Origin of the sequence: Methanothermobacter defluvii (assembly GCF_003385755.1) — an archaeon.
Taxonomy (GTDB): domain Archaea; phylum Methanobacteriota; class Methanobacteria; order Methanobacteriales; family Methanothermobacteraceae; genus Methanothermobacter; species Methanothermobacter thermautotrophicus.
The window spans coordinates 384,587-498,810 of record NZ_QREL01000001.1; the positions used below are offsets into that span (position 1 = coordinate 384,587).

A 114,224-nucleotide genomic window follows, 5' to 3' on the forward strand; every position below is an offset into this window, starting at 1 on the left:
ATCAGCGTTCTTCTTCGGCTTCACAGGAACACCCATATCAAAGAGGGAACGCGACACCTATGATAGGTTCGCATACCCCCCCGAAGAGAAATACATCCACCAGTACTTCATAACAGACTCCATAAGGGACGGCTTCACCGTGAAGATAACCTATCAGCCGAGACTCGCAGGTGACGTCCACCTTGACAGGAAGCACCTGGAGGCATTCATCGGTGTGGAATTCGAGGAACTGCCAGAATCCATAAGGAAGGACGTTGAGGAATCTGTTAAAAGGAAACTGGACACCATAAAAACCATCCTCGAGAACCCTCGCAGGATAGAGCTAATAGCAGAGGACATCGCGAAACACTTCAAAGAGAACATCGATGGAAGATTCAAGGCCATGGTTGTGGCTCCAAGCAGAAGGGCATGCGTCCTCTACAAGAGGGAACTCGACAGGCACCTCCCACCAGAGTACTCTGAGATCGTAATGACCTACACTCCACGGGACGAGGAGATAATAAGGGCCTATGATGAGGAACTCATGGATAAATACCATGGCAGGAACCACCATGAGATTAAAAACCTGGTACTGGAAAGGTTCAGGGACCCTGATAGGAACCCCCGGATACTCATAGTGACGGATATGCTCCTCACAGGATTCGACGCACCCATACTCCAGACCATGTACCTCGACAAGCCACTGAAGGAACACAGACTGCTGCAGGCAGTTGCAAGAACAAACAGACCCTACAGGGACGTCAAGGAGGCAGGCCTCATAATAGATTACATTGGAGTCATGGGGGCGGAACTGAGGCGCGCATTTGAGCTCTACAGTAAGGAGGAGTATGAGGGCGCAGTATACGATATGGAATCCATGAAGAGGGAATACGAGGAGCTACTCAGGGAGACCCTCAGGATCTTCAGCGACCTTGAATGGGATGGGATGGATATTGAGGTCCTCTCCGACGCGGTTGAACTCATAACCTCTGATGAAGAACTCGAAAAGAAATTCACAGAGAATTACCGTGAACTCAGAAGGCTCTTCGAGCTGCTCTCTGACCAGCCCTTCATAAGGCATGGCCTCAAGGATTACAGGTGGCTCACGGTCATCTACACATACTATCAGAGAGTCGTATCAAGGAAACCATCAGTTGAAGCCGAAACTGAAAGGTATTACCAGAAAACCCTCAAATACATCCACAGGACCACAGAGTTCAGGGAAATAGAAAGTAAACTCCCGGTAATAGAATTTGACTCCGATTACTTTGAAAACCTCAGGAAGGTCAGGGATATAAGGGATAAGGCTGCCTTAACAGTCTACACACTCAACTCATATGTCCTCAGGAATGGCACAAGGAACCCCATCTATGAATCGGTGGCTGAAAAGGTTGAACGCCTCCTGGAACAGTGGAGGGAGAAAACCATGGACTACGAGGAACTCTACAGGGAGGGCGCTGCCATCATAAGAGAGATCTGGAAGGAGGAGCGCAGAATGAAGGAGCTCGGTCTTGACGAGAAGGAGTTCGCGGTCCTGATGACCCTCAGGGGTAGAGGTATACCAGAGGATAAACTGAAGGAATATGCTGTTGCCCTTACAGAGGAGGTTGATGGGAACATATTCCCTGGATGGACGTCCCAGGAGAGCGTTAAGAGGAATGTTATGAGAATCATAAGGGTTTTCCTCCTGAGGAACCTCCCGAAGGATGCGCCCAAAAGAAGGCAGATCGCCGATGAAGCACAGGAAGATCTTATGAAAATATTTGAGAGGTATCAGTGATAAAATGGACAGATTCATGGCCGGGGACCTGGAGGTCAGATGTGAGGTCATATACAGGAGGGTTAAGAACCCGAGGATTGAGCTGAGATTCGACAGCCTGCGCCTGATACTCCCCGCAGATTTCACCGGGGACCCCATGGAGGTTCTATCATCCAGGAGTGACTGGATCCAGAGGAAGATCCATGAGTTCCATGAGATGCTTGAGAGGGCATCTGACATGGAACTGGAGTACCGGCGGGATAAGGAACTGAGATCACTGGTCAGCGGATTCCTGGACCATTACTCTGATGTCCTGGGCGTCGAATATGGGAGGGTCCGTTTCAGGAGGATGAGGTCCCGCTGGGGTAGCTGCAGCTCCAGGGGCAATCTGAGCTTCAACACCCTCCTCTCCCATCTCCCGGACAGGATGGTGGAGTACGTGGTGCTCCATGAACTGGCCCACCTCCGGGAGATGAATCACAGCCCGAGGTTCTGGGGTATCCTCGAATCTGAGATGCCGGACTGCACCGAAAGGAGGAGGATGCTGAGGTACTACTGGGCCCGGCTTTACATGGAGGGCCTTGTCGATTAGCAGGTCACATGTATTATGGCCGCAACCCTCCTACCGGCACTCCTCTCCTCATTGTACCTCTTTATGGCCTCACAGGTGGGAAGAACTGTTGCATCTGATCTGAACCCGGTTTCAAGGGCTCCATGGACCCCTGAGCCTATGATTATGGATTCAGGTTTCTCTTCCAGGAGTTCCTCAAGTTCCTCCTCTGCCATGACATGGGATGTCCCGTATTTCCTCCTTGATATCTCCTTCCTCCTTGGTGTCACACTCCCATCAACGTGCACCACGATGTCTGATCTGTATTCACGTCCCCTGTAGGTCACGGAGCCGAATCTGCAGTCTGAGAACATGGTTTCCCTTCCAGCTTATCTGAGTCCCCTAACCTGGAATATGACTGTGCCGCCATCTGTGTAGGGTTCGCCAGGGTCCACGCACTGCATGTAGGCGTGCTCCTCGTCGCCGTCCACTGTGAGTCCAAGTTCCACAGGACACCAGTTCCTCTCAAGGATTGTGGTGTAGTGCAGGATCGTGGATAGGGCGTGTGTGCAGAGGGCGTCTGTCCTTTCAAGGTCTATCTCAGGGTCGTCAACTGTTATCCGGTCCCCCTCCCGGTGCACCGGGCACTTACCCCTTATCTCATGCACGCGTATCTCAAGCACATCCATCACCTTTCATGAATATAAATGACAAAACTTAAATAGGTTTTGAATATATATTCAATTGGTGTCTTTATGGAACTCACAAGGAGCATGGAAAACTACCTCGAGACATTATACAGGTTAAGTAGTCACGGGATCGTTAAAACCTCTGACCTGTCATCAAGGATGAACGTCAGACCAGCCAGTGTAACCCAGATGCTCAAGAGACTCCATGAAATGGGCCTTGTCATCTACCACCCATACCTGGGGGCTGAACTCACAGATGAGGGAAGGGAGATTGCAGAGATGGTTCTGAGGAGGCACATGATCCTGGAGTGCTTCTTCCACAACGTCCTTGGAATGGACCTCGACTCATCCTATGAGGAGGCCTCCCGCATGAAGCACGAGCTCTTCAGGGAAACAGAGCTGGCACTCATGAGGTACCTGAGGAACCCGGCAAGGTGCCCCCACGGCATACCCATACCCTGAAGGTATTTAAGTGATGATGTCAGCTTAAGGAACATGAAGACAGGAGCAGACAGATTTCTTGGGGAACTACCTGAAGTTGCAGAATCATTCAAAAACTTCAGGGAAGCAGTTAGATCTGAGGGTAAACTCACAGAGAGGGAGAAACTTCTCATATCGGTGGCATGTTCGGTTGCAGTCAGGTGTGATGCATGCACACGGAGACACGCAGAGGAGGCCCTTGAGGCAGGTATAACAGAGGGGGAACTGGCAGAGGCCGCGGCGGTGGCGGCACTGATAAGGGCCGGCTCTGCAATGAACACGGCCTCAGCCATATTCAGGGACTGATTCCCGAATTCTATTCCAGGTCAATCTTCAGGACGAACTTCAGCACAAATTTGAGGCCATGAAGGAATACGGCGACCGCAAGGACGACCATTGCAACAAGGAGGGCGAATCTGACAGAGTAGAACACATAGATGTTCCTGAAGGTGAAGGGGAATACACTGTAAAGGGATGAGACCATAAGGTACCCCAGTGCACTCAGGATGATCTGCATGAACGTCCAGAACCACTGCCTCCCGTAGATGAGGAAACAGGCATTCGCAGCCAGATTGGCTCCTATCACAGCATTTAATAATGGTATAAGGTCCCTGAAGGAATCTGCAATGAAGGAGATATCCCAGTTCATCACACTGTTTATGATGTAGAGGAGGACGAGGTTGGCTACAATGCCAGCCACGAACTCAGAGTTTCTAAATTCCTTATCCCCCAGGAATTCCACCAGAGCTTTATTCTCCATTTTCAGTCCCCATAGATGAATGTACCGGTGTAGCTGTAGTTTTTAAGTTCATCCACCCCGTCGAGGATTCTGAATTCAGACCGGTACCCGTGGTATTCAAGTGAGATCCTGAGGTGTGCAAGGGCTATCCCCATATCTATGGGGTTCCACCTCCCCACAAGGCGCCTCTTGAGGGGGCTCTGCACCTGGCAGTAGGCATGGATCTTTCCATCTCCACCGGTGAAGTACCATGGCTGGTTGTTGACAGCTGAGGGTGCAAGTCTCACGGCCTCGAGGACGTCATCCATCCCCTCCATGTCCGTTATCTTACTGAGGGGCTTCCTCCTGAACTCGGAGTGCTCCCTGTGGACGGGTTCAGCTGCAGCACCAAAGGCCAGGAGTATGACAAAATCAAGTTCAGACTTCACATGAGCCCTCAGCCGTGGGATCCCCTGCCAGCAGCTCCCGAGGCCCATGCCTGAGATTCTGAGGTCCATCTGCTGGAGCATGAATCCCACATTCACCTTCCCCACATAGCCATCTGAGAAGGCTGCTATATAGTGGGGGGCCGGCTGCTGCATCCGGGTCCTCACATCATCCCTCTCCAGGAGCCTGAATTCGGTATCAACATCCTCCAGCAGGGGTTCAAGTTTCTCAAGGCGGTCCTCAATTTCCCTGAGCTCATCCTCTGATGCAGGGCCCCTGTACTTTCTCGTGGACTTTCTTCTGAAAATGAATGGATAGAGTTCTTTCATAACAGTATCTCCTATGTTTCATAATATATTTAAAGTGCCCTGAATTTTCTTCAATCCTGGAGTGATCCGGACAGTTAAAGCGTCCTTATGTTGAACTTTGCGTCTCTGATCCTTCCATGGAAGTACTTCAGGTCACCCTCCGGGAGGTGCCATGTTGCTGTGCACTCCGCGGGATAGATAAAACCCCCGGCATCCCTGTATGATAGCACCTCAACACTCCAGGGGTGCTGCTCCATGTTGAACTCTACACAGTACCTGTCCTCTGTATAGAATTTCAGGAACCTTCCATGCTCATCGAAGGTGAACAGACCACTGGCAGTGATGCCATGGTCCCTGATTCTACCCTCAACCCTTTCATCATCCAGCTGTGACCATTCCGTACACTCTGCAAGGAATAGGGATGGGAGAAATGGGGCCTCTGAGAGTAGAGTTACAAGGGCTGACACGTCCATAGGATCTCCACGCTCCTCTGCGACCTTCAGAAATTTCAGTGCCCTGATGGTCATCTCTCCATGGCCTCCGGAATATATGTCAAGGCCCTCAAGGGGTATTCCTAAAAAACGGCCCTTTATGTAAACGCTCCTGAAGGGTGCTGGAGTGTTGATCTGGGTCATGTCCACATTCATCCAGCGGGGTCCTCTCCTTATTTTTGAGTCAGCCCACCTGATCAGGAGGTTTTGAGGGTCATGGGGGAGACCGGAGGATTCAAGGTATCCTGCAAGTAACCCTGGTAGTTCCCTCTCATTCAGATTATAAACCTTTCTGAGTTCTTCTCTAACTTCCATTTCAAATCTTTTTCTTAGCATATGCTCATCTCTTACGGTATTCCATATATCGCTGCTTTGAGGCTTCCTCAAGCTTTGAAAATACGTTAAACAGGCTTTTGACCTCTTCATCGTCAAGTGAATCGAAGAGGGATTTCAGGGTGGCGGAGTCTCTCTCATCTCTACCAGCCCAGAACTCATGGAACCTCCCTGTTGGCTCGAGGCGCAGGATCCTCCTGTTTTCAGGGTCCTTTTTTATTCTCAGGAGTCCCTTATCCTCAAGGCGAACTGCAAGTTGCTTGACGTTCTGGTGGGTGGTGCTCATGGCATCAGCCATCTCCTGCATTGAGGGGGGCCTTTCAAAGACGTTTCCAAGGATCACCATGAAGAGCCACTGCTTTGCTGTTATGCCATCTTCGCGGAACTCGCGGCTCACTATGTAGCTCCAGCGCTGCTCGATGAGGAAGAGGGCTACCAGTATGTACCTCTCCATGGACTCCCTTGTCTCCCGGTGTTCATCCCGTATTGCCTGCATATCCTTCATCCAGTGTCAACCTCCCTGATGTGATTGCCATTCCCCGGTAGAAAATCCCGGTGACGGCCAGGCCTGTGAAGGTGAGGACCATAAAGAAGGCAGCCTGCCCCCAGCTGAATGGGACCCCCTCCATGGCCATGAAGGCCACCATTGAGAGTATGGCTGTTCCCAGTAATGATACCTTGACAAGGAATACCGGTGCAAGTATGTAGCCCCACACTTCTCTCTTCAGGAGGAAGTATGATGTGAGGAGGGCCGCTGGAACCACGACGCCGAGGTCGAGTGCCTGTATGACGAGGGTTGTGTAGCCCTCAAGGGCCCCCGGGGCCATGCCGGTTATCAGGGAATCTGTGATCATCTTGATCCACATGGCTGCCAGCATTAATCCGGTGAGGGTGAGGTAGATGGCTGTGAAGCCTGATTTTTTTTCATCAACCTTAACCCTGTAGGTGGTTGTGAACAGCTCTCCCATGAGGCCGTAGAGTGATAAGGCAAGTATGCCCACATACAGGAGGAAGAGACTGTTGTAGGATGCGAGGAAGGCCATGGAGGCATAGGTGTAGGTGAAGTAGAACATTCCACCCATCCACAGCAGCCTGGCTTTGGCCGAGGAACGGCTAAGGTATGCTGAAATGATTAGGAGGGGGATCCCTGTGGTGAGTGTCACGAGGTCCTGGCCCATCATCTGTGCAGTTGCTGATAATGAGTCGTTGATGTATGTATTCTGGTCCAGGAGGCCAGATAGTGTTGCAAAGAGCCCCATAAGTGTTATGAGGGCTGTTAGTGTATGGATCTTATTTATTTTCATCTTCTCAAAAACTCCTATGGTAATATATTACATGTTTAGGTAATATATTACATTCTTCCCATATAAATGTTTCCGGTTGTGTTTAAGTTAATGGGCATCACAATTTTCTATAGGATAACTTAAGGTTCTGACATGGAACCTGAACCTGGGGGTGATTGAATGGAACTTAAGGTTCTGACATGGAACCTGAACCGGGCATCCTACAGGCGGAGGAAACTCTGGAGTTATATGGGGGAACTGGAATTTGATGCAGGATTTTTCCAGGAGGTCTACATGATACCCAATGAGGTAAGGTGGAATTACCATACCTTCCGCGGGGAGATGAACACATTACTTCTTCATAAGGATCTCATGCTGGATTCCATGAAAAGGAACTACCTTGAAATCTCAGACAACCACTGTATAGAAGATTTTTATGTTTCCTGCAGAATAGAAATCGGAGGAAATAGTCTTTCCCTCTTTAGCATATACAATTACATTGGGCCAGCAGATAGTGACTTTTCTGAGTTCCTTGACCTCCTGTATAACTACATTGAGGAGGGAGAGGACCTGATCATAATTGGCGGTGATTTCAACATCAATAAAAACTTCAGCCCATCCCTGAGGAGGTTAGCACTCCTTGCAGAGGAGATGACCGGAAGACTCTCTGAACTTGGATTCAGGGATGTTCTCAGGGAGGAGGAAGATCCATTCACATTCATGACACCTAACGGGGGGAAATACCAGATTGATTACCTCTTTGTCCCGGAAGGAGTGAAGATCCTTGACGTCTGGCACCCTCCGGCAGGTGAAATTATAGAGACCAGGCCAAGGTTATCTGATCATATACCCCTCAGGGTAACCCTGGAGATCTAGCACCCTGTGATTAATTTATTAAATATAATTTTACATAACCGGTGCATTGAATGGCACTAAATGGCCTCTTCAGTTGATTGATCGATTCCGATTTTTTGAACATTTAAAGGGCTTTCCAGATTAACCTTTATTATGCGTGTATTAATGAGTGAGTCATGCAGTACATGAACCCGGACCTTCTCTCAAGGGTCAGGGAGAAGCTTTACGCTGCCACGAAGAGCTCAGCATTCGCACTATCCCCCGATGGAGGATCCACACCGACAGCACCATCAAATCCAGGACAGCCACAGGCACCGGGTACATCAGCAGACAAGGGGGAGCCACATCACGAGGAATCACAGGGTTCAGATGTTTCAACATCAGCACCTGGAGTGGAGGCAGCAACTCATTCCTCAGCGGGCGAAAACCAGGGTAAGGCCTATGAGGTCAGCAGCGCCTCAGGTTCAGCTAACCCGGAGACCGGGCTACCTGTCTATGCCATAGTTGGTATAGTGGCGATAGTGGGCCTTCTAGGTCTGGGGTACTTCTTTGGACCTGGAAGAACAGATTAATTTTAATTTTTTATTTTTCAGGAAATATGTGAGGATATCCATTATAACTGCGGGGGTCTTCAGCTGCCATGTAAAACAGTACTGTTTTCATGAGGTCCATTAAGAAAGATTTATATATGGACTTTTGGAATATACGATATGCAAAAAATTACATTTCGAGGTTGGTCTATGATAGTCATCAATAGGGAGAAATGTAGCGGTGTTGAAAACTGCGCGGGAAAAGGCCTCTGCATTCTCATCTGTGAAAAGGATGCAATAATTGAGGACAACGGATTTCCCCTTGTGATAAATGATAAATGTGATAATTGTAGGCTTTGCATCTCTAACTGCCCAAACGGCGCTATTTCTGAGGTAGATACTGATGTTGGTTAATGAAAGGATGGGTTCTGAAAGGAGGACACTGAATTACAATCCGGATCTATGCACGGGTTGTGGGTTATGTTCAGAGACATGCCCTGTGGACGCTATAGATATAGCTCCTCTTCTCCCAATAGCGAGGGGTTTAATCAAAATGAACAGAGTGTCCTTCAACAAGGAGAAGTGTGTTCTATGTGGGTTATGTGCTTCAGTATGCATCTTCGGAGCCATAGATCTCCAGAAGGATGGTAAAAGCATAAGGGGCGCCGATGAATATCCGTTCTGGGACTTTAAACTTGAAATTGATGACGAAAAATGCTTTTTATGCGGTAATTGCGCCGATGCATGTCCAAGGAATGCACTCTTAACCATCAGGGATCTTCCTGAACGTAAATCCCTTGTAAAAGGGGAGATAAATGTATCAATGGAAAAATGCATCTATTGTGGTGAATGTGCAGCTATGTGTCCTGTATCAGCCATTGAAATAAGCTGGAGAGACCCGGATTCATCAAATATGGCGATAGCCGATGGAATCCGGGTGGATGAGGATAAATGTCTCTACTGCGGCATATGCAAAAGGATATGTCCTGTTGGCGCCATCCGTATGAGCTGTCTGACATGCATGTATAAGGAGGAACTGAAGGCCACTGTTGAGGGTGCTGTCATAACAATTGATGAAAAATGTGCTCACTGTGGTTGGTGTATGGAAATATGCCCGGCAAATGCGATCACCGTTAAAAAACCCATCAGAGGAACCATAGGCCAGGCAGATGAGCGATGCAGGGGTGAGTCATGCCACGCGTGTGTGGATGTTTGTCCCTGTAATGCAATCAGTATAATAAATGGTACTGCCCGGATCGATGAGAAATTCTGCGTATTCTGCGGAGCATGCTCCAGTGTCTGTCCCGATGGACTCCTCTCTATTGAAAGGTCTGAACTAAGGATCAGGAATCTAAAGTCAGTGGCATGGGAACACATCATAAAGACGGCACTCCAGAAATAAATGCCCGAAATTGCCATTATACTGGTGCTATTATGATACTTGATGATATACTGGATGAGATTGAGAACATGCCTGAAATCAGAGTAAGGGATGTGGCCATAGGCAGATCATGGACGGCTGTTTGGAGCAGCTCCTGCGGTATAGCCAGTAATAATGGATTCATCAGAGATTTTGAAATTCCAGAGATGACTCATGAATTACTTGAACTTTCAAGGTCATGGGACCCATTTTATTCCAGCCTGGGAATTGCTACTGTTAACTCAGTGATCGAGGGAGGTGGTAAACGATGCAATGCATTTGATATACTGATGGAGGAATGCCGAAATCGAAAAATCGCTATGGTGGGTGAATTCCCACGCCGCTACACTGACAGGATAAGGACGGTTTCGGACGAGTTCTATATTCTGGAGATCAATCCATTTAAGGTCAATCCTAAAAGGGGTGTTTTTCCTGAAACAGCGGCTGAACAGATTATCCCCCGGGTTGATGTACTTGCAGTGACTGGCAGCACACTGGTCAATCACAGCACAGAACGTTACCTTGCACTGGCAGAACTTGATGCTTTTGTGGCTATCATAGGACCCACAACGCCAATGACAGATGTTTTTTTTGAATACGGGGTTGATATGATTGCAGGGGTTGAAATAACTGATCCTGTTAATATTCTAAAGAAAATAAGGTTCAATGAGGGCATGTTACATGAAAAAGATGGAGGAATAATCTACAGGGTAATGGAGGCCTGATCATGGATAAGAAGATAATGGCGTTTGTAATAGGGTTGCTGATCCTTTCAGCGGTTACAGGAGCGTATCTTATCACAGGAAATTCAAAGACTATGAAGGGATCAGAGATCACAGTCCTTGCAGGGGCAGGGCTCATGAAACCAATGAATGAGATAATAACTAATTTTGAGAAAAAGACAGGAAAAAAGGTTAATGTTCAGTATGGGGGTTCAGGAGAACTTCTTGCAACACTGATGACATCAAAAAAGGGCGATGTACTCATAACAGGCGAATATACGACAATGGACAAGGCAAAAGAAAAGGGTTACATAATCAATGATACCATTGTGAATGTAACCTCACATAAACCCGTCATAGCCGTTAAAAGGGGAAATCCGAAGAACATAACCTCCCTTAAAGATCTGGGTAAAGAAAACGTGAGAGTTGCGATAGGAGATCCCAAGGCATGCGCGATAGGCAAAGTCGCCCAGAAAATGCTTGATAAAGAGGGCGTAAATATAAATGAAAATTTAGTTGCAAAGACTCCAACAGTTAATCAGCTCTTAACATACATCCTCTCAGGACAGGTAGATGCAGTTATAATATGGGAGGACATGTTGACATGGAACAACAGTAAATCAAAGCTGGAAATGATTGAAATCGAGGGAGCAAAGAACCAGACAATACCCGCAGCGGTCACTTCAATTTCAGGAAACGTTGAAACATCAAAAGAATTCGTTGAATACATTAAATCAGATGAGGCCAGGGTTATATGGGAAAAATGGGGGTTCAAAGTCATTTTCTGATTTAAACCAGGATCTGATACCATGATACATGAGTTTATCAGGGATAAAATGAACTATCTGATACATTCGTCAGCCATGGAGTCCACATATGTCGAGATCTCTGTGAAGAACCCTCTCCTTGATACATCAACCATCAAGGATTATCCTCTTGTTGAGGGGAGAGAGGTCATGCTCAGAGCGACTCTTGAAGATGGTACTGTAGGGGAGTGCTTCACAGCTACTCCCACTCATTTCAGAGGAACCCTCGGGGAACTTTTAGTAAAAGGGAAACAATCGTGTTTGATAGCTACTTTCAATGCACTCATGAGGAAGAAGGGTTTCATTGATAGGACAGTTCACTGCACTGGAAACGCTCCTGAAAGGTGTGCTGAATTACTTTCAGATTACCTTGAATTGCTGGGATATGACAGAGTTGCTTTGCTTGGGTTTCAACCGGCGTTTGTAAGGAAACTTCACGAGACATTTGGAGACAGATTGCAGGTTACAGATCTGAATCCTGGAAATAAGGGTAAAAAATATGGTGTAGATGTATTTGATGCAAAAAAAAGCAATAAGAAGATAATTCATAATTCTGATGTTTTAGTGGTAACCGGTTCTACTGTAGCTAACGGTACATTTGAGGATATCATGGCCATGGCATCAGATAAAAGAGTAATATTTTATGGAACAACGATAGCAGGGTTAGCAGCACTGATGGGAGTTGAACGGTTTTGTCCATTGAGCGAGTGAGTATTTTCAGAGGTACTTGCAGATTCTTTGCGGTCATCTTTGTGGCCGCATTTTTTATAATATGTATTTCACTCTGGACAGTATCCTCTCCGCAATCCATCCTGAATTCATTCACAAGTGCTGATATGATCCACTCAGTGAAATTATCTCTTTTAACATCCACTATAACAACAGTGATTGTGATGTTATCTGCGCTGCTCATTGCTTATTCACTATCAGAGGACTCCTTCAGAGGGAAATCCATTGTTAAAACAGTGCTGGATATTCCTATAGCATTCCCTGAAATTCTTATAGGTATAATGCTTCTCATATTTCTTGGAAACACCCCTCTAAATTATATGATGGATGGACTCGGTATTCAGATAGTCTTCACGGATCTTGGAGTCATCTGTGCACAGTTCTTTGTCTCTTTACCGTATACGGTCAGAATATGTTACTCCACATTCTGTAACATAGATAGGAGACTCAAATTTGTTTCCCGTTCCCTTGGATATACAGAATTTGAGACATTCAGGAATATCATGATCCCTTTATCAAGGGATGGAATATTAGCTGCAACAATAATTACCTTTTCAAGATGCATAGGCTGCTTTGGAGCGGTACTGATAGTTGCTGGAGGTACCTATCAGAAAACAGATACGCTGCCTATATCTCTGTATCTTAATTTATCCTATGGAAACGTGGAGATGGCTGTGGCATCCGGTATCTTCCTTATGATAATTTCATTCATAACAATATTTTTCCTTGAAAAAATGGGGGCTTATGGGAATGAGTTTTCTGGATATAGATAATTTAGAAATCGACCTTGGCGAATTCGTAGTCAGGGTAGATGAACTCCACCTTTCGAGGGGAGATTATCTTGTTATAATCGGCCCGACTGGTAGTGGTAAGTCTATCTTTCTTGAGACCATCATGGGGTTCTTTGAACCGATTTCGGGGACGATATCTCTTGATGGGGCGGATCTAACCACCCTCCCACCTGAGGAACGTGATGTTAGCATAGTATATCAGGATCACTGTCTCTTCCCTCACATGACCGTGGAGGAGAATATAGCCTACGGCCTTCGTAAGCAGACAGAGATGAAGGAAAATATTCACAGACAAGTCCATGAAATCGCAGCTATGATGGGTATAGATCACGTACTGAATAGATACCCTGGAACCCTCAGTGGAGGTGAGCTCCAGAGGGCATCGATAGCAAGGGCAATCATAGTGAATCCCCGATTGCTATTGATGGATGAACCATTCAGTGCCCTTGACCAGAGAACAAAGATATCCCTAAGAAAACTTATCGCAGATATCAGGGATAATTTTGAAACCACTGTGATCCATGTTACACATGACCTTGATGATATATGGTGGCTTTCAAATAAGGTGGCGGTGATGAACCATGGAAAAATCATTCAGATGGGTAAAAAGGAGGAAGTCATCAATAAACCATCGCCCTACTTTGTTGCAGATTTTCTGGGTGCTAATATACTTGAAGGGACTGTTGAAGGCCAGGTGAATGGGCTCACCTCTGTAAATGTTAATTCAAATATCTTCAGGACAGTTGACTGCGGGGAGGGGTCTGTGATACTTTCCATCAGACCAGAAAATATAATGATAGCAGCTGATCCGTTTATGGCATCTGCACAGAATATCTTCAAGGGTACAGTTGAAGACATTATAGAAACTTCAAGGATTGTTTATGTAAACTTGAGGATAGGGGATATAGTTCTGACCTCGGCTGTAACTCCAGGCGCAGTCACTGAGCTTGGTATAAGAACGGGCGAAGAGTTTCAAGTTCTGATTAAAGCCACGAATGTCTGTATCATAGGAGAAAAAAATAAAAATGGTTAGCAGATATTTATTCGCCTTTAATTGATTTAACCCTCTCAAGGATCTGTCTAAGAGTATGTTCGTTGCTCTCTGTTTCAGGGAATGGTGATGTTGTGAATGCCTTATGGTGGATGGGAACATTGTCAAAGCGGTAGAAGGTGCCGCTGGACTCCATAGCATCAATAACTCCAGGGATCACAACATCAGATACAAGTGTTGTTGGACATGGGGCAATATCTATGCATATTACAGGAATCTCTTTCATATACTCAACGCATTCTTTGGGGAGGTGAGCTCCAAGATCTGAACATATAACGAGGACCGCATCGGATTCTTTTCTCTGGAGAAGATCGACTATAGTTGTTTCTCCGGGGTTGTAGCGTGGATAACCCCTTGTAAAATCAACACCAAAGGGGAAACCATACTCCCATGAAGCCACCTGATTAAATCCTGCAACATTACAATGACCTCTTATGGCTCCTATTGTAAATTTGGTGTGTTCATTAAGTGCAGCTACCAGTTTGAGAACCATCTCAACGTTTCTATGCTTACCTTCTGATGATGCAAGTCCAAGACCTCCATAGATGGCTCCAAACTGCGCATTCAGCATTATGTCTGCGACTTCCTTTATGGTTTCAACTGATATCCCTGTTATACTCTCAATACTCCTGTGCGGTTCATTGCCCCTTATAACTGTAAGCAGTGCTGAAAAAAGTTCATAATCTGAGTTTGGTTTCAGCTGCAGATGGATATCGGAGGCTTTAGTTGTTGCTGTTTCACGGGGATCCACGGAGATGACAGTTCTATCTTTTTTACCACGTTCTCTGAAAAATCCGCGCATGAATATGCTGTAACGTGACATGTGGCGAGGCATGGAGTCCATAACATTTGTACCCCAATAAATGATGACGTCAGCTCTATTCTTTATCTCACCTGCCGTAGCAGCGCTCTGTCCAGCTTCCTGGATTCCCATTAATGTGGGGCCATGACATATGGTTGCATTTGAATCCACCATGGCATTTAGATACTCACCAAGTTCAAGACCTGCAGCCATGGCTTCAGTTGACATCTCACTACCCATGAATAGGGTTGGTCTTTTTGACTCTGTAAGTATCTCTGCTGCAGCGTCAAGGGCTTCATCCCATTCTGCGGATCTGAAACCACTTTCAGTTTTAATCTGGGGTCTAAGTATTCTGTGGGAGCTGACCATCTCCTGAAACTTTGCATTCCCCATCCTGCAAGCATTCCTTGTTTTTATTGTTTTCCCATCATAGAGAACCTCTATGTCATCACAAGACCCTCCGCAGACGGGACATGTCACATTTTTATAGACGCTCATTTTCCCACCCCGTATTCCTCTACAAGTTCCTCGGCACTCAGGATCCTTTCACCTTGTGAAGCCTTTCTAAGATAAACCGGCACTCCTTTATACATTGGGGAACCGGTTGACTCGGTATACGGTGGCGTTAGCACATTGGCCCATATACCTCTGGGTATGAATATTGTTCCCATCTGGATTCCAGGGTCCTCAACAGCTCTCAGAACAACTTCATTTCCATGTGATGATACGACAACATTTTCGGGTTCACCTAGGAGCTTATAGTCTTCAGGACTAATACAGCAGCGTGCACATTCATCTATATAATCATCTGTGAGTTTATTGCCTCCCTTTATTATCTGCCCTTCACGGATCGTACTTCCACTGTTGTAGATTACTTTAATTCCCTTTTTTGTGATGACTCTCCCTTCATCGGTCTCATTCTCTAGAATGTGAAGGTTCTTATTATAATTGATGTATAGATTACCCTCCGGATTTTTTTCGGATAGATCTCCTTTGAATAGGATCATAAGGGATCCATCTTCTTTGAATGTTGAGATCTCCTTGAATCCCGGGAGGAGAGAGGAGATCCGTCCATGAATTTTGATGATACCTGATACCATCTCTGCTCCGGGGGCCCTTCCAGCATCCCCGCGTACTGTTATTTCACCCCCATTCATTCGGATGCCGCAGAAATTACCTGCATCTCCACCTATATAAATTTCTCCGGCCATCATACCACCCCCAATATTGTTCCCTGCATTACCCTGTATAATGATTTTACCTCCTTTCATGCCACGCCACTCTCCCCTATATGCGCAGCCAACATAATCCCCCGCGTTTCCATTAATTTTTATGGTGCCACCATGCATTTCCATGCCGATCCATGAAGAAACATTTCCATTTACCTCTATTTCACCGCCTTTCATTTCACAGCCAAGCTGGAGTCCGACATCGCCGTTTATGATGATTTTTCCGGATTTCATCCCTGAACCGATATACTTCACCCTGCTGACATCCCCATCGATCCGTATTAACTGATCTTCATGGGATGTCTCTGCTATCTCAAAAAATTCGCCTAGGGGTCTTTTGATGTTCCCTTCGTATACTTGAAGGGAACGAATTTCATCAAGATCCAGCCCTTCAAACAGATCGGGTCTTATGGTATCTGCTTCCAGAGGTATCTGGAAATCTGATTTTGGTACCAACACAAATCCCATCTTTTTTCACCTCATGTTTATCTTTTCAGACAAGCTGGACAGAGATCCAGCTCATTTCTTTTTATGAAAGGTTCGTTGCAAAGATTACAGATTTCAATTATCTTCTTTTCTTTTTCTGGAACGATCACATCAACAAAATACCAGGAATATAGATTTTCACCGGCTCTTATGAGTTCTGGATTCACTTCTTCTGCGGATACCTTGCGGGTGTTCATGTACCATTCATGTATGATCGGGTAATTGACGGTCTTTTCAGGATCCAGTATTATTCTAAGAGCCTGGACTGTTTCTCCAGGCATACCCTTTCTGTTGATGATGACAGCCATTTTTCCAGTGTCCAGGATATTCAGTCTCCCATTTCCTATTGTTGATTTGCATATGGCCTGGAATGCGTCGGGTAAACAGTTTGTCGTTTCACATGTAACATAAATTTCTTCATCGACTTCAAAATCAAGGACCTTCCTGGCTATTAGTAACATATGAGCTCCTATGACACTGCCCGGGCTTGCGAACCCACTGAAATTTTTTATTAAATCAAGGTATTCTCTGACCTGCCCCACCTTTGATCACCACACGATATGCATATATCTGCATCTCGTTGTATATGGGAGGTACTATAAAAATTTTTTTATAAATTCTAGGAATTTAGATCGACGATAATTTCTCCGTCCCTTGTCACTCCTATTTCAAAATCGCTTTTAACAACCCTGTGAACGATCCTGTGGCTGGCCTTTTCCCTTATCAGAAATGCGAGTGTAATTGAGTCATGTATTACATGTATGCCCTCTTTATTTGATTCTTCCAATAATCTCTTTATAATTTCATCAAGGGTATCCCCGCGTCTGCAAAGTATTCTTACAGGTGATTTTAGGAATTTAACAAAATCTAGAGTGTTCCGGGATTTCTCTATGTTCTCCATGGCCTTTCTTTCTATTGCTGACACGTTCTGTCTTGTGGTCTTCAATTCCCTTGCAATCTTCTTCTGGGACCATCCCCTCTCCCTCATTTCAAGAACGGTTTTCTGTCTTTCGGTTAGGAAAGTTTTTTTACTCAGAATTATCCCTCCTAGCTCGATTATTCAAATTATAACCATTTAGGAGTATGACGTTCCCTCCTTATCAGGGCCCCTTTCTTCTCGATTTCCATGTATTCAGCCACAATTTTTGGATTTACAACAGTTTTTGAGTGATCTTCATAGGCACTCAGAAACCTTTTTATAAGGTGTTTTTTGTCATTCATGGACATCTGTGAGTTACTATCCATTATGAAGAAGCATAGTTTTCCAAGATCATCATAGGGATTCCCATAGTGTATATATTCAAAATCAACCCCAAAAATTTCTTTTTCTGTGAATATGAAGTTTTTAAGATTGCAGTCACCTTTTAAAAGGGTCTTTGACTGTTTTTTTATACTGTGGATTTCTGAGAACCACTTTCCAAGGCTTTCTGTCCATGTTGTGTCTGCCCTAGATATCAGGTCTCCAATGGTTTTTCCTTCGATGAACTCCTCAATCAAGATATTCTTGGATACACCAAGTATTCTAGGCACTCTGACTCCTTTATCCCTCAGTAGTTTCACATTTTCTGATTCGAGGTAAGATTTTTCGCTGGTTTTGTGTACTTTGACGATGAAACTTTCTGTACCTGATTGGATTAAGTATACATGGTTTCTCTTACTTTCAAGTCTTTTAAATCCATGAATCATCATATCTGCATTTCACACCCAGTTATTCTTTTAAAACTGATCTTTCTCCTCGGCAGAGTACTGCAGTTCTGTGGATTCACATACCTATTTATACACGAATTACATAAACTATTTATACACGAATTACATAAAAATGTAACTCGATATTTATGATTTAAATGGAGGTGAAAATTGAAATGAAAAACAAACTTCTGACTCTAGTGATCCCAGTGCTAACAGTGTTTCTTTTTACCGGTATCAGCTCAGCGACACCACTGGAAGATATTACACACCACATCTCAAATGACGCGGAGACTTCCCTGAACATATCAAACGCAGATGATATGATCCTTATAACAAATGCCGGTTCAGCAAGGTATTCCAACACCACAACAGAAGACGCGATACAGACCGTGATGGAAACAGTTCCTATAAAATATTCAAAGATTTTTCAGATGAACCAGCCGGACCATGACCCAACCTTCACATTTGCCGTGAAAAACAGCAAGGGATATTATGCAAGGAAATACACAGTTCTTCAGTCAGGGGAAGTGCTAAAAACACCCGTAGTATACATAGGTCTTGACATGACTGAAAACCAGTTCCAGCAGGCAAAGGCGAATCTGGGTTATGATGTGCTGAGCCTGCTGAGTGCATGGAATGCTGGCGCACCCAGTGATCTTTTAAAGGTGGCTGCGTGGACTGGAAACGTTAGCCCTGGTCTTATAGGGGCATACTCCGCTTCAAAACAGTTCATGGCCAACTATCCACTAACTTCAAATGCAACATCATATCATGTGATAGTCTCCACTGGGGGTGGTGATGATGACTTGCCAATGTTTTTCATGGATTCAACGCCTTTGAAGTGGGTTACAGTAGGTTCAGACACATTTTATAACTTCAAATCAGCATACACGGATGATTCCCATGAGAACATTTACATAAGATGGGATTCTCTCTCAAGGACAGGTGTGATGTTTTACTGGACCCTCTCAGATATGACATATAATGGTGGGGAGACACTTCAGGGACTTATAAAGAATGCTCAGTGTATAGGAATGCTCGCAACTAATCCATCAGCACTCTACAAGTTACTTAAAGCAACAAACATCGACTATCAGACCTTTAAAACACTATGGGATACTGGAATTGACAGCAAATACATTTCATCCATCCCGGTAACTCCAATTGAGTGGATAAGCACAGTCAGTGTCATCCCACGTGAGGAGTACAGTGCAATGTATGCCAGTGGTATTAATGCTGTCATGGTAGCCAATAGAGCCCTTCAAGCTGCTGGTTTTGAACCGCTTGACAGTGATGATCTTCTAATAACATCTGCAGGTTACTCAGAGACACAGGGAATCTCTGCTGGCGCCATTGATGGTATAATATCAGCAACAGGCATAAAATTTAAAAACATATACTCCCTCAAAAGAGGTACGCAGACACCTCTCTGGTACGTGTTCGTTAAAAAACCAGACGAAACGACAGGTCCACTCCACGCGGTTTTTGTTGATGGTAATGGAGCCATAAGACCGGTCACATATGGAGGGACACAGTTCAATGTGTTTGATATCAGCGCTGTAAACCTTGCCGGTGCTACGGGAACCGAAGGCTATCAGAAATCCCTCGCAGTCGCGTCAACCTATGGATACAGCATTCCCCAGTACGCACAGCAGGACTACTATATTGTGAGTCTGGCGAACCAATGGGCTTATGCTATGCCCTACGAGTTCGCTCTGGCTGCCACCGGGGGTGGATGTCCAGGGTCCGGTCTGGCACAGGGATACGTGCTTGCCAACATAATCCGATCATGGCTTCCTCTATCAGATGGGCAGTACTATGCATACATCGGTGTGCCTGCTCACTGTAAGGAACAGGTGCTCATGGAGGTCCTGGGACTCTCAGCAGCGAGAGGTAACTATTTCACGACAGGAACCAGAACAGCATCAGATGCCAGTGCAGTTGGTATTGCCATAAGGTGGGATCCTGTTAAGAACACGGGAAAGGCCATACTTGTATCCTACAATAAAGATGCAGTCAACGCCATACAGCCAGCATCTAACAGTTACTACAAAACAATGTACTGGGCTCTCTGGTACATTACACAGGCATTCCCTGGTAAAGAACTCTATGGTACAGTGACGTCTGCTTATTCCATTGCAAAATCAGTAACTCTGACATCAGGAGAGTTCAAGTCATTAATTGCTGCCAGTGATCCAGTGAGCTATATTAAGGACTTTGAAGATGTTACAGCACCATCTTTAAATGTGCGAGTAGATGACTCCACACTGTACATGGATATCAATGAGGAAGGGACGATCTTCTATTCCTTTGATGGCAGAACATGGAATGTTTACAGTGCACCTGTCAAACTGGGTAAGCATGTAAAGACAGTCTATTACTATGCTGTTGATCTTGCAGGAAATGCCCATAAGGTAGGCAGTATAAGTGTTCCAGAAAACCAGGCTCAGAACACACCAGAAGTTTCCTATGGATCAGTGACAGCAGGAAAAGCTTCAGTGATTTCGTGGATCATGAAAAGAATAAGATCTGATGACTCCAGTGCTGTGGTCGAAGAGGTTACCGGTCAGGGAACATCATCACCAGTAAATCCAGCGGAGCATCCCGGCAGTGCATCATCAAGCTGGTTTATACCTGTGTATGCGGCAATTATTCTGGCTGTCGGGGGTCTGGGCATGTACCTCTTTAGGAGAAGGGCCAGCAGATCCAACGAGGCAACATGGCAACCGGGCAAATAATCCATCACCTATTTCTTTTTTTATGAACTGAATGATGCAGATGTCAGTTTTAATTTTCAGGGTCTTATGTCCGTGTGGACCTACAGCTACCTTCGTAATAGGTCACTATTACGAACATATGGTCCGAATAAACACTATTTGTAATAAAATATTTAAGCGAGGGTATTAAATAATATTTTCGGAGGATGTTGTATGAAGTTTGGAGATTCGGACCAGATAGTCTTTGAGACCTGGGTACTTCGCCAGGGCCTGGAGAAGTCCACCTTCAAGACCTACCTCCAGTGCCTCAGGAAGTACTGTGAGGTCACCGGCATGACACCTGCAGAACTCATAACCGAGGCCGAAGAAGAGGAGGAGTCAGGTATCAGGATGAGGAACCGCAGAATAAACCTGCACCTCCTGAAGTTCAGAAGGGCCCTCGAGGAGGAGAACAAGGCCCCCTCCACCATCAACCTCTACTACTATGCCATAAGGTCATTCTATGATGCAATGGACATAACCCTCCCCAAAATCAGACAGCCATCAGGCGACATCTGCCTGGAGCAAAACTACGGGAGGCTCATCACCAGGAAGGAACTCAGGACACTGGTAAGCATGGCACCACCCAGGGAGAAGGCCCTCATCTACCTCATGGCACTCTCAGGCATGGCCCAGGCAGAGGCCAGGAGGATAACCATAAGGAAGTTCCTGGAAGCCGCAGGCAATGCAATCGGCCGCGAACTGAATACCGTGGAGGACCTCTTTGAGGCCGAGGAGGACCTCATGGACGAGATCATCACCATGGACATCGTGAGGAAGAAGGTGAACTACCGCTACATGACCTTCATACCACCTGAGGCCACCAAGGAGATCATAAACTACCTCAAGGAGAGGATGTACGGCCGCAATGAGAAGATCAGGATCAGGGACTATGACCGGGCCCTCTTTGTTAAGACGAATGGAGAGGACATCGACAGGGATGTCATCGTGACAAACTTCAGGCGCATAGGCCTCGAGGCAGGTTTCAAGAAGAAGGACGGCGCCTACAGTTTCTGGAGGGCCCATGCACTCAGGAAGTACTTCATATCCACCATCATCAACAAGATCGGGGACAAGGTCCTCGCCGACTTCCTAGCGGGCCATAAGATATCCGATGTTGACAGGGCATACTGGTACATGGACCCCGAGGACCTCAAGAGGAGGTACATGAAGGCCCTCCCCTACCTCTCAATTGACGGTGTTGAGGTCAGGACGATTGAGGACAGGGATTACAGGCGCCTCAGGGAGGTCGAGAAGATCTATAACCAGATGAAGGATGAGATCCAGAAGACCGAGAAGCTGATCCAGTTATTCAGGGACCATCCTGAGTTCAGGGAGATTCTCAGTAAGAGGACCAGCAGCTGATTTTTTTCTTCCTCCTTTTTTGCCTCCTTTTCACAACCTTTGATAATATTTATATATCATAAATTAATACTAATCATAGTAATAATTTCGGAGGTGCACGTTATGAGTGATGTCTGTGAAGAGGATATAATGGAGGCGATAGACGCATTCGAGAGGCTGGTTAAACTCCTGAACGATGCCGAAACACTTCTGAGGGAGTGAAACTTCAAATGGTGAAGGTTCTGGTTTCTGCAAGGTGCAAACCTCAATCTCGGGTGATCATAAAGAACAGCAACTACACATACGGCGATGCAATCGACTACTTTGCCAGGAAGATCAGCAACGAGAACACAAAGATCCTTATTGAAATTGAAACCCTCCGGCATGAGATCAGGGAACTTGAGGATAACCTCAAAAAAACGAAGCGGAAAATTGAGCACAAAAGGGAATATCTGCAGCTCCTGGAATCAAGGTACTCAGACGAGGTACAGGTTGATGAGATGGTCATGGACTCAATAAGGGCCATCAGGAGCATCGCTGAAACATTTGACTGTGAACCGACTGAGATCGACAAATTCACTGGTGCTGATACCCTTGAATTCCATGCCAAAAAGTGTGGTATCACAAGGTTTGAACTTGAAGAGCTCCTGAAAAGGAAACTCTAAACCCACCTTATTTTTTTATTCCCACCCCCTCAACATCCCTGGCCTTTCCATGGATCAACCTGAGGTCATTCTTTTCATTGGCTTTTTTGCAGCAGAAGTGGAGATCATGGGGGGATTGAGGCCTGGTTCTAAAGTTTTATAAGTCCAGGGAGGCAAAACTTATGCAGAGAGGTATCAGCATGGTTGACAGGAGACCTAAAGGAGGACTTAAAGACATGAAACCTGTTGTTGTCAGGCTCTACTCTGATGAAATCGAGGCCCTTAAAAGTAGAGTCCCGCCAAAGACAAGCATGAGTGCCTACATCCGCAAGATAATCCTCGACCACCTGAAAGAAGATTAAATACTCTTTTTAAACCAGATTTAAACCAGCTTAATATCATAATTCTATCTATTCATTAATTCTATCTCTCATTTCATCTATATACATGCACTGTATATAACTCAGCGAAGGTAGACCCTGGAACGGGGCGATATATATATCCATATATCTATATCATGGTGGCCCTACAGTATCGCCCTAGAGGATATCACCCCAGATTCGGGATATACCTGGAGATGATATCACCCCTATATCGATATACGTATATCGATATCACCCTAAACTGGAGGGTACCCCCGGAGGATTATATCACCGATCTGTATATCACCCTCAGTTTTTCTGTGTAAAGAAATGTAGCCTGTTCAGGGCCGCTGGAGTAAATTGTACATCCCACCCACCCTCCCCCAACCACCCCCAACACAACAATGCCATGAGGTGTGCTGGGAGCAGAGAAAAAGGCCAGAATGAGCCGCTCAAACCTTTTTTGTACCCATAATTTTTTATTACTTTTAAGCATATTTTTAATATGAGGTTCGTGGGCAGGTTCACCTCAACCACGTTACTACCCCCCAGCTGCAGCCGAGTCTCCCTCCATCTATATGCCTCCCCCTGTGGCTGTGGTGTCCCTGTTCACGGCCAAAAAATCTGAGGAGGTCTGGAATTTGGATGGATATGTTAACAGCGAGGCCTTCCTGAAGCGTCAGGATGACCTCAGGAGGTCCCTCATGCAGGAAAACTTTGATGTCCTGAGTATCAGGGAACGTGAGCTCTACCTCATGCTTGCAGGTGATGGTGAGACGGTTTTCATTTTCCTGGTCCTTCTGCCCTACATGGACGTCTTTGAACTCCCCAAGGCCTATATATGGAAGTTGAGGAGGCTTGCAACGAGGTTCAGGGCCAGGCCCTTCGTCACCACCATGATACCTGAAGTGAGGAACTGGTTCTTCGTACCCCTCACAGCCCTCAGGGACGATGGGTCATGCTTTGTCCTGGAAATGAAATCCTGCAGACATAAAGGGTTCTACCTGCACAGGCTGATCTCAGAGGAACTCCAGCAGAGACTGTTATGAGGTGCAATAACGATGACCGGTATTTCAGGACTCATAAGAGAATTATTGGAGGACAGGATAAGGGGCCGCCTGTTCTTTGATGAACTATACGGGGACCACTACTTCTTCATACCCGACGAACCCATTTACATGGAATGCTTTGACGAATACCTCTCAGTCATCTACATCCTACCTGAAGACGCAGAACAAATATTCAGTGAAAATGAACTCACAGAGGTCGCACTGGACGGTTTCTCCATAGTATCACTAAGCGCGAGACTTGTTTATGAATTGGCCGCCTAATCGATTTCCGCCCTCACAGGACGCTCGCTTCGTAAAAGGTATGAGAAAGTTGTGGCAAATTATTTTTGGAATGCCACGGCTCTGTGATTGTGAACAGACATACCGTAACGTTTAATAATCTCTTTCAATTCATACTTTCTTATTTTACATATCCTTTTGGGGGTGTTAAGGGAGGCATGTTAAAATGAAGAGTTGTTTTTTTGGTTGGTCAGATGAATCAAGCCATAATAGGGGGCGATTTAGAGCAATTGGGATGATAAGTCATCCATGTGAAATGAAAAATGAAATTGAGAAGTATATAAATAATGTTATTGACGGCTCTGTTCCTGATGAAAGAGAATTGAAGTGGAAAGACGTTAATAAATTTACATTCAAAGCATATAAAGGGATCATAGATTACTTTTTGAGAGAGGCAAATAAAGAACAAATTCGCTTGGATGTTTTAAGATGGGACATTGAGGACAGCCGTCATAGTATATTAGGACGTGATGACAACAAAAACTTGCAGTTTATGTATTATAAGCTTTTTAGGAATGTCATATGTCGTTGGGGTGGGGGGCATTGGATATTTTTTCCTGATGAGAATGGATTTATTGATTGGGAGGAATTAACACGTTATTTGAAGAAGCTTGAGTGCAAGGTTCCTTTAAAAGAAGAGTTGAATATAGAACCTATCAAAGGAGTGAGTTCTAAGGATAATGTTTTGATTCAGGTGGCAGACCTTTTTACAGGAATGAGCATTTTTTCTAAAAAGAATTTTCAAGATTATCAAGATTATATGGAAAAGAAAAATGCTCGAAAAAAGGAAGAGGATGAAATGTCTAACTTTGAAAGGCGCTGTGAAATTCTTAATTATTTTAATAAAGAATGTAAGGCTAAAAAAAAGGGTGTAAGTCTTGAGTCTAAGGGGGGCCTAGAGACACGGAACCCAAAAACTACTAATATAAACTTCTGGCCTTATAAGCCGCAGGTTGAAGAAGATAAAGCGCCTAGAAGGTAACTTTTGACTTGTTGGGTTGATGGATCCACCCTCCCCACCACATACGCAAAGGCCCAGGCGATCGTTTCGTTCCCAAGGCACAGCTGCAACCTGTGTTACTCACTCTATCCCTGCATGAAAACTCTTTTCACTGCAAAGTCTGCAGTGGACTGAGCTTCTATTTCCTAGCATTAAGGTTGTCTGGACCAGTCAGTAAAATCAGACCAGTAAAATCAGACCAGTAAAATCAGACAATGGATTGAAATAAGAAGATAGTTTACTCTTTGATTTTGAGTGTTTTTCCTATGTATTTTGACTTTGTTTTTCCGTTTTCTTTCCAGTAGGCGTACCAGTAGGGGCCGTGAGGGCATTTATTGCAGCCTTTCTTCCCGCATTTGACCTTCTCAAGCCTGTAGGTTACTGAGGCCACGACCTCACTTTTTCGTGAAGGTTCTGAAGGTTCATCCTCAGGTTGCTGGGATTCCAGGGCCCTGATCCTGGCATCAATGTAGCCCTTCATCTCCTGCAGCCTTTCAATATCCCTCTGACGGTCTATTATTGCTGTGAAGGTCTTTAACATGTCACCACCAATTAATCTTATGTAACTTTTTACATATAAAATTTTGTTCATGGTTACATAAGAAAATAGTGAAGACAAAACTCCTTCACAAGCTTTCAGTTCTTCTTTACTCCCCCGCAGGGAATGGTTCCACTATCAACTATTCTTCAGCAAGATCTAAAGTTATCCTGGTTCTTGAGATATCTTCTGATCTGGAATTACCAATACCTGGGTCCTCGGAGAACTCTGATTGCCCGGGGGTCACCACTCCTACTGAGTTCCCTTTCAGCCCTCCTACGTACATCCGGGTCTTCATCTTTTAGTTCGCGTATAAGTTTTTCGATTCGATCAACAGGGGGGCTGAGGTACTGTTCTTTTGTTCTTTCTCTGAGAGCCTTGGTTACTCTAGGATCGTGAGTCTTGGCAAGAGCCTTCTTTGCAGCTCTACGAACACTTAGATCGTCGTCTTTTAGTGCTGTTATGAGAGGTTCAACTGCTCGACTGTCACCTAACCTGCCAAGAGCCCACGCTGCAGCTCTACGCACCTCTGGATCTTCATCTTTCAGTGCTGTTATGAGAGGTTCAACTGCAGGTGAACCAATCCCGACAAGGGCATTCTTTGCAGCTCTACGCACCTCTGGATCTTTCAGTGCTGTTATGAGAGGTTCAACTGCTCGACTGTCACCTAACCTGCCAAGAGCCCACGCTGCAGCTCTACGCACAAGTGGATCATTATCTTTCAGTGCTGTTATGAGAGGTTCAACTGCAGGTGAACCAATCCCTACAAGGGCATTCTTTGCAGCTCTACGCACCTCTGGATCTTTCAGTGCTGTTATGAGGGGTTCAACTGCTCGGCTGTCACCTGACTCGCTAAGAGCCTCCGCTGCAGCTCTACGCACAAGTGGATCATTATCTTTCAGTGCTGTTATGAGGGGTTCAACTGCTCGGCTGTCACCTGACTCGCTAAGAGCCTCCGCTGCAGCTCTACGCACCTCTGGATCTTCATCTCTTAATGCTACTTTTAATGTGTTGAGCATTTCATCACTACTCACTAAATTCTCATCTAATTTTTACATATTATTTGTTTATTTATATAAGAAACATGCTGAAGGCAGAACCCCTTTGCAGGCTTTCAGTTCTTCTCTGCCCTGTCATTCTCTGATGATATGCTGGTCAACCTGACGTGTTCAACGCCCTTGAGTCCCATCATCTTCTCTGCGAGTCCCTGGATCTTCTTGATGTTTCCCCTCACCACCAGGACCTCAAGGGATTTTGTCCCTGTCAGTGGTACCCTCATCACGGCATCTATGTATTCCCGGTGGTCATGCTGTATGTCCCCTATTTTATCTATTACACCCACACCTCTCTGGCGGTCATAGATCACTGAAACTGTACCTGTACGTTCTCCTTCCATTTCGTTCATCCACTGGTACCTTACAATGTAGTCCTTAAGCGCGTCTCTTATGCCCTTTGATCTTGACTGGTAGCCACGATACCTTAAGACCTCATCAAACTCCTCCAAAAGTTCTTTTGGCAGAGACATGCTTATCCTTGTCACCCTTGTCATGATAACACCCCTGGCCCTCTTATTTCTTCAATATAAATTATTACTACTAAATAAGTAGTATTATCCTAATCATGATTAATAAGATTACTGATGCAGCAGGGCCTCATTTTCAGGTGGGGAATACAAGTTCCTGGCACAAAGTGTGAAACTGCAGGTTGCGGGTACCCACCTGAAGCAGGATGTAAATAAATTAGTAATATTGATGGGGCTCCTGAAATGACACCATTCAGATAATAATCAGGGGCCCTGTTTTAGACTACAAATGTTTTTAATGACCTTTTTCTGTTAAAAAACAAGATAAAAGCCAGTATATCCTGTAAAATATTTTTTAAAGACCTCTTTTAATGGGGGGTGTCAGAGGGTATCAAAGCCGTTATCACCTGGGATCCCCGGCAGTTAATAATAATTTTAAGGGTAACTCCTCATAAAATATTAATATAAGATGTAATAATATTATCAAGTGGAGGTGATATTGATTGAAAATAGGATCACAGACGCATTGAACGAAGGTAAAAGTGTTGCAGTCCATTACAAGGACGTCGGCGAGTACATGGAACTTGATACAGGCCATAAAAAGATATACCTTGAGAATGTCAACCCTGCGAAGGAAGTGGCGGCGGAGATACTCTCAGAATTTTCCACTGCATCGAGAAACACCATCTACAAGAAATACACCACGAATGAAATCGTCCAGGAGATAAGAAAGAAAACAAAGAACCGAAACATCCTCATAGTCTTCAATGACCTGCAGCAGACCTCAAAGAGCAGTGTGAGGGTCTTCCTGGACATCATGGAAAACCTGCAGATCCTCTGCAGCATCAGGGGCGGTACAAAGAAGCACCACAACAGGCTCTTGAAAAAACTGGTGATCATGAAGGACCCTGAGGATGAAGTGATAGACATAACCCTCCCCATTGTGATATTCGCAGGTTCAATCGCATTCATGGCCTACCTGAAGATCGCTCTGAGCCTTTCGGGTTTCATGGCGTATATTGTGCTTGCATCGATATGGTTCGCGACCATAATCGCCAGGACTCTTCTCTGGATCAAAAAATGAGGAGGACCTCCGATGAGTGATTTAGCATACCTCTTTATATTCGGCCCTGCAGTCGTCTTTACCCTTTTCTGCGGGTGGTACTTCCTCTGGCTTTACATGGCAGGGATAACGTGAAGTGGTATACACACGCAGTCTTTGCAGTGTTTTTGGGCGCAATACTGGGCTACATACTTGGATCGGAACTCACAGTGAGATTCTTTATCATAACCATCACAGCGAGCATACTCCCTGATTTTGCAGAGAAATCAGTTTACGATAAACATAAAAGACAGCTTCACAACGTGTTTTCGATTGTCCCCTGCGTCCTGACCTACCTCTTCCTCGACCTGACGGTGGGAGCGGCCCTCACAGCGGGTATAATTTCACACCTCCTGCTTGACTGCCTTACACCTGCAGGCTGCCCCCTCCTGATGCCCCTCAGCAGGAGGAGGTACAGTGTAAAGTGGAGGTACAGTGACACCAGGGCCAGGGAAAAGAGGATAGTTGCAACTGCTGTGGTTCTGGCACTCCTCACAGTCCTGGCGGTTGCAGCAAGCGGCACCTTCACTTCAGCCATCTCTTCCTGGGCAAACAGGGACGCCCAGGGCAGAGTCAACTCAACGAACTCAACAAACCCGGGCCTCCACCTGACCATCACCAACCCCCAGAGGGACACGTGGGTCCATCCATTCCCCAACGGCAGCTACTTCATTGACGTGAGCGACTCCTCAGGACACGAGAAAACCACCTACCACAAGTACCACTATAGGCCGGGGCCAGGAAGGGCCAAAGATGAATCCTCCGGGGCCCGGGAGAATGAGGAGGGTGCAGAAAACATGACGGGGTGATTGTTCTGTCAGGATCTGATATTGATGATGTGGTGAGGTTCATATCGAAGCTGGAGTATGACCATGGGAAGAAGATATTCCTCCAGAGGGTATACCTGGACCTCAACACTGCCTGTAAACTGCATATACTCAGCTTCCTTGAGGAGAGGTCCAGGAGTGATATCTCGAGGATGGCTATTAAGAGGATGATAGAGGATTATGAGGTGGAATACGGGAACCTCATTAACCTTGCGAAGAGGGACATCCTCATGTGGATATAATGGCATGGAGGTTTCATTTCATTTTATTTTTCTTATGTAACTTTTTTCATGATCGGCATCTGCACGGTTACATAAGAATGTACCCAAAGGCATGCTTTAAAGCCCCGCCCGAATTCTCAGTGTGAATTAATCTCGGAGGTGAAATATGAGAAGTGCTAGCTTCGTGCTTGCAGCGCTCCTGACACTCCTTGTTCTTGCAGGTTCATCAGCTGCAGCGGATGTAGGCATTGAACTTGACAAGAACATGACAGACGGGAGCGCCATAAAGCCGACGTACAATTCGACGATCAAAATCAAGGCCATAGTGAAGGCAGGTAACCAGGACGTGCAGAATGTGACTGCAACGGTACGACTGCCTGAGGGCCTCGTCCTGCAGGACTACTACATGAGCCGGGGCTACTATGACCTCGAGACAGGTACCTGGGAGGTTGGCGACATCCCGGCCTATGAGGAGAGGTCCCTGACACTCGTTTGCCTTATGAACAGGACAGGCACCATCACTGTTAACGCCAATGTAACAGCGGACGGGGATGATAACAGTGCAAACAACAATGCAGAGCTGGACTTCAAGGTGTTTGGGATATCAGACCTTCAGGTCAACATCACAACCAATAAAGAGACCCCAAGACTCGGCGAAACTGTGATACTGACGGTTAAACTTAAAAACAATGGCCCCCATGATGCAAACAACATCAAAATAGGCAACTTCATCTCAGGGGGCCTCGTCGTACAGAGTTTCAGCTATGACGCAGGCTACTTCGATGACCTGACAAGGGAGTGGGTCTTTGACACCCTGGCAGCATGTGAAGAGGCGACCCTTACACTTGATTGTCTGGTTAACAGGACTGGTGAACTCTCAGACTATGTTTCAGTGAGGGAGGTCGATGAGGGCGACACTAACACCTACAACAACATGGCCAGGGCCACCCTCTCAGTGAGGGGCACTGACCTCGACATTGATGTTTCAGCTTCAAAGACCAGGGCGTATCAGGGTGACACTGTGAATATTGTCTGTCGTGTGAGGAACAATGGTCCTGAGGATGCTCAGAACGTGAGGGTCAACCTGCAGCTACCTGCGAACCTACAGGTCCAGAATGTACATGTGGACAGGGGTAACTACAGTAACGGCATCTGGTCAATCGGCGACCTTGCAGACAATGAGACAGTGGTTCTCAACATCACCGCGAGGATTGTATCTGCAGGAAACTTTACAGTGAACGCCTCTGCGGTCTCACCATTGATTGACGACAGTAACGCTGTGAACAACGACGATGCAGCGATGATATCTGCAGCAGTCCCCAAGAGGGCCCTCAAACTCAAAATAAAAAACAACTCTGCAGTGACGATAAGGGTACTCCTATACGTGACCATCAATGACCATGGAAAAATCACCAGGAAGACCTACAACTTCTACCTCAAGAAGGGCCTCACCAGAGAACTCAGCCTGGGTTACTTCCAGATCGGTACAAGCGCCCTCTTCAAGCAGTACACATACAACACCAACTACAGGTCAAGGACGGTATCCTACCTGAACACCTACAACTCCACTGGTCTCAGGACACAGAGGGTGAGTGTCAGTGGCGTGAAGGGAAGGCAGAAGGCACCTGTTGTGAGGGTGAGCACTTTATACTTTGATGAAAATGGGTCAACATTAACATGACCCCTTATTTTTTTATTAAAGCATGATAGAAATTATTCGTTGGTGAGTTATTATTTATTCCTCTCATACTCCTCATAAATCAATGAAAATAACGCAGCTTTCAGTTTTTCCCTTAATTTTTCGTTATCCGCCACTTTTTTATAGAAGTCCATGTTATTGTTAAGTAATTCAATCATTTCCTGGTTGAAATACTTATCAAATACTGCCTTAACATTCTCTGGGGAGTTACGCTCCATTTTATGGACTAATTCATCATTCTTGAGTAAATTAACCTTCACTCTCTCCAGGAATACTCGATCGTCATCAGTGAAGTCCGTACCAAATGTATCATTGAGATCTTTGATGATTTTTGAAAGCTTAGCTTTTTCAGCCTCGCTATACCCCGTAGCACAGCTTGAGAGAGGTCTTAAGTCCCTTGTAGTGCCTAAATCAATTTCAGTTTTGCCTTTAAATTCTATTTTATAGGAATCTATATCCACATCTTCCAGGACATTAAATGGCAAGGGATCGTTTATGGTGGGTAATTTCTTGATGAGGAATTTGTTGAATATGAAGAGTTTCTCTAGGTTGACATCACTAAATGGCATCAGCTGTGAGAGAAATGAATATATATTCTGATAACGTCTCAGAGCCTTCTTGAATCCCACTTTATCCTCCTTATCAAGTTTGACGAATTCTTCTTTAACAGGATTCAGAATGTTATGAAGTTCTGCTTGAGATTCACCCTTCCAATATGCATTAACGAATCTGTTAACATCGGACTCATCAAAGATATGGTAGTCAATGATCTGGTCATGTAATTCGTATAACTTATGGGGATCTGTACCCTCCTCAAGAATGGTGGCTTCATAATAAGGTTCAAAGGCCTTCTTGATAGTATCAACTGTATTTACAAAATCCAGAATTAAAGTGTCATTCTTATTCTTGGCAATCCTGTTAACCCTGCTGAGGGTTTGAACAGCTGCGACCCCATTCAGGGCCTTATCAATATACATAGTATGGAGTAGGGGTTGATCAAATCCAGTCTGATACTTATTAGCCACAATGAGAATTCTGTAAGGATCCTCCTCAAAGGCCTTCTCAATAGATTTTTGTTGTGGTAGCTTATTCATTGAGTTCTCAGTATAAACCTTCCCGTCATGTTTAACCTCACCAGTAAATGCAACTAGAGTCTTAATAGGATAACCACTTTCTTCGATGTACCTATCGAAGGCCTTTTTATATAAAACCGCATGCAACCGGGATCTGGTGACAACCATTGCCCTTGCAGTGCCCCTTATTTTATGATAAGTGGAGTTCATAAAATGATCTACCATGATCTCGGTTTTCATTTTGATTGTATGGGGATGTTCCTCCACAAACTTTCTAAGAACTTGCTTTGCCTTCTTCTCATCAAATTCAGGGTCATCCTCAATAGTCTTAACCAGTTTGAAATAGGTTTCATAGGTCAAATAATTCTTCAAAACGTCCAGGATAAAACCCTCTTCAATGGCTTGCTTCATGGTATAAACATGAAAAGGTCGATACTCGCCCCTTTCATTCTTTGTTCCAAACATTTCTAGAGTCTTTCCCTTTGGTGTTGCAGTGAAGGCAAAGAAACTGATATTCTCCAGGTTCCTGAAAGATTCGATCTCTCTTAAGAGTTCTTCTTCAACCTCATCCTGTACGTCATCCAATAATTCAGCTTCTTTAAGGCTGTTGGTGGAGAGGACCTGTTTCATCTTTCGGGCCATGGTACCTGTCTGGCTGGAATGCGCCTCGTCAATTATTACGGCGTAGTTACGACTAGGCATATCTCTGACTTCTTCCAGGATAAATGGGAACTTATGTAGGGTGGTAACCACAATGTTACTACCGGTTTTCAGGGCCTCGGCCAATTGTTGAGAGTCTCTATCAATCACATCCACTATACCCCTAACTTTCTCAATGGCTTTCACCTGTTCCTGGAGTTGTCTATCAATCACCCTGCGGTCTGAAACCACGATAACCATGTTATATACACGTTCATCCATTGAATTAAACTTGTTTATCAGGCCATGGGCCAGCCAGGCGATTGTTTTTGTTTTACCGCTACCGGCACTGTGTTGAATCAGATAATTCTTTCCGGGTTCACAATCAGCTAGTAAGAGGTTCACACAGTCCAGCTGATGGTAACGGGGAAAGATCGGGATCTCTTTTCTTGTTTTATCATCTTTTTCCATATAGATAAAATTGGAAATCAGTCGAGAAAGCTTGTTAATCTGTAAAATATCATTGTAGAGGTAGCTGGTTTTGTAATCATGTTCTACGCATGGGTTTTCTAATCCTTTATTGAAGGGTAGGAATCTTGTCTGGGGACCTTCCAGTTTTGTAGTCATGTAAATCTTTTCATCGCTCATAGCAAAATGCACGAGACATCGCTGGAAGATCTTCTCATTGGGATCACGATCCTCACGGTATTGCTTCATGGCCTTCTCTACACCCTGACTGAAGGTATCTTTCAATTCAATGGTCAGGATTGGTATGCCGTTAATGAAAATCACAAGGTCTAATCTGTCACCATGCGCCCGGTGCTGGTATTCCAGTTCATCAATGACTGAGAAGATATTCCCCTCATATTTCTTGAAAAGATCAGGATTCTTGTTATTATTGGGTTGTGGATAAAAGAGGCTGAAATAAGCACCTACATCTCTAAAACCGTTCCTCAGAACATGTATGGTGCCTTTTCTATCGATTTCATTTACTAAACGATAGAAGAACTTCTGTTCAGCTTTATCGCCATATACTCGTTTAAATTTTTTCCACTCACGAGGTTGGGTTTTCAGGATAAATTTGAGAGTCAGTTCTGGGTCTAGGCAGGTTGCCTTCTCATAATTTAGGGTGCTGCGATGAATGTAACCAGTGCTTTCTAGGTGATTGATGATATCTTTCTGGAATTGTTTTTCAGTTGTGTTTGTGGTCATGTATCCACCTCTCTGACATCCAGTTTACCTGTGACCACATGATGAATGAGGGATTTTTTGTATTCTTTGAATAGTTTAATATTTTTTTGGAGTTTTTGGATTGTAAAATCAATTTCAAAAGTTTTTTCATCCAGAAAAGCTGCTATTTTTCCTTGTTCTTGGGAAGGGGGGTGTGGAATTCTCATGTTTCCTAAAATATCTTTATCTACATGAGGTATACCCATACCTATTGTCAAATCTCTTAATAATGGTTCAAATGCTTTACAGACATATTTTGAATAGCCATGATCCATGTTTTCAATTAATAATTTAACTGTTGTAGAGGATAAGTAGCCTTTTTTTCCTTCTAAGAACTCCCCGGCATTAGCACCATCCCATAATAATAAAATATCTCCATCATCAACCTGCACTGCTTTTGGATCACCTTCAGAGTAAATTGTATTAGAGTTATTTCCTCTTAAAAAATCCATAGTCAAATAAGGTAGTGAATTATCGTCTTCTTCTTCCTTTAAATTCTCAGGCTTTTTCCCTTTAACATATCTAAAGTTAATTTTAAATCTATGAATTTCCCAATGCTTGGGTATCTCGCCGATCCATTCCACACCAGAGTCTTTCATAGGGACCTCTGGATCTAACCCTTTGGTCACCACATGATTTATTAAGGCAGTTCTTTTTTCTTGTAATAATTCAATAAGTCTAGTGCAGTTTTCAATAATTAAGTCAATTTCAGAAGTTTTCTTATCCAGGAAAGCTGCTATTTTTTCTTGTTCTCTTAATGGAGGTGTGAGTAATCTTATATTAGAATATTTTCGTCCATTAAAATTACTAATTGTGGAAGAAACTGCCTCTAAGCGGACTTGGTAATTGAACAACTCCGTTTTAGTGAAATAAAATAAAAACTTTGATGAATTAAATTTATTTGTCCTAAATTTAACCAAATACCCAGCATAAGAACAATCCCCATATTTCTCCTTATCAAAAAACAGGGAAGTTCCTATTGAACCGCTTCTTGACAGTAAAATATCCCCCGTATTTAAAATATAACCTTTTGCTCTTTCTTTTTTGACAAAAACGCTATTATTCGTATTTAGCTCACCTGTTTCATCAATATCTGTAGTTCTAATAAAACGGAGGGTGTTCTCCTTATCGCCCTCTTGATAATTTTCTGAAGATTCATTTAAACCATAAACTGCCGATTCAGAACATATATGTTTTAATTTCTTTATTTCCCAATGCTCAGGTATCTCGCCGATCCATTCCACACCAGAGTCCTTATATCTGGGATAAGGTTTAAATTTCATCCAAGTCCTCCTTTATGAGTTCCAGGATTTCCGCGGTGGTCTTTTTTATATCTTTTTCAATTTCTTCTAATGGTCTTGGTGGTTCATATTTATAGAAATATTTGGTGAAATTAATTTCATAGCCTATTTTGTCTTTTTTGCGGTCCATCCAGGCATCAGAGTAATAGGTTAAAACTTCCCACTGGAAATATTCATCGATATCCTCTTTAAGAGGTACATTTTCTGTATCTCGTAGTCTAGGGTCTGGTTTTAGGTTACCTTTAGAATCGGTAACATAATCAGCGGTTTCATCATGTTCTGAAAGTGCTGGAATAATGTTCTTTATTAAGGCGGATGAAAGTTTAAATCGGCGAAGAGCCTTTTTAACTCTGGCCTCAAAATTATCCCAGTTTTTATAGTGGCCTTCAATAGTCCTCAAAGCTTCTATAATCTCTTGCTGCTTCTTTCTCCCTTCCTCCTCCTCCTGAAGCTTCACTTCAAGGTCCTTGCTCTTACTCTTTGCAAGGTTCTTGAATGAAGTGACTGTGTAAAGATTCTCAAGTCTTTTTTCTGTTACCTCGAGGTTCACTTGTAAAGGTCTTTCTACAGTCACCTTTGTATAGCCAAAGTCCTCATTATCAAGAACTTTGCTCAACTCATTTTCCTCAAATTTACAATAAAGATCTAAAATTTCCTCAATATCTTGGTCCCTGATTTTATGCCTTTTATTTCCGAGGCTCTTTCTCATTTTAACATATTTAGAGGTTGCGTCCACTAATTGTATCTTACCAACCCGTTCTGGAGGTTTCTCATTGGTCAAAACCCATATGTAAGTTTTTATACCCGTATTGTAGAATAGCTGATCTGGGAGGCCTATTATGGCTTCAAGATAATCATTTTCAATTATCCATCTGCGTATGTTGCTTTCCCCGGAGCCAGCATCTCCTGAGAATAAGGGTGATCCATTGGTGATGACTGCTATTCTGGATCTTTCATCGGTCTTCATCTTGGATAACATATGCTGCAGAAACAATAACTGACCATCCTTGATACTTGGTAGTCCTGCACCGAAACGCCCCTCAAAACCCCTTTCAGCTTCTTTAGTCACAGCTTCTTTGTCTTGCTCCCATTTACGACCGTATGGAGGATTGGATATCATGAAATCGAAGTGTTCATCAGGTAATTGGTCGTCTGAAAGTGTGCTGCTGGGCCCTTTAATGTTCTCTGCGTTTTCTCCCTTGATGAGCATGTCTGCCTTACAGATGGCATATATCTCTTCATTAATCTCCTGCCCATACAATACCACGTCAACTGAATCATTAATCTCATTAATGAAGTTTTTACAGCTGGTAAGCATCCCCCCGGTTCCACAAGCAGGATCGTATATCTTCTTGATTAATCCCTCTTCTTTAAGGTGAACCCCATTCTCAATGAAAAGCAGGCGGGTCATTAATTTAACGACGTCTCTGGGTGTGAAGTGCTCCCCCGCCTCTTCATTAGATTGTTCAGAGAACCTTCGTATAAGCTCTTCAAATATGGTCCCCATCTCATGATTGGAAACATTGTCTGGATGGAGATCTACCTTGGATTCTGAGAACTTTTTCACAAGTAAAAATAACAGATTAGCCTTGGATAATCTTGTTATATGGTCTTTTATATGGAAATTGTCGAAAATGTCTCTGACGTTGGGACTGAAACTATCTAGGTAATGTATGAGGTTTTCTTCAATATGCTCAGGGTCTTGGATCAAAGATTTGAAATCATATTTAGAATAGTTGTAGAATCCCAACTCATTACCATCCTTATCCTTGGCTACTCCCCGGAGTATTGGATCTAAATTCTCGATGGTATCCTTATATTTGTTATAGGCTTCAAGAACATCCCTTTTAGAATGTTCTAGGACACTATCAAACCTTTTTAGAACTGTAAATGGCAAAATCACTTTTTGGTATTCATTTCTTTTGTATGGACCTCTTAAGAGGTCTGCTAAATCCCATATGAATGTCACTATTTCTTGGAAGTTGTTAGTCATAGTTTTCCCCTTGACAATATTTACTATTTGGAATTGAAGGCTCTGTAGAGGCCGTTCTTTGGCATCGATCTGGACTAGTTTATTCTTGATGATGGAGAAGTGTTAGCAAGGCCTCTATCAAAGGTTGGAGGTTTTAAAAGAGTCCTTTTTTGACTTTCTGGTCTTGCAGTACACTGCGAATTTCTTTATTTCAAGTATAGATGCGGTGCCACGCCATCTCTTTTTTTGGTGGGATATTGGTGCTGTCCCGATCTAAGGTTCATTGAGTTTTTCTAATGTTTCTGAGAATTCTTTATCTGTGAGTACTGGTTCAGCGCCCTCCACTGAGACCTGTTCCTTCAGGTTGGCGTAGATAATTGCTCCTGGGGTGGGGTCGGCCATGTAGGGTTCCTTCAGTCTGTAAACCCTCAGTACCCATATGTAGGCCTTTTTACCGTTAAGGTATGATTTTACGTGGTCCCTTGTCCAGATGTAGAAATTCTCTGAAGGTATTCTTCGGGGCGGTCTTTCTCGGATCTCTTCGAGAGTGGCAAAGTATTTGATCTCTGTCTTTTCCCCCTCTTTATGGGGGAGGCTATATTTTTCAACGAATGGATGATATTTTTCCTGGAAACTTTTCAGGTAATCATCTTTAAGGGCATAGCTGACTGTGGGGTAAAGCAGGAATTCTTTGAGGTTTGTTCTATATGTCCTGATAAGGATGGTCTGTTTTCCATGTCCGAGGGCCTCTATGGTTGCATTCCATTCTTTAAGACACTTATTCGTGTTCTCCATGAATAATCATCCCCTGTTTTCTTCTACCATTTTATACTCATCTTCCCTGATGTATTTTCCACCAATTGATATGAATCGTTTCGGTTTAACAGGGGCCCTGAATTTTTCAAAGTTTTTAAATTCTATGATGGTCATCTCCTTTCTGTCCCTGGAGTAATCCCTGAACTCATCCTCTGTGAGCATGAGCCTCTCACCGTATTCTGAGATTATCTTCCTCTTTGGCATCTTCTGAATGGACACTATGTCTGCCCATCCTGTGTATGCCTTTGCACCATGGGACTCATAGATCACAAATTTATCACCGGGTGAAACCCTTCCCAGGTAAGGCTTGCAAACAAAAACGTCCTTTCCCTCATCATAGATCCTTTTTGCATACTCAGTAGGCACTGGATGTGTAACTCCCTTTATAATCATGCCATTTACCTCCTATGACTATTATATTGGTAACCGTGGTAATAATTGTTCATTTCATGGCAAGAATTAAGCAGGCTTCTTATAAGTTACCACCCCCGAGGAAAATCTTAAATACTATTTACTCTAATAGTACTACTTAAGTGTTTATTCTGGCCATGTGGATTCGTAAGGTCACTATTACGAATATAAAAATTTACGTCAGATAATCAAACGGTTCCAGTCATCATAAGAATTGAAGGTGATCTCAATTCACGGATGATGTGCAGTGATTGATGCGCTTTCCTGAAGAAAGGGGGCCAATGCAGAAAACTGGCCTGCAGCTATTATGGGATCCTGGCAGCGTTCATTCTGATCCCAGCAGGTCCAGTTGCTCCGAGAAAATAGGTCCAGCTCACACTCCAGATGCTAAGAGTTTCAGTTCTGGTGGGATCATCGAGGCTGTTAATCGCCAGCCCATGAAGTCGCCCGCAGGTCAAGCAGGGGCCTTCTGATGAGACCTTTTATAGACGAAAGGCTTTACAGAATATTCGAGCATAAAAAATCGAAGTTCAGTCAGTGGCGCCCTCACAGCCATGATCTATAAAACCATTTAAATGTAAACCCAATGAGCAAAATATTTATAAAATATGCTTAATATTAATTAATATTATTGAACCATCATGGTTTAATCTGGACTCGCCTCTGCCGTCTCTCTGATGGTATGGGGTAGGGTACTCATAAAGGTGATTGAATGGATGATGATTGCTGTGGTGGAGTCGCTGGGTGCATGCTCTGCATGGTGGGCTTATTGATTCTCCTGGCACTCCTCACATACTGACCCCTGGTGATTTATATGGACTTCAGGTTCTATGGTGGAGTTGATGAGATAGGCGGTAACAGGATAGAGGTATCCTGCAATGGCGATGGTATATTCCTTGACTTTGGCAAAAGATTCAATATTGAAAACCTGTACTTTGATGAATTCCTGCAGCCCAGGAGCTTCAGCGGGATCGCAGATCTCATTGAACTCGAGGCCCTCCCATGGATACCCGGACTTTACCGTGAGGACCAGGTAAGGTACCTCGGAATGAGATTCGAGGATGAGCCTGCAGTATCAGGCATACTTCTGAGTCACCCCCACCTGGACCATGCAGGATGTCTCAAATACATCCGCCACGATATACCATTCTACATGACAGAGGAGAGTTTCCTCATCCTGAAGGCCATAGAGGATACATCCACATTGAGTTCAGATCTCCTTCACTACAAACCCAAATTCCACTTCAAAGAAAAGAAAAGAAAAACTGGAAACACCTCACACATGAGAGACAAGAATATCAAAATAGAAAGACCCATAAAATTGCTTGAACCATATAAAGCTGAGGATCTGGGCGAATTTGAAATCACACAGGCACCTGTTGATCATTCAGTGCCGGGGTCATGCGCCTATCTAATAGAATCCGAGGAAGCCATCGTATACACAGGCGATATCAGGTTCAGGGGCCGGAGAGATAAGGAATCCCGTAAATTCGTTAATAAGGCAAGGAAGTTCTCCCCCACCATTATGATAACAGAGGGGACGCGGATAGATCAGGATAACAGTACCTTTGAGGAGGACATTGAGAGGAGGACCTCAGATATAGCTGTTAATCACAGGGGACTTGTGATCATCAATTACCCCATAAGGGACCTGGACCGTTTCCTGACATTCTACAGGGCCGCCGAGAACTCGGATAGGACCCTTGCAGTCAGCCTGAAACAGGCCTACATCATTAAACTCTTCGAGGGCCTGGGTTACCCCCGGCTCAGGGACCTGGCGGTCTACATACCACGACGGAACTGGGGACTGATAGCTGAGGACGCCTTCGTATGCTTTGATGGGGAATGGATACCTGCAGCTGACCTTCCAGAGGAATACATGGAACAGGACTACAGGGGATGGGAGCGGGCGTTCCTTGAACTTGACAACACCATAACCTGCAGGGACCTCCGGGAGGAACCTGAGGAGTACCTCTTCCAGTGCGATTACTTTGAATTCAAGGAGTTCATAGACATAAAACCGGAGGGGGCAGCCTACATCAAATCCAAGACTGAACCCTTCAATGAGGAAATGGAGATTGATGCAGAGCGTGAGAGTAACTGGCTCAGGCACTTCGGCATATACCAGTACAGAAGGTTCCACTCATCTGGGCATGCGGGGCGCTCAGACCTGCTGGAGATGATACGGAATATTGAGCCAGAGTCAATATACCCGATACACACAAGGAACCGGGAAGAATTTTTGATCTTTGAGGAGGAGGGTATACGGGTCCTTGACCCTGCACAATGAAAAGGGTGATCGGGAAAATTAGTCTCAGGACTTGACAGTTTTCTTATATGAAAAATGGGGGGTTAGCCCCTTCTTATATTTCTCTTTCTGTTACCGGTTGCACTGTTCTTTGCAAGCGTCGTTTTTTTACCTGAAGAGTATATTCCGTAGTAGGAGTTATATGATGCCCTGTTGTAGGCTATAACTGCCCTGTAGGATGATGAGCTTATGCCTGAGCCCCTGTTCCTGTTTGCTGTATTGTAGTATATCTTTGCATAGCTTCCCCTTACAGTTATACCGTCTCCACCGTTTGACTGTACCGTGTTCCTGTAGATGGTTGCTGATGAACCGGCTGCATAGACACCGTAGCCCCTGTTACTGCTGACGCTGGATGAGTATATGACTGAATTCGCGCCACCAGCATAGATTCCATAACGGTTACCATACACCGTGCACTGCTCTATCGTTGCAGTTCCCCTTGCATTCACACCGCAGTTCCTGTTGGCCGATGTTCTGCTCAGGATCATCCTGAAGCTGGCTGTTCCGTACACTCCATCGGTGTTCCTCATGGATGTGCAGTTGTATATGATGGCATTCTTACCGTAGATGGCTATCCCGCTGGCGGTGTTGTCTGTCGCATTCAAGGACCTTAGAATGGCATCGGGACCATTCACTCTGACTCCGTTCTGGCGGTTGGATGTCGTATTCCCCTCGAAAATGTAACTCCTGCCTCCTGAAATCCATAAACCATTCCCCAGGTTGTTGATTGCTTCAAAGTAGGCTATGGTCGTGTTGTACCCTGAGGAGTATATGCCGTTCCCACGGTTGAGGTTCACAGTGACGTCCAGTATCCTTGCATTTATTCCTGTTGAGTTTATACCGCTGAGGGTGTTGTTGGTGGCGTTTTTAACGTATGATAGGTATAGATTCTTTCCTGAAGAATGGATACCGTTCATCCCGTTCTTTTTAACCTCAACGAACCATATATATGCATTATCACCCAGGGATGAGACACCGTTCTGTGAATTTGAGGTCACATCAAGGATGATCTGCATACTTGCAGATGGTCCGGTTGAGAGTATGCCGTTCTCACCATTGTAGGATGCGCTGGTTATATAGAAGAAGCTTGCATTTTTTCCTGAGGAGTATATGCCGTTCCTGGCGTTGAAACTGGAATCAACGTATCTGAATGATGTGTTATCCCCTGTGGAGTATATCCCGTTTTCACCGTTGTAATAGGTGTAGGAACTGCTGACGGTGCAGCCAGATCCTGTTATTTTTATGCCGTTCTTCGTGTTGTTCTGGACATAGCAGCCCTGTACTGTGGAGCCATTCCCTGCAACGTATATCCCGTCACCGCCTGAGTACTTGACGGTGTTTGAGTTTATGGTTGCATTTTTTCCTGAGGAGTATATGCCGGTACCGTTGTTCCTGAGAACAGTGTTGTTTGTTATCACCGAGTTATTGCCGGAGGATCTTATACCGTCTCCTGAGTTAAATGATATGCTGTTTCTGATTATTGAGGCTCCAGATGCATCTGAGGTTACCCCATCACCCCCTGAGAGGTATATGGTGTTCCCCTCTGCAAGACATCCCTCCCCATGGATGAGGATTCCGCTTCCATTGCTGTTTGTTATATTGTTACCCTGGATCCGGGCATTCCTGCCATTCACAACAATTCCGTGGGATGCGGAACCGTTTATGTAGCTGCTGGTAATTGTTACATTGTCCCCTGATACCATCACGGCTGAAGAAGGGTTGAGTATCCTTGAATCATTGACCCGCGAGGAATTGCCTGTGATATTCAGGGTGCCTGTGATGTTTGTGCTGCTGAGGTTACATCCGTTTCCGCGGAGGTTCACTGTCCCGTTGACACTGAAACCTGTTATGCTGGAAGGTGCAATGGCGTCAATAACACCATTCAGCTGGACCGTGCCTGATGCAACCAGGGAGATGGTCCTGTTGATCACCATGTTCACAGTATCATAGATGCCCTCCAGGAAGGTGAAGGTATCACCGTCCTCAAGGGTGTATTCGGTCCCGTTTAGGGTGAAGGTTCCCTGCACCCCGCCGGGTGTGAATACCTGAAGGTAGGTTGTGTTATCAACGATGTAGTCTGCACCGTAACTGGATCCGCTGAGCAGTGTCATCCCAAAAAAGAGAATGAAGCCCCATTTCATTGAGTCTTTAATAATCAGACCTCCTCTTGATTTTCATAACAATAGGTTATTGTTTATCACTGAGATATAAGTTTTTAGAAAATTAACTCAGTGAGATAGAAAAAAAATGGAAAGTTAAAGGTTTCAGGCGGCTGGCTGGAGTTCCTGGTATTGCTGTTTTATCTGTTTGTAGGTCCAGTAGTATCTCCACTTGTACCTCCATTTACCGCCTCTTCTGTACCATTTTTTGTACCATTTTTTGACCCTGATCTTTGAGGTTTTGATCTTGTTTACCAGTTTTGCTGGTGTGTTTTTTATTATGCCCATCTGTGTTGTGTTGGTGCTGTTTTTGAGGTATTTCATGATTGTGTTCCCGGTTAGGGTGAGGGGTGTGGTGTATGGTGTTATGTTGCCGTTGTTGAGCTGGTAGTAGGTTCCGTTGGGTAACTGTATCAGTGGTGTTTCGTTGAATATGAGCTGGGGGTATGTTCTGTTTGTGATGTTTCCGGTTAGGGTGTGGTGTATTATACCGTACTTTACGGTGCCGTTTTTCACTATCATGTATTTGATGTTGAGTGTTCTGTTCAGGACGATGGGAGCGGTGTATCTTGTACTGTTAAGTGTCGGTATGCCGCCGTTAATGGTGTAGTAGACACCATTTGAGGGTGCGGATGTGACGATGAAGTCACCTGACCCTCCGGTTGGTAATTCACCGGTCGTTATATCGTCTGTTGCTGCTACCTGACCCATCCCGAGGAGGATGGCGGCAACAAACAGGGCCAGGAAGACCCCTTTCTGTATTTCCATATAATTCCTCCAGTTTATCTATATATGTTGCGTAAAAATTTCTAAACAGGGAGTTTTCTATGTATTTGAGTATCTATATATGTTGCGTAAAAATTCCTAATTCAGGGAGGTATTATTTGAGGGGACTATCATTCCTTCTTAATCACCTGATGGGGCCTGAGAACACTGACACCTGTAGAATCACCCACCACTTCAATCTGGATGATCCAGTCAGGTTCATCTGATTCTGTGATGGGGAAACGTTCCATAAGAGCCTCTGAAACAGCTTCAACAATCTCTCCGGCTGACCTGATGTACCTTCTACCCCTCAGATCACAGATCACCCTGAAGGTTTCACCTGCCTCAACCTTTTCTGATACCAGCGCTATTACCTTCTCGAGTATACTGTCCAGTCTTGTCCTCACAACAGCCTCCACAGGAACAACCTTTGATATGACAGTCGTTGGAGAATTTTTGATAATATTAACCGCTTCAAGGGGATCCATATTAAGATCAAACATCATAACATTTGGAAAATCAGATTCAATGACTCTGAGTTCCCCTTCGTACCTGGATAGCGCCATTTCAGTCTCTTCAAGACCAACTATCTCCTCGCCTGCAGTTCCACCCTTCTGGCCGCGCAGTGTAACAAGGAGGTTGAAATTTTCAGGAACCTTCAAAGAAATCACCCCCTTCAATTACTATGTTATATGATACATAAGTCATTATGGTTGGTGTGATCCCCTGGAGGACCCTCAACTCACATCTGTTTATCAGGACTCAAGGTCATATATAAGGAAGCCCAGTATGAATCCAAATATACCAAAGGCAACAAAACCCTCAAGGGCTGAGTTCAGAACATCCCAGCTGATCTCCAGCCTTCCGATCATTCCCCAGATAAAAAGGACAGCAGAACCAAGAACAGCCAGCATAAATGAGATTTTAATGGAGTACTTCAACCTTTCAATCAAGCTGATTCACCTATCCAAGCTTCTCATGGAGCCTCCTGAGTTCAGAGGGTATGTCAATCATCTGGGGGCAGGGCATGCAGGAGCCACACCCGGAACAGTTTGAGGCCCTCTCCGCCTCACCCATGATCTTACGGTACTCTGTTCTAACACCCCTGGTGCTCATGAACCTGTAGATGTCATTCAGTAGTCTGAGGTTACGTGGTATGTCCACGCCCTCAGGGCAGGGCATGCAGTAGCCACACTCACTGCAGGGCACACTCTTTCTCATACGGTAGGCCCTCTTAACCTCCCTTAAGATTGCATGATCATCCTCTGTAAGTTCCTCAGGGGATGATGCGATTTTGATGTTCTCCCTCACTTCGGAGATGCTGCTCATTCCACTCAGAACAACATCAACATCATCCATGTCCCAGAGGTACCTCAGACACCACTCCACCGGTTTCCTGGGCCGCCCGCCCATCTCATATATCTCCATGACCTCAGGGGGGATGTTCCTTACCAGTGAACCCCCACGGAGGGGCTCCATTATAACGGTACCCGCGCCCTGGGACTTTGCATGGGATATGGTGGCGGGGTTTGCCTGTTCATCGTCGACTATGTTGTGCTGGACCTGAACAAGGTCCCAGTCATAGGCGTCGAATATATCAAAGAAGACGTCTGCAGTGTCATGGAATGAGAAACCAGCATATATACCCTCATCCCTGAGTGAGTCCAGGAATTCAAGCACCCCCAGGTCCCTCAGGGCCAGCCAGGAGTCCATTTTAAGGTTGTGGAGGAGGTATATATCCAGCTTACCCCTGAGCCTTTCCATCTGTTCATTCAGATAACCCTCCATGTCCCTCCTGTCCCTCACCAGCCAGGTGGGGAGCTTGGTTGCAACGTAAACATCAGGGTAATCGTTTTCTGAGAGGAAGTCCCCTATGAAAACCTCACTTTCACCACCATGGTAGGTGTAGCCGGTGTCAATGTAGTTTATACCATTGTCAAGGGCGAAGGCCATGATCCTATCTGCCGCAGGCCTATCAAGCCTACCGTCAACCTCTGGAAAGCGCATAACGCCTATACCCAGAACTGATGCCTCTATATCTGTCGACCCAAGTTTTCTTTGAATCATATGGTCTCACCTGCAAAGAACTACCTGTGGATGAGGCATACATCCATCCAGGAGCATTCCCCGCATATCTCCATGATCTTGCCTGAAGTGATTAGAGCAAGCAGGGTGTCTTCAATGTCATGGAAGGTCACCATGCAGCCGCTCTCCAGTTTAAGAAGTTCCAGGACTCTCCTGTCCATGGATCTGATCCTTTCTTCATCCCTGAGACACCGGAGACCATCCATGAAGGGACAGGCCCGGCATATGTCATCTGGAAAATCAACGATCATGAGGGAAGCTGAGGGGTTACCTTTTATTTCATGGATGATACGTGCAAGGTTTTCTGTGAACTCCTCACTGTAGCCGTACCCCTGAAAGCCCCTCATGCATAGGAGGTGATGGGCCCTGATGGTTAGATCAGGGCACCCTCCACCCTTCTGCCTTCTGGATGTCAATCTCTTCACCATAGGGCTCCTTGGGTGTTATGGCCCTTGTGAGGGCAGCAGCCCCGGTTATCTTCAGGATGTCCCCTGGTATGAATGGGAGCAGTCCCATTACCAGAAGTTCCCATGGTCCCGGCAGTGTGCCCTGGGTCTTCAGGCTCCAGAGGCCCAGCACAACAAGTCCGGGTATGTATATGAGGCCGAAGTTTGCTATTGCCATGAGTCCCAGCATGGGGGTGAACTTTCTGGCCCTTATGTGTCTGTCAACGAAGTGACCCAGAAGAAGGGCTGCGAGGATGAATCCCAGCAGGTAACCGCCGGTGGCCCCCAGGAGTACCTCAGGGCCGCCGCTCATATCTGCAAACCAGGGTACGCCGGCTGCACCGATGATCACATAGATTAGCTGGCTCAGCCCACCCCAGTACCTTCCAAGGATCACACCTGACATGAGGACTGCCAGTGTCTGGGCTGTGATTGGTACGGGTGTCCATGGCAGTGGGATGACAACCTGGGCCAGGAGGCCTGTTACACAGGCCATGAAAAAGGCCATCACCGTCTTGTTTATCCAGTTCTGATTGTGTCTCCATCTGAATAATGTGTAACGCATTCTGTAGTATCCCTCAAGGTTAATGTTCATATCCTAACCTCCCTGGAGTGAATGGTAATATAATTAGAGTCCCCTAGATAGTTGGTCACCTGAGGATAAAAAGTTTTGTATCATTATGTGGACCCCAGGTGACTGGACCTGAGGATAAAGTTCTTCATCTGCTGTGTGGTCTCTACTCATCCATGAGGCCCCTGATTCTATCGACGTATTCATCTATCCTGAACTTCCTCTTAAGTCCGCGGTCATTCATGTACCTGACCTTACCGAAGATCTCCCTTTCAGCCCAGGCACGGTCATGTTTACCGAAGCACCATGCAACTCCCGCGAATCCGTTGGGGTCCCTGCCATCAATTTCATACCTGTCATTGAGGTAAAGGGCAATGTCGTAGGCCCTTGCAGGGTGATCGGTCCATTCAAGTATCTTTTTACCCCAGTACATCCTCATATAGCCGTGCATCTTCCCTGTGATGACCATCTCCTGCTGCGCAGCGTTCCAGTAGGGATCATGGGTACTGGCGGATTCAAGTTCCCTGAGGCTGTACTCATACTCCCTGGGATCAGCCACATGGTCCATGAGGGTTCTCTGGGCCCATTCAGGGAGGCAACTGATGCTTGAGTAACTGTCACTGTAATGGACAAAGTTCATGCTGAGCTCCCTCCTCACAATTAGCTCCTCCAGGAACTCGGGACATTCACCGGTCTCTGAAGCCCTCAGTGCAAGGTAGAGGGGGGATATCTGTCCAAAATGCAGGTAGGGGCTCATATTGGAGAGGCAGTTCTTCACAGGGTCGTTCCGGTACCTCTCAAAGCATTCAAGTTTTTCCCTCAGAAACTCACTGAAGATGGAAAGGGCGCTGGATGTTCCGCCCCGGAATACTGAAGGCTCAAGCTCCTCAGGGGCCCTGAAGTCCCTCACAGCATCCTCAAATTCAGGTCCCGGTTCAAGGTCCAGGGAATCCCTCTCCAGGGTCCTCATCCTCAGGGGGACCATGAATCTCTTCAGGTGCCTTTTTATCTTTGGTCTGAAGGTCCCTGCGGAGTACTCCTCCTTATCTGAGGCCGTTTCGACAGGTACTATGACGTTGGACTCAACCTGCGTGAGGGGGATGTGAAGTGCACCTGCAGCATCATCCACCCATTCCTCCTGTATGTCAAGGTATCCCCTGTCTGTCACAGCTGCAGCGGCATCATCAGCATATTTGAGAAGAACGGATGGTGGAGAGTCCCTTTCAACCACAAGCTGAATCCCCCTTTCCCTGAGATTTGACCTCACATCCCTGAGACCCTCAATGAGGAAACGGTAATGGCGGGAATTGGCATTTGGGAAATCATCTGTAAGACCAAAAACCACTATAAGGGGCTTCTTGAGACTGTTGGCAGTTTCAATGGCGTATTCAAGGGCATGGTTCCAGTGGCTCCTCACAGATGCCTGCATCCAGTACACAACGTAACTGCCGCGAAGATCTGACTCCTCACCGTTGAGGTTTCTTATCCTTTCAGCATGTATCATCCTGATCCCTCAGATGATGAGGGTTACCGGCACGAGCTCCCGTGGATAGGGCTCAAATAGCGTCTGTTTCTCGAGGTAGATATCCCCGAACCTCACAACCCATGATCTGAGTATGCTTATTGGCACAAGGAGTGGCACCACACCCCTGCGGTACCATTCAACAGATTCAAGGAAGTATTTCTTTTCCCCGCCATTGAGTTCCGATGAAAAATGGCCGAAGGCGTGCAGCAGGGCGTTGATCAGTCTTTCAGGTTTAAGGGGCTCTCGGATGATTTCATGGAATATTTCTGAGTATTCCTTAATTGCATCCTCATGGTCCGTCTGCTCTCCTATCACCCTTCCAAGGATGTTCTGTCCCTCTGGACTGATGGACATCAGGAGTAACTTGTTCTGGGTGTGGAAGTCTATGAGGTCCTGCAGCCCCTCCACGGAGCGGAGGTCCCTTACAAGGTAGAGCTTGATGAGGAAGTCCTCCCTTATCTGCAGGTTCCGGAGCCTCCCCTCATCTTCAAGGGGGAGGTGGGGGAATCTCTCCATCACGGCCCTTCCAAAGAAACCCATTCCGTCACGTCCAGGGCGCCGACCCTCACCACGGTAGACCTTCACGTTCCTTATGCCACATGAGGGCGATCTGTTCTTAAGTATGAAGCCGTCAACAGCATCCAGCGAACCCAGGAATGAGTCTATGAATGATCTCATGTCAGCTGTTATGTCCCTGCCGGTTTCTGGCTGCACAAGCCTGGGTTTACCATCCACCTCTGTTATGTGGATGGGCGGCCTTGGAACACCAAGTCCAATCTCAACCTCCGGGCAGACCGTTATGAAGTCTGCGTAGTCTTCGAACTGCCTCACAAAGGGACTTGATATCATTGACCCGTCGTAGCGGCAGTGGTCATGTTCAATGCAGCGGCTGAGCACAACGAGGGGCCTTCTGAATTTTCTCATAAACTATATTTAGGTCCAAATCATAGATAAGCCTTATTGGAACCCGGTGATTAAGTTCCATGGAGGTACTTGCTGTAAACAGTAATCAAGATATGTGACATGGTTCAAAAATGATCAGATGATAGGATGACATGCAGGATTCTTATACTTGAGGACGTCCCGCTGGACGTTGAGCTCATGGAGAGGGAGATAAGGCGGGCCGGAATTGAGTTCATATCAGAGACCGCTGATAATGAAGAGGACTTCATAAGGGCCATTGATGAGTTCAGACCCGACGTTATACTGGCAGACCACTCCCTGCCCTCCTTTGATGGCCTCTCAGCCCTTTCAATAGCCCGGGAGAGGTGCCCATGGGTACCCTTCATATTTGTAAGTGGCAAGATCGGTGAGGAATTTGCAGTTGAGGCCCTGAAGGCCGGGGCCACCGACTACGTCCTCAAGAGCAACTTTTCAAAGGTCCCCATTGCAATAAAGAGGGCCATAAGGGAGATTGAAAAGGAGCAGGAGCTTGAAAGGACACAGCAGTCCCTTATTGAGAGCAACTGGCAGCTGAGGGAGGCGCAGAAGATAGGGAGGATAGGAAGCTGGCAGTGGGACATTGCCTCGGACACCCTATCATGCTCTGATGAGGCCCTGCGGATACTTGGAATCCCACGGGATGAATTCAGTGGTAACATTCATGAGATGGTTTCAAGGATACACCCTGATGAACGCAGGACCTTCAATGACTCAATCAGGTCTTTGAGTTCATTCGAGGGTGAATACAGGATACTCAGGGATGATGGTTCCACTTCATCCGTGCTGCTCAGGGCAGAGGTGCTGAGGGACTCCGAAGGGAATCCAAAGTCTCTGATAGGGATAAAACAGGATATAACAGAGGATAAACGTATCAGGGAGTCCCTTGAGGCTTCCATAAGGGAGAAAGAATTCCTCCTATCTGAGATACACCACAGGGTCAAGAACAACCTTCAGCTGATATCGAGTCTCCTGAGGCTTCAGTCAAGGTACATAGAGGATGAGAGGTCCCTTGAAATATTCATGGAATGTCAGAACAGGGTTAAGTCCATAGCCCTCGTCCATGAGAAGCTCTATGGATCAGGGGACATGATGGTGGTCAACCTTGCGGAATACATAGAGGAACTGCTTTCTGAACTCCGAAATATGTGCCGGGGGAGGGACACGGTATTCAGGACGGAACTTGATGAGGTCAGGGTGGGAATCAACACCGCGGTTTCCATTGGCCTCATTGTCAATGAACTCGTTACAAATGCCATAAATCATGGTATAGACTCCCATGGTGAGGTGAGGATCACGCTTTCGGTCTCAGATGGAAGGGGCACACTTGTGGTTGCAGATAACGGCTGCGGGCTTCCTCAGGATTTTGAGGTTTCAGATTCGCCAGGTTTTGGTCTTAAACTCGTTAACTTCATGCTCAGGAGAGTCAATGGATCAGTAGTTGCAGAGAACCGTGATGGGGCTGTTTTCACGGTCACCTTTGATGCTGGTGGTGAATGATGAGGGGAAGGGTTGTTATAGTTGAGGATGAGGAACTGGTTGCCCAGGATATCCGGTACATACTGGAGGATGCAGGTTATGAGGTCGCTGCAATATTCCATTCAGCAGAGGACCTACTTGAGTCACTGGAAAAACTGGAACCTGACTCCATAATAATGGACATCATGCTGGAGGGCGAACTGGATGGTATCGATGCTGCAAGGATAATAAAGAAGAAGATGGACATCCCGGTCCTATACCTCACAGCCTACAGCAGTGATGAGATTGTGAAGAGGGCACGGGAGACTGAGCCATATGCATACATCCTCAAACCATTCCATGAGAGAGATATAAGGGTGAACCTTGAAATGGCCCTCTACAAGCATGAGGCAAAGAAGAACAGGGTTAAACTTGTGAGGGAGAAGGCCATCAATGAGTACCTTAAAAGGTCCATCGAGGAGAAGGAACAGCTCTTGAGGGAACTTCACCACAGGGTCAAGAACAACCTCCAGCTCATCATAAGTCTCCTCTCACTCCAGATAAGGTACATAGAGGATCCAGGCGTTGAGGAGTTTTTCAGGGACTACGTGAACCAGCTGCGCTCGATTGCAATGATACATGAGCGCGCCTATCCCTCTTCAGGCACCTACATAATTGATTTTCAGGAGTATGTCAGGAGCCTCTCATCACATCTCATCAGTGCCCATGGGAGGGCATCCGATGTCAGGGTTACCGTTAGCGGGGATACTGCAGAGCTTAACATGGATACGGCAGTTCCACTGGCGCTCATAACTGCAGAATTGATTTCCAATTCCCTCAAACACGCCTTAAGTGGGGGCGGTGAGATACACATCGAAATTAGAAGATTCAATGGCCGTCACCGGCTGGTATACCGGGACAGTGGTCCAGGTTTACCTGAGGATGTCAGTTTTCCAGAAGGGGGGTCCTTCGGGTTCCGGATGATGGACAATCTTGCAGGGCAGCTTGGAGGACATATTAAGGTTGAAAGCAGTGATGATGGCCTTGTATTCATATTTGAGTTCTTTGAGCAGTTCTATGCCGACAGAATAACGTGATGATTGTCTTTGTCTGGACTACCCAGTCCTACCGCAGATGATCTAAACAAAAATAAATCTGGTGGAGGATTCCCTTCAGAATCCTCCGCTTGAATGAAAAAGAGAATTTAAACCTCTTTGTATAGTCTCCTCTGGAAGTACAGTGCTACATTTACAAGGCTTATGAGTACAGGCACTTCGATGAGTGGTCCCACAACGGCTGCGAATGCCACACCTGAATCTATACCAAAGACGGCCACTGCGACAGCTATTGCAAGTTCAAAGTTGTTGCTTGCAGCTGTAAATGAAATGGCGCATGACTTCGAGTAATCAGCCCCCACACTGTATGCCAGGATGAAGGATATTAGGAACATGAACACGAAGTAGATGATGAGGGGTATGGCGATTAGAAGCACATCAAAGGGTATCTGCACTATATAGTCTCCCTTCAGGCTGAACATCACCACGATGGTGAAGAGGAGCGCCATTAGTGTCAGGGGACTTATTCTGGGGATAAACCTTGTATCGTACCACTCAGAACCCTTCCTTCTCCGGAGGATGTACCTGGTCAAAAATCCTGCAATGAAGGGTATCCCCAGGTAGATAAAGACGCTCTTTGCTATCTCAGATATACTGACATCGATAGCAGTCCCCTGAACCCCGAAGAGTGGCGGTAAGAGGGTTATGAAGACCCATGCATATATGCTGTAGAAGAAAACCTGGAAGAGGCTGTTGAATGCCACAAGCCCCGCGGCGTACTCCCTGTCGCCCATGGCAAGTTCATTCCAGACTATCACCATCGCAATGCACCTTGCGAGTCCTATTAGTATGAGACCGATCATGTATTCTGGATGGTCCATCAGGAAGACAATGGCAAGGATGAACATCAGTACAGGGCCAATGATCCAGTTCTGCAACAGTGAAAGTCCAAGTATCCTGAAGTTTCTGAAGACATCAGGGAGGTCCTCGTAATGAACCTTTGCAAGGGGAGGATACATCATCAGTATGAGTCCAATGGCAATGGGGAGGCTTGTTGTATCCACCTGGAACATGTTTATGAACTGACGGGATTCAGGAAAGAAGTATCCGATTGAAACACCTGCCGCCATTGCAAGGAAAATCCAGAGTGTCAGATATTTATCGAGAAATCCGAGCCTTGATGGACAGATATCACCATTTAAGCTGCAGGAATCACCGGTCAAGATACCACCTTAGTAATCACTTGCTTCAATCACTTGCTTTATCATTGAGATGAGTTCATCACTGGCCAGACTGTAGTGAACCCATACACCGCGTTTCTCTGCCTTCAGGAAACCAGCCCTCCTGAGTATGTTCAGGTGGTGTGAAATGGTTGGCTGGGGCTTTTTAAGGGCAGCCATTATTTCACATACGCAGAGATCACCCTCAGAGAGGAGGTAGATTATGAGAAGGCGGGTTGGATCTGCCAGGGCCTTAAGGGCTGCTGCTTCCTTCTTTATTTTATCCTCATCCGGGAGTCCAGCAAGCCTTTCTTTCAATCTCTCAATCTGCTCGGGACTTGGTCTATCAGCGTTACATGAATTCATGGTACTACCTAACATTCAAGTTTCTGGCTGTGGACCACAAGCACAGGTACCCTGGCGTGTCTCACAATCTTCTCTGACACACTTCCAAGGAGGAACCTTTCAAGGGCATGTTTTCCTGATGCCCCTACAACTATGAGATCCACGTTTTCTTCATCGGCGACTTTCAGAATTGTTTCTGCGGGTGAACCATCCACCATCATTTTACGGACCTTAACAGGAGTATCGAGACTCACTGCAAGGTCCTCGACCTTCTGGAGGGCCTCCTCTGATTCCCTCCTGAAGAGTTCCGTCACCTTCCTTGTGAGTTCCTCCACAGGAAGGTTATCAAGGGGGTAGGTCTCTGTGACCGTGAGTGCCAGAAGTTCGGCCTGGTTCTGCGCTGCAGTTTCAATGGCGTATCCTGCAGCCTGCATTGAACATTCGGATCCATCCGTTGCAAGCAATATTTTTCTGTACATATCATACCTCCTTAGGGTGCTGTCACTCCGTAAGGCTTTGGTATATTCTCATAAGACTTTCTCTGTAGATGGCCCTTATATCATCCTCTGCATCCTCTAGGGGCTTCACAGGTATGAGGTCCATAACCATATCCCTGTTTGGGTGTGAATAGAGGGCCTCCACTGCGCCTGATGCCATGGAATGCACAGCGGTTGCAGCCTCATCAGGGGACATGCCGAACTCAACGGCCAGTGTTTCCAGTTCAGCCAGCTGGAACCATAGATAAGTCGGACCCATTGCAGTTATAACGGCGTATGCTTCAAGTTTGTCCTCGGATACCTCTGGAAATTTTCCGAGAGGTTCAAATAGTGATTGAAGTATTTCCAGGTCAGTGCCGGTGAGTTCATCTGCCGCGCTGAAGGGATTGTAGCCCCTGTTAACAAGAGAGGGGGCGTTGGGTATGACCCTCGCGACCTTTGGGTGGTCCAGTGCCTGCTGTATCTCCTCTATTCTGATCCTGGGTGCCAGGGACACTATCAGTGATTCAGGGGAAGGGGACTCCATTTTGTTCAGAACATCCTTCAGGACAGGTGGATGCACTGCAAGGAATATCACATCTCCTTCCATGCTGCTGCAGTCAGCTGATGTTTTAACCCCGAATTCATCCTCAAGGATTCTGAGGGAATCCTCATCGGGGTCGCACACCATCACCTCCCCGGGTAGTTTACCTGTCCTCTGGAGGCCCCCGAGGATTATCCTGACTACCCTTCCACCGCCCAGGAATGTTATTCTCATCTCCATCACTTCATCTTTTTTCACAGTCCATGCAGTACTCGGTGTCCCTGTCGGTTTTGAATAGTTTACCGCAGCCCTTGCAGTTTACGTACCTCAGCCCTGACTTCTTCTTCTCAAGGATGCCTGTCTGGCAGGCGCATGCCTTTGATGAGATCATTGCCTTTATTTTTCCTTCAAAGCCCTTTTCTTCGTCTTTGACCATAGTCATCACCATGAAAATGAGGGGGGTTCAGGAGAGGATCTTCATGATCTCCTCCTTTGAGGCCACCCTGCCCATGATTTTCAGTTCACCATCGACTGCCAGTCCTGGAAGGGCTGTGAGTCCTGCCTCCAGTATCTGGTCCATTTCCTTTATCTTTTCGAATTCGGCATCGATTCCAAGTTCTTTGACTGCTTCTCTGGCGTTCTTTTCGAGCATCTGACAGTTTGCACATCCTGTACCATATATCTGTATCTTCATCATTTCACCTCAATCAAGTTGAACTGTTAACATGACATGTTGTAGATTCTCTAGATTATTAGGTTGAATATGTATCCTGTCAGTGTTATTGAGACTGCCAGGATTGCTATGAATGTGGCGAGGAGCTTTGGCTTCATCACTTTCCTGAGGATTATCATCTCGGGGAGTGACAGGGCGGTTATTGACATCATAAGTGCCAGTGCGGTTCCGGCAGCCATTCCCTTCTCTATGAGGGCTGATATGAGGGGGATGGTGCCGGCGGCGTTTGAGTACAGCGGCACTCCTATTTAACTGCCATCGGAACAGCGAATATATTGTCTGCACCGGCATATTGGAGGAGGAAATCCTCGGGGAGATAACCGTGTATCCATCCCCCGATGGCTATTGCTATAACTATGTAGGGTGAAACACGGCGGAGTATATCCTTCATCTCATTCTTGGCTATCACGTACCTCTCCCGGAGTGTTGGTTTTGGTAGTTCAACATCGGCTGCCCCCAGGGCCTTCATCTTCTCCAGTGTCTCGTAGACGTAGTCCTCAAGTTCGGTTTCCATTTTAAGCTTTCCTATGAGGATTCCGCCAAGAACTGCGATTATGAAACCTGATAGTATATAGAAGGCGGTTATCTGCCATCCGAATAGTCCAAGGAGCAGTATTATTGCTATCTCATTTATCATGGGGGATGATATGAGGAATGAGAATGTTGCACCCAGGGGCACGCCAGCTTCAACGAAGCCTATGAACAGTGGTACGGCTGAACATGAACAGAAGGGGGTGATTATACCAACCAGGGCTGCTATGAAGTTTCCTGTGTACTTGTGTCTTTTTTCAAGTGTTTCCTTAACCTTGTTGGGCGGTATGTATGTTCTTATGAATGATATGACAAATATGAGTGTGGCGAGAAGTATGAATATCTTTATGGTGTCGTATATGAAGAAGTTAACGGCGCTTCCGAGGTGGGAGGCCGGTTCAAGGCCCATGAGATTGTATGTTACATAATCGGCGAATTCCTGTAACAATCCTTTAACCTCCAATCAATATATTCAAATTTATGGATATAAAGGTAAATTGGGATTGCCAGTATATATAACTTTCCATGGCTCGATGAAGCCACTGACCTTCTGAAAAATTAATCCCGCCCTTAAAGGAAGAATTCAGGTCATCTGCTGACTCCTGACCTGAATTTTATTGAAAGAACTGAAAATAAATTAATTAGAGGAGTCTGGCCCGGTCATAAACATTTTTAAGGGTCTGCATATCCACACTGGTATATATCTGTGTCGTTGAAAGGTTTGAATGGCCCAGAAGCTGCTGTATGGCCCTTATATCCACACCGTTCTTGAGGAGGTGGGTTGCAAAGGAGTGCCTCAGTATGTGTGGGGTGACCTTCTTCTTTATCCCGGCCTTCCGTGCATAGTTCTTTATCATCATCTGAACGTACCTGGGGGTGAGGGGATCCCCGAAACGGTTGAGGAACAGGTACTCGCTTTCATGAATCCTTCTTTTGAGGTAATCCATGAGAAGATCACGGGTGTTCTCATCAAATAGGACTATACGATCCTTATCACCCTTACCCCTGATTCTTATGGTCCTCTCATCAGGGTCTATGTCATTGATCCTGAGTGAGACCAGCTCGGAGACCCTGAGACCCGATGAGTAGAGAAGTGAGAGTATAAGGCGGTCACGGGTCTTTATGAACCTCCTTATGACGGAGCCATCATCAGCCACCTCAACGGCGTTGATGAGACTTTTGACCTCATCCTCATTGAGGGACTTGGGGAGGGACTTGGTCCTCTTGGGGGCCTTGACCTCCTCCAGGCAGTCTATGCCACTGAACTCAAAGAACTTCTTAACAACAACGGTTACAAGGTAGATATAGTTCTGTGTAACCTTTTTATCCCTTTTAAGGTACTGTATATACCTCTTGAAGGACCTGAGGACCCTCTGGTCATCGTAGAGGTCATCCTCATTCATCAGAAACTCATAAAAGTTTTTAACGATTGATTTGTACGTCTTTATCGTGTTTGGAGAGTAATTCCTGATCTCAAGTTCAATGAGGTAATCCTCAATGAGCTCTGGAAAATTGTAACGTTCAAGAAGACCCTGCCTTTCCTCTGACTCCCTCTTCATATTCATGGTATCTACCATAAATATCCACTTAAATCTTGCGGATCATGCACTCATCGAACTCAGCCTGATGCAGTTCTCACTACATGTAGCTGCGGTCTATGTTCTCACTGCTGTATCCATGCTGTGACATCCTCTGGGAGCTTGATAGATCCTTCTCGAGGGCCTTCTCATAGCTCTTGTATCTTCTTATTATCTGGTCCTCAACTGAAACAGCCTTCCTTATGGCGACCTCCATGTGCCTGGTCTCAATGTAGGGGCTTCCATCCATAACTGCAAGGTCCCCGGCCATCCTCACAACCCCTCCGAGGTCCCGGAGCCTGAGGGTGAGGGCGTTATCAACATCATCCACGGCCCTTGCCCTCCGTCTAGCCTCTTCAATGAGGAGTTCAACGGCAGCGGCACGGGCATGGGGTATCTTTCCATCGAGCTCTATCTCCTGTGCAACGAACTGGGCTATCTTTGCCCGGTTCTCATCGGTATCAGGCATTGTGGTGTTCAGAAGAAGCTCATAACCCTCTCCCTGGATCCTTGATCGCAGAGGGGGGAGTATGTACTGGAGGTCCGCAATGTTGCAGGCACCGACAAATATGAAGTCACATGGAACCTCATCGACCTTGACGGAACTTCCAGCACTCTGGGGGTTCCTACCGACTATGGGAAATGTCTTATCCTGCATTGCGCTGAATATGAACCTCTGAAGGCCTGCAATGTGAACTATCTCGTCTATGAAGAGAACACCCTCATGGGCCTCATGGATGGCCCCCGGCACAACGCGTTCATAGGGCTGTGATCCAAGGTCAGGGTGGCCTCCGTAGGGGTCATGACGGACATCTCCCAGGAGTTCGGTTTCACTGGCCCCGGTGGCCTGAACAAAGGTTTTTCTATCAAGTGGCACTATCACGTTCCTGGGTTTCTCCTCAACAATCTGCCTTCGCTTTTCAAGGGCCCTCTGGTCAAGGACCTTGATCTCCTCACCACCAACCCGCTCATAGATCACAACCTCCTCAACACCATCAATGATGCGGGTCGTTGTCACCCTCTTCTGGGGGACGCTGAGGCTCCCTGAGCTCATCTCAAACATTCCAAGGAGGTCTCCGATATGTTTTCTCCTGGCCTTGATGTGTGAAAACTTGTCCCCACCACACCGCGGGCAGATACTGTTATAGGCGCTGCTGTATTCACCGCAGTGGATGCACTTGAAACCCAGCCGCTCTGCAACGGCATCAGGGGCGCTCTGGGGGTCTATGAGTTCTCCCTCAGCCCTTTCGATTTCAAGGATTTCATCCTCTATCTCCTTGCGGTTTTTGACCTCAACGAAGGGCCTCTCTGGCCTTTCAGGGTTGTGGACAACTGTTATCTCCTCGGATGGTTCAGGGAGATGAAAGGATATTGCCTGGGCAAGCAGTGATTTTCCTATGCCCGGCGGTCCAACAAGTAGCAGATGTCTTCGCTGCTTCGCAGCTATCTTTATCATGGGCATGACATCCTCATGCCCTATAACCCTTTCAAGGGGATCCTCAGGTATCTTAACGTCTTCCGTGGTGTTTATATCCTTCAGATATTCACGGTTCATATCAACATACATTTTGGATGCCTTCTGTAATTTCAGGTGTGACCGGTTATAATCTTGAGGTTGTGGGGTTTCTTCACTATATCCCCGCTTCTCACGGCCACAAGGTATCTGAGCCCCTTCTCGAAGGAGAGGTCAACCAGGCGCTGTGTTATAACACCATCAAATACCACGGCGTAGGGGTGGTTGTTTACCCTGCTCAGTTCATCGTAGAGGTTCTCAACCTTAACCTCCTTGAGTATGTTGAGGGCGTCGTCGAGTATCTCGGCGTTCCCGGTGCCCTCAAGCTCCTTCAGGATGTTACGTAGGAGCACCATCTTGTCCTCTGTCTTCTTCTTATCCTTCTTCATTCCAAGGTCATGGTAAAACTGTTCAACGGGCACCTTATTACGAAGGGCCATCATTATCTCGTCCTTCTCAAGGTCCTCAACCTCCTTGCCCTTGGGAGCCCGGGTGACGTAGTCTATCTCACCAACCTGGAGGAGTTCCTTGAGTATGAGTTCACCGCCCCGGTCACCGTCAACGAAGGCTGTAACAGTCTTTTTTCTGGTTAAATCCGCCACAGTTTTTGGTACACTGACACCCTCCACTGCTATGGCGTTCTTTATACCGTACTTGAGGAGGTTGAGCACGTCTGATCTTCCCTCAACCACAAGTATGGCGTCTGAAGTTTCAACGTTGGGGCCGGCCGGGAGTTTCTCCTCACCGTACTCGGTGATCTCATGGACCCTCATGGCCTCCTTTACCTCCTCGATCATCTTGAGGCTCTCAGGGGCAACCTCCTCCATCATGCTCGCGTAGATCTCCTTGGCCCTCTCAACGACCCTTTTACGTTTAACGGCCCTTACATCTTCAACCTTTGTGACCTGGATGTAGGCCTCGCATGGCCCGACACGGTTTATTGTTTCCAGGGAAGCCGCAAGTATGGCGGTTTCAACACGGTCAAGGCTTGATGGTATTATTATCTCCCCCTTTGATTTACCACCACGTGATGTTATGTTAACCTTGATTCTACCGATCCTTCCTGTTTTCTGGAGTTCCCTGAGGTCTAGGTCGTTGCTGAGGAGGCCCTCTGTCTGTCCGAATATCGCCCCCACGACATCTGGTTTCTCTACGATTCCATTAGCGTTAATTTGAGCGTGAATGAGGTATTTAGTTGTACTTATCTCTTCTTTTCCCATGTAAACCCTCCTTTTGAGGAATGACTGGTTATCAAATTGAAGTGTGATGATAACAGCATTCAGATATTATCAAGGGGGTATGGGCACACCTCCAGCTTCAGCCTTTCAATGTATGAAGGGAGGCTCTGTATATCCTTGATGTATCTCCGTGTCATCCCCATGAGTCTGCGCCGTATCCTGAGGTCTGGATCTGCTCCAAGACTTTGCATGTCCATGTAGAGTCTTTTTGCAAGTTCACTGCCCTTCCTGTCAAAATCTGTGAGTATTATGGCCCTCGATGCCCTAGATGCCTTGAGGGCAATTTCCGAAAGGCTCAGTCTGGAGCCTGAGACCTTTATGAAGGGGCCGTTGACGCCCAGCTCCCGCAGGGCTTCTTCATCCTTACGTCCCTCAATCAGTATGGGTATTCCCTGTTCTCCCTGATATTTAAGTTCCTCTAACTCATCGGTTATCTGCTGAAGCTTAATAAGAGACATATGTAGCCCTTTAATAACTTGATAATATCTATATCTTATATGACGATACTGATATATAAAATAATCAGAGACGTGTTTCTGGGCTATATTTAAATATTCATTTTATCATAATACTATATCATTTTAACAGATTCATGGAGGAAAGATGGTGGCTAAGGGCCTTATTAGAATCGTTCTGGATATACTGAAACCCCACGAACCCATAATACCTGAATATGCAAAGTATCTGAGTGAACTGAGGGGTGTTGAGGGAGTTAACATCACCCTCATGGAGATAGACAAGGAAACCGAGAACATCAAGGTGACCATCCAGGGAAACGACCTGGATTTCGATGAGATAACAAGGGCAATAGAGAGTTATGGTGGTTCCATCCACAGTGTTGATGAAGTTGTAGCCGGAAGGACCATGGTCGAAGAGGTCACAACTCCCCAGGATTGATTGGATGGCAAGGAGAGGTATGAAACCAATTGATCGTCTCAGGAGGCTCAGCTCACCCGCGGATCCTGTAGGGCTTCTATCGGGGATATCGGCGCCCCAGATCTCAGATGCCCTCAAGAGTGTGACAGGTGAGGTGGGTGTGATACCCTCAATAAAACCCATGAACAACCTCCGTGTCTGTGGCAGAGTGGTCACAGCCAGGACATCCCAGCACGACTGGGGAACATCAGTCATGGCCATTGATGCTGCATCACCTGGGGAAATTATTTTTATAGGTGCTGACGGTGATGAGAGGGCAGTGTGGGGTGAACTCACCTCAAAAACCGCCCTGAAGAAGGGTATCGCAGGGGTCGTTATTTACGGGTCCTGCAGGGATGTTGACGCCATCCTTGAACTTGATTTTCCTGTATTCTCACGTGACTATGTTCCCTGTGCAGGAGAACCTCGAGCCGAGGGTCAGCTCAATGTAGAACTTGAGTGTGATGGTGTCCTGGTTAAAAATGGTGACCTGCTCCTTGGTGATGAATCCGGGGTGGTTGTGGTGCCATCTGAGGTTACAGGAGAGGTCGTCAGGGCCGCCCTGAAGGTAAAGGAGAAGGAGTACTCGATAGTGGAGGGTGTTGAAGGCGGAATTTCCCTTTCAGAAATCCTCGGCCTTCGGAAGTAGTTGGTTTCAATGGGAGAGAGCAGCGTCTTTGATTACATCGGAGAGAACAGAAGGACCATCCTTCTCTCATTCGTTGCGGTTGCTGTTGTAATATTCTTTATAGGTTTCTTTGCAGGTTTCAGTGATATTCTGAGGGCACTTGAGGAGACCAGCCCCTACTTCCTTGCAATCAATTTCATCCTGGAGGCCATCATACTTGTCCTGTGGACCCTGAGGTGGAGGCTCATTCTGGATGTGGTTGATGATGCTCCCTCCTTTACGAGGCTCATGATGCTTCTTTTTACCAGCATATTTGGGAATAACATAACGCCGGGGGCTGCCGGTGGTGAGCCACTGCGGGCCTACCTTCTGCGTGAGGTTGAGGGCACACCCTTTGAGATCGGTTTCGCATCATCCACAGCAGACAGGGTCTTTGAGTTCATACCCTTTGCTCTGATCTCCATTCTCTCTGCGGTGCTCATAATGACCTGGGAGATATCCATCTGGACCAGGATAGTTGTGAGCGTTCTGATCCTTGTGACCATTGCAGGGTTCTCCCTGGCGGTCTATGCAGGTATGAACAAAAAAATAGCCCAGAAGATAGCCCTTTCTTTAACAGGGAGACTGGTTTCATGGTTATCAAGGTTTAGGGAAGGTAACATCAGTTTTTCTGGGATACACGAGAAGGTCATATTCTATATAAATCGATTCAATGATGGGTTCTCAACCGCAATAACCGACAGGAGGGTCTTTGTTATTGGATTCTTCATATCACTGGGGATGTGGGCCCTTGATGTCTGCCGGCTCTATGTCTGCTTCCTGGCTGTGGGTGTCTCACCACCTGTGGTTCCACTCATAATAATCTACACAGTTGGGATCCTCATATCCCTTCTTCCGCTTCTGCCAGGGTCCCTTGGGTTGAGAGAGGGGATACTCGTGGGTCTATTTGCTGTTGCAGGGATAGGTGCAGACTATGTCATGGCAGCCAGTGTTGTTGATAGGCTCGCAAGTTATATTGCACCGACACTGATAGGTCTCATTGCAGCAGTCTACTATGGAAGACAGATGACAGCATGACCCCATGGCTTTGATTTTATATAAAATTATCGAAACATTTATATACTAGTAGTTAGAGAATACAGTATATAAAATTTTCGGTGAATTATGAAGGCTTTAGGGAATATTTCACATGTCTCCAACAAGGGAAGGATCATAGCACGTTCAGATAGAACACCGCAGCTTGGAGCACCTGTTTTTACTTCTGATGGGAAAAGGATAGGAAAAGTGCACGATATCTTTGGACCTACACGGAATCCATACATATCCATCAAACCACTTCGTGCAGTAAATCCTGAAAAGTTTGAGAACCGAGTTGGAGAGACTTTATACGTGGGTATAAAGAATGTGAAAAAATGGGGGCGAAGGAAACGAAGGAGAAAATGAGGTCTGATGTTTCTGAAATAGAGAAGGAAACAAAATGCCCTGAGTGCGGCTCCGATGACCTTAGGGGCGACTACGAGAGGGCTGAAATAGTCTGTGGAAAGTGTGGTCTTGTCATAGACGATAACCTGGTTGATATGGGTCCAGAGTGGAGGGCCTTTGACCACGAACAGAGGGATAAGAGGACAAGGGTAGGTGCACCCATAACCTACACCATACACGACAAGGGTCTATCAACAATGATAGACTGGAGAAACAAGGACATATATGGAAGGGACATACCTGCAAGGAACAGGGCCCAGTGGTACCGTCTGAGGAAGTGGCAGAGAAAGATAAGGATATCAGGAGCCACCGAGAGGAACCTTGCATTTGCCCTGAGCGAACTTGACCGTGACTCATCAAGGCTAGGGCTCCCTAGGAGTGTGAGGGAGGCGGCCTCCATGGTATACAGGAGAGCCGTTGAGAACAAACTCATCAGGGGAAGGAGCATTGAGGGAGTGGTTGCAGCATCACTCTACGCCGCATGCAGGAAATGCAACGTTCCAAGGACCCTTGACGAGATTGCAGAGGTTTCAAGGGTGAGCAAGAAGGAGGTTGGAAGGACCTACAGGTTCCTCACAAGGGAACTCAACATAAAGTTACCTCCAACATCCCCGGTGGATTACGTACCAAGGTTTGCAAGCGAACTCGGCCTCTCAGGAGAGGTACAGTCCAAGGCCATCGAGATAATTGAGATGGCAATGGAAAACGGCCTCACATCAGGAAGGGGTCCGACGGGTGTTGCAGCAGCGGCCCTCTACATAGCATCGGTCCTCCTCGGGGAACGCAAGACCCAGAGAGACGTTGCAGAGGTTGCAGGTGTAACAGAGGTAACCATAAGGAACAGGTACAAGGAGCTCACAGAGCAGCTTGATCTTGGCGTGACTCTCTAGTTACACATAATTTTTAGGTTAGAGAAGTTTGATGTTGCTGTGACCCTCTGGTCACACCAATTTCTATTAATTCTACAAATTTTTGATTTCTTACTCTATTCAAATTGTATCTATTAATTTTCTACTGTCTTTCACAGGATTTTCCTTAAAAAATTGCATTTTCAGCATCCTCGAGAGCACTCATCTATGGTCCTCTTAAGGGCCTCTATGATCTCGTTGTTACCACCATCATAGTCCTCAAGGTTCCTTCTGTAAATATCCAGTCTGCCAAGGAATCTCTCAAGGCTTTCCCTTTCGGTTTTCTCATGGAACTCCCCGTAGCCGAGCTTCTCAAGGTAAACTGCATTCAGTATCTGCTCGAACTGTCCCCTCACGGGAACACTGTAGACGGGTTTCCTGAGGTACAGGGCCTCACTTATAAGGGTGAAGCCTCCATTTGTTATAACAGCGGCTGCAGACTCAAAGTCCCTGAAAAACTGATCCTCATTGAATCTCCTGAAGGTGAGGTTCCCATCAACCCCCTCCCTGTCAAAGCCATAGACAACGAATTCCCTGTCAATGGACCTCAGGACCTCAAGGAGCTTCCTGTTTGACTGACTCGTCTGGTACACCATCACGTGATCTCCATAGTATGGCCTAAGATTCATTATCTCCTCCCTGAGTACAGGGGGATACATGGATACCTTATCAGGGTTTTTAACCTCCGGGAAGAAGTAACTGGTTATCAGATAACGTCTGGGTCTCACAATGAAGGACCTCACAACGGCCTCTGCCTTCAGCTTATCCCTGCGGAACCTCTCAGGGTACTCTATACGGCACTGGGTTATAACGTGCATGTTATCGATGCTTATGAGGGGGATCCGGAGCATGTTACTCACAACACTGGCATAGAACTCAAAGTCGGAGACCACAACATCCGGTTTGAAGTCCCTCGCGATCCTGTAGAGGAGTCTCAGGTTCTCCTTGAGGTCCCTTGGGAAGGTCTTCATGGCCCTCAGGAAGGTTTTAACGTCGTTTACACTGTTATCCTCGTAGACAGTGTTGAACCCGTATATCTCATGGACGTTATCGAATTTACTGCTCAGATACTTATAGGCGCGGTCACTTGCAAATATGAGGACTTCATGGTCCTCTGTGAGTTTATCGAGGATCACACCACTGCGTATTGCATGACCCATGCCCTCACCGCAGACAGAATAGAGGACCCTCCTCTTCCTCCGGGAGTGACCGAATTCATAGCCAAGGTCACCTGCACTGACCCTCCTGCCCATGAAGTCATAGATGGTGCTCCTGGTGTACTTGAATGCAAGGTTCTTAAGTCCCTCCTTTTCCAGTCTCCTTATGGATACCAGGACCCTGGGTTTCCTGAGGACCTTGAACTTGCTTATCTTCCCTATCCTTTCAATGTAGTCTGTGTCCTCCCCAAAGTCCAGGGATTCATCGAAGCCACCCACCTTCTCATGGAGGTCCCTGCGTGTCAGTATGCCATAGCATCCGGCTCCATGGGGTTTTATGGATTCAACCAGTATCATGAATCTGTTGGCAAATTCATGAAGTATCTTATCGCGTCGCCTGGTTGAGATGGGTATCATCTGGGTTATTGCAATTCCAAGGTCCTCTGATTCAAACTCCTCAACAGCATCCCTGAGGTACCCGTCGGTGAGGACAAGGTCGGCGTCCAGAAAGAGCAGCAGTTCGCCCCTGGCAGCGGCAGCTCCCCTGTTTCTTCCCACCGCAGGCATACCTCCATCAACAATCCTGCAACCGTATTCTTCTGCTATCTTCCTCGTATTATCATCTGAGTCTGCATCTGCGACTATAACCTCATAATCATCGAAGTCCTGATTCTTTATGCTTTCAAGCAGTCCTGGAAGATATTCCTCCTCGTTGTATGCTGGTATGATTATGCTGAGCTTCATTCCTGATCCTCCCTAGAAGAATGAAAAGAAGTTCCATGTCATGAAGAAACCATGGCATCTTCCATCAAGGCGAGCTGTGAGTTTATTCAGGAGTTCCATCTCGTTCTGATCTGATGAGAGCTTTAAGATGATTCTATCACCCTTCTTATCTTCTGAGAGTACATGAAGTCCATCGAACTCGAGGTTACCTGATGGCTCGAGTACAGTGACCTCATAGTATTCCGGGACTGATCCGAGGATCCCCAGGAGTATGCGCACGGCTATGAGCCCAGCTATTATGAGGGTGGGGACTTTAAGGTTGCCCGGACTGAAGGGGACCCTCAGGGCACCCATGCCGAGTATCCCGGATAGACCCACAAGGGCAGGGGTAGAGAACAGTCCCCCATCGATTATCCCTATTATGGTTGTGGCGGTTGCGAATATCACTATTGCAACGTGGAAGTCCCTCCGATCCCCTGTTGAAAGGAGTCCCATCAGATAGATTACAGGGATCACCGTGAGGGTCACAGGCAGCAAAAAGGGGATGTAACCTGCCAGCGAAGAACCGGTATGGATTCCTGATGATGCAGGGACAATGAGACCCGTCAGGGGACTCAGACTGGCCTTGAAGACGTGTGAGTGGGTGATGCTTGTTGATGCCGGGGGATCCATTGATATGAAGGTGGTGAAGGGCGATACACCCATCCCGAGGCGTATCAGGATCTCTACTGCAATCCCTGTGATGTATGTGATGAATGCAAGGAGGGCTGCGATGTGGAGGTAGCTGTTCTTATCAAGGCGTGAAGATCTCCCCACCAGCCCATCCTCCCTGAAGAGGGGTGCCAGGAGGAACATGGTCCCCATTACGGTGAAGAATATCACGTCCTTGCCCTCTGAGGAGCCCATGAGGAACACGTGTGTGAAGGGTGTTATGATGTGATCCAGAAGGTCTGTCAGGAGGAGTGTGACCGCCACTCCAATGAAGATTATGCCGGCTACCATGAACCTCTCTGATCTCAAAGTTATTCACCCAGAAGAAATTTAATAACTAACAGCATGAAATATGAAACTCTCCACTTATAAATTATCGTGGTCAGGCAGCTAACGGGGTTGAATATGGATCCATTAATTTATGTGCTGGCACTTTTACTCACGGGACTTCTGGCTGGACTTGCAACGGGCCTTCTCGGAGTTGGCGGCGGCTTCATAATAGCTCCGGTGCTATTCTTTCTCATGGAGGCTGGGGGCACACCACCAGATATCGCCATAAGGACGGCCTTCGGGACTAGCCTTGCCATCATCCTTCCAACGGCCCTCAGCGGAGCCCACTCCCATTACAGGAGGAAGTGTGTCGATTCCAGGATTGGAATCACCATGGGCGTTCTTGGTGCGTGCGGTAGCGTGGCAGGTGTTTTCACAGCTTCAGCATCACCCGCATATGTCCTCAGGGCGTTTTTCGGTGTTTTACTCATTCTGGTTTCAGCACAGCTCCTTCTATCATCCAGAATTTCGCCTTCAGGGTTTGGGCGGAATGTAGCATTTCCCCTTGGCTTCCTGGCAGGTTTTCTATCAGGTCTCCTCGGTATCGGTGGGGGTGTGGTCCTGGTACCGCTCCTTGTGATGGTGGCGGGCTTTGATGTCCTCGAGGCCGTTGGTACATCCTCCCTTGTAATTGCATTTACGGCTGCATCAGGGACCATCTCCTACATCCTCGCAGGGCCAGGGGGCCCCTTCACTGTCGGTTATGTTAACCTCCTTCAGTTTCTGCTTGTTATTGTTATGAGTGTCCCTTCCTCACGGCTGGGGGCTCTAATCGCCCACAGGGTTGATGTGAGGTACATAAGGTACATCTTCATAATCATATTACTGTTTACAGGTTTTAGGATGCTTCTATGATGGGTTTATGTCCGTAGGAGGCAGGGATTAACAGGATATATAATCAATGATGGTTTTTCATGTCAGGGAATGCAGAGATTAACAAAATATATAAAATCAGATGAACATATTACAGAATGGTGAGATGATGCTGAAAAAATGGATGGGTCTCCTTTCGGTTATTCTGGGTATCGTGTTTCTGGTATCACCTGTTTCCGGTGTGACGGCCATAAGCATACTGACGGGCCTTGTGCTTTCCGCCCTCGGGGTCTGGATGCTCGCAAATGCCATCAGGGGGCGGAGGTACATGGAGGTGGGCGTGCTCTGGATGGTCTTTGCGGTTATAACCCTGGCAGTTGGCCTCATGCTGACCTTCAGGGTCTTCCTTATAAATGAACTTGCAGGGGCCTGGCTTTACGTTACAGGGATCCTTCTTCTGGTGGCTGCCATGCTGATCCTTTCAGCAGGCTCCCAGAGTTACCTGAAAAGAAATGCGGGTATAATGAGTGCCATTTTTGGGGTCATATACATTCTCATGGCTGCACTCTCATTCAACCCGGTGTTTGTGGGTCTGGCTGTGGGTGTAATCCTCATAGTTTACGGGGTGGCTGTACTCAGATCCCCATAAAAGGTTCAACCTCTAATTGAAAGTACAACCCACACCACAATGAAGAGGGCGAATACCAGGTAGAATATCATACGTGTCCTTCTGACCCTCTGCTGGTTTTTTGAGAGGATCTCCTGACACCTCTCTGAACAGGTTACCTCATCCATGGGTATCGGGGTACTGCATACAGGGCAGTGCTTGTGTGGTTCAACCATAACTATTACCTCCATTAAATTTTGCTTACAGATATCAGTAATTAGCGGTTTATTCAGGGATAACTGTGGTGCCTATCTCACCATCAATGGCTCTCAGGAGATTTTCAGGGTCGTTACCGTTCACGATCATGGTCCTTATACCTGACCTCCTTATCATATGCAGGGCTGTGTGGTCAAAGAATTCATAGGTACCCGCCCTCACATCAGAGCCCCTGAGGTGTTCGAGCATCTCACTGGCGGTGATCTCAGGGTAGAACCTGGCGTCAGGGTACTTAGCCGGGTCCCTGTCATAGAATCCATCCACCGAGGTGAGGTTTATCATGAGGTCCGCCTCAACGGTCTCAGCGAGTATTGCCCCAACAGCATCTGTGCTGTGGGCTGGTTCGGTGCCACCCATCACGACTATCCTCCCGGTCGCGGCAACCTCGAGGGCCTCCCTGAAGTTCTCTGGAACCCCCGGGTAGGCGCTATCACCTAGGGCGGTTATAAGGAGCCGGGCATTCAGGCGGGTCACATCAATACCTATATCATCGCACCGGGCCTCGCTGGCTCCCAGTTCCCTGGCAACTCCTATGTAGTCACGGGCAGGTCTTCCTCCCCCCACAACCACAAAGAGATCATGTTCATCTCTCAGTGAATTCAGAATGTCAGCATAGGCCCTGAACATCTCATGGGAGAATTCACTTATGATGATTGATCCTCCAATGGTAATCACGATTCTCATAACGGTCCACCATAAAATCAGTTGACTCTTCCTTTCGAGTTATGGTGGAATCCATTTATACATTTTTTTCCCACCATCCAGTAAACTTTATAATCACCCCGCCCCATATACATTTACAGTTTATTTTATCATTTTCATGAGGAGTGATTCATAGTGAGCGAACCATCATCAAAGGAGCTTTTCGAATTCAAGAGGACCCTCCAGGAACTCTCAGACAAGAGGGGCAGGGGGACGGAACTCGTATCGGTATACATACCCCCTGACCGGCAGATAAGTGACGTTGCAAAGCATATGAGGGAGGAACTGAGCCAGAGTGCCAACATAAAGAGCAAACAGACGAAGAAGAACGTCCAGTCAGCCATTGAGGTTATAATGCAGAGGCTCAAACTATTCCCGAAACCACCCGAGAAGGGGCTCGTCATGTTCGTCGGCATGGTTCCCAGGGGAGGCCCGGGTACAGAGAAGATGGAGACCTACGTATTCGAGCCACCTGAACCCATCAAGACATACATATACCACTGTAACTCAGAGTTCTACCTTGAACCACTGAGGGAGATGCTTGAGGAGAAGGAAACCTATGGCCTTGCAGTCCTTGACAGGAAGGAGGCCACCATCGCAACCCTGAAGGGTAAGAGGATAGACATACTCAAGACACTCACCAGTGGGGTTCCAGGTAAACACAAGGCCGGTGGACAGTCCCAGAGGAGGTTCGACAGGCTCATAGACCTTGCAGCCCATGAGTTCCTCAAGAGGATAGGGGAACACATGAATGAGGCCTTCCTCCAGATAGATGACCTCAAGGGCATAATCCTCGGGGGTCCGGGTCACACAAAGGAGGAGTTCCTCAACGGCGACTACCTTCACCATGAACTGAAGAAGAAGGTCATAACGACTGTGGACACATCCTACACAGGGGAGTTCGGTATAAGGGAGGTCATAGACAAGTCAATGGATGTTTTAAGTGAAATAGATGTTATGAGGGAGAAGAAACTTGTCCAGAGATTCCTCAGGGAACTCATAAATGAGGATGGACTCGCATCCTACGGTGAAAGGGAGGTTCGACAGCACCTCCAGATGGGTGCTGTTGAGGTTCTTCTTCTCTCAGAGGACCTTAAGTACCAGAGGGGGACCTACGAGTGTGCATCCTGCGGACACAGGATGGAGAAGACGGGCAGGGACCTTCCTGATACTGAAACCTGTCCCAGCTGCAACGATCAGATGAGACTCTCAGATAGGAGGGACATGATCGACGACCTCGTTGAGATGGCCGAGGAGGTCGGAACCGAGGTTGAAATCATATCAACTGAGACCGAGGAAGGAATGCAGCTTCTGAGGGCCTTTGGGGGCATAGGGGCGATACTGAGGTACCGCCCCTGATTCTTGACAATTCTGTGATTCACCGTAGTTCAGACCCCTTTTTTGTCATGTCGGGGACGCTTATTCTGTGGAATCTGAAATTTAACCCTCATGACCCCCCAGCAAAAGAATGAGGTGAAGGGGCCCCTCAAGATCCGCTATGAGTGTAGCTGTTTTTACATCCATGACCGGCTTCAGATGCAGGTAAAGGGCCGTGTATGATGAGAGGATAACAGCAACAGCACCTATGCCGGGGATGAGTCTCGTGAGCACTCCGAGGCTGAGGGTGGCTGCACCCAGCGCATTGAGGAGCTGCAGTATCATTAAGCTGTTATTTTCACCGAAGACCGCAGGGAGAGTCTTGAGGCCCATCATGGCGTCCGATTCAACGTCCTTGTAGTCGCTGAAGGCAGTGTTTACGTATACCTTGAGGAATATGAATGTGAACACAAGGATATGTGCAGGGAGGGATCTGCCACCCATTGCAGGTATGGTTGTCCATGAACTCCATACAAGGCCCAGATAGATGTTTTTGAATCCTGTCAGGTATGCCGTGAGCCCCTTGAAGAATCTTGAGTAGAGAATTCCAGTAATGAACATTGAAGCTGTGAGGACCATGATCAGTGGATCCATGCAGAGAAGCAGCAGCGCCAGAAGGACTCCTGCATAGGCTCCCAGCAGCCATTCACCCCATCTACGGTTGAATTCTGCTCTATCAGAGTTCGTTAGGGAGTCCCCCTCGAGGTCAGCAAGGTAATCGTAGGCGTAGACTGTAAGGGGCAGCATGAAGCATATCCCCCAGGTTAAGGGTCTGCAGCGACTTTCAAGGAGAACCGTTGATACCAGAAGAAGCGAGGGCCCCCAGAGCGCCGGAAGAAAACCACCGTGGATGAAAAGATTTTTCAGGGCAAAAATCAACTGCCTTAAAAACACCGCCTTTTTCAGAAATCCGGTTTCATATAGATGACCCGTCATAGTATTAACTATGGGGTGATGAAAGGTTATCAATACTCCCCAGCTCAGAAAAAAAATGTCCATCTTACCGGTCAGATCCATGATTAATTTTCAGATAATGCCCTGCAGTTCTGAATGGAGATGTTTGGATGAATAAATGGATCTCTCTCAGGAACATCTGAAACCAGAGAATAAGAAAAAATTAGTTCTTTGACTTATTTATTCTGTTTTTATTAAAGGAAATTACAAAAAAGGAGTTTCCGGTGAGACAAGAGGATTAGGAGACTAGATGAAGGGAAATCATCCCAGTCTGCTAACCCTTATGAGTGACTCCACCGGCACACCGCCAACCTCGGAGATGCCCTTCTTGTCTATGAGGACAGTGACGGCTATGGGCTTTGCTCCATGGTTCTTGAGGACCTCAACCACCTCAGCTATGGTCCGGCCGCTTGTTATAACATCATCAACAACAACCACCCTCTTGCCTTTCACCTTTGCAAAGTTACTGCTTATGGCTCCCTCTGCACCCTCATCCTTCCTGTGCTTTACAGGGTGGAAAACTGCAAGTGATGTCTCCAGTCCAGTTTCAGCGCCCATAACATCGGCCATCAGCGTTGCGAAGGGAACACCGCTTATGGCGATGCCAAGAACAACATCTGCAACACCGTACTTGAGGGCCATGTCTGCCATGGCGGCTGAAACATACCTCATGCGGGATGAACTGCCCCCCAGGCTCTCCCAGTTGATTGCAAAATCCACGGGGGCCTCCTTCCTGGAAACAGAGGTTGTGGTTTGAAGTGTAAGCCATCTTGCAGTGTCCTTAGACACGTTAAGTTCATCTGCAATTTCCCCTGTTGTAAATCCCCTGCTCCTGAGTTCCCGGGCCTTCCTTATAAGTTCATTTTCCATACAAGCACCTCAAATATCACCATTAACCTTCACGGGCCTGTGCTCCCTCGCAGACTTTATGGCTGCAAGCACAGTCCTGAGGGCGTATATACCATCCTCACCTGTTATTTCAGGCTCCTCATCATTTATAACAGACATGAGGAATGATTTGATCTCATTCTTCAGGGGTTCCTCATGTTTTATATCCACGTCCTGGGCGAATTTACCATAGACATCCAGCCTCTGGTCTATGTAGTCAACGTTGATTATTCCATCTGTACCTGTGATGGCCAGCTTTCTTCTCTTGTAGGGTGTGAGCCAGTTAACCTCGAGTATCCCGGTGATTCCACTTTTGAACTTGGTCATTATCTCGGCATGGTCCTCGTACTCACACTTCTCGAGTATGCTTCCCATAACAGCGTAGACCTCTGAAACCGGTTCGCTGAAGAGGTAGTGCATCACATCGAGGTCGTGTATGGCGAGGTCGATGGTGACTCCAACGTCCTTTATCCTGGGAGGGAATGGCCCCACCCTCTTTGCTGATGCAGATACCACGTCACCTATCACATCATTCTCAATGAGTTCCTTGGCCTTCTGAACGGCGGGGTTGAACCTTTCAACATGACCCGTGCCCAGCTTCAGCCCCCTTTTGCGCGCCGTCTTCACCATCTCCTCTGCCTCTTCAAAGGTGAATGCGATGGGCTTCTCAACGAGGACGTGTTTATCGTGTTCAAGGGCATCCATGACCACACTGTAATGGTGGGTGGTTGGCACGCAGACACTGACAACCTCTATCTCAGGTATCTCCAGCAGGTTCTCATAGTCCACGTATCCAACGGTGTCATACTTGTTGGCGACCTTCTGAAGTGTTCCCTTCATGATGTCTGATACAGCCACAAGATTTGCATTTTTAAGTCTGTAGTAAACTCTGGCATGGTTGTAACCCATGGCTCCAACGCCGATTACACCCACATTTATCTGTCTCAAATATAATCCTCCATTTCTTTGGCAGCTTTTTTACCTATATCCTCTGCTTCAGCAAGAGGACCCCTAATGGTTACCTTTCTGAGCATCTCACCTTCTCTGGTTAGAAGAACAGCGTAGAGGGTTAGCTGGTTTCCAGTGGCCCTTCCTATGACACCCAGGGGACACTGGCAACCTGCACCGAGCTCCCTGAGGAGAGTCTTCTCAGCGGTGACCTCCTGCAGGGATGGATGGTGGGTTATTCTTCCAATGGAGCTTATCAATTCACTGTCAGCCCTGGTTATAACTGCGAGGGCTCCCTGACCGGCGGCAGGTGTGAAGTATTCCAGAGGGAACCTTCTTTTAATGTGCTCCTCCAGTCCGAGACGTTTTAATCCTGCCTCGGCCATTATGGTTGCATGGACCTCGCCATCCATAACCTTCCTTATCCTTGTATCTATGTTTCCTCTTAGGGGCTCCATCTTAAAATTTTTTTGGTGATGGTTGCAGAATGCTTCCCTGCGTAGACTGCTGGTTCCAAGTTTGGAACCTGGGGGGAGATCTTCCCAGTCAAGGCGGGATACCAGGACCTCTGCAGGTGATTCCCTTGGGGGCACGGCTGCGATGGCAAGGTCAGGGTCAAGGTCGCTGGGGACGTCCTTCAGGCTGTGGACTGCGAGGTCCACCTCCTCATTCAGGACCGCCATGTCGAGTTCCCTTGTGAATAGACCCCTTGAGTCCATGCTGTAGAGCTGGGAATCCCTTATCCTGTCGCCCTTTGTCTTTATGATCTTCTTCTCGATTTTGTCTTTGCAGACTTCACTGAGCATCTCGATGACATGGTTCGTCTGGACCAGCGCCAGGCGACTCCCCCTTGTTCCGGCTATCAATGAATCATCTCCAGTAAACGTTAATCATTTGAGAAATTTATTGTATCCTATTATATAACTTTTCAAAAACTCCAGTTTATTAAAAATCACATAATTATGGCTACCACCGGTTTTTACCTTTTTGTAAGGTCACCATAATCTGAGCGGTAAATGAGAACGACTGTACGATGATTTAGCCCGACCCTGAGGGCATCCTCCGGGTTTTTAAAGTAGATGCCATCCATGCCGGATCTCCTCATTATACTGTACCCCAGTTCATCGGTGAATATGAACTTAAGGTCATAATTGCTGAGTGTCTCGGAGAGGCGGGCCTCATCTATCTCCTCACAGGTAACCCCGTACCTTCCCCCGAGTATGATGATGGGATCTGGAAGTTCCATGGCCATCTTCAGGGTGTAGTCTATGGCCCGCACGTTGAGCCCCGGGTTTATCTCCTCTATTATGGTGGTGCCCTTGAGCTGTCTCATGGAGGTCCTTCCTGGAATTCCCTGGTAGTCCTTAACACCCCTCTGAACATCCTCAACATCAAACCCGAGGGTCAGGGCGGCGCTTGCAGCTGCAAGGACATTGGAGAGCTGGTGTTCTGCCGGTGCAAAGGTTTCAATCCGGAATTCTGCATCCAGACGGTCCCCGGCAAGGGTTTTAAGCCCGGTGGCATCTAGTGTGGCCTCTGTTGACTCAAGGCCGTAGTTCACATCATCCACGTGGAGTGTGGCCTCAGCGTCCCTCACTGAGAAGGTGTTTGTCCTCTCCTGGAATCTGCTGTAGTGCCTCCAGAAGGCCCTGTATTCGCAGCAGACCAGCCGGCTTCTGAATATCTGCTCCTTAGCCCTGCTGGCCCTTGAGGTACCCCTCCTTATTCCGTAGTCCTCGGCTATGTTTGTTAGAACCCCCACATCTGCCAGGCCGGTCCCACCCAGGGAGACCTCAAAGATGGCTGCACCGTAATCATGGTGCTCTGCAAGGTTCACGGTCTCAATTATGCTGGCAGGTGCTATGCTTATATCCCGCCGCAGGAGTTCATCACCGGCCCAGGATCCAAGGCTGCTGAGGACCAGGGGTTCAAGGTCTCCCATGATGCTCCTGAGTATCCATACCGTGCTGGTTTTTCCCTTAACACCGGTCACCTCCACCACCGGCACACCCTTCTCCCTCCTCCAGGAAGCTAGGAGCCAGCCGGTTATCTCATGGTGGGTTAAATCTGATCGGACCGGGCAGTGGACCGGCGCTATTACTGTGGAGCCATTGACCGGTCCTTCAACAACATCAACCCCTTTTTCAATGAGCATTTTACGGTCATCATCATCGAGTGTGCCGTAAAAGTCCCAGGCCATGACCTCAGGGAAGTGTTTCCTCATCTCCAGGGCAATGGTGACACCGCCATGTGTGAGGTCAGTCACGAGGGGCCTTGAAATGTTAAATTTCATGGACACAACCTTTAACCCTTTATAGAGTCTATTCCGCCCTCTATGAGTTTTTCACGGACCTTCCTGTAGAAGTCCTTGCTGAGCCTCACGAAGTGGGCCTTTCGTTCCGACTTCCTGAATATGACCTCATCCATGTGGTTGATCTCCTCCTCATACTGGCCGTCGATAACGGCGATGGCCTTTTTACCCTTCCTGAGGAGTTTAACCTGGATTACGCTCTTGTTTGAAACCACCAGGGGTCTTGCGCTGAGCTTGAAGGGACATATCGGCACTATGAGGAATGCTTCAACTCTGGGGTCGACAATGGGGCCCCCTGCTGACATCGAGTACGCTGTTGAGCCGCTTGGCGTTGCTATGATTATTCCGTCGGCGCGTAGCTCCTCAACCACCTCATCATCAACAGATATCTCTATATGCAGCATCTTAGCTGGTCTGCGTGTCATGAGCACGACCTCGTTGAGGGCTGAGGGCAGCTCACCATTGTGGTAGACACTCAGGAGGGTCCTCTTCTCAACGGCGTATTCGCCCCTGAGGACAGCTTCAAGGGCTGAGAATACATTTTCAGGGTCAACCTCAGTTAAAAAACCAACTGTCCCCATGTTTATACCGAGTATCGGTATCTCCTTATCCTCGATGAGGCTCCGGGTCCTGAGTATTGTCCCATCCCCGCCGATGGTGAGTATCATGTCTGCTTCCATGTTCCTTATGTCCTCACCGTATTCCCTCAGCTGTGGGAGTTCCTCTGTGAGCTTGAGGTCAACCGTAATTTCAACCCCCCTGTTCAGGAGGAATGAGGCCACCCTTTCAGCGATTTCAACGGCCTCTGCAACATCAAAACGGGCTATTATCCCTATGTGCATCATATGACCTCCAGGGTCTGCATTATCTTCTCGTGGAGCTCCAGGTTTCCGGCGGCAACAAGGGATGTTCTTGCCTTAACGTTCAGAAGGCCGTCTATTTCTCCACCCCTCTCATTGGTCACCACACCGCCTGCCTCCTCCACAATGAGCTTGGATGCTGCTATGTCTACTATCCTGAGATTCTCCCTCAGGTCCATGAAGGCGTCGTAGGAACCGCTTGCAACGTAGGCCAGTTCAAGGGCCACGGATCCCAGGATACGCATCCTCCGGATCACCCTGCAGATGCTGTCCACCCTCCTGAAGCGCGTACCATATATGAAGGCCCCCAGGGATGTCCTGTCGAGGGAGCTCTGTGAGGATGAGCTTATCGGTTTCTCATTGAGGAAGGCACCCTGGCCCTTTATTGCCCAGTAGAGGTCCCCCGTGGCGAAGTTCTTAACAAAGCCCATCAGGACGTTTTTAAGGGTTGGGGCTGCACCGTCGGGGTGGCGTTCTGCCACAGCCACTGATATACCATAGAAGGGTATGTTCCTTATGGCGTTGCTTGTACCGTCCAGGGGGTCCACAACGAAGATTATCCCGGGTTCATCCCCCTCCCTGTTTATGTGGAGGACACCTATCTCCTCACTTATTATTGTGACGGGCCTCCCTGTACTCTCAAGGACACCAACGGCTTCATCCTCTGCAACGAGGTCTATGAGCTTGGTGGGTGTGCCATCGGCCCCCATCTTGATTATCTCCCCTGCTTCTTCCGTCCCTACAAGGGGAGATACGGCCCTTTCGACCTGCTCGGCCATTCTCACGGCAACACCCTTCCAGTAGTAAATATCCGATTCCTCCATGAAACCCCCTTCCTGAGTTCAATCAAGATATACGACGGCAGATACAGCAGCACCGCATTTCTCAACAACATGATTTGTCTCTTCTACTATTAATTCATTTATTTCAAGGCCCCGCACCGACATCATGTATCTGACCATTGAGATGGCTTCACTCCTCACATCCTCAGGGTCCCTGTTGACGCCGGAGTTCTCAACGACACACCCGAAGTCACTGGAGGTGGCCACAGCGACCGCAGCAGATATGAGGTCACCCCTTCTCTCTGAAACCATCTGTGAGAGGACACAGTTCACCATTGATCCGGGTTCAAGCTCCGGAAGCTCCACTATCCTCGTGTTCCTTGGGAGTATGCTTGAAACCTTTATCAGGTTCACGTCTCCGATTCCAGCCTCCAGGAGTGCGTTGTCAAAGGCATTGAGCTTTGTGGGTCCTTCTGCGGCACCTGATGTTATAGCAACCTTCATTACAATCACCATAATCAGCTTACTGAATTCCTATAAAGCTTTTATATAATGTCCACTGAATTAATAGATATACATTGAAGTCCCACATCACTCATTCTAACAGGAGGTAAGATTAATGTCAAAGAAAGTGGTTGAAGTTAAAACGCTTAAGGTTGGAAAGTACGTGATCATTGATGGAGAGGCATCAAAGATCACAAACATCTCAACATCATCCCCCGGGAAACACGGATCAGCGAAGGCCCGTGTGGAAGCTGTGGGGATCTTCGACAACCAGAAGAGGAGCTTCGTTAAGCCAGTCGATTCAAAGGTGGACATACCTATAATAGACAAGAGGACAGCTCAGGTCATTGCCATAATGGGTGGAGACGTCCAGTTAATGGACCTTGAAACCTATGAGACCTTTGAAACACCAATACCTGATGAACTGAGTGAACAGCTGGTTGAGGGTGTTGAGGTTGAGTACATCGAGGCCCTCGGCCAGAGGAAACTCATGAGGACCAAGGGGTAAACCCCCCACCAATCTCCTTTTTACAGTTCTGGAAGGACACCTGAAATGCTTCTTCACACCCATGAGCCACTTAAATTTGCTTTTTCCACCACAGACCCTGAAAGGATCCCGGAACTCTCCTTTGGAATAATGGGAGTCCCCTTCGATTCCACGACAACCTATGTGCCGGGGGCACGTTTCGGACCAATGGCTGTCAGGGAGGCATCATACAGCTTCGAAGCATACAACCTGCGTTTTTCAGAGAATGTAGAGATTAAAAGTTTTGATTTTGGAGACATTGAGGTTTCCCCTGGCAACTTCATCAAAACCGCGGGTTTCATAGGGGATTCTGTGTCTGAAGTCCTGGATATGGGCCTTAAACCACTCATAATTGGCGGTGAGCACACGGTCACCCTCCCGGTGATCGAGAATCTGCCTGAACATGATTCCCTGACAGTGGTTCACCTGGATGCCCACATGGACCTGGCAGATACCTACGCCGGAGAAAGGTACTCACATGCCACCGTCATGAGGAGGATCCATGAGCTTGGAGCTGAGATAGTACAGATAGGGATCAGATCAGCATCAGCAGAGGAGGCGGAATTTGCAGGGGAGGAGGGTGTCAGGTTCTGCATGGCCCATGAGGTCATGGGGAACCCTGCCGGCGCCATTGAACTCATAGATGGTATCAGGGGCCAGGTCTACATTTCGGTGGACATGGATGTCCTTGACCCCGCCTATGCTCCATCTGTGGGTAACCCGGCACCCGCCGGACTCACACCCCACATCATGGAGGAACTTGTCCTCGCACTCTCAGGTAAGGATGTGGTGGGCCTTGATGTGGTTGAGGTCGCATCGGGCGGCCTGGCTGACCCAACATCTGTAAACGCCGCCAAGATAATCTACGACCTTCTAACACTCCTCTGAATCCATCAAGTCCCCTCTGTTCCTTTTACATTCCATGTGTCACATCTGAGTTCAGTTAATCCCTCCTATTTCAGCAATGGCCCCAGCAGATTTTATATATCTTGGAGGCCAACCACTTAATGATCAGTCTCAAGTGGTGTTATCATGAATACAAGAGAGGTGGAGCTCAGGGGTCATATAATTGACAGTCTAATACTCCCCAGGGCCCTTGATATAATAATGGATATGGGCGGGGACTTCCAGATACTTGAAATCGATATAGGTAAGAGAAAATCGGATCCAAGCCATGCAAGGATACTCGTTGAGGCGGAGACGCCCTCACTACTTAACCAGATACTGGATGAACTGGGTGAGATAGGGGCATCTATAGCAGAAATAAAGGAGGCTGAACTCCAGAGGGCACCCATGGACAGGGTTCTGCCTGACGACTTCTACTCCACCACCAACCATCAGACCTTCATCTACCATGGCGGTGAATGGGTGGAGGTTGAGGGAATAGAGATGGACTGCATGATAGTGGTTGACCCGGAGAGCAGAACAGCCCGGTGCAAACCCATCAGGGAGATAAAGAAGGGGGACCTTGTGGTTGTTGGAAGGGAGGGCATAAAGGTTGTCCCCCCCGAGAGGCCCAGGGGAAAGCAGGGCGTCTTCGAATTCATGGGCAGTGAAGTGTCGAGTGAGAAGCCCCTCGTGACCACAATAAAGAAGATCGCATCTGAAATAACAGAGATAAAAAAGAGAGGCGGCAGGATAGGTCTAGTCGGTGGACCAGCCATCGTACACACAGGCTCAGCCCCTGTCATTGCAGAGATGATACGTCTGGGATTCATAGACGTCCTGTTCGCAGGAAACGCCCTGGCAACCCATGACATTGAATGCGCACTCTACGGGACCTCCCTCGGAGTTGATATAGATAGGGGTGAGGCGGTGAGCAGGGGCCACAGACACCATATAAACGCGATAAATGAGATAAACCGCGCCGGTTCAATAAGGGATGCTGTGGAGCAGGGCGTTCTAAAATCCGGGATAATGTATGAGTGCGTAAAGAATGATGTGCCCTTTGTGCTTGCCGGTTCAATAAGGGATGACGGACCACTCCCTGATGTCATAACCGATGTGATGGAGGCCCAGAATGAGATGAGGAAATACGTCCAGGACCTGGATATGGTCATAATGATAGCCACCATGCTCCACTCCATCGCAACCGGCAACATACTCCCCTCACGCGTTAAAACAATATGCGTGGATATAAACCCTGCAACCGTTACAAAGCTCTCTGACAGGGGCAGCTCCCAGGCTGTGAGCGTGGTTACAGATGTGGGTGCATTCATACCCATCCTCCTCCACGAAATCAAGAAGATGAACGGCCTGGGGGATTGAATGATAAGGGGGAACATCCTCAACGTCTTCACCGGCGACATCTACCCTGCTGAGATAGAGGTGGCCGGTGGAAGGGTGAGGTGTGTTCGAAGCATCAGCGGAAACTTTTCTGTTATAATCCTCCCTGGCTTCATAGACGCCCACCTGCACATTGAAAGTTCAATGCTCACACCATCCTCATTCGCAGCGGCAGCCATACCCCATGGCACTGTCTCAACCATATCGGACCCCCATGAGATAGCAAACGTCATGGGTGTGGATGGTGTGAGGTTCATGATAGATGATGCTGCAGCGACACCAATGAAATTCTATTTCACAGCACCATCATGTGTACCCGCAACCCCCTTTGAAACTGCCGGGGCAGAGATCACAGCGAGGGAGATAGAGGAACTACTCAGAATGGATTCAGTGGTGGCCCTCGGCGAGATGATGAACTTCCCGGGAGTCATAGCCGGTGATGATGGGGTCATGGCTAAGATAGAGGCTGCAAGGGACCTTAACATGCCGGTTGATGGACATGCCCCCCTCCTCTCGGGGGATGAACTGTGCACCTACATAGGGGCGGGGATATCCACTGATCATGAATGTGTGAGCCCCGAGGAGGTCCTTGAGAAGAGGAGACTTGGAATGAAGATAATGGCACGTGAGGGATCAAGCGCGAGGAACCTCCGGGACCTTGCCGCTGCAGGGTGTGACTTCCTGGTATCCGATGACATCCACCCCGCCGACCTGCTGGAGGGGCACATGGACAGAATACTGAGGAGGGCGGTTGATTATGGTATTGACCCTGTAAGCGCTGTGCAGATGGTCACCATAAACCCTGCGGAGCACTACGGTCTCAGCACAGGGGCAATAGCGCCTGGATGGGATGCTGACTTCGTGGTGGTTGACAGCCTCAGGGACTTCAACGTTAAGAGGGTCTACATAGATGGCAGACCGGTTGCAGAGGAGGGAAGATACCTCATCAAGAGACGTGGGGGAACCAGGGCACCCCCCCGGAAACTTGAAGTGCCTGATTTTCCAGTTGAGAGGCTGGATTTTAGGGCTGAGGGTGATGAGGCCACTGTGAGGGTCATAGACGTACTGGACGGCCAGCTCATAACTGAAGAGTCAGTTGCAACCCTGGAAGTTGAGGACGGCGCTGTGCAGGCCGACACGTCCTCAGATATCCTCAGGGTATCTGTCCTTGACAGGTACGGGAGGGGTAATATCTCCAGCGGCTTCGTCCATGGATTCGGTCTCCAGGAGGGGGCAATAGCATCAACGGTTGCCCATGACTCACACAACCTGATCGTGGTGGGAGTGGATCCTGAGCTGATGAAGAGGGCGGTTGATATACTTAAAAAAGCAGGAGGGGGTCTTGTGGCGGTCGCAGAGGATGATCACAGGGTCCTTCAGCTTCCTGTGGCAGGTCTGATGTCAGATGGGGACGTATTTGAGGTTGCAGATGGATTTGAGAACCTCAACACTTTCACTGAACAGCTCGGGTCACGCCTCAGCGCACCCTTCATGACCATGTCCTTCCTCTCGCTCCTCGTCATCCCCAGGCTGAAGATAGGGGATAGGGGTCTCTTTGATGTTGAGAAATTTGAATTTGTGGATGTTCTCGTGTCCTGATAGTGGTCAGTTACTTTTCTGTGGATGTTCTCGTGCCCTGATAGGTGTTAGTTACTTTTCATGGGGCGGCAATCTCATGATATCTTTGATTCAAGGGCCTGGATTATCCTCCTCATGGCCTCCTTCTCCCTGGGGCCCCCGACCTTCCTTGCAACCCTGTTCATCTCAGCGATCCTCTCCCTGAGGACCAGAGGGTCTGAAAATTCAGCTCGCGTATAGGCTATCAGTGACTCAATAACAGCGTATATGCCACGGTTGAGGACCATCCTGAAGCTTTCAGCCCTCATAACATCACCTGCACGGGCCTTCACAACATGAAGTTCTGACTCACCGAACCGGTCCCTCTTCACCAGCTTCTTCACAGAGACAACCTCTGCAGTGAAGAATGCATCGGCACCCCTGAGGTGAAGGAAATCCCTGTAATGGCTGAACATGTCCTCATCAAGGTCACCCAGTGTTGAATCGGTGAATATGAGGGGGTCAAGGGTCACGTTAACGGTGAAACGCCCATTATCCAGCACATTCTCCACTGTACGGGTCCCCTGATAGAGATAGAGTGTCACTGTATCTTCACCGGTGCATAGCACACCTATGGGGGCCGCGTTCCCCACCATTGAACCGTCCCAGGTCACGACGATGGTCTCGTAGAGCCGTCCCCTCTCCATTTCCAGGGCCTGCAGGTCCTTGAAGTGGGTGTATTCAACTTCAGAGGGCTTACCGGGATTTTCTTTCAGAGCACCGGACAAGTAAACCCCTCAGCCCCTGAGGACGTAACCATCTATGTCTGCATTGATGACACAGTCAAAGTCAAGGAGCTCGTACCAGCCAGCCCTGGCGAACATGTCCATGTAGCAGAGCCCCATAAGCTCCCCTCCTTCTTCCAGGGCATCTTCAACCAGTTTTTTAACATCCTCGATGTCTGAGCCTATACCCGGCATTGAGAGACCCCCGAGGAGTACAAGGACATCCACCTTCCCAGGGCTTATTTCGCCGAGTTCAACACCATATTCAGTTAATTCGAGCTTCCTGGCCTTACTGAAATCTGTGTTGGGTATGAATATGTTATCCTTATCCCGCACAGCGTATGCGAATAGCTGGGCGAAGGGTGTGCATACCCCGGGAACTCCTGCAAAGCCTATTCTCTCAGCATCCTTAACTGCCTCCCGGAATACACCGAGATGCTCCTTTATACCCCTGAATTCCTTTACCTTCTCCATGTGAACACCTCAAGATTATAATTATAAATTACTGATCCACATATAATTCTTTTACTGTAAATATTCTCTTGAGTGATGATCATGGAGATAGAAAATGTTAGAAGGGCTCTTGAGATGATCTCCTCTGCAGAGGACTTCGGAATCCTCATACCTGAGGTGAGGTCAAATATTGTAATGGCGAGGAGTAATCCCTGCGGTCCAGAGGATGTTGTTGCGGTCCCGGGGAGGATCACTGAGTTTCAGGGAAGGGCCTTCGCGTGCCGCGACCCTGAATACGGGGCTTCCTCGCACATGGCCCGCTTCATAATAGCCCTTAATGAACACCTCCCGGCGAGGAGAAGTGCACTTAATATTAAATTTGATGAGAGTATAATCAGTATATGTGAGGATATGGGTCTTGTGGTCTCATCCTATGACCGTAGCAGGGAACCTGACAGTGTGAGGGATACTGAGGGGGGCAGCATACCATGGGGTGTTGAGGAGGCCCTCAGGAACTCAGAGTCCCCTCCAGACGTCATATACCACAGGGGTGCATGGGGTAAGGAGCCCATGATAGTACTCACCGGCCGGGATGCTGTTGAAGTTGCAGAGCTTGCCATCAGGATACTCAGGGAATATAAAGGTTTAAAGGGGATATAAGATGAAGTATAAGATGTTCAATGAACTCATGGAGCAGCCAGAGTCTCTTAGGAGGACCCTGAAGTCTGAAGGGGACAGAATGGCACATATATCCGATGAAATCCTTGAATGCAGACGTATATACCTTGTTGGGTGTGGCAGTTCACTTTCGACCTGTTACAGTGCAAGGGACGCAATCGCCATGAACTATGAGATAAACATGGATGTTATGACTGGCTATGAGTTCTACTATCACAGACAGATCGATTACAGTGACTCTGCGGTCATATTCACCTCACAGTCGGGTGAGACCGCAGATACCCTCGCAGCACTCAGGAGGGCGAATGAACTCGGACTTAGAACCGTTACCATAACCAATGAACCCGGCAGTACCATGGCATCTGAATCCATGGAGACCATAGTGACCCGATGCGGACGTGAGGAGGCAATACTCGGCACCAAGACCTACATGACACAGCTCCTGGCCCTCTACAGGATACTTTTCGGTATGTACAGTGATGAAAAATCAGATGAGATAATGGGAGAACTTGAGAAACTACCCGGTGAGGTTGAGGATCTGCTGAGGAGAACAGAGGTTGAGTGCAGGGATCTTGCAGAGGAATATGCCGGTGAGGATATATTCTACTGTATGGGGAGCGGTCCTAACTATGGACTGGCCTACAAACTCGCCATGACGATGCTCATGGAGGGTGCCCTGAAGCATGCCTGTCCACTGTATTCCGGAGAATTCAGACATGGACTCATTGAAAGGGTTGAGGAGGGGGTCCCGGTTATATTCCTTGAATCGGGGCTGCCGGGTGATGAGCTGACAGAGAGGGCCCTGCGTTTCTGTGAGAACCTGGGCGTTGAGAACCTTGTATTCCGGATGTCAGATTACTCTGACCTTAACGGACTCCTGTCACCCTTTGTACTTGCAGTTCCCCTTGAATGGTTCGTGTACTACCTCGCCCATTTCAACGGGGAGGACCCGGGCAGTACTAGGCACATAGGTAAGGTGAGATACTAGCCCCCTCCAGCACATTTTTTGGCAGGACCAGCAGTGCTGACCTCAATGTTCTGCTTCAGAGAACACAGATGTACATTAGATGGCATCCGATGAAGAATATCTGAGACTAGGGCATAGCCTAAAACTATTCAGAGAACTCACGGTCCTGTAAAAATGGTTGTTAGGTGCCTGTGTAAGGGTTATTTATATAGTTTTTTCCCATATCCAGCCCTGCACCTTGCTGGGGGTTCTGTGTGATTCTATAGAGCTGTTTTCTTATATCTCAGGTAAGCTGTAAAATTAGGAGGGTCAGTGAGCAGTTTATATGATCTCCAGATGAGCTGCTGGCGGTTTCCATTCAACCTTCGCTTTTCACGGATTCTCCTGAAAAAATGAGTTTGGTGGTTTTATTCCACCTTTAGGGTCTGTTTCTTTTTGACCTCAACCTTTGGAAGTTCAACTGTGAGGACACCGTTTTCAAATTTGGCCTTAGCATCTTCGACCCTGATCTTTTCAGGTAGCCTCATCTCCCTTTTTGCTTCACCGTACTTCCTTTCCTTCTTGATGAAATCGGCCTCTTCGATTTCGACTTCCTCCTCAAAGACTGCTGATATGGATATGGTGTTTTCGGTCAGTTCTATGTTGATGTCCTCCTTCTTAACACCTGGAAGGTCGGTTTTGATGATTATGGCATCATCTGTTTCCATGACGTCCATGCTGAGTTTTTCGGGGATGTTCTCTGCGTACTCTGAGATCTTCTTCTCAAACTCTTTCTGCATCTCCCTCATGTTCTTTATCATGTCTTCCATCATCTTCTCAGCCATCAGCCTTCTTTTCTCAAACATTGTCATGGGCTTTTCGAGTTTCTTTTTCATATAACCCCTCCAGTTTTTTTATTATCTTGGAGACCCCTCTGCCCTCGAATGCAGAAACTTTCAGTGGATCTTCAACCCTATTAATATATTCTTCCAGATACTTAACATTTTCTGCAAGGTCCATCTTGTTGAAGACCGTGACAATGGGGATGTCAAAGACGCTCCTTATGCCGAGGTAAAGGCTGTACTGGCTTTCAAGGGTGTATCCACATGTTTCAGAGGCGTCAAAGATGAACATTATCACATCTGCTATGTTCTCAAGGGCGACCATGGCCTGGAGTTCTATGTTGTTCATATCCTCAACCGGCCTGTCCAGGAGCCCCGGTGTGTCTATAACCTGTATCCTCTTCCATTTCCGCTCAAGGTGACCTATCTGGATCCCCTTGGTGGTGAAGGGGTAATCTGCCACCTCGGGCTCTGCGCCGGTGAGGGTCCTTAGGAGCGTGGATTTTCCAACGTTGGGGAAGCCTGCTATAACGACCGTGAAGGCGTCAAGGTCCACTGTGGGCATGTTCCTCAACTTATTCTTTGCAAAGTCGAGAAAGTCAAGGTCGCCATCGATCCTCTTTATCACTGACGATATCCTGCCGAAGGCCTCCCGCCTAAGACGGGATGCATCAGACGGTTTTGAACGTTTTATACGGGTCATGTAATCTGATTCCAGCTGGTTAAGTATTCCAACAGCCCAGTTAAGTGCCCCGAGGGATTTTTTGAGTTCATCCACCCCCACAGTCACGTCTATGTAGTCCTGGTAGAACTCTGGGAGGGACTCTATATCAGGTATTCTCTGGATTATCATCTTCAACCGGTCCCTTATGACCTGACATGCTGTCTGGACACGTGTTGACTCAATAACCTTGGCCTTCTTCTGGCCAGGAATCTTTGAACTCCGTTTAAGGGACGCGGCCTTCCTGGCCCTCCGGAATCCCTTATCAAGAAGTTCATCTGTTGTTGGAACTGTGGGTATGATCATAAAATCACTCTCATTAAACCTGTAACTTCTGCGGATCTATTTATCTTTAATGTGCGGGGATATCTTTAATCCCCTCATGAGTAATTAGCTTCAGCATGAACTTTAATCATCTTCATGGAATATCTGGGCCTGGAACCTGTAGACTCTGGTTTCAGGGTCATAGAAGCAGTCCGGCGGAAGACCCGCCTTCATACATGTGTTGCAGAGGAACTCCTCAGCGTCCCAGCCCCACTCTGTGGCGACCTGTGGAAGGAGAAGTCCCCTGGCCCATCCCCTCTCAACGATCAGACCGTCGACACCGACCCTTATGAGGCTGGGGTAATCTGCGGGGCTTTCAACCTCAAGGGGCTCTGGCGGTGTCAGCACACTAACCTCAACATCTATATCCCCGAGTTCCTCAGGTTTAACAGGGGGAAACCTGGGGTCACCTGTCGCAGCAGATATGGCGGCCTCAACAAGGGCATCGATAAGGGGTTTCACAGGTTCTGGATAACCTATACATCCCCTCAGATTCCCGTTCTTCTCAAGTGTAACGAAAACTCCTCTCTTTTCCCTGAAAACATCAGGAAGGTCATCAGGGAGTCTGAGGTTTTCTGATCCACGCAGGTGCTCCTCTATGGCCATCCTCGCGATTTTAACAAGAATTCTACCTTCATCCCTGGATAATGGCGCGTACTTCATGTTCCACCCACCATGGCATTCCTTATCCTCACGTGGGGGCCCCCATCGCCCACAGGGACGCTCTGCCCGGATTTCCCGCAGAAGCCGATCCCCAGCCTGAAGTCTGAACCGACCCCGTCAACATTTTTGAGGGTCTCCAGGACGTTTCCTGAGAGGGAGACATCCTTCACGGGTTCTGCAATTTCACCATCCTGTATACGGAATGACTCGGCAGCATTGAACTGGAAGATACCCTTACCGGTATCCACCTGACCCCCCCTTGAACCCCTCAGGTAGACACCATTCCGGATATCCTCTATGAGTTCATCGAAGGATAAATCGCCTGGTTTGAGGTATGTGTTGCTCATCCTGACAATGGGCTGGTCCCCTATGGCTGAACGGGCATTCCCTGATGGTTCAAGACCAAGTTTGAAGACTGTTTCCCTGGAGTTAAGGAGTGAAGTGAGGACGCCGTTCTCCACTAGAACGGTTTCAGTGGCCCTCACACCCTCTGCATCGTAGCTGTAACTCCCAAAACCATCAATCGTAGGGTCGTCGATGATGGTAACACCCTCAGAGGCAATCTTCTCCCCCAGTTTACCCTCGAGTATTGAGTCACCCTGGAGTATGAGGTCCGCCTCTGCTGCATGCCCCAGTGCCTCATGTATGAATACACCCGTAAGTTCGGGGTCAGTTACTATATCAAAGCGTCCTGATGGCGGTGGACTCGCCTTGAGGAGCCTGACAGCCTTTTCGCCGGTCCTGCGACCGAGCTCTTCAATGTCCTCCCTCTCCAGTATTTCGAAGCCGCCGGTTCCACCGCAGCTCTTATGGCCGAACTGTATCCCGGAGCCATCCGATGCAACAGCGTTTAGAAAGAGGGCGACCCGGGTCTCATCCATCTCAATGAGTGACCCCTCTGAATTCAGGAAGGCAGATGAGCTCTCCATGTCAACGTAGCTCACAGTGGTGCTCACAACACCATCAACTGATGCGGCATGGTGTGCATCTGATACCAGCTCCCGCTTCTCAGCTGCCGGGACATCTGAGGGCGGCCGGGATGACCGTACCCGGGTTTTATCAACACAGGGGGCACCTGAACCCACCCGGACATCGCCCCTGAGGGACCCGGCCATCTTTATGGCCTTAAGGGCCATTTTACCGAGCCTGGAGGGTTCATCTGTAAAGGCAAATCCCCATGAACCATTCCTCAGTACCCTTATCCTGAAACCAGAGGCTCTCCCGGATTTAACCTCCTGCAGTTTACCGTCCTTCATCAGAATGGAACTGGTCCGGGAGGTGCCAGCCCTTATATCTGCATATTCCACCCTATCCTCTATGTCCATGAGTATGCTGCCAAGATAATCCGTGTCAATCTCCATTTCCTATCAGCCTTCAAAAGTTTCTCTTATTAATTCTGTAGGTGGGTGCTTATGATTCTTTTGATGTCACGCTGAAGCCCGCATGCAGTGGTTCTGTGAACTCAATAAATATTTAAATGAACATCCATATACCAGTAACCAGTTCATTTTATAGATAGCACCGGATGTGGTATATTGAAGACAATTGAGGAGATAAACCAGAAGATCAGGGATGGGGATGCTGTGGTTGTCACCGCAGCCGAGATGACAAGGATAGTTGCTGAAAACGGCCCCATGGACGCTGCAAAGGAAGTTGATGTTGTTACAACAGGTACATTTGGTGCTATGTGTTCATCAGGCGCTTTCCTCAACTTCGGACACTCAGATCCTCCCATAAAGATGTCAAGGACCTACCTCAATGGTGTTGAGGCTTACTCTGGACTCGCGGCAGTTGACGCCTACATAGGCGCAACACAGCCAAACCGTGACCCGGACATAGGGCTTGACTATGGGGGCTCACATGTAATAGAGGACCTTATAAGGGGGAAGGAGGTTGAACTGGTGGCAGAGGCCTATGGAACAGACTGCTACCCCCTTAAGAATGTTGAGACCCTCATAAGTCTTGAGACCATAAACCAGGCGGTCATGGTTAACCCGAGGAACTGCTACCAGAACTATGCAGTAGCGGTCAACTCCACACAGGAGACACTCTACACCTACATGGGAACACTGCTCCCCAACTATGGAAACGTCACCTACTCCAGTGCAGGGGAACTCAGCCCCCTCCTCAATGACCCCTACTTCCAGACCATAGGTGTCGGCACAAGGATATTCCTCTGCGGCGCAGAGGGCTACATAGTGGGGGAGGGTACCCAGCACTCAACAGAGGCTGAAAGGAGAAATGGCGTACCTGTTTCCCCATCAGGCACCCTCATGCTGAAGGGTAACATGAAGGAGATGGATCCTGAATATGTGAGGGGAGCCACAATGCCCAGGTACGGCCCAACACTCTACGTGGGTGCAGGGATACCCATACCAGTACTCAACGAGGACATAGCGGCTTCAACAGGAATATCAGATGAGGATATAGTCTGCAGGGTCATTGATTATGGTGTACCAGGGAGATCAAGGCCCGTGGTGAAGGAGACCAATTATAAGGAGCTCAAATCAGGGAAGATTGAGATAAATGGCATGGAGGTCCCGGCATCACCACTCTCCTCAATCAGGAGGGCCCTTAAGATTGCAGAGGAACTCAAATCATGGATTGAAAGGGGCGACTTCCTGCTCACAGAGCCAGTTAAGCGCCTACCCTCAAGATCAGCCACCCGACCCCTTGAGATAAGAAGACCCTCCATCATGGTGCGGGAACTTGAGAGCAAACCGGTCATCATAACCCACCAGGAGGACGACCTTAAGGATGTGGCCAGGAAGATGGTTGACAATAACATAAACCACATACCCGTCGTTGACAGTGAGGGCGTCCTGAGGGGTATCGTAACATCATGGGACATCGCGGACGCGGTGGCAAGGGGTAAGAGGAAACTCAAGGATATCATGACCCGCAAGGTGGTTGTTGCAAGGGAAAATGAGCCCGTAGACGTTGTTGCAAGACGTATAGATAAGTATAACATTTCAAGTTTACCCATAGTTGATGATGAAAACCGCGTTAAGGGTATAGTGACCGCGGAGGACATTTCAAGGTTAATAGGGAAAGTTGATAACAGGGGAGAATCAATATGAAGGCCTGGCTTAAATTCTCACCGAACATTGTTAACAAGTCAATAATATCAGAAGCCATAAAGAAGTATGACATCGAGTTCAACATCCTGAGGGCAAACATCACACCCCGCGGGGGTAAGATGCTTGTTGAGATCAGCGGCCCCGAGGAGAGGGAGGGGATAGACTTTATAGAGGAGGCCGGTATAGAGGTGCACCCGGCAGTGAGGGTCGTTAAGAAGGACCGTGAGAAGTGCATGGACTGCGGTGCCTGCGTATCCCTCTGCCCGGTTGGCGCCATATGTATCGAGGATGACTGGGAGATAGTCCTCGATGACAAGAAATGTATCGGCTGCAGCTTCTGTGTAAACTCCTGCCCCACAAGGGCAATAGTGTTGCTTGATTGATAGCTGAAAAGAGGGAACTATCATGGTCCTTGTGGTTGGCTCCGGTGCTGGGGGTGCAACCCTTGCAAGGGAACTTGCCATCCGGGGCATTGACGTTACTGTAATTGAGAGGGGGCCCTGTGTTAAGGATTCTGATGCATTCCTGTGCTATGATGAAGCCCCCGATGTGGATATCCTGAGGACAAGTTGCGCTGGAGGGTCAACCCTTGTCGCTGCAGGAAACGCCGTCAGGGTCCTTGAGAACACCCTTAAGGACTATGGGGTTGACATAACAGAGGACCTCCATGCCATTGAGGCTGAACTCAGGGTAGGGGAGCTTCCAGACACCCACACAGGTAGAGGCACAGCCCTGATAATGGATGCTGCAGAATCCCTGGGTCTCGGTGTAAGGAAGATGCCTAAATTCATAGACCCTGATAAATGCAGGCCCTGCGGTAAGTGCTCATTCGGATGCCCGAGGGCTGCTAAGTGGTCTGCAAGGAGATTCCTTGATGAGGCAATTGAACACGGAGCTGTTCTCATTGAAGAAACCGAGGCAAAGAACATAATTGTCAGAAATGGATCAGTTTCGGGTCTGAAAACATCCCGGGGAGATTTCCATGATGAAACGGTTGTGCTGGCAGCCGGGGCCATCGAAACCCCCAGGATACTCATGAGGGCGGGTATAGATGCAGGTAACGGACTCTTCATGGACACCTTTGTGACCGTGGGGGGCATACTTGAGGGGGTGGGGTTCTGTGATGAGGTCCAGATGAACGCCCTCATAGAACTTGATGGTGTTATACTCTCACCCCACTTCTCAACCCTCCTGTTCCCTGAGGATGATAGGAGGAACGTCCTGGGTATCATGGTTAAGATAGCCGATGAGAGATCTGGGCGTGTGGAGGCCGACAGGATTGTCAAGCACCACACCGGCAGGGACATCAGTCTCCTCTCAGGGGGTGCAGCCATTGCAGGGAGCATACTCTCACGGGCCGGTGTTGGGGCAGGCACGTTGAGGTCCACGGGACCCAGGGGGGCCCACCCTGGAGGTACCGCTTCCCTGGGGGAGGTTGTTGATGAGAACCTGGAAACCTCCATTGAGGGCCTCTTTGTGGCCGATGCGAGTGTGCTGCCAGAGGCGCCTGGCGCTCCACCCATACTGACCATAATGGCACTTGCAAGGCGTCTGGCACGCCATATAGTTTCAGGCCATATAGTTTCAGTTTTATGATGGTGCCTTTCCTGATCTTAAGAACAAATGCTGCTGTTATTCAATTTCTGATTATTTTTTATAGCGGCGATAACATACCTATATCAAAGGTGAAATTATGAAAAACTCACGGCTTAAAATCATGACCCTCCTATTTTCGGCTGTGCTTCTGTTCTCCACTCTTCAGGTGGTATCAGCCCTCAAAACTGAGATAATCTACACGGGTACAGGGGGAGATGTGTCAAAGAACTACTACATAAAGAAGTACTCCCCCAGGACCCAGGTAACGTCCGAGGTGTTCCAGGCAGCCAGAAAGGGAACACCCATGTTCACATTTGGAAATGGAGGGGGGAAGAAGGTTATAATAGTGGCGGGTGTCCATGGAAATGAACTCCCAGCGTCCATAGCCGCTGTGAAACTCATAAACTACCTATCTGGCAAAAATATCAGAGGCACTGTATACGTTGTACCCTTCCTCATACCATCATCCACCGCGAAAACCTACAGATACTGGAAGGGTAAGAACCCCAACAGCATAGCGAATATCAGGGGGACACCCACAAACAGGATACTCCAGATTGCACTTTCAAGGGACGTGGATGCAGTCGGTGACTTCCATTCAACAAGGCCTGGGGGAGTGCCGGGGAAAACATCCATCCTCTGTACAAGGATCCCCACCTATGAAAGCTACCGCATGGCATACCAGATGAGCCGTTACAGCGGGTCAGCCTTCATACCGGCCCAGGTTGCAGGTAAGGATTATCCGGGAGCCCTTGAGGATGTATGCAACCTTGCAGGTATCCCTGCAGTGACCGCTGAGGTCAGATCTCCCCATGGCTCAGTGGCATCTGGAAGTGTCACAAAATCCTATACCCAGATGATAGGCTTCCTCAAGTACAACGGGGTCATCTGATTACAACGGGGTCATCTGATCTTAAGAGTAGTCTCTATTTAAGCTTCCTATTTTTATCTTTTCAGTTTTTTGAAAAAAATGAAAGTTTCAGTATCTTTAGACTCCTAGAACTGTGACTCTATCTCATCGGCCTCAATGAGGCGCTCACAGTAGTAGCAGCGCAGGAGAACGGGTTCCTCTGAGATGACATAGAAACGGTTCTCGACACCCTCGTCACTGTTTGTGATGCAGTTGGGGTTGGGACATCTGAGGATGCCCCTCACCTCATCCATGAGCCTCACCTTGGCCTTCTCAACAATCTTATAATCCCTCACAATGTTTATTGTAGCTCTGGGGGCTATGAGGGCTATCTGGTCAACCTCCGAGGGCTTGAGTTCTCTGTTCTCTATTTTAACTATGTCCTTGGATCCAAGCTGGGAGGAATCCATATTCATGGCAACGGTCACCTTGCTGCGCCCATCAGGGAGCCCAAGGATGTTGAGGACATTCAGAGATCTGTTTGCGGTTATATGATCGATAACTGTTCCGTTCTTTATTGGTTTGACCCTCAGTTCAAAGGGTTTCTTCATATCCATCCCCTCTTTATCTGACGTTGAATGGGGAAGTGAAATCCCCTATTCCCCCTCACTGGTGAGGACCCTCCTATTTTCTTCCAGCAACGTTGAAGGTTTCAATGAACCTTGCATACACTGGTCTTGTGATGAAGACTCCTATGATGACTCCGAGGACCGTTGTGAATGCAAAGCCAGCAAGGAGACCTATACCCGTGGCACCCCTTGAAAAGCCTATGTATGCCAGTGGAAGCATTGCAGCTATGAGGGTACCTGCTGATGCGAATATTATGAAGAAGGCGTCCTTTATCCTGAACTTCCTCCTTGTTCTGCGGCCCTCACCCGAGAGGACCTCGTCTGTTATGATTATCTGGTCGTCCACCCCGGTACCTATCGCTGCCAGTATACCTGCTATGGCTGCAAGGTCGATGTTCCACCGGATAACAGCAGCCGCCCCCAGTATAAGCAGGAGCTCTGCGAGGGTTGTGAAGAATATTGGCAGGACGAGGATTGGGCTGCGGTACCTCACTATGAGTATCACCGCTATTGCCAGAACAGCGAGAAGACCGGCGATCATCGCACCCTCTGCGAACTGTTTTCCGAGTTCAGGGGATACGCTGCTCACACCGACTATCTTAACCTTAACCGGCAGTGACCCTGATTTGAGGAGGGTCTCTATCTCCTTCGCCTGGACCTCGGCCTCTGCCTTGCTGTTCTCTGCCCCTGTTATCCTGACATCTGTGACCGGCTTTCCGGTGGCAACCTCGGCTGATATTTCAGGGGCTGTTATCAGGCGGTCGTCCAGGTACATCTTAACGGGTTCTCCTGCCTTGCCCCTGGCTGCCTCTGCGAACTTCCTGGCGCCCTCTGTTGAGAGCCTGAATGGGACCTCCCATTCATTCCCGGTTATTATGGGAGACTGGACGCTCACAATATCTGCGCCTGTGAGAACGGTCTCGTTACCTATCTTTGCCTCAAACTTACCGGGTTTACCAACTATATCTGCGACCTGGTCCGGCTGGACGCCAGCAATTTCAACTATAACGTTCTGGTCTCCGCTTGCACGCACCTTCACATCCTTCACACCGAATATGTTGAGCCTCTTATCAAGTACACTGGTTACGGTGTTCATGGTGGCGGCATCAACCGGCCTTTCGAGCTGTATCTGTATGAGTGACCCTCCCTGAAGGTCAAGTCCCTGCTGAATACCCATGGTTGATATTGCAGTGACACTCGCCGCCACAAGGACTATGAGGAGTATCACCCTGTAATCCTTAAGAAACTTTGATACCTTCCTGTTCATGATCTAACCTCCAGGTACCACCTCAGAATTCCAAGGTTCATGAGCCATGTGGTCAGGATATCCGCCAGGAGCCCAATTATCAGGACTGCTGCTATATCACTCAGCACCCTGGCCTCGGGCATCACAAACACCGTCACAAGGTACAGCGCTGCCATTGATGCGATTGCAGCTATGGACATCGTAACACCCGTCTTCATGGCCCCCAGAGCCCTCTCGTTTATGGTCCCCTTCCTGCGTTTAAGGACCCTTGTGGTAAGGAGTATGTCTGTGTCCACGCTGTAACCTATGAGCATCAGTATCGCACCGACAGATGCCAGTGAGAGGGGTATGCCGAAGAGTGACATCCCACCCACGGCTATTATGATATCAGATGCTGCTGCGAGTATAACTGCCAGTGAGGGGACCGGGTCCCTGAATATTATGAAAACCGTCACCGACATGAAGAGGAATGCGAAGCCAATGGCCCAGTAGATCTGGTTCATGGCCTGTTTGCTCAGAACAGGACCGACTGCCTTGTAACTGTTGATGGTTGCGGTGCCCCTGAGGGCTTCACTCACCTTCACAACATCCATGTCTGTACCGAACTGTACCGTCGCCCTTTCACCCCTTATGGAGAGGACCTTAATGTCTCCTGTGCCCAGTTTCTCCCTGAGGAGGGATTCCAGTTCGGCTTGGGTAACGCTCTTCTCGAGGGTCAGCTCTGCAAGGGCTCCACCCTTGAGGTCCACGCTCTCGTTGAGTCCATTGAAGACAACGAGAAGTAGCGCAATTACAGTTATGGCTGCTGGTATGGCTATGAGTGGTCTGTATGACTTTAAAATGCGGTCAATCAAGACGATCACCTTTAAAGTTTGTCCTATCTGTCAAATAGATCACCTGGCTTCGTATATCTTCAGGTCCTTCTCATTGATTATTCTGAGGGTATCCTCCCTCACCTGGATGAGTTCTTTGCCCGCGGTTTTCTGGATGAAGAAATTTATGATCCTTCCTCCCCGTGCCCCTATCTTCTCTGCCATTCGCTCTATCGCACCCTCACCGCCCTGCCGGCTCATGGTGGTGAAAAGTATCACGTCCTTCCCAAGGAAATCCACCCTGTCTATGAGTGTTATTATTGCGGGGGCGGGTTTACCTGCCCAGGTGGGTGTTCCAAGGTATACAAGGTCGTAACCTGAGAGGTCGACCTTTTCGGGCTTGATGGGTGTCTTTGACTCTCGAAGTGCATCTATGGATGATCTGAAACTGCTCATGAATCCTTTTCTATCATCAAGGTCCCTGATCTCGATAAGATCAGCATCCAGTTCCTCTGCAAGGGTCCTTGCAACCATTGCAGTGTTCCCGCTGCGAGAATAATAAATTACACACGTTTTCATCATATCACTCAGCTTCGTCACCTAGGGATGGGATTTGATGGCATCATATATATTTCTGCCCATTTAATAACGGTGCTGTGCTATGGGTACATCCCGGGGAAATCAAGACCCTCGACCTCCCTGAACCCGAACATTATATTCATGTTCTGGATGGCCTGACCGGATGCGCCCTTCACAAGGTTGTCTATGGCTGATACTATAACAGCCCTCTGATTATCATCAACATCGAAGCATCCGATGTGGCAGAAGTTGGAGCCCCTGACTGCACTGAGCCCAGGGATACCCTCAACAACCCTTACAAAGGGTTCTCCATCATAGAATCCCCTGAATATGTCTGCGATTTCGCCCTGTTTCAGGTCCTCAAGGAGGAAGGTGTGGGCTGTTGTAAGGATGCCCCTTGTCACCGGGACGAGGTGGGGGGTGAAGCTGAGCCTCACAGGATTCAGCCTTGAGAGTTCCTGCCTTATCTCCGGTGTGTGCCTGTGGCCTGTTACATTGTAGGGGATTACATTATCACTGCAGTGAGGGTAATGGGTCAGGGCTGTTGGCTTAACACCCGCACCACTCACCCCGGTCTTCGAATCAATTATGAATGTGTCTGCAATCTTCTCATATACCAGTGGGAGACATGCGAGTATTGCACCCGTCGGGAAACAGCCAGGATTTGCCACAAGATCTGCGGAGGCTATCTCCTCCCTGTGTATCTCAGGAAGACCATAAACCGCGTCGAGGGGGCTTTCGTGTTCGATTCCATACCATTCCTCATAGGTTTCGGTGTCATCAAAGCGGTAGTCACCGCTGAGGTCCACCACCCTTATACCCCTTTCTATAAGCTGGGGGACGATCTTCATTGAGGCCCCGTGGGGGGTGGCTGTGAAGACAAGGTCCGCGTCTATTTCCCCGGCACCGACGTCCTCAAACTTCAGGTCAGTGTCCTGGAGGTGTGGATGCACCCTCGACACGGGGACACCACTGTACTGCCTCGATGTGGCTGAGACCACCTCCACCTCCCTGTGGTTCTCGAGGAGTCGCAGCAGTTCACCTCCAGTGTATCCACTGGCTCCGATAATACCCACACTTATCATCTTGATCACCTTAATTGACTTGACTGTGATAATTACTTTGGTGAACTGATTTAATAAGGTGTTATGGTTTAGATGCCTTAACTGATATGATAATCCAGTGCTGGCGGCCACCTCTAATCACCCTGTGACGGCGGTACGCCTCCCACCATATATGTCCATCACTGACCCAGTCCTGGCCACCAAAATTTATAAGTATTTCATGGACAACCTTTAACTGTCCATGGGGGATATCTTCCCCATGAATGGAGGCGGTAAAATTAAGCGTCACTCGATACTTGCATTACTGCTGCTTCTTGGAGTAGTGGTACTGCCTGCTGGAGATGTGAATGCAGCTGAATCAAATCTAACATCCAGTACAACCGGAAACACAAGTGCTGCATATACAAAGGCATCAGCATCGACCACAGTGAACTACACCTACCATGAATACGTCCCCTATAAGGTGCGGGTGAAGGTATCCTACCTTAAGCCCTACAGGGTGAAGGTTAAAAAGGCCACCAGGACCTACTACTACCGGAAGGGGAAATACAGGGTCCGTTACACCTATGCCTACACCTATGTGACCCGGTACAAAAAGACCTACCGGTGGGTTATCGAGACACGATACAGAAAGGTTACAAGGGTCGGATACGCTGAACTCTCTGATTATCTGAAGGAAACCGATAACTGCCAGGTTTCGGATGAGGAGATCTCTTCTCTGAGCAGTAACCTCACATCAGGCTGTAACTCAACCTATGATAAGGCGGTAAGGATATTTAACTGGGTCCGTGACAGCATAGACTACAGTTTCTACTACAATACACGTAAAGGCGCCGTTGGTACACTCCACAGTGGATCAGCAAATTGCTGCGACCATACACACCTTCTTGTTGCCCTTGCAAGGGCATCAGGTATACCTGCAAGGTACATCCATGGTAACTGTGTATTCAGGAGTGGTAACACCTATGGACACGTCTGGGGACAGCTGTACGTCAATGGAAGATGGTATGACGCCGATGCAACAAGTTTCTCAAATGCCCTGGGAACAGTGAATAACTGGGACAGGTCCAGTGCATTTATAAAGGGCGTTTACGCAGAGCTACCATTCTGATCTTCAAAAATAATTTATTTTTTTATTTTCCAGCTGAAAAATCGATGCACTATCTCTGCTTTACCATCAACAGTTTTTAAGTGAGTCCTCGTCGAATTCCATGCTGCGGATCCTTTTAATTATCTTGCAGGTGCTGTCAAGTTCGGAGTCTCTGTATTTCTCTATCCTCCTGACCTCACATCCAAGGCCCCTCCTCCTGAGCTCATCACGCAGCTCATCAACATCAAACTTCTGATCGGGGCCAATGGCGATGATGTCAGGTTTTATACGGTGCACTATCTCAAACATGTCGGTCTCACTGCCAAGGTAGGCCTCATCAACAGGCTTCAGCATCCTGACAACCTCAAGCCTCTGTTTCTCACCGACTATGGGGGTTCTCTTGCGGGCCCTGACTGTGGAGTCCCTTGCAAGGACAACCACCAGCCTGGTGTCCTTCCCACCAAGTTTCCTGGCCTCCTCAAGGAAGAACCCGTGTCCGGGGTGTATTATGTCAAAGGTGCCTGTTGCCATAACTGTCTTCATTTTATCATCCTGCTGAAGGTTTTCATTCAAGGTCCTGATATTTGAGGGCCTCGGTGAGGTCTATGAGGCCCCTGTAGATGGCTGATCCTATAACGACCCCCATTACACCGGTCCCCTGCAGCATCCTCAGGTCATTGAGGCTGCTAACACCCCCTGAGTAGATTACAGGTATCTCAACTGCCTCCACAAGTTCACTCACGGGTTTCAGGTCAAATCCTGAGAGAAGACCCTCGAAGTCCACGTTGGTAAAGAGTATGCTACCAGCTCCCCTCTCCTGGAATTTCCTGGCCATCTCCTCTGCTGTGAAGGGGACCTTCTCTGTCCATCCCCTTATAACAACCCGTGAGTCCCTGCTATCAAGTGAGACCATTATGCGTTCCGATCCGTATTCACCTGCAAGTTCCTCAACGATGGCAGGGTTTTCTATGGCCATGGTGCCCAGTATAACCCTCTCAAAGCCCATATCAAGGAGTTTCCCTGCATATTCTCTACTCCTTATACCTCCACCTATCTGGAGGGGCACTGAAACCCTCTCTGTGATCTCCTTCAGTATACCTGTATTCTTCTCAAGACCAAGGGCCCCATCAAGGTCCACGACATGGATTGTTTCAGCCCCCAGGGATTCCCACCTTCCGGCAACTCCGGCAGGATCATCAAGCACTACCTGCTCTGTCCCGGGTTTTCCCTGAACAAGCTGAACACATTTTCCATCCTTTATATCCACGGCCGGTATTATAAGCATTCTGTCCTTCTGAAAGCTCATTTTATCACTGCTGTCAATACTCTCCTGTTTGGGGGTTTCCTGATGAAGATATTTAAAAGTTCCTTTCCATCCCCTTGAAGATATTTAAGTATCCATGGATATAAATGGAAGGTAAAGGTGTGTGCCATGGAGAATATCGGGGCCATCATTGAGGAATACCGGAGAACCACAGACGATGAAATAATGAGTGAAAGAAATGGAATCGGTCCCAGAGAGCCCATTAAGGATAATATAGAACTTAAAGACATTTTTAGGCCGGAGAGAATGTTCTTCTCCCGATTTGAAGACGATGGGAGTTACGTCGCAAGCTTCCGCATGGGACACTTCAACATTCCTGATATAATTTCAGGTTCAGCAGCCGGTGTTTCCTACATCGGAGGCCTTAATCTTGGAAGGGCCCTCATATCTGAGGGTCTGGCTGGGGACATCCACTCACTCGCGGAGCTCATGCTTGACCAGAAACTGGGCATTCTTGATATCGTCTCTGAATGGGAGGATGATGGATACCTGAGGATGGATGTGAGGGTCTATGAGTGCATTGAATGCGCAGGCCTTCCAAATATAGGGCGCCCAATATGCTTCTTTGAGGCAGGTATAATTGCCGGTGCCCTCTCTGAGATACTTGGCTGTGATGTGGATGCATATGAGAGGCGCTGCTGGACCAATGGTTACTCCTTCTGCCAGTTTGATGTGAGGGCCAGGGTATAGAGATCAGATTCATTTCTCTTCACTTTTTTCAGGGGGCACTGATTTTATTACATTTCAGTTTTCCAGGACATAATCTTACTTACCGTTCCAGTAGAGTATGAAGACCCCTGTGAGCATCACAATCCCTGAAATTCCCTGCATGATCGAGAATGGCTCTCTGAGGATTATAAATGCGAATATTGCCCCGAAAAGGGATGATAATGGAAAGAGGGCTCCGACCATGGAAGCACCTATCTCCCTTATTGCGATGTAGATGAGTATGAAGGAGCAGCCAATGCTGAAGACTGAAACCCCGAGTGCATAGGGGAGCATTTCAAGGGGAAGTTCAGTGTTTATACCGAGAATAAGCATGATGATAAGGAGTACAAAGCCCCCAACAGAGCTTTTAACCCCGGATATAAATATAAGGTCCCTTTTTCTGCTTAAAAACTTGCTCAGGACGGTGTCAAGGCTCCAGAAGAACGCTGCCGCCATCACAAGAAAATTTCCGGTAACAGCAACGTTCTGTAGAATGGTACTGAAATCACCCTCAGTTAAGAGGTACACAGCACCCAGTATGATGAGGACTATCCCCATGAAATCCTTCAGCTGAAGGGTCTCCCTGAAGATTAGGTAGCCCAGTAAAATAATGAAGAGGACCTCAACGTTCAGTATGAGTGATGCGTTAACCGCTGTGGTATCCCCCAGTCCCGTGAGGAAGAGGAGAGGTGCTATCACAGTACTCAGGAGTGCTGTAAGAAGAAGAATCAGGTAATCATTTCTTTTTATTCTGGCCTCGCTTTCACCTTTTCTGTTTATGGCATTAAGGACATGCTCCCGCAGGGGGGTCTCCCTTATCAAGAAGAGGAATATCCCGGCAATTATGTAGGTGTAGGCCCCGATGGTCACGGGATGCATGCTGGAGAGCATTATCTTATCAAGTGTTGCAGAGATACCAAAGAAAATCGTTGCAGTTATAATACTGATATAACCCCACAGTCTGCGCATATATGCACCTTCCTCAGGATACCCACACATAGATATGGTGGTGGGTATATAGATATAAGTGATGACCCACTAAATAAAGGATTACCCGGCAGACCTTGAAGCTCACCGGGATAACTCAACATCTGAGAAATTTATATTACTTCTTCTAACTACAGGTTTCTCTTATCTCCACCACACCAGGTGATCCTATGAGGAAGATAGCTCTGAAGGTTGCATACATAGGTACAAATTATCACGGATTCCAGAGACAGCCAGACGTCCCAACGGTTGAGGGAAAACTCCTGGAGGCCCTGGAGGGGGCGGGTATCATTGAGGATCCAAAAAAGGCACGATTCCAGATAGCCGGCAGAACCGACAGGGGCGTCCATGCACTTGGAAATTTTGTGAGCTTTTTCACAGAGGAGGATATTCATGTGAACCAGATCAACGACCTCCTTCCCCGGGATATACGGGTTCTCGCGTGGGCATCGGTCATGTACCCCTTCAAGGTAAGGTACCCTCTGGAGAGGCACTACAGGTACATACTGCACAGGGAGGAGTCCATGGATACAGATTCAATGGCCGAGGCAGCAGCCCACTTCAGGGGGACCCATGACTTCAGCAACTTCTCAAGGAGGAGAGACAGGGACCCCGTGAGAAGGATAAATGATGTCAGGATATCCGAGGTCGGTGATTCCATCATCATCGATGTCTACGGTGAGAGTTTCCTCTGGCAGATGGTTCGTAAGATGGTCAGGGCTCTCTTAATGGTATCTGAAGGGGAGCTTGCTCCTGATGACATGGCCGGGCTCCTGGATACTGACCGGAGGGTGTTTCTGGAGCCCATGCCCCCCGAGAACCTCATCCTCATGGATCTCAAATATGGGGTTAAGATAAAACTCAGGCATGATGAATATGCGTTTAAACGGTTCATATCCCTGCTTGAAGAGGAATTCAGGTTGTACCGGGAGATGAGCCTGGTAAGGAGAGCTATGAGTGATCACCTGAGGGATCTGCAGGAACATGGGCTGACTGACTGATTAAGAAGCAGCCAGCACAGGTCTGCCACTTTGGCCATATATTCTCTGGATCCAGGGTGTTCATCCTCTATCATCCGGTGTGTTTCGTCCCTGTGGCTCCGTTACATCTGTGTCATCAGCCGGAGTGGTCAGCATCCCCATGAGGTGCCATGGAGTAGCTCGTTGAACCGGTGTCATCAGGGGCATACCCTGAATTCATCAAAAACTGTAAGTAATTTATTAAATATACAGTTACACTGATGGATACAGTTCTGGAGGATCATAATCTGCATAAGAGGAGAAAGTCAGGGGTGGAGATAAAGCCCCTCATGATAGCCGGTATTGACCCGGGTCACACAGTCGGCCTTGCCCTGGTTGACCTTGAGGGGAGACTCCTCCACCTTGGAAGCATGAAGGAGGCGGCAAGGTCCGATATAATTGAAAGGATAATCGAACACGGAAAACCTGTTATAGTGGCATCGGACGTCCACCCAGCCCCCAGCGCAGTGAAAAGGATAGCTTCAATGCTCAATGCAAGGCTCTACACACCTGAAAGGGTCATGACCATATCCTTCAAGAATGAACTGGTATCGGATTTCCTGAGGGAAACAGATTTCACACCTGAAAACTCACATGAAAGGGACGCCCTGGCAGCTGCCGTGAAGGCCTACAGGCATTATGAAATGAAACTGAAGCAGATAGAAAGAAAGACCAGCGAAACCGGTATGAGCCCCTCTGATACCCTGAGGGTCAAGGGCCTTGTGATAATGGGAAAACCCATCGCAGAGGCAATAAGGTCAGTGAAAGGGGAAGAAGAATCTGAAGCCATGGAAATTTCAGAAAAGGAGTCTCATGGCGACGAATATGATGTTGAGAAGCTCAGGAGGACCATCAGGGCCCAGCGGTCAAGGCTAAGAAACCAGGGATCAACCATTGAAAGGTTGAAGAGAGAGAAGAAGTCCCTCCTGGAGAAGATAAGAAAACTGGAGGATGAGAAGTCAAGGCTCGAGAAAAAACTTGAAAGGATCCAGTATGAGTATTCAAAGGATCTGCTTTTAAACAGAGAACTTTCCCACAAATTAAAGGTTATAGAGAAGCTTCAGAGGAAATACGCAGATGAAAAATCCCGCAGGGAGGCACTTGAAAGGGACCTTGACTCCCTCCTCCAGATAAGGGACATGGAGTCCTCCGGCGACACCACACCCATCAAGATCATAGAAACCTTCACAAGGGATGGAATACGGAGGGCCTGCTCCAGATGGAAAATAAAGACTGGAGACGTGCTGCTTCTCAGGAGCTCGGAAGGAGGTGGTTCACAGACCGCAAGAATACTCCTGGATCTGGGGCCAAGGGCAATAATAACTGAGGATAAGATGTCCCACCAGGCCCTTGAGGTATTTGAGGGGGCGGAGGTGCCCGTTATACCGGTCAGATCACTCCATATAAGGGTACATGATGATTTCGGGTCAGTTAAAACTCAAGATTTAAATAGAGAAATAAAAAAATGGAAACACAGATTAAATGAAAAAAGGAAGAAGGAAGAAGAAGAGGAGCTCCTCAAGGTAATAACCGAATACAGGGCTCAGCGAAGAAGGAATCATAAATGAGACTCTTTTAAGTGGTTAACATGAAGATTGCGATTATTTTAGGGACAAGGCCAGAGATAATCAAGATGGCTCCTGTTATAGATGAGATAAGGAAGCGTGGCATGGAATTCGTACTGATACACACCGGTCAGCACTATGACCATGAGATGTCTGATCAGTTCTTCATTGACCTTGAACTCCCGGCACCCCACCACAACATAGGTGTGGGCTCAGGGAGTCACGGGGCCATGACCGCCGAGATGCTCAGGGGTGTGGAGGAAGTGCTCTTAAGGGAGGAACCGGATATTGTAATGGTCCAGGGGGATACCAATGCCGTACTTGCAGGGGCACTGGCAGCGGTCAAACTCCACATACCCGTTGGACATGTTGAGGCCGGTTTGAGGTCCTTTGACAGGACCATGCCCGAGGAGATAAACAGGATGGTTGCAGATGTCTGCTCAAAACTCTACTACGTCCCAACAGAGGAGTCAGCCATCAACCTCCTCATGGAGGGCGTGGATCCAGAGATGATCCTTGTCACAGGAAACACTGTGGTGGACGCCTGCCTCAGGAACATTGAGATAGCATCAAGGAAATCGGACATCCTCTCAGAGTTCTCAGAGGATGACAGAATTGTCGCCCTGACGCTTCACCGGGCAGAGAACGTGGACAACCCCGAGAGGCTCAGATCAATAATAGACGCCATACTTGAACTTGAGGAATTCAGGATAGTCTTCCCGGTCCATCCAAGAACCAGGAAGAACCTTGAAAGATTTGGACTCTACAGCATGCTCCAGGATGCGGCCCACGTCACACTCATGAAACCAATGGGCTACCTTGACTTCCTTCTTCTTCTTTCAAATTCATTCATGGTACTCACAGATTCAGGGGGACTCCAGGAGGAGGCAATAACCTTCAACGTACCCTGCCTGACCCTCAGGTATAACACAGAACGCCCCGAGACAGTTGAGGCGGGGGGCAATATCCTTGTGGGCGCCGACAGGGAGATGATAACCGGGACGGCGAGGAGGCTCCTCGAGGACCCCGATTTCAGGAGGAGGATGATGGAGGCAGAGAACCCATACGGGGATGGCCATGCCTCAGAGAGGATAATTGAAGAAACCCTCCGTCTCCACAGGGAGGGTAAACTGGGAATGGAAGCCCCGGAGGAGGTTATGTCCATACCATCAAGGAGACTGATACACGTTGAGGAGGATGTAACCGTCTCGGACCTGGCTGAGAGGGAGGACGTATCTGTGAGGATGGTCTACTCTGCAGGCGAAATTCTCTTCCCGGCTTCTGACCTCAATCTCAGGGGACTGGATGTTCTCATAGAATCAGGGTCCAGGAGGAACTGATATGGATGATCAGAGGATAGCAGTATTTGGTCTTGGACACATAGGTCTTCCAACAGCGGCACTATTCGCAAGGGCCGGCTTTAAGGTCACAGGGGTTGACATAAACCCTGAAACAGTGGAGAAGGTTAACATAGGAAGGTCACCCGTCCTTGAACCGGGCCTTGATGAACTGGTGGCCGAGGTCGTTGGGACAGGTAATCTGGGGGCCACCATGGACGGTGAGAGGGCTGCAGCGGAATCAGAGGTCATGATAATTGTTGTGCCAACACCGGTCAACAGTGACAACACATCAGATCTATCTGCAGTCATATCTGCAGCTGAAACAATCTCCAGGGGCCTTAAAAGGGGGGACCTTGTGATAGTGGAGAGCACAGTACCCCCGGGGGCCTGTCAGAACGTGGTGCTCCCCATACTGGAGAAAACAGGTCTTAAGGTCTCAGAGGACTTTGGACTCGCCTACACCCCTGAGAGGGCACTACCCAACAACACCCTCCATGAAATGCAGAACAATGCAAGGGTAATAGGGGGTGCTGACCCTGAAAGCGCCCGGAGGGCCGCTGAACTCTACAGGAGGATGACATCCGGCGAGGTAATAGTCGTGGATGACCTCATGACAGCCGAGATGGTTAAACTGATGGAGAACACCTACAGGGACACCAACATAGCCCTTGCCAATGAGCTTGCGGTTATATGTGAGGCCCTTGGTATAGACGCCATAAACGCCATCGAGGCAGCAAACCACCATCCACGGGTGAACATACACACACCGGGTCCGGGTGTCGGCGGTCACTGCCTCTCAATAGACCCCTACTTCATAGTGGAGATGGCGGAGAGGAAGGGCGTGCCTGCAAGGCTAATAAGGACGGCCAGGGAGGTAAATGAGTCCATGCCCCTGCACGTCCTTGAAATCGTGAGGGAAACACTTGAATCCAGGGGTAAGAGCCTCGAGGGTTCAAATGTGGGGATTCTCGGGGTTGCCTACAAGGGTGATGTGGCTGATGCAAGGGAGACACCGACAAGGCCGCTGGTCGCAGCCCTTCTCTCTGAGGGAGCCAGGGTCCTGGTGAACGACCCCCATGTCAGCCCCGAAATCATAAGGGGGATGGGTGTTGAACCTGTTTCCCTTGAGGAGGCCCTCAACTCTGATTGCGTGGTCCTCATGACAGACCACACAGAGTACCTTGAAATAACACCCGAGATGATCCCGGGCGGGATATTCATATGCACCAGGCCCGTCATGGACCCTGAGAGGTTCAGGGCAAGGGGTATAACATTCAGGGGTGTGGGCCGTCCTTGAAGCTCCTTATCTTTGAATATGCCACCGCCTCAGGTATAGACGACCCTGAAATATTCCTTGAAGGACGATCAATGCTGGAGGCCCTCCTTGCAGATTTCAGAGACTTTGATGTTGAGTTCCTCCTCTCTGAGAGGTTTGCAGATATGGACATCGGGGCGGGCTTCAGACCCTCCATCATAGGTGATCTGGATGAATGGCTCCAGGAGAACCTTGAGGGATTCGATGCATGCATGTTCATCGCAGCAGAGGAGGGCATGGAGCTCTACAGGCTCACCCGCATCATTGAGAAATCAGGGGTGCTACTCCTTGGTTCATCAGGGGATGCCGTGAGGACATGTTCAGATAAGAGGCTGACATACAGGGCCCTTGATGGAAGGGTCCCCCTCATCGGGACCTATGAACCTGAAGAGATCGTTGATGTCCCTTCAAGGCTCATAGTGAAACCTGCCGACGGGGTCGCCTGTCAGGGTATAAGGATCATTGAACCAGGGGATGTGCCTGATTTATCAGGAGACCTGATCATACAGGACTTCATTGAGGGTGAGAGTGTGAGTGTGAGCCTCCTATCCGACGGTGAGAGGGCACTCCCCCTGAGCCTCAACAGGCAGGACATCATCATGGCTGGCAGTGAACTGGAATACAGTGGTGGTAGCGCACCGGTGGATCATGAGATGAGGGAGGATGCATTCACCGTCGCCAGGAGGGCCGTGGAGTCCATTCCAGGTTTAAGGGGATATGTCGGCGTTGACCTCATACTTGCAGATGAGCCCTACGTTGTTGAGATAAACTCCAGGATCACAACGCCATACATAGGGCTCAGGAGGGTTGCGGAGGCGAACCTTGGCCACCTCATACTCGAATCTGTCCTTGGAAGACTCCCTTCTGGTGTTAAATTCAATGGCACAGCATCCTTCAGGAAGGGCACGGATGGCATGATTGTGGAGGTCAATGAAGGTTTCAGGGGATACTGATCTGTACTGTTGATTCGCTGCATATAATTCTCTATCTACTCTACTTGATTCAGGATTATGGAGATGAAGTTTCATGAAGATTGCAGGATTTGATATTGGAGGAGCAAACACCGACATGGCCATAATAGACTTTGGCTCTGACGGAGACATGAAGGAGGTGAGGGTTGATTTCAGGTACCTCCCGATGTGGCTCAGAAAGGACGAACTTGCAGAGACACTCCTCGAGATGGTGGGCGATGACCTTCATGAACTTGAGGGTGTGGGTGTATGCATGACAGCTGAACTGGTGGACGCATACCCCAGCAAGGCTGCCGGTGTTGCCGATATAATTGACAGGGTGGAGGGGGCCTTCGATGTTCCAGTTGCATACGTGAGTCTCTCAGGGATGGTCGATGCATCCGAGGCCCTCGGAGACCCCATGAACATAGCGGCAGCCAACTGGGTTGCAACATCCCAGATAGCATCTGCAATGAGCAGTGACTGCATAATGGTTGATGTTGGAAGTACCACAACAGATATAATACCTGTAAAGGACGGCTTCGAGGCTGCAAGGGGTAGGAATGACCTTGAAAGGCTTTCAACAGGGGAACTGGTATACACAGGGACACTCCGGACCAACGTGGCCACCATAGTTGACAGGGTGCCCCTCCAGGATAAATGGTTCAGGGTTTCATCTGAACTCTTCGCAGTCACCGCAGACGTCCACAGGGTACTGGGTAACATCAGGGAATCAGATTACACATGCAGCACACCCGATGGGGCCGGGAAATCGGTGGAGGAGTGTATGCTGAGGATAGCCAGGGTTCTATGCGCTGACCTTGAACTCCTCAGTCCAGGCGATGTGCTTGACGTTGCAGAGTACATCTACCACCAGCAGATCCTCAAGATAGCCGAGGGCATAGCCGAGGTTTCAGAGCGTGAGGGCCTCGAGGAGGTTGTTACAACGGGTCTCGGGATGAAGATACTGGCAAAGAGGGCTGCAGAGGTCCTTGAACTGGAGTGCAGGACCATGGATGAATTCTTAACTGAGGAAGAGTGTGTGGTGGCACCTGCAGTGGGCACAGCACTCCTCATGGAGGACTATCTCCAGGCCCAGGGATGATGAAGACTTAAAATCTGAGACGAAGCTGGTTCCATGAGGTTAAGGATTGTTCTTGCAGCCATTGTGGCGGTCCTTGTTACCACAGTCGTGGTACTGAACCTCTCTGAGCATTCAACCATAGGCTCGGATTCAAGGGGGTACGTGACGAGGGACATCTACGCCCACTATGGTGAGCAGAGTGTAAAGATAGCCATTGTAACTGGCATACATCCAAGGGAAGAGGTATCGATAGCCCCTGTCCAGTGGGCTGGACGTGTATTTGCCCTGCTCCCGGTGGAGGTTATAATCTACAGCATCAACGTCGAGGACAGTCCACAGGATTATTCAAGGGGAAGAGCCAACGGTGAGGGTCTTGCAGCCACCTACATCCTCCCTGATATAAAGAGGTCAGACTATGACCTCGTTGTAATTGCACACGCCCATAAACCTGGCTACGGTGAGGGATTCTATGTAGCAACCCCCCAGATGGACAGGGCATCCGTGGAGATCGCTGAAAGGGTTAAGGAGGATGGATTCAACTATTACCCGGTCTCGGGCAGGACTAAATACAGAAGCTCATCAGGAAGGCTCTTCTCAAGGCCCCTGGCAGCTGCAGGGTACCCAACGCTCGTCTATGAGGTCCCTGAGTGGTCATCACCCCTTGAGGTGTTTTTCATGACCATCAAGCTCCTAAGGAGTAGCAGTTCCCTTCTCTCCTGATGCATGGAGGACCGTGGAACCGTCAAGATAAATTAGTGAGATGGTTTTATGTGTATTGAATAGGGGGCTGAAAATATGGTCCTCTTTGCCCTGCTTCTGTGTGCATGATTCAAGAAAGAAATAAATCCTGAAATGGGCATTTTTTCATGTCCCTGAAAAGATCACAGGACGCCCCTTCAGCACCCTCTCAGGAAACCCATTATTTTTATCGGTTATTCATTCCATCAGTACCAGACGTCCTTCATACCTAGGAGGTAGGCGATTATGTTGGCTGAGAGATGAAGAACCAGTGTAATGAGCATTATGAGGATTATGTAATCAATGGGTGGCACAACAATGGGGGATACCAGTATCAGGGCTCCGAAGACGAAATCGAGCTGGTCAAGAATTGGTGCGGGCCTGCCCCTATCTATCTTAAGCCTTCTTTTGATGAAACTGCCTGCAGCATCACCCATAAGGGCTCCGAATCCGAGAAGAAGCCCTGTGATGGCGCCAGTCATTATTGAACCTGAAAGGAGGCCCTGAATTACTCCCACCACCAAACCGACACAGGTACCAGCAGCGGTACCCCTCCAGGTCACACCATCACCTATGAGGCGCCGCCCATCAGTGAAGGTTATCCCCATATCAAGGGGCTTACCCCCACCAAAGACGAGACCACTTATATTTGCCATATATGCGGGTAACATAAAGTATATTACATAGAGAACATCTATAATATTGATAATATCGGTATTCAACTGTACACCTCGCAAAGATTTTAAGACCCCACGAGAGTGGGTTAGATTTAAAGAAGAGGATACATGGATAATTTCAAGGATCAGATATATAACATTTGCCGATGAATTGATCAATGCATTTTAACATCCAGATTAACAGGTGACTGTTGTGGTAATAAAGAAAACTAGGAGCCTCTGTCCTGAATGCCTCAGACCGGTTGATGCAGAGGTCTTTGAGGACGAGGGCAGGGTTCTAATAAGGAAGGAATGCCCGGAACATGGAAAATTTGAAAATGTTTACTGGAGCAATTCCAAGGTCTACCATAAGGCGGAAGATTTTGATGAGGAAGGTGAGGGCCTCCTGAATCCACAGACAGACCCCATGAAGGGATGTCCACTGGACTGTGGGCTCTGCCCTGAGCACGAAAGCCACACTGTTCTTGGTCTTATTGATGTCACCAATCGATGCAATCTTAAATGTCCCATCTGTTTTGCCAATGCAGCAGTGTCCAACTACCTCTATGAACCAACCTATGAAGAGATAAGGGAGATGCTGCGAAATCTCCGCAGAAACAGGCCGGTTCCAACACCTGCGATTCAGTATGCAGGGGGTGAGCCCACCGTCAGGAAGGACATAGTCGACCTGGTGAAACTTGCAAGGGAGGAGGGCTTCACCCATGTGCAGATAGCCACCAACGGTGTCAGACTGGCGCGTAAACCTGAACTTGCAGCTGAACTCAGGGAGGCAGGTCTCAACACGGTTTACCTCCAGTTCGATGGCGTCACAGAGGAACCATATATTACATCCAGAGGTAAAAACCTCCTCCCCATAAAACTGCAGGCAATAGAGAACTGTAGAAAGGTTGGTCTTGGCATTGTCCTTGTGCCAACACTGGTGAGGGGGCTGAACGACAACCAGGTTGGGGACATCATAAGGTTCGCAATTGACAACATTGACATAATAAGGGGCGTTAACTTCCAGCCAGTATCCTTCGCAGGAAGAACCCCCGCCGACAGGGTTGAGGAACAGCGCATAACGATACCAGACTTCCAGAAACTGGTGGAGGAACAGACAGGGTCAGAGATATCCATGGATGATTTCTACCCTGCATCATCTGTCCGCCCGATATCTGACTTCGTGGCTGCCATTGAGGGAGAACCCCAGGTAACCTTCACATGCCACCAGCACTGCGGGACAGCAACCTACATATTCATAGAGGACGGTAAGATAATTCCAATAACAAGGTTCATCGATGTCGACAGGTTCTTTGAGGTCCTCGAGAAGGGTAAGGATGAAATCGAGGAGGGAGGAATAGCTGCAAAGGCAAGGGTGATTGCAAGATCAGCAATAGAACTCCCGAAAACCCTGGATAAATCAGAGGCTCCGGAATCAGTGGATATAAAGAGAATACTCACATCCATATTCAAGGAGAGGTCCTACACTGCCCTCGGTGAGTTCCACTACAACACCCTACTTATATCATGCATGCACTTCATGGACCCATGGAACTTTGACATCGACAGGGTCAGGAGGTGCGTCATACACTACGCCCTCCCAGACGGTCGTATAGTCCCCTTCTGCACAATGAATTCGATACACCGGGCAGATGTTGAAAGGCACTTTGCAAAGCCCCTTAATGAATCAAAGGATTAAGGAGTGGTAATTGAATTGATCATAAACACACCATCCAGACTCCACCTCACCCTCATAGACCTCAACGGTGAGAGGGGCCGCCTTGACGGTGGAGTCGGGATCACACTCAATGAACCGGAACTTGTAGTGGGCCTTGAGGCCTCAGAGGATATGGGAGTTGAATTCACCTCTCATGCTGAAGGGAAGCTAAGGGAGGAATACAGGTCAAAGATAATGGAGGCTGCAAGGAGAACCCTCAGGCACATAGGGAGTGATGAAAAGTTTCATTTCACCGTAAGAAGCATGTTCCCTGCCCACTCTGGTCTGGGTTCAGGGACCCAGTTGTCCCTTGCAACGGCAAGACTCGTAGCAGAGTACCATGGAATGAAGTTCCCTGCAAGGGAACTCGCACACATTGTGGGAAGGGGAGGAACCTCAGGTATAGGAGTGGCGTCCTTTGAGGATGGAGGATTCATAGTGGATGCAGGCCACAGCAGCAGGGAGAAGTCAGACTTTCTGCCATCATCTGCCTCAAGTGCCTCACCACCACCTGTAATTGCAAGGTATGATTTTCCTGAGGAGTGGAACATCATAATAGCCATCCCCGAAATCGACAGATCCGTTTCAGGGAGGAGGGAGGTTAACATATTCCAGGAGTACTGCCCCATCCCTCTGCGTGACGTTGAGAGGCTCTCCCACATAATACTCATGAAGATGATGCCCGCTATCCTTGAGGGGGACATAGAGGCCTTCGGAGAGTCGGTCAACGAGATACAGGGCACTGGATTCAAGAGAATCGAAAGGGAACTCCAGGACCCACTCATCGACAGGATAATAGATTCGATGATATCTGCAGGGGCTGCAGGTGCAGGTATGAGTTCCTTTGGACCTGCGGTCTACTCGGTCACCGATGAAAAACCGGGAAATGTGGCTGGAGCCGTGGCCGAGATCATGGGTCCCGGCAGGATAATAGTAACAGGGGGCCGCAACAGGGGAGCCTTCATGATAAAATGAAGCCCCGAGCTGACTGATGATGTTTTCATGGACCAGATAGAATACCAGTAAGGGAGATACAATGGAAGGAATCATAAGAGGAAGAGTATGGAGATTCGGTGACAACGTGGATACAGATATGATTATACCGGGCCGTTACCTGAGGACCTTCAGTCTGGATGAACTGGCCTCCCATGTGATGGAGGGTGCAAGACCCGAATTTGCCTCTCAGGTCAGGAAGGGAGACATTATCGTCGCCGGACGCAACTTCGGCTGCGGATCATCAAGGGAACAGGCCCCTGTCGCCCTGAAACATGCAGGTGTGGTTGCAATAATAGCCGAATCCTTTGCAAGGATATTCTACAGAAACGCCATAAACATAGGGTTACCTGTTATAATGGCAAAGGTCGAGGCTGATGACGGGGATGAAGTATCCGTCGATCTGAGAAGCGGTCAGATCAGGAACCTCACAGCAGGCAGTGAATACCGGATGAAACCCTTCAATGAGTACATGCTATCAATCCTCGAGGACGGCGGACTCGTGAATCACTACCTTAAAACACTTGATACTGGCATATCAGGAGATGAGGGGTAGAGATGCAGTGCCCTATCTGTGGATCAGGATCATTCAGGGTCCTGAAGAGCAGAACCGATGAGTCAAGGTCAAGGAAGATAAAGCATCTTGTGCTTGAATGCGAGGAATGTGGCACGGTTTTCAGGGACAGCATCGTCATTGAAAAGCCCCGGAGCCACAGGATAGTGGTCAGTGAGCACGGGAAATCCTACCGGGATGAGGTGGAACTGTACCCTGGTGAGGAACTAT

General features: G+C 47.8%; 127 protein-coding genes (2 of these 127 running past the window's edge). 58 read left to right on the forward strand and 69 right to left on the reverse strand.

Annotation, left to right across the window (positions count from 1 at the left end; all coding sequences use genetic code 11):
• A protein-coding gene (locus C7452_RS02125) for an HsdR family type I site-specific deoxyribonuclease (RefSeq protein ID WP_010876573.1) crosses the window boundary here: on the forward strand, nt 1-1,759 show its 3' portion. The gene continues 1,283 nt to the left of window position 1, outside the view; only the last 1,759 of its 3,042 coding nucleotides appear in the window; its start codon lies beyond the left edge, outside the window; it ends in the stop codon at nt 1,757-1,759.
• A gap of 4 nt (nt 1,760-1,763) precedes the next feature.
• Entirely contained in the window at nt 1,764-2,330 is a 567-nt protein-coding gene (locus C7452_RS02130; protein ID WP_010876572.1) for a M48 family metallopeptidase, read from the forward strand.
• Here the strand turns inward: C7452_RS02130 and C7452_RS02135 are convergent.
• Both C7452_RS02135 and C7452_RS02140 read right to left on the reverse strand, forming a co-directional pair.
• The gene (locus C7452_RS02135; RefSeq protein ID WP_010876571.1) at nt 2,327-2,662 is read right to left on the reverse strand and encodes an Mth938-like domain-containing protein; all 336 of its coding nucleotides are present in this window, start codon (nt 2,660-2,662) and stop codon (nt 2,327-2,329) included. The two genes, C7452_RS02130 and C7452_RS02135, sit on opposite strands and share 4 nt — an antisense overlap.
• Before the next feature lie 15 nt (nt 2,663-2,677).
• The gene (locus C7452_RS02140; RefSeq protein ID WP_048901219.1) at nt 2,678-2,977 is read right to left on the reverse strand and encodes a TIGR04076 family protein; all 300 of its coding nucleotides are present in this window, start codon (nt 2,975-2,977) and stop codon (nt 2,678-2,680) included.
• A 66-nt stretch (nt 2,978-3,043) separates the two neighbouring features.
• On the opposite strand from C7452_RS02140, the gene C7452_RS02145 reads away from it, so the two are divergent.
• Together C7452_RS02145 and C7452_RS02150 are read left to right on the forward strand one after the other, a co-directional pair.
• On the forward strand, nt 3,044-3,439 hold the full coding sequence (locus C7452_RS02145; protein ID WP_013296128.1) for a metal-dependent transcriptional regulator: 396 nt from the start codon (nt 3,044-3,046) through the stop codon (nt 3,437-3,439).
• Between the two features lie 33 nt (nt 3,440-3,472).
• A complete protein-coding gene (locus C7452_RS02150; RefSeq protein ID WP_013296127.1) occupies nt 3,473-3,763 on the forward strand; it encodes a carboxymuconolactone decarboxylase family protein in 291 nt (96 codons plus the stop codon).
• A gap of 10 nt (nt 3,764-3,773) precedes the next feature.
• Here the strand turns inward: C7452_RS02150 and C7452_RS02155 are convergent, their stop codons facing one another.
• From C7452_RS02155 to C7452_RS02175, 5 genes are all read right to left on the reverse strand, one after another.
• Nucleotides 3,774-4,217: a hypothetical protein gene (locus tag C7452_RS02155; RefSeq protein ID WP_013296126.1), complete on the reverse strand. Its 444-nt coding sequence runs from the start codon at nt 4,215-4,217 to the stop codon at nt 3,774-3,776.
• A 2-nt stretch (nt 4,218-4,219) separates the two neighbouring features.
• Entirely contained in the window at nt 4,220-4,951 is a 732-nt protein-coding gene (locus tag C7452_RS02160) for a nitroreductase family protein (RefSeq protein WP_013296125.1), read from the reverse strand.
• A 74-nt stretch (nt 4,952-5,025) separates the two neighbouring features.
• On the reverse strand, nt 5,026-5,757 hold the full coding sequence (locus tag C7452_RS02165) for a DUF6544 family protein (RefSeq protein ID WP_013296124.1): 732 nt from the start codon (nt 5,755-5,757) through the stop codon (nt 5,026-5,028).
• 4 nt (nt 5,758-5,761) lie between these two features.
• The gene (locus C7452_RS02170) at nt 5,762-6,259 is read right to left on the reverse strand and encodes a MarR family transcriptional regulator (RefSeq protein WP_048901218.1); all 498 of its coding nucleotides are present in this window, start codon (nt 6,257-6,259) and stop codon (nt 5,762-5,764) included.
• Nucleotides 6,231-7,058, reverse strand: coding sequence for a hypothetical protein (locus C7452_RS02175; protein ID WP_013296122.1), 828 nt, complete (start codon nt 7,056-7,058; stop codon nt 6,231-6,233). The genes C7452_RS02170 and C7452_RS02175 overlap by 29 nt, the downstream gene beginning before the upstream one ends.
• A gap of 159 nt (nt 7,059-7,217) precedes the next feature.
• On the opposite strand from C7452_RS02175, the gene C7452_RS02180 reads away from it, so the two are divergent.
• From C7452_RS02180 to C7452_RS02220, 9 genes are all read left to right on the forward strand, one after another.
• Nucleotides 7,218-7,913: an endonuclease/exonuclease/phosphatase family protein gene (locus C7452_RS02180; RefSeq protein ID WP_013296121.1), complete on the forward strand. Its 696-nt coding sequence runs from the start codon at nt 7,218-7,220 to the stop codon at nt 7,911-7,913.
• A 155-nt stretch (nt 7,914-8,068) separates the two neighbouring features.
• Entirely contained in the window at nt 8,069-8,464 is a 396-nt protein-coding gene (locus tag C7452_RS02185) for a hypothetical protein (RefSeq protein WP_048901217.1), read from the forward strand.
• Nucleotides 8,465-8,632: 168 nt separating this feature from the next.
• The gene (locus C7452_RS02190) at nt 8,633-8,836 is read left to right on the forward strand and encodes an ATP-binding protein (RefSeq protein WP_048175579.1); all 204 of its coding nucleotides are present in this window, start codon (nt 8,633-8,635) and stop codon (nt 8,834-8,836) included.
• 7 nt (nt 8,837-8,843) lie between these two features.
• Nucleotides 8,844-9,824: a tungsten-dependent formylmethanofuran dehydrogenase subunit FwdF gene (gene fwdF / locus C7452_RS02195; RefSeq protein WP_245942862.1), complete on the forward strand. Its 981-nt coding sequence runs from the start codon at nt 8,844-8,846 to the stop codon at nt 9,822-9,824.
• 32 nt (nt 9,825-9,856) lie between these two features.
• Nucleotides 9,857-10,567, forward strand: coding sequence for a Rossmann-like domain-containing protein (locus C7452_RS02200; protein ID WP_010876558.1), 711 nt, complete (start codon nt 9,857-9,859; stop codon nt 10,565-10,567).
• A 2-nt stretch (nt 10,568-10,569) separates the two neighbouring features.
• A complete protein-coding gene (gene modA / locus C7452_RS02205) occupies nt 10,570-11,352 on the forward strand; it encodes a molybdate ABC transporter substrate-binding protein (RefSeq protein WP_010876557.1) in 783 nt (260 codons plus the stop codon).
• Between the two features lie 48 nt (nt 11,353-11,400).
• Nucleotides 11,401-12,081, forward strand: a complete 681-nt coding sequence (locus C7452_RS02210; RefSeq protein ID WP_048901299.1) for a Rossmann-like domain-containing protein — start codon at nt 11,401-11,403, stop codon at nt 12,079-12,081.
• A 41-nt stretch (nt 12,082-12,122) separates the two neighbouring features.
• Nucleotides 12,123-12,872: an ABC transporter permease gene (locus C7452_RS02215; protein WP_255503679.1), complete on the forward strand. Its 750-nt coding sequence runs from the start codon at nt 12,123-12,125 to the stop codon at nt 12,870-12,872.
• Entirely contained in the window at nt 12,850-13,923 is a 1,074-nt protein-coding gene (locus C7452_RS02220) for an ATP-binding cassette domain-containing protein (RefSeq protein WP_048175578.1), read from the forward strand. Before C7452_RS02215 ends, C7452_RS02220 begins: the two co-directional genes overlap by 23 nt.
• Before the next feature lie 7 nt (nt 13,924-13,930).
• Here C7452_RS02220 and C7452_RS02225 read toward each other — a convergent pair whose 3' ends face one another.
• The 5 genes from C7452_RS02225 to C7452_RS02245 form a co-directional block, all read right to left on the reverse strand.
• Nucleotides 13,931-15,241 (reverse strand): formylmethanofuran dehydrogenase subunit B, encoded by a 1,311-nt coding sequence (locus tag C7452_RS02225; protein WP_010876552.1) that lies wholly within the window; start codon nt 15,239-15,241, stop codon nt 13,931-13,933.
• Entirely contained in the window at nt 15,238-16,440 is a 1,203-nt protein-coding gene (locus C7452_RS02230; protein WP_013296115.1) for a formylmethanofuran dehydrogenase subunit C, read from the reverse strand. Before C7452_RS02230 ends, C7452_RS02225 begins: the two co-directional genes overlap by 4 nt.
• Before the next feature lie 17 nt (nt 16,441-16,457).
• On the reverse strand, nt 16,458-17,000 hold the full coding sequence (locus C7452_RS02235; RefSeq protein ID WP_010876550.1) for an FmdE family protein: 543 nt from the start codon (nt 16,998-17,000) through the stop codon (nt 16,458-16,460).
• A 77-nt stretch (nt 17,001-17,077) separates the two neighbouring features.
• Entirely contained in the window at nt 17,078-17,494 is a 417-nt protein-coding gene (gene tfx, locus C7452_RS02240; protein ID WP_074359241.1) for a DNA-binding protein Tfx, read from the reverse strand.
• Between the two features lie 29 nt (nt 17,495-17,523).
• Nucleotides 17,524-18,147, reverse strand: coding sequence for an RIO1 family regulatory kinase/ATPase domain-containing protein (locus C7452_RS02245; protein ID WP_013296113.1), 624 nt, complete (start codon nt 18,145-18,147; stop codon nt 17,524-17,526).
• A gap of 155 nt (nt 18,148-18,302) precedes the next feature.
• Between C7452_RS02245 and C7452_RS02250 the strand changes: the two genes are divergently transcribed.
• From C7452_RS02250 to C7452_RS02265, 4 genes are all read left to right on the forward strand, one after another.
• Nucleotides 18,303-20,885 (forward strand): hypothetical protein, encoded by a 2,583-nt coding sequence (locus C7452_RS02250; RefSeq protein ID WP_115892086.1) that lies wholly within the window; start codon nt 18,303-18,305, stop codon nt 20,883-20,885.
• A 192-nt stretch (nt 20,886-21,077) separates the two neighbouring features.
• Nucleotides 21,078-22,268 carry a tyrosine-type recombinase/integrase gene (locus tag C7452_RS02255; protein WP_115892087.1) on the forward strand — a complete coding sequence of 397 codons (1,191 nt, stop codon included), beginning with the start codon at nt 21,078-21,080 and terminating at the stop codon, nt 22,266-22,268.
• A 212-nt stretch (nt 22,269-22,480) separates the two neighbouring features.
• A complete protein-coding gene (locus C7452_RS02260) occupies nt 22,481-22,912 on the forward strand; it encodes a hypothetical protein (protein ID WP_147299757.1) in 432 nt (143 codons plus the stop codon).
• Nucleotides 22,913-23,073: 161 nt separating this feature from the next.
• On the forward strand, nt 23,074-23,253 hold the full coding sequence (locus C7452_RS02265) for a hypothetical protein (protein ID WP_074359236.1): 180 nt from the start codon (nt 23,074-23,076) through the stop codon (nt 23,251-23,253).
• A 309-nt stretch (nt 23,254-23,562) separates the two neighbouring features.
• On the opposite strand, the gene C7452_RS02270 is transcribed toward C7452_RS02265, so the two are convergent.
• The gene (locus C7452_RS02270) at nt 23,563-23,790 is read right to left on the reverse strand and encodes a hypothetical protein (RefSeq protein WP_074359235.1); all 228 of its coding nucleotides are present in this window, start codon (nt 23,788-23,790) and stop codon (nt 23,563-23,565) included.
• Between the two features lie 104 nt (nt 23,791-23,894).
• On the opposite strand from C7452_RS02270, the gene C7452_RS02275 reads away from it, so the two are divergent.
• The 3 genes from C7452_RS02275 to C7452_RS02285 all read left to right on the forward strand — a co-directional run bounded on the left by C7452_RS02275 (nt 23,895) and on the right by C7452_RS02285 (nt 25,584).
• On the forward strand, nt 23,895-24,302 hold the full coding sequence (locus C7452_RS02275; RefSeq protein ID WP_074359234.1) for a hypothetical protein: 408 nt from the start codon (nt 23,895-23,897) through the stop codon (nt 24,300-24,302).
• Between the two features lie 12 nt (nt 24,303-24,314).
• Entirely contained in the window at nt 24,315-24,584 is a 270-nt protein-coding gene (locus C7452_RS02280) for a hypothetical protein (RefSeq protein WP_074359233.1), read from the forward strand.
• A gap of 184 nt (nt 24,585-24,768) precedes the next feature.
• Complete coding sequence (locus C7452_RS02285) at nt 24,769-25,584, forward strand: DUF3800 domain-containing protein (protein WP_074359232.1); 816 nt, start codon at nt 24,769-24,771, stop codon at nt 25,582-25,584.
• Between the two features lie 256 nt (nt 25,585-25,840).
• Here the strand turns inward: C7452_RS02285 and C7452_RS02290 are convergent, their stop codons facing one another.
• The 3 genes from C7452_RS02290 to nikR form a co-directional block, all read right to left on the reverse strand.
• The gene (locus C7452_RS02290; RefSeq protein WP_074359231.1) at nt 25,841-26,143 is read right to left on the reverse strand and encodes a hypothetical protein; all 303 of its coding nucleotides are present in this window, start codon (nt 26,141-26,143) and stop codon (nt 25,841-25,843) included.
• A 197-nt stretch (nt 26,144-26,340) separates the two neighbouring features.
• On the reverse strand, nt 26,341-27,174 hold the full coding sequence (locus C7452_RS02295; RefSeq protein WP_115892090.1) for a HEAT repeat domain-containing protein: 834 nt from the start codon (nt 27,172-27,174) through the stop codon (nt 26,341-26,343).
• A gap of 80 nt (nt 27,175-27,254) precedes the next feature.
• Nucleotides 27,255-27,689: a nickel-responsive transcriptional regulator NikR gene (nikR, locus tag C7452_RS02300; protein WP_211305647.1), complete on the reverse strand. Its 435-nt coding sequence runs from the start codon at nt 27,687-27,689 to the stop codon at nt 27,255-27,257.
• A 472-nt stretch (nt 27,690-28,161) separates the two neighbouring features.
• On the opposite strand from nikR, the gene C7452_RS02305 reads away from it, so the two are divergent.
• From C7452_RS02305 to C7452_RS02320, 4 genes are all read left to right on the forward strand, one after another.
• Entirely contained in the window at nt 28,162-28,746 is a 585-nt protein-coding gene (locus C7452_RS02305) for a hypothetical protein (protein WP_074359229.1), read from the forward strand.
• A gap of 110 nt (nt 28,747-28,856) precedes the next feature.
• Entirely contained in the window at nt 28,857-29,573 is a 717-nt protein-coding gene (locus C7452_RS02310; protein WP_074359228.1) for a metal-dependent hydrolase, read from the forward strand.
• Complete coding sequence (locus C7452_RS02315) at nt 29,570-29,833, forward strand: hypothetical protein (RefSeq protein WP_074359227.1); 264 nt, start codon at nt 29,570-29,572, stop codon at nt 29,831-29,833. The genes C7452_RS02310 and C7452_RS02315 overlap by 4 nt, the downstream gene beginning before the upstream one ends.
• Before the next feature lie 145 nt (nt 29,834-29,978).
• Nucleotides 29,979-31,493: a COG1361 S-layer family protein gene (locus tag C7452_RS02320; RefSeq protein WP_084531248.1), complete on the forward strand. Its 1,515-nt coding sequence runs from the start codon at nt 29,979-29,981 to the stop codon at nt 31,491-31,493.
• A gap of 50 nt (nt 31,494-31,543) precedes the next feature.
• On the opposite strand, the gene C7452_RS02325 is transcribed toward C7452_RS02320, so the two are convergent.
• The 5 genes from C7452_RS02325 to C7452_RS02345 form a co-directional block, all read right to left on the reverse strand.
• Entirely contained in the window at nt 31,544-34,435 is a 2,892-nt protein-coding gene (locus C7452_RS02325; RefSeq protein ID WP_074359225.1) for a type I restriction endonuclease subunit R, read from the reverse strand.
• Nucleotides 34,432-35,736 (reverse strand): restriction endonuclease subunit S, encoded by a 1,305-nt coding sequence (locus C7452_RS02330; RefSeq protein WP_074359224.1) that lies wholly within the window; start codon nt 35,734-35,736, stop codon nt 34,432-34,434. The genes C7452_RS02325 and C7452_RS02330 overlap by 4 nt, the downstream gene beginning before the upstream one ends.
• A complete protein-coding gene (locus C7452_RS02335) occupies nt 35,726-37,747 on the reverse strand; it encodes a type I restriction-modification system subunit M (protein ID WP_074359223.1) in 2,022 nt (673 codons plus the stop codon). Before C7452_RS02335 ends, C7452_RS02330 begins: the two co-directional genes overlap by 11 nt.
• Nucleotides 37,748-37,999: 252 nt before the next feature.
• On the reverse strand, nt 38,000-38,521 hold the full coding sequence (locus C7452_RS02340; RefSeq protein WP_074359222.1) for a DUF1802 family protein: 522 nt from the start codon (nt 38,519-38,521) through the stop codon (nt 38,000-38,002).
• A 6-nt stretch (nt 38,522-38,527) separates the two neighbouring features.
• Nucleotides 38,528-38,935, reverse strand: a complete 408-nt coding sequence (locus C7452_RS02345) for a DUF365 domain-containing protein (protein WP_074359221.1) — start codon at nt 38,933-38,935, stop codon at nt 38,528-38,530.
• An 832-nt stretch (nt 38,936-39,767) separates the two neighbouring features.
• Here C7452_RS02345 and C7452_RS02355 point away from each other — a divergent pair.
• The gene (locus tag C7452_RS02355; RefSeq protein WP_115892092.1) at nt 39,768-41,243 is read left to right on the forward strand and encodes an MBL fold metallo-hydrolase; all 1,476 of its coding nucleotides are present in this window, start codon (nt 39,768-39,770) and stop codon (nt 41,241-41,243) included.
• Nucleotides 41,244-41,305: 62 nt separating this feature from the next.
• Here the strand turns inward: C7452_RS02355 and C7452_RS02360 are convergent, their stop codons facing one another.
• From C7452_RS02360 to C7452_RS02400, 9 genes are all read right to left on the reverse strand, one after another.
• Entirely contained in the window at nt 41,306-43,372 is a 2,067-nt protein-coding gene (locus C7452_RS02360) for a right-handed parallel beta-helix repeat-containing protein (protein ID WP_170130273.1), read from the reverse strand.
• Nucleotides 43,373-43,525: 153 nt separating this feature from the next.
• Nucleotides 43,526-44,188 (reverse strand): chitobiase/beta-hexosaminidase C-terminal domain-containing protein, encoded by a 663-nt coding sequence (locus C7452_RS02365; RefSeq protein ID WP_115892094.1) that lies wholly within the window; start codon nt 44,186-44,188, stop codon nt 43,526-43,528.
• A gap of 128 nt (nt 44,189-44,316) precedes the next feature.
• Nucleotides 44,317-44,847, reverse strand: a complete 531-nt coding sequence (locus C7452_RS02370; protein WP_115892095.1) for a THUMP domain-containing protein — start codon at nt 44,845-44,847, stop codon at nt 44,317-44,319.
• A 93-nt stretch (nt 44,848-44,940) separates the two neighbouring features.
• Nucleotides 44,941-45,138, reverse strand: coding sequence for a hypothetical protein (locus C7452_RS02375; RefSeq protein WP_115892096.1), 198 nt, complete (start codon nt 45,136-45,138; stop codon nt 44,941-44,943).
• A gap of 10 nt (nt 45,139-45,148) precedes the next feature.
• Nucleotides 45,149-46,252: an aldo/keto reductase gene (locus tag C7452_RS02380; protein ID WP_115892097.1), complete on the reverse strand. Its 1,104-nt coding sequence runs from the start codon at nt 46,250-46,252 to the stop codon at nt 45,149-45,151.
• 20 nt (nt 46,253-46,272) lie between these two features.
• Entirely contained in the window at nt 46,273-46,695 is a 423-nt protein-coding gene (locus C7452_RS02385; RefSeq protein ID WP_115892506.1) for a DUF1284 domain-containing protein, read from the reverse strand.
• The gene (locus tag C7452_RS02390; RefSeq protein ID WP_115892098.1) at nt 46,649-47,311 is read right to left on the reverse strand and encodes a biotin transporter BioY; all 663 of its coding nucleotides are present in this window, start codon (nt 47,309-47,311) and stop codon (nt 46,649-46,651) included. The genes C7452_RS02385 and C7452_RS02390 overlap by 47 nt, the downstream gene beginning before the upstream one ends.
• A 142-nt stretch (nt 47,312-47,453) precedes the next feature.
• Nucleotides 47,454-48,791: a deoxyribodipyrimidine photo-lyase gene (locus C7452_RS02395; protein WP_115892099.1), complete on the reverse strand. Its 1,338-nt coding sequence runs from the start codon at nt 48,789-48,791 to the stop codon at nt 47,454-47,456.
• A gap of 9 nt (nt 48,792-48,800) precedes the next feature.
• Nucleotides 48,801-49,736, reverse strand: a complete 936-nt coding sequence (locus tag C7452_RS02400; RefSeq protein ID WP_115892100.1) for a YbgA family protein — start codon at nt 49,734-49,736, stop codon at nt 48,801-48,803.
• 126 nt (nt 49,737-49,862) lie between these two features.
• Between C7452_RS02400 and C7452_RS02405 the strand changes: the two genes are divergently transcribed.
• Together C7452_RS02405 and C7452_RS02410 are read left to right on the forward strand one after the other, a co-directional pair.
• Nucleotides 49,863-51,251 (forward strand): sensor histidine kinase, encoded by a 1,389-nt coding sequence (locus C7452_RS02405; RefSeq protein WP_115892101.1) that lies wholly within the window; start codon nt 49,863-49,865, stop codon nt 51,249-51,251.
• Complete coding sequence (locus C7452_RS02410) at nt 51,251-52,306, forward strand: histidine kinase dimerization/phosphoacceptor domain -containing protein (protein ID WP_245942772.1); 1,056 nt, start codon at nt 51,251-51,253, stop codon at nt 52,304-52,306. Before C7452_RS02405 ends, C7452_RS02410 begins: the two co-directional genes overlap by 1 nt.
• Nucleotides 52,307-52,413: 107 nt before the next feature.
• Here the strand turns inward: C7452_RS02410 and arsB are convergent, their stop codons facing one another.
• The 12 genes from arsB to C7452_RS02465 form a co-directional block, all read right to left on the reverse strand.
• Entirely contained in the window at nt 52,414-53,487 is a 1,074-nt protein-coding gene (gene arsB / locus C7452_RS02415) for an ACR3 family arsenite efflux transporter (RefSeq protein ID WP_269899796.1), read from the reverse strand.
• A 9-nt stretch (nt 53,488-53,496) separates the two neighbouring features.
• A complete protein-coding gene (locus C7452_RS02420) occupies nt 53,497-53,850 on the reverse strand; it encodes an ArsR/SmtB family transcription factor (RefSeq protein ID WP_245942785.1) in 354 nt (117 codons plus the stop codon).
• An 8-nt stretch (nt 53,851-53,858) separates the two neighbouring features.
• Nucleotides 53,859-54,308: a universal stress protein gene (locus C7452_RS02425; RefSeq protein WP_115892104.1), complete on the reverse strand. Its 450-nt coding sequence runs from the start codon at nt 54,306-54,308 to the stop codon at nt 53,859-53,861.
• A 22-nt stretch (nt 54,309-54,330) separates the two neighbouring features.
• Complete coding sequence (locus C7452_RS02430) at nt 54,331-55,089, reverse strand: pyrroline-5-carboxylate reductase family protein (RefSeq protein WP_245942788.1); 759 nt, start codon at nt 55,087-55,089, stop codon at nt 54,331-54,333.
• Nucleotides 55,090-55,093: 4 nt separating this feature from the next.
• On the reverse strand, nt 55,094-55,285 hold the full coding sequence (locus C7452_RS02435; protein WP_170130274.1) for a hypothetical protein: 192 nt from the start codon (nt 55,283-55,285) through the stop codon (nt 55,094-55,096).
• A gap of 27 nt (nt 55,286-55,312) precedes the next feature.
• Complete coding sequence (locus C7452_RS02440; RefSeq protein WP_115892107.1) at nt 55,313-55,543, reverse strand: MTH895/ArsE family thioredoxin-like protein; 231 nt, start codon at nt 55,541-55,543, stop codon at nt 55,313-55,315.
• Nucleotides 55,544-55,593: 50 nt separating this feature from the next.
• On the reverse strand, nt 55,594-55,824 hold the full coding sequence (locus C7452_RS09230; RefSeq protein ID WP_281270428.1) for a permease: 231 nt from the start codon (nt 55,822-55,824) through the stop codon (nt 55,594-55,596).
• A 2-nt stretch (nt 55,825-55,826) separates the two neighbouring features.
• The gene (locus C7452_RS02445; RefSeq protein ID WP_281270429.1) at nt 55,827-56,561 is read right to left on the reverse strand and encodes a permease; all 735 of its coding nucleotides are present in this window, start codon (nt 56,559-56,561) and stop codon (nt 55,827-55,829) included.
• A 193-nt stretch (nt 56,562-56,754) separates the two neighbouring features.
• A complete protein-coding gene (gene xerA / locus C7452_RS02450) occupies nt 56,755-57,690 on the reverse strand; it encodes a site-specific tyrosine recombinase/integron integrase (protein ID WP_115892108.1) in 936 nt (311 codons plus the stop codon).
• A 61-nt stretch (nt 57,691-57,751) separates the two neighbouring features.
• Complete coding sequence (locus C7452_RS02455) at nt 57,752-59,257, reverse strand: Lon protease family protein (protein ID WP_115892109.1); 1,506 nt, start codon at nt 59,255-59,257, stop codon at nt 57,752-57,754.
• A gap of 20 nt (nt 59,258-59,277) precedes the next feature.
• A complete protein-coding gene (gene dnaG, locus C7452_RS02460; RefSeq protein ID WP_048175558.1) occupies nt 59,278-60,423 on the reverse strand; it encodes a DNA primase DnaG in 1,146 nt (381 codons plus the stop codon).
• A gap of 59 nt (nt 60,424-60,482) precedes the next feature.
• Nucleotides 60,483-60,899, reverse strand: a complete 417-nt coding sequence (locus C7452_RS02465; RefSeq protein ID WP_048175557.1) for a toprim domain-containing protein — start codon at nt 60,897-60,899, stop codon at nt 60,483-60,485.
• A 145-nt stretch (nt 60,900-61,044) separates the two neighbouring features.
• Between C7452_RS02465 and C7452_RS02470 the strand changes: the two genes are divergently transcribed.
• From C7452_RS02470 to C7452_RS02490, 5 genes are all read left to right on the forward strand, one after another.
• Nucleotides 61,045-61,338, forward strand: coding sequence for a DUF211 domain-containing protein (locus tag C7452_RS02470; protein WP_010876522.1), 294 nt, complete (start codon nt 61,045-61,047; stop codon nt 61,336-61,338).
• Between the two features lie 19 nt (nt 61,339-61,357).
• A complete protein-coding gene (locus tag C7452_RS02475) occupies nt 61,358-62,005 on the forward strand; it encodes an RraA family protein (RefSeq protein WP_245942789.1) in 648 nt (215 codons plus the stop codon).
• 9 nt (nt 62,006-62,014) lie between these two features.
• A complete protein-coding gene (locus C7452_RS02480) occupies nt 62,015-63,061 on the forward strand; it encodes a UPF0104 family protein (protein ID WP_048176605.1) in 1,047 nt (348 codons plus the stop codon).
• An 87-nt stretch (nt 63,062-63,148) separates the two neighbouring features.
• The gene (locus tag C7452_RS02485; protein ID WP_084126197.1) at nt 63,149-63,427 is read left to right on the forward strand and encodes a Gar1/Naf1 family protein; all 279 of its coding nucleotides are present in this window, start codon (nt 63,149-63,151) and stop codon (nt 63,425-63,427) included.
• Complete coding sequence (locus tag C7452_RS02490; RefSeq protein ID WP_048176603.1) at nt 63,424-64,356, forward strand: transcription initiation factor IIB; 933 nt, start codon at nt 63,424-63,426, stop codon at nt 64,354-64,356. Before C7452_RS02485 ends, C7452_RS02490 begins: the two co-directional genes overlap by 4 nt.
• Nucleotides 64,357-64,517: 161 nt before the next feature.
• Here the strand turns inward: C7452_RS02490 and C7452_RS02495 are convergent, their stop codons facing one another.
• Both C7452_RS02495 and C7452_RS02500 read right to left on the reverse strand, forming a co-directional pair.
• On the reverse strand, nt 64,518-66,275 hold the full coding sequence (locus tag C7452_RS02495) for an MJ1255/VC2487 family glycosyltransferase (protein WP_115892110.1): 1,758 nt from the start codon (nt 66,273-66,275) through the stop codon (nt 64,518-64,520).
• Between the two features lie 12 nt (nt 66,276-66,287).
• Nucleotides 66,288-67,274, reverse strand: a complete 987-nt coding sequence (locus C7452_RS02500; protein WP_115892111.1) for a hypothetical protein — start codon at nt 67,272-67,274, stop codon at nt 66,288-66,290.
• 96 nt (nt 67,275-67,370) lie between these two features.
• Here C7452_RS02500 and C7452_RS02505 point away from each other — a divergent pair, with 96 nt between their 5' ends.
• Together C7452_RS02505 and C7452_RS02510 are read left to right on the forward strand one after the other, a co-directional pair.
• Entirely contained in the window at nt 67,371-68,150 is a 780-nt protein-coding gene (locus C7452_RS02505) for a sulfite exporter TauE/SafE family protein (protein ID WP_170130275.1), read from the forward strand.
• A 127-nt stretch (nt 68,151-68,277) separates the two neighbouring features.
• Complete coding sequence (locus C7452_RS02510; protein ID WP_245942790.1) at nt 68,278-68,757, forward strand: DUF308 domain-containing protein; 480 nt, start codon at nt 68,278-68,280, stop codon at nt 68,755-68,757.
• Nucleotides 68,758-68,762: 5 nt separating this feature from the next.
• On the opposite strand, the gene C7452_RS02515 is transcribed toward C7452_RS02510, so the two are convergent.
• Together C7452_RS02515 and pyrH are read right to left on the reverse strand one after the other, a co-directional pair.
• Entirely contained in the window at nt 68,763-68,966 is a 204-nt protein-coding gene (locus C7452_RS02515) for a DUF2116 family Zn-ribbon domain-containing protein (RefSeq protein WP_010876513.1), read from the reverse strand.
• Nucleotides 68,967-69,000: 34 nt separating this feature from the next.
• On the reverse strand, nt 69,001-69,675 hold the full coding sequence (pyrH, locus tag C7452_RS02520) for a UMP kinase (protein WP_115892114.1): 675 nt from the start codon (nt 69,673-69,675) through the stop codon (nt 69,001-69,003).
• Nucleotides 69,676-69,828: 153 nt separating this feature from the next.
• On the opposite strand from pyrH, the gene prf1 reads away from it, so the two are divergent.
• Nucleotides 69,829-71,052, forward strand: coding sequence for a peptide chain release factor aRF-1 (prf1, locus tag C7452_RS02525; protein WP_010876511.1), 1,224 nt, complete (start codon nt 69,829-69,831; stop codon nt 71,050-71,052).
• An 81-nt stretch (nt 71,053-71,133) separates the two neighbouring features.
• Here the strand turns inward: prf1 and C7452_RS02530 are convergent, their stop codons facing one another.
• The 8 genes from C7452_RS02530 to C7452_RS02565 all read right to left on the reverse strand — a co-directional run bounded on the left by C7452_RS02530 (nt 71,134) and on the right by C7452_RS02565 (nt 78,317).
• Nucleotides 71,134-71,949: a UbiA family prenyltransferase gene (locus C7452_RS02530; RefSeq protein WP_245942792.1), complete on the reverse strand. Its 816-nt coding sequence runs from the start codon at nt 71,947-71,949 to the stop codon at nt 71,134-71,136.
• 336 nt (nt 71,950-72,285) lie between these two features.
• Nucleotides 72,286-72,894: an orotate phosphoribosyltransferase-like protein gene (locus C7452_RS02535; protein ID WP_115892116.1), complete on the reverse strand. Its 609-nt coding sequence runs from the start codon at nt 72,892-72,894 to the stop codon at nt 72,286-72,288.
• A 9-nt stretch (nt 72,895-72,903) separates the two neighbouring features.
• Nucleotides 72,904-73,860 carry a Gfo/Idh/MocA family protein gene (locus C7452_RS02540; RefSeq protein WP_115892117.1) on the reverse strand — a complete coding sequence of 319 codons (957 nt, stop codon included), beginning with the start codon at nt 73,858-73,860 and terminating at the stop codon, nt 72,904-72,906.
• The gene (gene hemC, locus C7452_RS02545; RefSeq protein ID WP_115892118.1) at nt 73,857-74,726 is read right to left on the reverse strand and encodes a hydroxymethylbilane synthase; all 870 of its coding nucleotides are present in this window, start codon (nt 74,724-74,726) and stop codon (nt 73,857-73,859) included. Before hemC ends, C7452_RS02540 begins: the two co-directional genes overlap by 4 nt.
• Nucleotides 74,727-74,839: 113 nt before the next feature.
• Nucleotides 74,840-76,153, reverse strand: a complete 1,314-nt coding sequence (gene cfbE, locus C7452_RS02550; protein ID WP_245942793.1) for a coenzyme F430 synthase — start codon at nt 76,151-76,153, stop codon at nt 74,840-74,842.
• Between the two features lie 11 nt (nt 76,154-76,164).
• On the reverse strand, nt 76,165-77,016 hold the full coding sequence (locus tag C7452_RS02555) for an NAD(+) kinase (RefSeq protein WP_115892120.1): 852 nt from the start codon (nt 77,014-77,016) through the stop codon (nt 76,165-76,167).
• A complete protein-coding gene (locus tag C7452_RS02560; RefSeq protein ID WP_115892121.1) occupies nt 77,013-77,855 on the reverse strand; it encodes a bifunctional fructose-bisphosphatase/inositol-phosphate phosphatase in 843 nt (280 codons plus the stop codon). The genes C7452_RS02555 and C7452_RS02560 overlap by 4 nt, the downstream gene beginning before the upstream one ends.
• Before the next feature lie 18 nt (nt 77,856-77,873).
• A complete protein-coding gene (locus tag C7452_RS02565; RefSeq protein WP_115892122.1) occupies nt 77,874-78,317 on the reverse strand; it encodes a pyruvoyl-dependent arginine decarboxylase in 444 nt (147 codons plus the stop codon).
• Nucleotides 78,318-78,432: 115 nt separating this feature from the next.
• Here C7452_RS02565 and eif5A point away from each other — a divergent pair, with 115 nt between their 5' ends.
• The 4 genes from eif5A (at nt 78,433) to ade (ending at nt 82,728) form a co-directional block, all read left to right on the forward strand.
• Nucleotides 78,433-78,825, forward strand: a complete 393-nt coding sequence (gene eif5A / locus C7452_RS02570) for a translation initiation factor IF-5A (protein WP_010876502.1) — start codon at nt 78,433-78,435, stop codon at nt 78,823-78,825.
• A 45-nt stretch (nt 78,826-78,870) separates the two neighbouring features.
• On the forward strand, nt 78,871-79,731 hold the full coding sequence (gene speB, locus C7452_RS02575) for an agmatinase (protein ID WP_115892123.1): 861 nt from the start codon (nt 78,871-78,873) through the stop codon (nt 79,729-79,731).
• 144 nt (nt 79,732-79,875) lie between these two features.
• Complete coding sequence (locus C7452_RS02580) at nt 79,876-81,111, forward strand: ornithine cyclodeaminase (protein ID WP_115892124.1); 1,236 nt, start codon at nt 79,876-79,878, stop codon at nt 81,109-81,111.
• Complete coding sequence (gene ade, locus C7452_RS02585) at nt 81,112-82,728, forward strand: adenine deaminase (protein ID WP_115892125.1); 1,617 nt, start codon at nt 81,112-81,114, stop codon at nt 82,726-82,728.
• Between the two features lie 74 nt (nt 82,729-82,802).
• Here ade and C7452_RS02590 read toward each other — a convergent pair whose 3' ends face one another.
• Nucleotides 82,803-83,474 (reverse strand): DUF447 domain-containing protein, encoded by a 672-nt coding sequence (locus C7452_RS02590; protein WP_115892126.1) that lies wholly within the window; start codon nt 83,472-83,474, stop codon nt 82,803-82,805.
• Between the two features lie 9 nt (nt 83,475-83,483).
• Entirely contained in the window at nt 83,484-83,945 is a 462-nt protein-coding gene (locus C7452_RS02595) for a DUF2124 family protein (protein WP_115892127.1), read from the reverse strand.
• 81 nt (nt 83,946-84,026) lie between these two features.
• Here C7452_RS02595 and C7452_RS02600 point away from each other — a divergent pair, with 81 nt between their 5' ends.
• Nucleotides 84,027-84,584 (forward strand): thiamine-phosphate synthase family protein, encoded by a 558-nt coding sequence (locus tag C7452_RS02600; RefSeq protein ID WP_245942795.1) that lies wholly within the window; start codon nt 84,027-84,029, stop codon nt 84,582-84,584.
• A gap of 1 nt (nt 84,585) precedes the next feature.
• Nucleotides 84,586-85,590, forward strand: a complete 1,005-nt coding sequence (locus tag C7452_RS02605; protein ID WP_115892129.1) for an SIS domain-containing protein — start codon at nt 84,586-84,588, stop codon at nt 85,588-85,590.
• A gap of 386 nt (nt 85,591-85,976) precedes the next feature.
• On the opposite strand, the gene C7452_RS02610 is transcribed toward C7452_RS02605, so the two are convergent.
• The 4 genes from C7452_RS02610 to C7452_RS02625 all read right to left on the reverse strand — a co-directional run bounded on the left by C7452_RS02610 (nt 85,977) and on the right by C7452_RS02625 (nt 89,459).
• Nucleotides 85,977-86,444 carry an Hsp20/alpha crystallin family protein gene (locus C7452_RS02610; protein WP_245942796.1) on the reverse strand — a complete coding sequence of 156 codons (468 nt, stop codon included), beginning with the start codon at nt 86,442-86,444 and terminating at the stop codon, nt 85,977-85,979.
• Complete coding sequence (locus tag C7452_RS02615) at nt 86,407-87,417, reverse strand: NOG1 family protein (RefSeq protein ID WP_115892130.1); 1,011 nt, start codon at nt 87,415-87,417, stop codon at nt 86,407-86,409. The genes C7452_RS02610 and C7452_RS02615 overlap by 38 nt, the downstream gene beginning before the upstream one ends.
• Nucleotides 87,418-87,519: 102 nt before the next feature.
• The gene (locus tag C7452_RS02620; protein WP_115892131.1) at nt 87,520-88,098 is read right to left on the reverse strand and encodes a TIGR00296 family protein; all 579 of its coding nucleotides are present in this window, start codon (nt 88,096-88,098) and stop codon (nt 87,520-87,522) included.
• A complete protein-coding gene (locus C7452_RS02625; protein WP_115892132.1) occupies nt 88,095-89,459 on the reverse strand; it encodes a TldD/PmbA family protein in 1,365 nt (454 codons plus the stop codon). Before C7452_RS02625 ends, C7452_RS02620 begins: the two co-directional genes overlap by 4 nt.
• Nucleotides 89,460-89,633: 174 nt before the next feature.
• On the opposite strand from C7452_RS02625, the gene C7452_RS02630 reads away from it, so the two are divergent.
• From C7452_RS02630 to C7452_RS02645, 4 genes are all read left to right on the forward strand, one after another.
• Nucleotides 89,634-91,178, forward strand: coding sequence for a homocysteine biosynthesis protein (locus C7452_RS02630; protein ID WP_115892133.1), 1,545 nt, complete (start codon nt 89,634-89,636; stop codon nt 91,176-91,178).
• The gene (locus tag C7452_RS02635; protein WP_115892134.1) at nt 91,175-91,561 is read left to right on the forward strand and encodes a 4Fe-4S binding protein; all 387 of its coding nucleotides are present in this window, start codon (nt 91,175-91,177) and stop codon (nt 91,559-91,561) included. Before C7452_RS02630 ends, C7452_RS02635 begins: the two co-directional genes overlap by 4 nt.
• 22 nt (nt 91,562-91,583) lie before the next feature.
• Complete coding sequence (locus C7452_RS02640) at nt 91,584-92,774, forward strand: FAD-dependent oxidoreductase (protein ID WP_115892135.1); 1,191 nt, start codon at nt 91,584-91,586, stop codon at nt 92,772-92,774.
• Nucleotides 92,775-92,871: 97 nt separating this feature from the next.
• Complete coding sequence (locus C7452_RS02645) at nt 92,872-93,666, forward strand: succinylglutamate desuccinylase/aspartoacylase family protein (protein ID WP_115892136.1); 795 nt, start codon at nt 92,872-92,874, stop codon at nt 93,664-93,666.
• Nucleotides 93,667-93,770: 104 nt separating this feature from the next.
• Here the strand turns inward: C7452_RS02645 and pyrI are convergent, their stop codons facing one another.
• The 5 genes from pyrI to argC form a co-directional block, all read right to left on the reverse strand.
• The gene (gene pyrI / locus C7452_RS02650) at nt 93,771-94,241 is read right to left on the reverse strand and encodes an aspartate carbamoyltransferase regulatory subunit (protein WP_394295914.1); all 471 of its coding nucleotides are present in this window, start codon (nt 94,239-94,241) and stop codon (nt 93,771-93,773) included.
• A 67-nt stretch (nt 94,242-94,308) separates the two neighbouring features.
• Nucleotides 94,309-95,520: a preprotein translocase subunit SecD gene (locus C7452_RS02655; protein WP_115892137.1), complete on the reverse strand. Its 1,212-nt coding sequence runs from the start codon at nt 95,518-95,520 to the stop codon at nt 94,309-94,311.
• Nucleotides 95,517-96,359 carry a protein translocase subunit SecF gene (locus C7452_RS02660; protein ID WP_115892509.1) on the reverse strand — a complete coding sequence of 281 codons (843 nt, stop codon included), beginning with the start codon at nt 96,357-96,359 and terminating at the stop codon, nt 95,517-95,519. The genes C7452_RS02655 and C7452_RS02660 overlap by 4 nt, the downstream gene beginning before the upstream one ends.
• A gap of 33 nt (nt 96,360-96,392) precedes the next feature.
• Nucleotides 96,393-96,890, reverse strand: coding sequence for a flavodoxin family protein (locus C7452_RS02665; protein WP_115892138.1), 498 nt, complete (start codon nt 96,888-96,890; stop codon nt 96,393-96,395).
• Nucleotides 96,891-96,970: 80 nt separating this feature from the next.
• Nucleotides 96,971-97,975 (reverse strand): N-acetyl-gamma-glutamyl-phosphate reductase, encoded by a 1,005-nt coding sequence (gene argC / locus C7452_RS02670; protein ID WP_115892139.1) that lies wholly within the window; start codon nt 97,973-97,975, stop codon nt 96,971-96,973.
• A gap of 220 nt (nt 97,976-98,195) precedes the next feature.
• Here argC and C7452_RS02675 point away from each other — a divergent pair, with 220 nt between their 5' ends.
• Complete coding sequence (locus C7452_RS02675; RefSeq protein ID WP_245942798.1) at nt 98,196-99,065, forward strand: transglutaminase-like domain-containing protein; 870 nt, start codon at nt 98,196-98,198, stop codon at nt 99,063-99,065.
• Nucleotides 99,066-99,131: 66 nt separating this feature from the next.
• On the opposite strand, the gene C7452_RS02680 is transcribed toward C7452_RS02675, so the two are convergent.
• Entirely contained in the window at nt 99,132-99,587 is a 456-nt protein-coding gene (locus C7452_RS02680) for an adenylyltransferase/cytidyltransferase family protein (RefSeq protein ID WP_211305649.1), read from the reverse strand.
• A 22-nt stretch (nt 99,588-99,609) separates the two neighbouring features.
• Nucleotides 99,610-100,350: a 1-(5-phosphoribosyl)-5-[(5-phosphoribosylamino)methylideneamino]imidazole-4-carboxamide isomerase gene (hisA, locus tag C7452_RS02685; RefSeq protein WP_115892141.1), complete on the reverse strand. Its 741-nt coding sequence runs from the start codon at nt 100,348-100,350 to the stop codon at nt 99,610-99,612.
• Nucleotides 100,351-100,476: 126 nt separating this feature from the next.
• Here hisA and C7452_RS02690 point away from each other — a divergent pair, with 126 nt between their 5' ends.
• On the forward strand, nt 100,477-101,058 hold the full coding sequence (locus tag C7452_RS02690; RefSeq protein ID WP_115892142.1) for a V4R domain-containing protein: 582 nt from the start codon (nt 100,477-100,479) through the stop codon (nt 101,056-101,058).
• 75 nt (nt 101,059-101,133) lie between these two features.
• Here C7452_RS02690 and C7452_RS02695 read toward each other — a convergent pair whose 3' ends face one another.
• A complete protein-coding gene (locus C7452_RS02695; RefSeq protein WP_245942800.1) occupies nt 101,134-102,045 on the reverse strand; it encodes a DMT family transporter in 912 nt (303 codons plus the stop codon).
• A gap of 188 nt (nt 102,046-102,233) precedes the next feature.
• Here C7452_RS02695 and truA point away from each other — a divergent pair, with 188 nt between their 5' ends.
• The 7 genes from truA (at nt 102,234) to C7452_RS02730 (ending at nt 110,056) form a co-directional block, all read left to right on the forward strand.
• Complete coding sequence (gene truA, locus C7452_RS02700; RefSeq protein ID WP_115892143.1) at nt 102,234-103,064, forward strand: tRNA pseudouridine(38-40) synthase TruA; 831 nt, start codon at nt 102,234-102,236, stop codon at nt 103,062-103,064.
• A 239-nt stretch (nt 103,065-103,303) separates the two neighbouring features.
• On the forward strand, nt 103,304-104,650 hold the full coding sequence (locus C7452_RS02705) for a DUF460 domain-containing protein (protein ID WP_245942804.1): 1,347 nt from the start codon (nt 103,304-103,306) through the stop codon (nt 104,648-104,650).
• A 20-nt stretch (nt 104,651-104,670) separates the two neighbouring features.
• Nucleotides 104,671-105,987, forward strand: coding sequence for a non-hydrolyzing UDP-N-acetylglucosamine 2-epimerase (gene wecB / locus C7452_RS02710; RefSeq protein WP_115892144.1), 1,317 nt, complete (start codon nt 104,671-104,673; stop codon nt 105,985-105,987).
• A 1-nt stretch (nt 105,988) separates the two neighbouring features.
• Nucleotides 105,989-107,284: a nucleotide sugar dehydrogenase gene (locus C7452_RS02715; RefSeq protein ID WP_115892145.1), complete on the forward strand. Its 1,296-nt coding sequence runs from the start codon at nt 105,989-105,991 to the stop codon at nt 107,282-107,284.
• Entirely contained in the window at nt 107,281-108,255 is a 975-nt protein-coding gene (locus tag C7452_RS02720; protein ID WP_115892146.1) for an ATP-grasp domain-containing protein, read from the forward strand. Before C7452_RS02715 ends, C7452_RS02720 begins: the two co-directional genes overlap by 4 nt.
• Before the next feature lie 73 nt (nt 108,256-108,328).
• A complete protein-coding gene (locus C7452_RS02725) occupies nt 108,329-109,357 on the forward strand; it encodes a hydantoinase/oxoprolinase family protein (protein ID WP_048175514.1) in 1,029 nt (342 codons plus the stop codon).
• Nucleotides 109,358-109,390: 33 nt separating this feature from the next.
• Nucleotides 109,391-110,056, forward strand: coding sequence for a hypothetical protein (locus C7452_RS02730; protein ID WP_115892147.1), 666 nt, complete (start codon nt 109,391-109,393; stop codon nt 110,054-110,056).
• A gap of 224 nt (nt 110,057-110,280) precedes the next feature.
• Here C7452_RS02730 and C7452_RS02735 read toward each other — a convergent pair whose 3' ends face one another.
• On the reverse strand, nt 110,281-110,796 hold the full coding sequence (locus C7452_RS02735) for a CDP-2,3-bis-(O-geranylgeranyl)-sn-glycerol synthase (protein WP_115892148.1): 516 nt from the start codon (nt 110,794-110,796) through the stop codon (nt 110,281-110,283).
• 148 nt (nt 110,797-110,944) lie between these two features.
• Between C7452_RS02735 and tes the strand changes: the two genes are divergently transcribed.
• The 4 genes from tes to C7452_RS02755 all read left to right on the forward strand — a co-directional run.
• The gene (gene tes, locus C7452_RS02740) at nt 110,945-112,429 is read left to right on the forward strand and encodes a tetraether lipid synthase Tes (RefSeq protein ID WP_115892149.1); all 1,485 of its coding nucleotides are present in this window, start codon (nt 110,945-110,947) and stop codon (nt 112,427-112,429) included.
• A 15-nt stretch (nt 112,430-112,444) separates the two neighbouring features.
• Nucleotides 112,445-113,422 carry a beta-ribofuranosylaminobenzene 5'-phosphate synthase gene (locus C7452_RS02745; RefSeq protein ID WP_245942806.1) on the forward strand — a complete coding sequence of 326 codons (978 nt, stop codon included), beginning with the start codon at nt 112,445-112,447 and terminating at the stop codon, nt 113,420-113,422.
• Nucleotides 113,423-113,483: 61 nt separating this feature from the next.
• On the forward strand, nt 113,484-113,996 hold the full coding sequence (gene hacB, locus C7452_RS02750) for a homoaconitase small subunit (protein WP_115892151.1): 513 nt from the start codon (nt 113,484-113,486) through the stop codon (nt 113,994-113,996).
• A gap of 2 nt (nt 113,997-113,998) precedes the next feature.
• On the forward strand, nt 113,999-114,224 hold the start of the coding sequence (locus tag C7452_RS02755) for an HVO_0476 family zinc finger protein (protein ID WP_115892152.1). Its footprint extends 383 nt past the window's final position; 226 of the gene's 609 nt are visible here — the first part of the coding sequence; it begins with the start codon at nt 113,999-114,001; its stop codon lies off the right edge, out of view.

What these genes read in the sequence shown, in the direction of transcription:
- C7452_RS02595 (WP_115892127.1), bottom strand. Translation starts at nt 83,945, where the DNA reads ATGGAGAAGGTAAAGGAATTCAGGGGTATAAAGGAGCATCTCGGTGTA.
- C7452_RS02555 (WP_115892120.1), bottom strand. Translation starts at nt 77,016, where the DNA reads ATGATGCACATAGGGATAATAGCCCGTTTTGATGTTGCAGAGGCCGTT.
- C7452_RS02405 (WP_115892101.1), top strand. Translation starts at nt 49,863, where the DNA reads ATGACATGCAGGATTCTTATACTTGAGGACGTCCCGCTGGACGTTGAG.
- C7452_RS02680 (WP_211305649.1), bottom strand. Translation starts at nt 99,587, where the DNA reads ATGAAGACAGTTATGGCAACAGGCACCTTTGACATAATACACCCCGGA.
- C7452_RS02665 (WP_115892138.1), bottom strand. Translation starts at nt 96,890, where the DNA reads ATGAAAACGTGTGTAATTTATTATTCTCGCAGCGGGAACACTGCAATG.
- C7452_RS02320 (WP_084531248.1), top strand. Translation starts at nt 29,979, where the DNA reads ATGAGAAGTGCTAGCTTCGTGCTTGCAGCGCTCCTGACACTCCTTGTT.
- C7452_RS02440 (WP_115892107.1), bottom strand. Translation starts at nt 55,543, where the DNA reads ATGAAGATACAGATATATGGTACAGGATGTGCAAACTGTCAGATGCTC.
- truA (WP_115892143.1), top strand. Translation starts at nt 102,234, where the DNA reads ATGAGGAAGATAGCTCTGAAGGTTGCATACATAGGTACAAATTATCAC.
- C7452_RS02535 (WP_115892116.1), bottom strand. Translation starts at nt 72,894, where the DNA reads ATGGAAAATGAACTTATAAGGAAGGCCCGGGAACTCAGGAGCAGGGGA.
- C7452_RS02410 (WP_245942772.1), top strand. Translation starts at nt 51,251, where the DNA reads ATGAGGGGAAGGGTTGTTATAGTTGAGGATGAGGAACTGGTTGCCCAG.
- C7452_RS02620 (WP_115892131.1), bottom strand. Translation starts at nt 88,098, where the DNA reads ATGAAGTACGCGCCATTATCCAGGGATGAAGGTAGAATTCTTGTTAAA.
- C7452_RS02510 (WP_245942790.1), top strand. Translation starts at nt 68,278, where the DNA reads ATGCTGAAAAAATGGATGGGTCTCCTTTCGGTTATTCTGGGTATCGTG.
- C7452_RS02695 (WP_245942800.1), bottom strand. Translation starts at nt 102,045, where the DNA reads ATGCGCAGACTGTGGGGTTATATCAGTATTATAACTGCAACGATTTTC.
- C7452_RS02165 (WP_013296124.1), bottom strand. Translation starts at nt 5,757, where the DNA reads ATGCTAAGAAAAAGATTTGAAATGGAAGTTAGAGAAGAACTCAGAAAG.
- C7452_RS02380 (WP_115892097.1), bottom strand. Translation starts at nt 46,252, where the DNA reads ATGATTCAAAGAAAACTTGGGTCGACAGATATAGAGGCATCAGTTCTG.
- C7452_RS02600 (WP_245942795.1), top strand. Translation starts at nt 84,027, where the DNA reads ATGGAGATAGAAAATGTTAGAAGGGCTCTTGAGATGATCTCCTCTGCA.
- C7452_RS02155 (WP_013296126.1), bottom strand. Translation starts at nt 4,217, where the DNA reads ATGGAGAATAAAGCTCTGGTGGAATTCCTGGGGGATAAGGAATTTAGA.
- C7452_RS02190 (WP_048175579.1), top strand. Translation starts at nt 8,633, where the DNA reads ATGATAGTCATCAATAGGGAGAAATGTAGCGGTGTTGAAAACTGCGCG.
- C7452_RS02435 (WP_170130274.1), bottom strand. Translation starts at nt 55,285, where the DNA reads ATGGTCAAAGACGAAGAAAAGGGCTTTGAAGGAAAAATAAAGGCAATG.
- C7452_RS02470 (WP_010876522.1), top strand. Translation starts at nt 61,045, where the DNA reads ATGGTGGCTAAGGGCCTTATTAGAATCGTTCTGGATATACTGAAACCC.
- C7452_RS02395 (WP_115892099.1), bottom strand. Translation starts at nt 48,791, where the DNA reads ATGATACATGCTGAAAGGATAAGAAACCTCAACGGTGAGGAGTCAGAT.
- C7452_RS02635 (WP_115892134.1), top strand. Translation starts at nt 91,175, where the DNA reads ATGAAGGCCTGGCTTAAATTCTCACCGAACATTGTTAACAAGTCAATA.
- C7452_RS02490 (WP_048176603.1), top strand. Translation starts at nt 63,424, where the DNA reads ATGAGGTCTGATGTTTCTGAAATAGAGAAGGAAACAAAATGCCCTGAG.
- C7452_RS02230 (WP_013296115.1), bottom strand. Translation starts at nt 16,440, where the DNA reads ATGGGATTTGTGTTGGTACCAAAATCAGATTTCCAGATACCTCTGGAA.
- C7452_RS02220 (WP_048175578.1), top strand. Translation starts at nt 12,850, where the DNA reads ATGAGTTTTCTGGATATAGATAATTTAGAAATCGACCTTGGCGAATTC.
- C7452_RS02325 (WP_074359225.1), bottom strand. Translation starts at nt 34,435, where the DNA reads ATGACCACAAACACAACTGAAAAACAATTCCAGAAAGATATCATCAAT.
- C7452_RS02175 (WP_013296122.1), bottom strand. Translation starts at nt 7,058, where the DNA reads ATGAAAATAAATAAGATCCATACACTAACAGCCCTCATAACACTTATG.
- C7452_RS02605 (WP_115892129.1), top strand. Translation starts at nt 84,586, where the DNA reads ATGAAGTATAAGATGTTCAATGAACTCATGGAGCAGCCAGAGTCTCTT.
- speB (WP_115892123.1), top strand. Translation starts at nt 78,871, where the DNA reads ATGCTTCTTCACACCCATGAGCCACTTAAATTTGCTTTTTCCACCACA.
- C7452_RS02365 (WP_115892094.1), bottom strand. Translation starts at nt 44,188, where the DNA reads ATGGAAATACAGAAAGGGGTCTTCCTGGCCCTGTTTGTTGCCGCCATC.
- C7452_RS02330 (WP_074359224.1), bottom strand. Translation starts at nt 35,736, where the DNA reads ATGAAATTTAAACCTTATCCCAGATATAAGGACTCTGGTGTGGAATGG.
- eif5A (WP_010876502.1), top strand. Translation starts at nt 78,433, where the DNA reads ATGTCAAAGAAAGTGGTTGAAGTTAAAACGCTTAAGGTTGGAAAGTAC.
- C7452_RS02690 (WP_115892142.1), top strand. Translation starts at nt 100,477, where the DNA reads ATGGAGAATATCGGGGCCATCATTGAGGAATACCGGAGAACCACAGAC.
- C7452_RS02730 (WP_115892147.1), top strand. Translation starts at nt 109,391, where the DNA reads ATGAGGTTAAGGATTGTTCTTGCAGCCATTGTGGCGGTCCTTGTTACC.
- C7452_RS02250 (WP_115892086.1), top strand. Translation starts at nt 18,303, where the DNA reads ATGGAGGTGAAAATTGAAATGAAAAACAAACTTCTGACTCTAGTGATC.
- C7452_RS02485 (WP_084126197.1), top strand. Translation starts at nt 63,149, where the DNA reads ATGAAGGCTTTAGGGAATATTTCACATGTCTCCAACAAGGGAAGGATC.
- C7452_RS02645 (WP_115892136.1), top strand. Translation starts at nt 92,872, where the DNA reads ATGAAAAACTCACGGCTTAAAATCATGACCCTCCTATTTTCGGCTGTG.
- C7452_RS02335 (WP_074359223.1), bottom strand. Translation starts at nt 37,747, where the DNA reads ATGACTAACAACTTCCAAGAAATAGTGACATTCATATGGGATTTAGCA.
- C7452_RS02180 (WP_013296121.1), top strand. Translation starts at nt 7,218, where the DNA reads ATGGAACTTAAGGTTCTGACATGGAACCTGAACCGGGCATCCTACAGG.
- C7452_RS02715 (WP_115892145.1), top strand. Translation starts at nt 105,989, where the DNA reads ATGGATGATCAGAGGATAGCAGTATTTGGTCTTGGACACATAGGTCTT.
- C7452_RS02200 (WP_010876558.1), top strand. Translation starts at nt 9,857, where the DNA reads ATGATACTTGATGATATACTGGATGAGATTGAGAACATGCCTGAAATC.
- C7452_RS02475 (WP_245942789.1), top strand. Translation starts at nt 61,358, where the DNA reads ATGAAACCAATTGATCGTCTCAGGAGGCTCAGCTCACCCGCGGATCCT.
- C7452_RS02150 (WP_013296127.1), top strand. Translation starts at nt 3,473, where the DNA reads ATGAAGACAGGAGCAGACAGATTTCTTGGGGAACTACCTGAAGTTGCA.
- C7452_RS02655 (WP_115892137.1), bottom strand. Translation starts at nt 95,520, where the DNA reads ATGAACAGGAAGGTATCAAAGTTTCTTAAGGATTACAGGGTGATACTC.
- C7452_RS02225 (WP_010876552.1), bottom strand. Translation starts at nt 15,241, where the DNA reads ATGAGCGTCTATAAAAATGTGACATGTCCCGTCTGCGGAGGGTCTTGT.
- C7452_RS02625 (WP_115892132.1), bottom strand. Translation starts at nt 89,459, where the DNA reads ATGGAGATTGACACGGATTATCTTGGCAGCATACTCATGGACATAGAG.
- C7452_RS02425 (WP_115892104.1), bottom strand. Translation starts at nt 54,308, where the DNA reads ATGTACAGAAAAATATTGCTTGCAACGGATGGATCCGAATGTTCAATG.
- modA (WP_010876557.1), top strand. Translation starts at nt 10,570, where the DNA reads ATGGATAAGAAGATAATGGCGTTTGTAATAGGGTTGCTGATCCTTTCA.
- C7452_RS02290 (WP_074359231.1), bottom strand. Translation starts at nt 26,143, where the DNA reads ATGTTAAAGACCTTCACAGCAATAATAGACCGTCAGAGGGATATTGAA.
- C7452_RS02255 (WP_115892087.1), top strand. Translation starts at nt 21,078, where the DNA reads ATGAAGTTTGGAGATTCGGACCAGATAGTCTTTGAGACCTGGGTACTT.
- C7452_RS02400 (WP_115892100.1), bottom strand. Translation starts at nt 49,736, where the DNA reads ATGAGAAAATTCAGAAGGCCCCTCGTTGTGCTCAGCCGCTGCATTGAA.
- C7452_RS02515 (WP_010876513.1), bottom strand. Translation starts at nt 68,966, where the DNA reads ATGGAGGTAATAGTTATGGTTGAACCACACAAGCACTGCCCTGTATGC.
- C7452_RS02640 (WP_115892135.1), top strand. Translation starts at nt 91,584, where the DNA reads ATGGTCCTTGTGGTTGGCTCCGGTGCTGGGGGTGCAACCCTTGCAAGG.
- hacB (WP_115892151.1), top strand. Translation starts at nt 113,484, where the DNA reads ATGGAAGGAATCATAAGAGGAAGAGTATGGAGATTCGGTGACAACGTG.
- hisA (WP_115892141.1), bottom strand. Translation starts at nt 100,350, where the DNA reads ATGAGCTTTCAGAAGGACAGAATGCTTATAATACCGGCCGTGGATATA.
- C7452_RS02615 (WP_115892130.1), bottom strand. Translation starts at nt 87,417, where the DNA reads ATGATCATACCCACAGTTCCAACAACAGATGAACTTCTTGATAAGGGA.
- C7452_RS02170 (WP_048901218.1), bottom strand. Translation starts at nt 6,259, where the DNA reads ATGAAGGATATGCAGGCAATACGGGATGAACACCGGGAGACAAGGGAG.
- C7452_RS02245 (WP_013296113.1), bottom strand. Translation starts at nt 18,147, where the DNA reads ATGATGATTCATGGATTTAAAAGACTTGAAAGTAAGAGAAACCATGTA.
- C7452_RS02705 (WP_245942804.1), top strand. Translation starts at nt 103,304, where the DNA reads ATGGATACAGTTCTGGAGGATCATAATCTGCATAAGAGGAGAAAGTCA.
- C7452_RS02145 (WP_013296128.1), top strand. Translation starts at nt 3,044, where the DNA reads ATGGAACTCACAAGGAGCATGGAAAACTACCTCGAGACATTATACAGG.
- ade (WP_115892125.1), top strand. Translation starts at nt 81,112, where the DNA reads ATGATAAGGGGGAACATCCTCAACGTCTTCACCGGCGACATCTACCCT.
- C7452_RS02565 (WP_115892122.1), bottom strand. Translation starts at nt 78,317, where the DNA reads ATGAAGGTTGCTATAACATCAGGTGCCGCAGAAGGACCCACAAAGCTC.
- xerA (WP_115892108.1), bottom strand. Translation starts at nt 57,690, where the DNA reads ATGGTAGATACCATGAATATGAAGAGGGAGTCAGAGGAAAGGCAGGGT.
- C7452_RS02210 (WP_048901299.1), top strand. Translation starts at nt 11,401, where the DNA reads ATGAACTATCTGATACATTCGTCAGCCATGGAGTCCACATATGTCGAG.
- fwdF (WP_245942862.1), top strand. Translation starts at nt 8,844, where the DNA reads ATGGGTTCTGAAAGGAGGACACTGAATTACAATCCGGATCTATGCACG.
- C7452_RS02430 (WP_245942788.1), bottom strand. Translation starts at nt 55,089, where the DNA reads ATGGAGATGAGAATAACATTCCTGGGCGGTGGAAGGGTAGTCAGGATA.
- C7452_RS02725 (WP_048175514.1), top strand. Translation starts at nt 108,329, where the DNA reads ATGAAGATTGCAGGATTTGATATTGGAGGAGCAAACACCGACATGGCC.
- C7452_RS02345 (WP_074359221.1), bottom strand. Translation starts at nt 38,935, where the DNA reads ATGATTATAAAGGGAGTTACACATCCAGTGCCTACTGAGTATGCAAAA.
- C7452_RS02560 (WP_115892121.1), bottom strand. Translation starts at nt 77,855, where the DNA reads ATGGAGGAATCGGATATTTACTACTGGAAGGGTGTTGCCGTGAGAATG.
- C7452_RS02610 (WP_245942796.1), bottom strand. Translation starts at nt 86,444, where the DNA reads ATGAAAAAGAAACTCGAAAAGCCCATGACAATGTTTGAGAAAAGAAGG.
- argC (WP_115892139.1), bottom strand. Translation starts at nt 97,975, where the DNA reads ATGATAAGTGTGGGTATTATCGGAGCCAGTGGATACACTGGAGGTGAA.
- C7452_RS02340 (WP_074359222.1), bottom strand. Translation starts at nt 38,521, where the DNA reads ATGGAGAACACGAATAAGTGTCTTAAAGAATGGAATGCAACCATAGAG.
- C7452_RS02280 (WP_074359233.1), top strand. Translation starts at nt 24,315, where the DNA reads ATGACCGGTATTTCAGGACTCATAAGAGAATTATTGGAGGACAGGATA.
- nikR (WP_211305647.1), bottom strand. Translation starts at nt 27,689, where the DNA reads ATGACAAGGGTGACAAGGATAAGCATGTCTCTGCCAAAAGAACTTTTG.
- C7452_RS02135 (WP_010876571.1), bottom strand. Translation starts at nt 2,662, where the DNA reads ATGTTCTCAGACTGCAGATTCGGCTCCGTGACCTACAGGGGACGTGAA.
- C7452_RS02420 (WP_245942785.1), bottom strand. Translation starts at nt 53,850, where the DNA reads ATGAATTCATGTAACGCTGATAGACCAAGTCCCGAGCAGATTGAGAGA.
- C7452_RS02675 (WP_245942798.1), top strand. Translation starts at nt 98,196, where the DNA reads ATGGGGGATATCTTCCCCATGAATGGAGGCGGTAAAATTAAGCGTCAC.
- C7452_RS02285 (WP_074359232.1), top strand. Translation starts at nt 24,769, where the DNA reads ATGAAGAGTTGTTTTTTTGGTTGGTCAGATGAATCAAGCCATAATAGG.
- C7452_RS02185 (WP_048901217.1), top strand. Translation starts at nt 8,069, where the DNA reads ATGCAGTACATGAACCCGGACCTTCTCTCAAGGGTCAGGGAGAAGCTT.
- C7452_RS02130 (WP_010876572.1), top strand. Translation starts at nt 1,764, where the DNA reads ATGGACAGATTCATGGCCGGGGACCTGGAGGTCAGATGTGAGGTCATA.
- C7452_RS02480 (WP_048176605.1), top strand. Translation starts at nt 62,015, where the DNA reads ATGGGAGAGAGCAGCGTCTTTGATTACATCGGAGAGAACAGAAGGACC.
- C7452_RS02465 (WP_048175557.1), bottom strand. Translation starts at nt 60,899, where the DNA reads ATGTCTCTTATTAAGCTTCAGCAGATAACCGATGAGTTAGAGGAACTT.
- cfbE (WP_245942793.1), bottom strand. Translation starts at nt 76,153, where the DNA reads ATGAAATTTAACATTTCAAGGCCCCTCGTGACTGACCTCACACATGGC.
- C7452_RS02265 (WP_074359236.1), top strand. Translation starts at nt 23,074, where the DNA reads ATGCAGAGAGGTATCAGCATGGTTGACAGGAGACCTAAAGGAGGACTT.
- C7452_RS02355 (WP_115892092.1), top strand. Translation starts at nt 39,768, where the DNA reads ATGGACTTCAGGTTCTATGGTGGAGTTGATGAGATAGGCGGTAACAGG.
- C7452_RS02505 (WP_170130275.1), top strand. Translation starts at nt 67,371, where the DNA reads ATGGATCCATTAATTTATGTGCTGGCACTTTTACTCACGGGACTTCTG.
- pyrH (WP_115892114.1), bottom strand. Translation starts at nt 69,675, where the DNA reads ATGAGAATCGTGATTACCATTGGAGGATCAATCATCATAAGTGAATTC.
- C7452_RS02390 (WP_115892098.1), bottom strand. Translation starts at nt 47,311, where the DNA reads ATGAACATTAACCTTGAGGGATACTACAGAATGCGTTACACATTATTC.
- C7452_RS02495 (WP_115892110.1), bottom strand. Translation starts at nt 66,275, where the DNA reads ATGAAGCTCAGCATAATCATACCAGCATACAACGAGGAGGAATATCTT.
- pyrI (WP_394295914.1), bottom strand. Translation starts at nt 94,241, where the DNA reads ATGGATATGAAGAAACCCTTTGAACTGAGGGTCAAACCAATAAAGAAC.
- C7452_RS02455 (WP_115892109.1), bottom strand. Translation starts at nt 59,257, where the DNA reads ATGTATGTTGATATGAACCGTGAATATCTGAAGGATATAAACACCACG.
- C7452_RS02360 (WP_170130273.1), bottom strand. Translation starts at nt 43,372, where the DNA reads ATGACACTGCTCAGCGGATCCAGTTACGGTGCAGACTACATCGTTGAT.
- wecB (WP_115892144.1), top strand. Translation starts at nt 104,671, where the DNA reads ATGAAGATTGCGATTATTTTAGGGACAAGGCCAGAGATAATCAAGATG.
- C7452_RS02580 (WP_115892124.1), top strand. Translation starts at nt 79,876, where the DNA reads ATGAATACAAGAGAGGTGGAGCTCAGGGGTCATATAATTGACAGTCTA.
- C7452_RS02140 (WP_048901219.1), bottom strand. Translation starts at nt 2,977, where the DNA reads ATGGATGTGCTTGAGATACGCGTGCATGAGATAAGGGGTAAGTGCCCG.
- C7452_RS02160 (WP_013296125.1), bottom strand. Translation starts at nt 4,951, where the DNA reads ATGAAAGAACTCTATCCATTCATTTTCAGAAGAAAGTCCACGAGAAAG.
- dnaG (WP_048175558.1), bottom strand. Translation starts at nt 60,423, where the DNA reads ATGGGAAAAGAAGAGATAAGTACAACTAAATACCTCATTCACGCTCAA.